Source organism: Ruegeria sp. CDSB086, assembly GCF_059611065.1.
Genome location: NZ_JBXWOV010000001.1, coordinates 340,442 through 453,251 on the forward strand (window position 1 = coordinate 340,442; position 112,810 = coordinate 453,251).

Below are 112,810 nucleotides of genomic sequence, written 5' to 3' on the forward strand. Positions count from 1 at the left end.
CGCGGGTCTGGCGCACTTCACGGTCCACTGATTCACGCCAATGAGTCTCACCCGGAAGGGGGAACCATTGCGCGCGCAGCCAGTTGCCGACCTCGACAAACACAGCGCCCTTCTCCTTGGCCCAATAATGCGAGGGCGTCAGGCGCGTGGGGTGGAATTCTTGTCCCTTCATCCGACCGGCGAAGGTGCTGATCGGAACAGGCGTGTAAGGCGGGCGGAAAATGGTTGTCCCTGTTTCGGGGATCGTCTTTCCGGCCACCTCGGCCATGATCGCCAAAGCGCTGATGTTCGATGTCTTGCCCTGATCGGTCGCCATGCCAAGCGTGGTATAGCGTTTCAGGTGTTCAACTGACCGGAACCCTTCCTGATAGCTGAGTTTGACGTCCTTGACGGTCACGTCGTTTTGCTGGTCCAGCCATGCGCGTTTGCAGCTTTCAACATACCAGAACGGTTTCTGCGCGATTGGTGTATCCTCGGCCTCTGGCAGGTCGGGCTGAGCACCGCTTAGCTCCAGCGCTGCTGCAGCAGCTTCGGCACCGGATTGCAACGCGCCATGGGTGGACATCACCCCGTTCGCAGCGCCCGCCACCGATAGCCCGACAGGCAGATTTGAGCCGGGTACAAAGGCGGCCAGATCGTTGTTCCAGACTGGACGCCCGCGCTGATGGCAGGTCAGGTGCACATTCGGGTTCCAACCCCCCGAAACGCCCAGCGCGCCGCATTCCAGCGTGCGGGTCGAGCCGTCGAGCAGGGCAACTTCGACAAAGGTCAGACCAAGGCGTCCCTTGGTATTCACAACCTGTGCGCCGCTCAGGACTTCGTAATCGTAGTTGACCGGAGCATCCTCACGCACATCGACAACGGCGCAAATGTGAACGCCCTTGGCATGCAGGTCGGCGGCGGTGCGATGACCGTCGTCGTTGTTGGTAAAGATCGCCACGCGCTGAGAGGCCGTGGCCGCGAACCGATTGGCATAGGTTCGCAACGCGCTGGACATCATGATGCCGGGGCGGTCGTTGTTTTCGAACGCAATCGGACGCTCGGTCGCGCCAACACACAGCAAGGCCTTCTTGGTGTAGATACGCCACAGGATCTGGCGCGGCTTACCGGCGGGCAGGGTGGCCACATGATCTCCGGTCCGTTCTACAGCGCCGTAGATGCCGTGGTCGAAGGCGCCGATGACAGTGGTTCTGGCCATCAGCCGGACGTTGGGCATGGATGACAGTTCCGCGACGGCCTGCGCCGCCCAATCGCTGCCGCTTTGATCTCCGACTGAGAATGTCTCGCTGTTCAGACGTCCGCCGAACCGAAAATCCTCATCAGCCAGAATAACGTCGGCACCCGCGCGCCCTGCGGTCAGGGCTGCCATCAAGCCCGATGGACCGGCACCGATGATCAGCAGATCACAGTGGCGGAACCCTTTGTCATATTCGTCGGGGTCAGCCTCCATCGACAAAGAGCCAAGGCCAGCGGCGCGGCGAATGATCGGCTCATAGATTTTTTCCCAAAAAGCGGCCGGCCACATGAAGGTCTTGTAGTAGAACCCGGCGGACAGGAAATTCGAGAACAGGTCGTTTACGCCAAGCGCATCGAATTTCAGGCTGGGCCAACGGTTCTGCGATTGCGCCTCAAGCCCGTCAAACATCTCGGTCGTTGTGGCCCGTGTGTTGGGTTCCTGCCGGTTGCCGGAGCGCAGCTCGACAATGCCATTGGGTTCCTCGGATCCGGCAGTCAGCAGGCCGCGCGGGCGGTGATACTTGAACGAGCGTCCGATCAATCGCACGTCATTGGCCAGCAAAGCCGAAGCCAGCGTATCGCCGGGATGGGCGGTATAGTTGCGGTTGTCGAACCGGAAGTTCACTGTTGTGTTGCGGTCGATCTGGCCACCGCTCAGTCTGTTGGATTGCGTCATTTGGATCGTCCCCGCGCGCGGGCCACATCGCGGGCCAGTTCCACCTTGGAAATCTCATGTGTGGTGGTGTCGCGGGTAACGACCAGCCACGACCGGTCGCCAGCCTCATGATACCACAGTTCTTGATGCTCGCCTGCGGGATTGTCGCGCAGATAGCCGTATTCATAGAACTCGTCCGCCGCGTCTTCGGCCTGCCAGTCCGGGCGGTTGATCAGTGACGCGTCACCCAGATAGGTGAATTCAGATGCGTCGCGCGGGCCCAGAAGGGGATGGTTGATAATCATTCTCGTGCTCCCCTCAGTGCAGGTTGGGCTGGTTGCCCACGCCTTTTTCGTCGATCATCCGGCCCGTGCGGAACCGGTCGAAGCGATAGGCCGTGGCGGTAGAGTGCGGTTCGTCCTTCGCCAACAGATGCGCAAAACAATAACCGGATGCCGGGGTCGCCTTGAACCCGCCGTAGCACCAGCCACCATTGAAATAGAGACCCTCAATCGGAGTGCGGTCGATGATGGGAGAGCCATCCATAGACATGTCCATAACACCACCCCACATACGCAGCAGACGGGCGCGGCCGATCATTGGCATCAACGAGACGCCGCCTTCGCAGACATCCTCGACCACAGGCAGATTCCCGCGTTGCGCATAGGTGTTGTAACCGTCGATGTCGCCGCCAAAGACGAGCCCGCCTTTGTCGGATTGGCTGACATAGAAATGTCCGGCCCCATAGGTGATGACGCTGGGCAGAACCGGCTTCAGACCCTCGGACACAAACGCCTGTAACACGTGGCTTTCGATCGGTAGGCGCATGCCCGCCATGCCCATCACCCGGCCCGAGTTACCGGCAACAGCGCAGCCGACTTTGTTAGCCCCGATAAAGCCCTTTGAGGTCTCGACGCCCAGGCATTTGCCGTTCTCGATACGCAGCCCGGTGACTTCGCAATTCTGGATGATGTCGACACCGTGGCTGTCCGCGGACCGGGCAAAGCCCCAGGCCACGGCATCGTGGCGCGCGGTGCCGCCCCGCCGCTGGGCCAGACCGCCTTTGATCGGGAAACGCGCGTCGTCGAAATTCAGATAGGGGTGTTCTTTGCGTACCTGATCGGCATCCAGCAATTCGGCATCTGCACCGTGCAGGATCATCGCATTGCCGCGCCGCGTATAAGCGTCGCGCTGACCATCCGTGTGGAACAGGTTGAGTATTCCGCGCTGGCTCATCATGGCGTTGTAGTTCAGGTCTTGTTCAAGCCCTTCCCACAGTTTCATCGAGAATTCATAGAACGGCTCATTCCCGTCCAGCATGTAGTTCGAGCGAACGATTGTCGTGTTCCGCCCGACATTGCCGCCGCCGATCCAGCCCTTTTCGACAACCGCGACATTGCGATGACCGTAGACCTTGGACAGATAATGGGCCGTCGCCAGCCCATGACCACCACCGCCTATGACGATAATGTCGTAATGAACTTTGGGTTCGGGGTCACGCCAGACCGGTTTCCACCCTTTGTGGCCGGTAAGCGCCTCTTTGATGACTCGAAAGCCTGAATATCGCATGAATCGGACCTTTTTTGCCAGAATTCACTATTTTCCTGCTCAGCGATATCCTCAGATGCGACATTGGTGTGTCTGAATCAGACCCTTTGGTGTGACGAGCCGGGAACCAATTGTGAAAACCATGATACAAAGGCGTCAACCTCGGGGGATGCGCGCTGCACGGCCAGAAAGTACCCTTCGGCCGCTGGAGCAGTCTCGTCGAAGGCACGCGCGACCTGTCCGGTCTGCAGAGCGTGATCGGCGATAAGTGCATTCACCAAGGCCACGCCGTTCCCGGAAGCCGCCAATTGCAAGGCGAGCCCGTAAGAATCGACATAATAGGCCGGGGTATGGATTTTATGACCGGTGACTTCCGCCCATGTGGACCAGTTGTCTGACGTTCCCACGGCCTCGATCAGGGGCAAGTCCTGAAAAGCGCCAACCAAGCCAGGTGCTTTTACCGCGATCAGGTCATTCGGCAGTAACGGTTTTGCATCCCGCCCGACTTGTTTTTCTGACCCGAACCGGATTTCAACATCGGCGCGCAGGGCCGAGTATTCATCCGGCCAGATCGTGCTGACAAAGCGAATGGACGTATCTGGGTTTTGGTCGCGAAACTGGGGCAGGGCAGGGGAAATTAACCATTCGATGATACTGATCGATGCTGCAACAGTGACGTGCTTAGCCCGTTCCTCTGCCAAATACGGAGAGGCGGCGGATTGCAGCAATTGCAGTGCGGCTTCGACCTGCGGCAGCAGCTTTCGCCCTTCATCCGTCAAGGAAAGACCGCGCGGATGCCGATGAAACAGGACGACGCCAAGCCGGGATTCCAGCGACCTGATTTGCTGGCTTACGGCGGATTGGGTCAGTCCGATTTCATCCGCCGCAGCTGTTGAGCTCAACCTTCGGGCCGCGGCCTCGAAAGACCTGAACCATGTAAGGGGGGGCAGTGTTTTGGGCATGTGCAACCGACCTAGTAGCTTTGTTAATACCTAAGACCCAACTTCTTTCGTTTGTCAAAGTGCCGGCCAATCAAAGATATTTCTCGTACTCAAGATTGGGGGATAACGTGCAGCCGGAAATTCGTAAAATAGTGACCTTCGACGAAGAAGTTCTGATCGAAGGATATCGCAAAGCCGAACGGCCGTGGCGCATGTTTGCTGTAGCAGCGGTTGTTACCAACCCTTGGGCTGGACGTTTCGTCGAAGATCTACGGCCGGAAATTTTGGCCTATGGCCCAATCCTGGGTCAAGAACTGACCGACAGGATGATCGCGCTGGCCGGAAGCGGTGAGGCGATTGAGGCTTATGGCAAGGCTGCGGTTGTGGGGCTGGACGGAGAGGTCGAGCATGCCTCGGGCCTGATCCACACGCTGCATTTCGGGAACATCTTCCGGCAGGCGGTTGACGCCAAGTCCTATCTTTCATTCACCAACACTCGGGGCCCCGCAAACTCGCCGATCATGGTGCCACTGATGGACAAGAATGATGCGGGCCGCCGGTCACACTATCTGACGCTGCAATTCGCCATCCCCGACGCGCCCCGTGCGGATGAGATCGTCGTGGTTTTGGGCGGAGCAACCTCGGGCCGTCCGCATCATCGCATCGGCGACCGTTATCAGGACTTGAAGGATCTGGGCCATGACGTGGACAACCCGGCCTCGGTCTGACATCGGCGGGCTCGCCGCGATAGACGAAGGCGAAGGCCCGCTTGTGGTTCTGCTCCATGGCGTTGGCTTGCGGGCCGAAGCCTGGGGCGCGCAAATCGATGCGCTGTCTGCCGCCGGGTATCGTGTTCTGTGTCCGGATATGCCCGGGCATGGAAAAACCCAGTTTCAAGGTGCTATGGGGCTGGATGGGTACGCCAACCCAATAGCGGCCCGATTGACCGAGCCTGCCGTTCTGATTGGGCATTCCATGGGAGCTTTGATCGCTTTGGACATTGCGGCATCGGGGCATGATCAGGTGAGAGGCGTTGCCGCGTTGAACGCAATTTACCGCCGAACCCCCGAAGCGCGTGCGGCTGTCACGACCCGCGCGGTGGCACTGGATGCTGCGGCCATGAACGATCCTACCGTGACCTTGCAGCGTTGGTTCGGCGATCAGGTTTCCGAAGAAGGCGAAGCCTGTTCGCGTTGGCTGAAAGATGTCCACCCGGGCGCATACAAAGCGGCCTATACCGTCTTCGCCGAAAGCGATGGGCCGACTGACGCACAACTGGGGCAAATCAAATGCCCCACACTGTTTATGACGGGCGGGGATGAGCCGAATTCTACACCAGGTATGTCACAGGGCATGGCGCAGAAGGTGACAAATGGGCGTGTCGAAATTGTTCCGAACGCCGCCCACATGATGCCCATGACGCACCCGGCTGCTGTTAACGCCAAATTGCTTGAGTTCATTCGGAGGTGCCTGCCATGACCGAGATTGACACCCGCGCTCTGCGTGATGCATTTGGCAACTTCATGACCGGTGTAACGGTTGTGACGACCCGCGACGCCTCTGGAAACCCGGTCGGGTTCACGGCGAATTCCTTCACGTCCGTGTCGCTTGATCCGCCTTTGCTGTTGGTCTGCCCCGGCAAGTTTCTGTCCAGCCACGATACCTTTGCCGGATGCTCGCATTTTGCGGTGAATGTTCTGGCAGATGGGCAGCAGGGCGTCTCGAATACCTTCGCAAGTTTCAAGGGCGACCGATTTGGTCGGGTGGCGCATCGCGACGGAGCCAATGGCTTGCCGCTGATCGACGGAGCGCTGGCGCAGTTCAGTTGTGAAACGCATCAGGCGCTGCCCGCAGGCGACCACACGGTTCTGATTGGTCGTGTCACAGAGTTCAACCATATCGGTGGAAACGGTCTGGGTTATGTGAACGGGTCGTATTTCAGTCTTGGACTTGAGCGTGAGATGGACGCGCAGGTTCCGACAATCTGCGGTGCGATTGTTGCGGCAAATGGCAAAGTTATTCTGGAACGCTACGAAGGCGCATTTCGCCCGGTTCAAATCGCCGGTGCGGAACCCGGGGGGCAACGCAACAGGCTGGCACAGGGCCTTTCCGATCGGGGCATTCAGGCGCAGATCGAACAGGTCTATTCTTCGTTCAACGATGCCGAAACGAACCTGCACTACACGTTCTTTCTGGCGTCTTGCGTTCAGAACATCCCGGTGGAAAATGCCGAATGGGTAGATATCGGCGATCTGGCTGATCTGACTTACGCCAGCAATAGCTTGCACCACATGATGACCCGCTACGCCCTTGAAGCCCGCGAAGGCGTTTTCGGGCTGTATCTCGGTGACGCCGAACGCGGCGAAATTCACAGTTTCGGTAAAGGAGCCATTTGATGGAGTTTTCACTGTTTGCCCACGTGGAACGTCTGACCCCGGATCAGCCTCACGATGTTCTGTATGATGAATTCGTGAGCCTGGTGAAGATGGCTGATGACGGGGGCATGCGGGCAGTTTGGACAGGTGAACATCATGGGATGGAGTTCACCATTGCCCCCAACCCGTTTCTGTCGCTGGTCGATCTGGCGCATCACACGCGCAATGTGCGGTTGGGCACCGGAACGGTAATTGCGCCGTTCTGGCATCCGATCAAACTGGCAGGTGAGGCCGCCGCAGCGGATCAGATGACGAAAGGGCGTATCGAGTTGGGGATCGCGCGCGGTGCGTATTCCTATGAATACGAACGTCTGATGCCGGGAATGGACGCTTGGGAGGCGGGGCAGCGCATGCGCGAGTCCACCCCGCTGTTGCCTCAGATCTGGAAGGGCGATTGTGCCCATGAAGGCGAGTTCTATGAGTTTCCGGCGGCAACTTCGGCACCGAAGCCATATCAGGAGGACGGCCCGCCAATCTGGATCGCAGCGCGGGATCCTAACAGCCACGAATTCGGCGTTCACAACGGATTCAATATTCAGGTCACCCCGCTGTGGCAGGGCATGGAAGAGATCGAGACCCTGATGGGGCGGTTCAACGATGCCTGTGACAGCTACGCGGGGCCGCGCCCCAAGATCATGCTGTTGCACCACACCTATGTCGGTAAAGATGACGACGATGTTGCGCAGGGCGTGCAAAATCTGCGCCGGTACTACAATTACTTTGGTGCATGGTTCATGAACAAACGGCCAGTTGAACAGGGCTTGATCAAGCCGATTACCGAAGCCGAGATGGACGCGAACCCGATGTATACCAAAGAAAATTTGGGCCGTGATCTGACAGTTGGGACTGCCCAACAGGTGATCGACCGGATCAAGCGCTATGAAGATCTGGGTTATGACGAGTTTTCGTTCTGGGTCGACAGCGGCATGACCAACGAACGTAAGCGTGCCTCTTTGGCGCGATTCATCGACGACGTGATGCCGGCATTTCAGTGAGGACCACCATGGGAAACCTACCGCATTTTCAGCTGTTCATTGACGGCGTCTGGACCGAAGGATCAGCCACGCAGGTGATGACGTCACAGAACCCGGCCACGGGCCAGGGGTGGGCCACATTCGCGTGCGCCGCGCCCAGTGATGTTGAACTCGCCATCGCCGCCGCCAAACGGGTTCTGGATGACCCGGAATGGCGGGATATGACACAGACGCAGCGGGGCAAGCTGCTGTATCGTCTTGCCGATCTGGTGGCAGAAAACGCCAAGCGCCTGGGTGAGTTGGAGACGACCGACAGCGGAAAGCTGTTGGCGGAAACCTCGGCGCAAACCGGATATGTTGCCGATTACTACCGCTACTATGCGGGTCTGGCAGACAAGATCGAAGGCACGGTCCTGCCCATCGACAAGCCTGACATGCATGTCTTTACCTCACGAGAACCGATTGGAGTCGTGGCCGCGATCGTGCCGTGGAATGCGCAGATGTTCCTGACCGCGACCAAACTGGGCCCGGCGTTGGCTGCCGGGTGTTCCGTCGTGCTGAAAGCATCGGAAATCGCGCCCGCACCCATGCTGGAGTTTGCCAATCTGATTCAACAGGCCGGATTCCCGCCCGGCGTTGTGTCGGTCATCACCGGTGACGCCGAAAACTGCGCGATCCCACTGACCCGGCACCCGGATGTTGACCGAATTGCCTTTACGGGTGGGCCTGAAACCGCCCGCCATGTGGTGCGAAACTCGGCTGAGAACTTTGCGGTCACGTCATTGGAGCTGGGTGGAAAGTCGCCGATCCTCGTGTTTGAGGACGCCGATTTGGACGGTGCAGCAAACGGCCTGATCGCGGGTAACTTCGGCGCATCCGGTCAGAGTTGTGTGGCGGGCACGCGCGGACTGGTGCAACGGTCGATCTTGGGACCACTGGTTGAACGGATCGCCGAAAAGGCCAGCGCTATCCGGTTGGGTGATCCCCTGCAGCCGGAAACGCATGTCGGCCCGCTGTGCACGGCAGCGCAGGTGCGCAAGATCGAAGAGACTTTAGGCAAAGCGCGGGGGCAGGGCGCGACGATCCATTTCGGCGGAGAAACTGCAGACCGATCCGGAAATTACATGAATCCCACTTTGGTCGAATGCGTGTCACCCGAGACCGAAACCTTGAAGATCGAAATGTTCGGACCTGTCATGTCCTTGCTGCCGTTCGATACCGAAGAAGAGGCTATCGCGCTGGCAAACGGCACCCCTTACGGGTTGGGCTCGGGCGTGTTCACGCAGAACCTTGCGCGTGCACACCGTGTTTCGAAACGGATCAGGGCCGGTATCTGCTGGGTGAACACCTATCGCGCGATCTCTCCTATCGCGCCGTTTGGCGGGTTCAATCAGTCGGGATATGGCCGCGAGGCCGGCGTTGAGGCGATCCTGGATTACACCAGAACCAAGACCACTTGGATCAGCACCGCGCAAGAGCCGATGGCGAACCCTTTCATAATGCGCTAAGGATTCGGAAAGGCAGGGATTTCCGGAGGGAAGTGAGGGGCGCATGAAACTGACAAAACCGAACTTCCCACCACCGGCCGATGCCGCCGACCGCAAGGCCATTGCCCCAGTAATTTGCTACCCGCCGGACTCGTTGCAGCAGCCTGATCTGATTGGTTTGGGCCAACTGCGCGAAGGTGCCGTAAAGGTGGCCGAGGCCACTGCTGCCCCGCGTGACGCGGTATGCATTGATGTTCCGGCTGGCGCTTTCTTCAGGGTGGTTTCGGTCGACGGTCCTCAGGTTGGCGACCTGAACATGTGGAACAAGCATGACCTGACCGAGCGGTTCTATTCCGGCAAAACCCGCGCGCTGCACGGCACGCACCTGTCGACCGGAGACCGGATGTGGTCGAGCTTTCCAAACATGCGACCTATGGCGACGATCGTTGCCGATACTCTGGACTGGTACGGGTTCGATACCTATGGCGGATCGGTCCATGACGTGATTGGCACACGGTGTGATCCCTATACCGGGCGTTTGCTGTCGGGGGACGACTATCACTATTGCTGTCACTCGAACCTGACCCGCGCGCTGGCCAGCCATTGCGACCTGCCGCTGCATGAGGCCGAGATGCTGGTGCATGACGTGTTGAACGTGTTCATGTGCACTGGATTTACCCGCGATACCGGCCAATATTTTATGAAAGCCAGCCCGGTGCGTCCGGGCGACTATCTTGAGTTTTATGCCGAGATTGACCTGATCGTCGGCCTGTCTGCGTGCCCCGGCGGGGATTGTTCGTCGGAACATTCTTCGGATACCGCTGCCTGCCATCCGTTGGTGATGGAGGTCTATGACCCCGGCGAGAAAGCGCGTGCGGCGCATGTGCAACCGGATCGATCAAAATATGACCGCACGCACGGAACCGGTTAACGAGTCAGGCGCTGACCCAAACGGGTTAACATTCTGCAGCACATGTCCAACTGTTCGATTTCAAGAAACTCGTCCGCCTTGTGGGCCTGAGCTATCGAACCCGGCCCGCAGACGATTGCGTGAACGCCCAGTTTCTGGAACAACCCGGCCTCGGTCGCAAAGGCGACAACACCAGTGCCGTTCGCGCCCGTTAGTTCAGCCACCAAATCACGGGCCGCGTTTTCTTCCATGGGTTCAAGGCCTTCGACTTCGGCGATAGCCTCTTGCGTGATGCTCGAGTCGCTGTGGACCGCTTGCATCTCCGGCAGCAAAGAATGCCCCACGTAGTCCGCAAGGGTCTTTTTGACGAGGTCGGCGTCACTTGCTTGAACGGGTCGCATCTCCCACAAGACCTCGGCCTTGCTGGCTATGACGTTATGGGCAATGCCGCCTGAAATTTGGCCGATATTGACCGTCGTCCAAGGCGGCTCGAACCGGCTGTCGGCGGGTGCGCGGGACTTGAGGATATGGCGCAGCTCCAGCAGTTTGCTGATGTATCGCGCGGCATACTCCGCAGCATTTACCCCGTCATCGGGGGCAGAGCTGTGTCCCTCTAACCCGGTAAAACGGGTCGTATATTCAAAGCAGCCCTTGTGCCCCTCAATCACGCGCATCTCAGTCGGTTCGCCGATAATCGCGATGTCCGGAACGATGCCACGTTCAGACAGGTCGTCGACTAGCGTTTGCGCACCAAGGCAGCCGACTTCCTCGTCGTAGGTAAAGGCAAAGTGCAGCGGCTGGGTCAGCTTGTCCACATCCAGCGTTTCGCCGAAAGCCAACGCCGCTGCGATGAAGCCCTTCATGTCGCATGTGCCGCGACCGTAGAGCTTGCCGTCATTTTCAGCCATCTGGAACGGATCGGTTGTCCAATCCTGATCGGCCACTGGCACCACGTCCGTATGGCCTGACAAAAGGATGCCGCCGGGTTGATCGGGGCCGAGGGTGGCAAACACGTTCGCCTTTGCACCGGTCTTGTCCCGCGTGACAATACACCGTGCACCCAATGCCTCGAGCCGTTCGGTCAGATAGCTGATCATTTCCAGATTCGAGTCCGCTGACACCGTCTCAAAAGCGATCAGGTCGGCTAGTATTTCCATGGTTCTGGGTAAAGTCATGGCTTCACAAACAGCTTTCTGGGGCGGTCGCAGAAACATTCGGCAGGTCCGGAATCTGTGATGAGGATCGGCTCAGTGATCTCCAACCCCCAATCATCCATCCAGAGGCCTGGCATGAAGTGAAAGGTCATGCCAGGTTCCAATACGGTCTCATCCTCGGGGCGCAGGGAAATCGTGCGTTCACCCCAGTCCGGCGGATAACTCAGGCCAATCGGATACCCGCATCGCGCGCCGCGCTCGATACCCGCCCGTTCCAGCGGGGCAGCCAGAGCCAACGCGATATCACGCGCCTGATTGCCAGCCCGCGCGGCCTTTAGTCCCGCTTCAAGTCCTTCTACCAGCGCGGCTTCAGCACGAAGCAAATAGTCGGGTGGCTTACCCAAAAAGACCGAGCGGCAGAAGGGCGCGTGGTAACGGCGATAGCAGCCTGACAGTTCGAAAAATGTACATTCTCCGGATTTGAATGGTTCACCATCCCAAGTCAGGTGCGGTGCAGCGGCATCCGGGCCGGACGGGAGCAGCGGCACAATGGCTGCGTAATCGCCCCAATCCTCGCCAACTCCGGTGACTGCGTCATGGTAGATTTGCGCGACGAGGTCGTTCTTGCGCATACCCGGTTCGATGCGCTCCAATACGCCGTCGGTCACATGCTCGGATATCCGGGCAGCTTTTTGCATTAGCGCAATTTCCTCATCGGATTTCACGGCACGCTGCCAGTTCACCAATGTGTTTGCGTCGACCAGCTCTGCGTCGGGCAACTCCGCCAGCAAAGTCAGGTGCGCTTTGGCTGAATAATAATAATTGTCCAACTCGACACCGATCCGCCCCTTCGCGATACCAGTATCCGCAATCAGCGCTGCCAGATCCTGCATGGGGTGACGCACGGTGGATTGTACGTATTCGTCCGCATAGCCGTGGATCCGGTCATTGGACATCCAAACAGTTTTACGCGCGCCGTTGGCATCCTGATTTCGGCCCCACCAGATCGGGTCGGCATCCTGAAGCACAAGTACCCCTTGATGCACATAGAACGACCAGCCCTCATAGCCCGTCAGCCATGCCATGTTTGAAGGATCTTCGACAAACAAAGCATCCAACCCGGCGGCTGCCATGGCGGCGCGGGTCTTTGCCAATCTGCGGTCGTACTCGGCGCGGCTGAAGGCCGGATCTGAATGGGGCATTTTTAGGCTCCTGCCTTGGGCGAGTTTTGTTGACAGAACTTGACGAATGCGATCACGTCAATGGGCATCACGGGAAAGACACCAAATTGAGAATCTCACCTACCCCCCATCGCGGCGGCCAAAAGCTGATCAATGGCATTTGCTTGAGAATTGACGCAGGCGCGCAGGTTATCCGCTTTTTCTCTGAGGTCACGGAATGAGGGGGTTTGACACATCTGAGTTCGCAGCACGAACGGAACGCGCGCAAAACAAGATGCAAGCCTCTGGTCTGTCGGCCCTGTTGCTGACGACGGAACCTGAGGTCCGATATTTTACCGGCTACCTGACGCGGTTTTGGGAAAGCCCAACACGGCCCTGGTTTCTGATTGTACCTGCCAGTGGCAAGCCGATTGCGGTGATCCCTTCGATCGGGGCCGCGCTTATGGCCAAGACATGGCTCGACGATATCCGAACCTGGGCTGCGCCGGATCTGGCCGACGATGGCATTAGCCTTTTGGCTGATACACTTCGCGAGGTGACGCCCGACGACGCAAAGATCGGACTACCAGATGGGCATGAAACGCATGTCAGGATGCCGTTGGCAGACCTTCGACGTCTGCAACAGACAGTCGGTCAGCGAGACCTTTGCGGCGATGAAGGGATCGTACGCGCGCTGCGGATGGTGAAATCATCAGCGGAGATTGCAAAGATTGAAACGGCATGCGCCATCGCTGGGCGTGCCTTTCAGCGGGTGCCCGAAATCGCCAAAGAAGGCGTGGCGCTGGATGCTGTGTTCCGCGGGTTTCAAATGCTGTGCCTGGACGAGGGGGCCGATTGGGTTCCATACCTCGCGGGCGGTGCGGAACAGGGCGGTTACACTGACGTGATTTCCCCGGCATCTGATACGCTGCTGCAGCAAGGCGATGTCCTGATGCTGGACACCGGCCTGGTTTGGGATGGGTATTTCAGTGATTACGACCGCAACTGGTCGATAGGGTCCGCGAACGCGCAGGTTAAGTCAGCCTATAGTGCATTGATTGAAGCGTCGGATGCGGCATTTGAGATTGCGCGCCCGGGCGCCACGGCGGCTAACTTATTTCAGGCGATGAACTCTGTGCTGTCGCGCCACGATGCCGATACGGGGGCAGGGCGTTTGGGGCATGGTTTGGGTATGTCTCTGACGGAATGGCCATCTCTCATTCCAACCGACCACACAGTTTTGAAACCAGGCATGGTCCTGACGCTTGAGCCGGGCATTGCCGTGGGCGGAAAGATCCTTGTTCACGAAGAGAACATCGTCATAACCGAAGACGAGCCCCGCTTTCTTAGCCCGCGCGCTGGTATGGAGTTGCCCGAGATATGACCCGTTTACCTTATACCGTTGATGCAGATGATCCCGCCACGCCCCCAATGGGTCTGATCGTCTTGCAGACAGACGAGACCCTTGAGCCAGAGTTCAACGCGTATTTTTCCGACCGTAGCTGCCCCATTTACGTCTCTAGAATTCCCAGCGGCAAAGAGGTGACGACAGATACTCTGGCGGAAATGGAAACCGCGTTACCTGCCGCTGCTGATCTGTTGCCCAAGACCCGACCATATCGTGTGGTTGGTTATGGCTGCACCTCTGCCAGCTCGGTTATCGGCTCGGATCAGGTCGAACAAATGGTTCAAAAAACTTGCGAGGCAGAGGTTGTTACAAACCCATTGCGCGCGGCCTCGGCCTGCGCCCAAGAACTTGGTGTAGCAAAGTTCGCACTTTTGTCGCCATATATCGAAGAAGTGAACGATCCCTTACGCCATGCATTTGCGCAAAATGGCATTTCGATGGATGTTTTTGGCACATTCGGCGAAGCCGAAGAGGCCAAAGTCGCGCGGATTTCACGGAAGTCTCTGATTGAGGCTGCAGTGAGTCTTGGGCAGGATGATTCAGTTGAAGCTGTTTTTCTAAGCTGCACGAATCTAAGAACTTTTGATGTTATTCCGATTGTACAGGAACACCTGATGAAACCGGTGCTTTCCAGCAATCAAAGCCTTGCGTGGCACATGCGCAAGTTGAATTCTGCCTGAAAACTCTGCTGCTTCTTTTTTAATCGTTACCCACGTGTCATATTTTGGTTGCGTGCCGCACCCTGCATGTCCTTAAATGGCCTCGACAGGTCTTTGAGATCCGGATGAACCGGGCAGGCAAGGACTGCACAGGGGAGACTAATCGGTAAATGTCTAATGACGCAGCGTTCGTCGAGTTTCAGCATGTCCAAAAATCTTATGATGGCGAGATCCTTGTTGTAAAAGACCTTAACCTTTCCATGCCGAAAGGTGAGTTTCTTACAATGCTTGGGCCCTCGGGTTCTGGCAAGACAACTTGCCTGATGATGCTGGCGGGGTTTGAAACAGCCACTCATGGCGAGATTATGTTGGACGGGCGACCGATCAACAACATCCCACCGCATAAGCGCGGTATTGGCATGGTTTTCCAAAATTACGCTCTTTTTCCGCATATGACGGTGGCAGAAAATCTGTCGTTCCCTCTGGAAGTGCGGAAAATTGGCAAGGACGCAAGGGAAGAAAAGGTCCGGCGGGCGCTTGATATGGTCCAGATGGGGGCCTTTGGCAGCCGTCGACCGGCGCAATTGTCCGGGGGCCAGCAGCAGCGGATCGCCCTTGCACGCGCGCTGGTGTTCGAGCCCGAGCTGGTTCTGATGGATGAACCGCTGGGCGCGCTCGACAAACAGCTGCGCGAGCATATGCAGTTTGAAATCACGCGTCTGGCCCATGAACTTGGGATTACGACCGTCTACGTGACCCACGACCAGACCGAAGCCCTGACAATGTCAGATCGCGTTGCGGTATTCGACGATGGGCGCATTCAACAGCTTGCGCCGCCGGATCTTCTGTACGAAGAGCCTGAAAACAGTTTTGTTGCCCAGTTCATTGGTGAAAACAACACATTGGAAGGCGTTATTAAATCAATCAACGGCGACGAATGTGTTGTGGCGCTGGATGACGGATCTGAAATTGACGCCAAGCCGGTCAATGTCCACGCGGCAGGTGATCGGACCAAAGTGTCAATCCGGCCTGAGCGGGTGGAGTTCAACAAGGATCGCCTGCACGCCGATGCGCATACTCTGAAAGCAACGGTGAAAGAGTTCATCTACATGGGCGATGTTTTCCGCTTCCGTCTGTCGGTTGCCGGGAATGACGACTTCATCATCAAGACGCGAAACGCCCCGGACGCTATCAGACTGTCACCGGGCCAGGAAGTCGAAATCGGCTGGCTTGCGCGCGACTGCCGGGCATTGGACGCCTGATCAGGGAACAGCCCGTTCACGACACGAAAGTGCGCGGGGAAAGGCATGGGTGGGTTACCCCGTGGCCCAACCAAAAAGATCAAAATTAACGGGAATAACAGGGAGTTAACGATGAAAGTAACAAAAACCACTATTATGGCAGGTGCTATCGCGGCAGTTGCCGGCGCTGCATCCGCAGAGGAAATGACTATTGTCTCTTGGGGCGGAGCTTACTCCAAGTCGCAGCTGAAAGCATATCATGAGCCCTATTCCGAGAAGTCCGGCGTCACGATCCTGAACGACGACAGCTCGGCTGAGGCGGTTGCTAAACTGCGTGCGATGAACGAAGCAGGCAACATCACCTGGGACGTGGTCGACGTTGTGGCGGCAGACGCAATTCGTCTGTGTGACGAAGGCCTGGCGCTGGAAATCGATCCGGACACCATGTTGGCACCGGCACCCGACGGAACCTCGGCTGCTGATGATTTCGGTGACTTGCTTGTCAGCGAGTGTTTCATTCCGCAAATCGTTTACTCGACTACATTCGGGTATCGTACGGATCTGGTGGGTGACACACCGCCGTCGGATGTTTGCGCAGTCTTCGATCTGGAAGCCTATCCAGGCAAGCGTTCACTTGAAAAGCGTGCCATCAACAACATGGAATGGGCTCTGATTTGTGACGGCGTGGCAAAAGACGACGTCTATGACGTGCTGGCGACTCCGGAAGGGCAGGATCAGGCCCTGGCCAAGCTAGGCACCATCAAAGACAACGTTGTCTGGTGGTCTGCAGGCGCGGACACGCCGCAGTTGCTGGCGGACGGCGAGATCATCATGGGTTCGACCTATAACGGTCGCCTGTTCAGCGTGATCGAAGAGCAGAAGCAACCCGTTGCAATGCTGTGGGATGCTCAGATATTTGATCTGGACGGCTGGATTATTCCTGCTGGTCTGAGCGAAGAGCGTCAGAAGCGCGCGCTGGACTACATCATGTTCGCAACCGATACGCAGCGCCTGGCAGATCAGGCCAAGTACATCTCGTACGGCCCGGCCCGCGCATCTTCGGCGCCGCTGGTGGGTCAGCACGCGGACCTGGGCATCGACATGGCACCTCACATGCCGACCGATCCCGAGAACGCCAAGAACACGTTCCTGTACAACTACGAGTTCTGGGCTGACTATCGCGATGACATCGAAGCAAAGTTCCAGGCTTGGCTGGCGAAGTAATCGCTGATTGAACCAAAAAACCAGCCGGGGCCAAGTTGGGCCCCGGCGTCAAAAAGTCAGGGAACGCAGATGAGCGACGCAACTCAATCAGGTCCGATGTTGGCGGCAGATGGTACGCCGCTGAAGAAATCACTGGCGCGTTCATTGCGTCGGCGTAAATTGCGGGCGTTGGCTCTGGTTGCGCCACTTTTGCTATTTGTACTGCTTTCGTTCGTCATCCCTATCATTTCCATGCTATTCCGATCGGTCGAAAACGGGATTGTCTCAGAGACACTTCCTTTGACAGTCGTTGAGTTACAGCAATGGGACGCCGAGAGCGGGGAATTGCCGGACGAAGCTTTGTATGAAGCATTTATTCGCGACATGGTTGTTGCCGTTGACGCCAAGCAACACACGAGACTGGGTACCCGCCTGAACTATGAGCAGACGGGCATGTCGTCGATGTTCCGAAAATCTGGACGTCAGATCAAACGGATAGATCCGGAGGCTGATGGTCCGTTCAAGGACAAACTAATCGAAATTCACGAAGGCTGGGGTGACGTGGACACCTGGCGTGTGATCAAAACGCATGCGGTGCCGATCACCAATGGATACTTCCTGAACGCCGTTGATATGCAACGCACGCCAGAAGGTGCGCAGGCCCAGCCTGAGGACAAACGTATCCTGATCAAGCTGTTCGGCCGGACATTGTTCATGTCGCTGATCATCACCGGGTCCTGTATTCTGCTGGCCTATCCGGTCTCATACCTCTTGGCCAATCTGCCGATGCGCGTTTCGAACATGCTGATGATTTTGGTACTGCTTCCGTTCTGGACATCGCTGCTGGTGCGCACGTCAGCATGGAAAGTGATGTTGCAACAACAAGGGGTGATCAACGAAACTCTGGTCTGGCTGGGGCTTGTTGCCGATGATGCCAGGTTGGTGATCATCAACAACCAGTTCGGCACGATCATTGCGATGACGCATATCCTGCTGCCGTTCATGATCCTGCCAATGTATTCGGTCATGCAGACGATCCCGATAACCTATACACGCGCGGCCAAATCGATGGGGGCAACGAACTGGATCACCTTCTGGAGGATTTACTTCCCGCAATCCATTCCAGGTATCGGCGCGGGCTCGATCCTCGTGTTCATTCTGTCCATCGGCTACTACATCACGCCCGAGATCGTGGGCGGCACCAAGGGTGTCTTCATCTCGAACCGGATTGCGTACCACATCTCATCCTCTCTGAACTGGGGACTGGCTGCGGCGCTGGGGACGATCCTGCTGGCGGTCGTTCTTCTACTCTACTGGTGCTACGACAAGATCGTTGGCATTGATAACGTCAAGCTGGGATAAAGAATATGGCTGCACTTACACCAATATCCCGCAAACCGTTGTCAGTGGTTCTGCCGGCTGTCGCAATCGCCGGAGGGTTTCTGGGCATGTTCGTTGGAGCCGGGCAGGGCAGCGTCCTGCTGGGTATCCTGATCGGCGCTGTTTTGATGGCAGGGTTGGCATGGCTGTATATCAATGTGCTGGACAACGAACGCGTTGCGCGCTGGATAACGATACTGGGCCTTGCCGCAATCGGATTTTTCTTTGCAGGCATTACAGGCTTGATTGTCGGGCTGCTGGCAGGTTGGTTCTTTGCCTTCTTCATCTTCTGGCTTTACGAAGGGCGCTATCGGCAAAAATTGCTGCCTTACATGACGGCAGGTCAGGTGTTGTGGCACTTTACTTTCCGGGTGATCTGCGGGGCGATCTTCGTGTTCCTGATCACACCAATCCTTGTGGTTCTGCCGCTGTCTTTCAATGCGCAGGACTTTTTCACCTTCACGCCCGAAATGCTGCGTCTGGACCCTGAAGGGTATTCACTGAAGCATTACCGCGACTTCTTCACCAACAATGAATGGCAGCGCAGCTTCAAGAACTCGTTGATCATCGCACCAATTGCGACCGTCATTTCGGTATCGCTTGGCACTCTGGCGGCGATAGGTCTCAGCCAGTCGCATGTTCCGGGGCGTCGGGCCATCATGGGCATTTTGATCTCGCCAATGATCGTTCCGCTGATCATCTCGGCCACGGGTATGTTCTTTTTCTACAGCGACATCGGCCGCTTTATGGAAGGCACGCTGGGCATGAACAAGAACTTTGTTGGCTATGTGAAAGTTGTTCTGGCCCATGCGGTCTTGGGGATTCCCTTTGTTATCATCACGGTGACCGCCACGCTGGTTGGCTTCGATCAGTCGTTGACGCGTGCTGCTGCGAATATGGGTGCGGGTCCGGTGCGGACGTTCTTCAAAATCCAGATGCCGCTGATCCTGCCGGGTGTGATTTCGGGCGGATTGTTTGCCTTCATCACTTCGTTTGACGAAGTTGTGGTGGTTCTCTTTGTCGGATCAGCCAGCCAGAAAACACTGCCATGGCAGATGTTCACAGGCCTGCGTGAGCAGATCAGCCCGACCATTCTGGCCGTTGCGACCATCCTTGTCGTGATCTCGATCGCGCTGCTGACCACGGTCGAACTGCTGCGGCGGCGGTCTGAACGCCTGCGGGGTCTCACCCCGGCTTGACGCGACTCAAAAGCTGATTTAGCGATTTCACCATGTACCCCGGTCACGATGGCGTCGTGACGCAACGCGGGGTGCATGGCTCTCGGATCCCGAGGCCGCTCGTCCTGAACGCCGGGACTTGTGGCCGGGCGATGCCAGTCCGGCGTTGAGGAGAGTCAAAGATGAAAGATCTGAACAATCGCCCCGAGTTTTTCACCTGCCACAACGGTGACAAAGCGCCGTTGCCATTCAGCCGGGCTGAATACGACCGTCGCCTTGCCAGTCTGCGCGCGACCATGGCGACACGGGACATTCCCGCAGTTCTGCTGACGTCGATGCAGAACATCGCTTACTACTCGGGCTTCCTGTACTGCTCGTTTGGTCGCCCCTATGGCTGTGTTGTAACGCAGGATGCCTGTACCACGGTTTCGGCCAATATCGACGCAGGGCAGCCCTGGCGCCGGTCGGTCGAAGAGAACGTGATCTACACCGATTGGAAGCGGAACAATTACTGGCGCGCCGTGGCCAGCCTGATCGGCTCCGCGCGCCGGGTCGGTATCGAGGGTGACCACATGACACTGGCAATGCGCGACACTGCGCTGGACATGTTGGGTGGGCCGGAACTGGTCGATATCGCGCCTGATACGATGGCTGCACGGATGGTGAAATCAGCCGAAGAGATCGAATTGATCAAAGGTGGCGCGCGTACTGCGGATGTTGGTGGCGCAGCTATCCACGCCGCGATCCGTGAAGGCGCGACCGAAATCGAGATCGCCATGGCCGGGCGTGACGCGATGGAGGCCGAGATTGCCCGCGCCTATCCGGATGCCGAATACCGCGACACATGGGTTTGGTTTCAGTCAGGCCTGAACACGGATGGCGCACATAACCCGGTCACCAAGCGCGCGTTGGAAAAGGGCGATATCCTATCCCTGAACACTTTCCCGATGATTTCAGGCTATTACACAGCGCTGGAGCGCACTCTGTTCTTAGGCGAACCCGACGCCGATAGCCTGCGCATCTGGAAAGCCAACGTTGCCGCGCATGAGCTGGGTCTGAGCCTGATTAAACCCGGCGCGACCTGCTCGGGGATCTGCGAGGAAATCAACCGCTTCTTCGCCGACGAGGGTCTGCTGCAGTACCGGTCCTTCGGGTACGGCCACTCTTTCGGTATCCTTAGCCATTACTATGGGCGCGAGGCAGGCCTGGAATTGCGTGAAGACATCGACACGGTTCTGGAACCCGGCATGGTCGTCTCGATCGAACCGATGTTGTGGATTCCCGAAGGTCAGAAAGGCGCTGGCGGATACCGTGAGCATGACATTCTGGTGGTCGAGGAAACCGGTGCCGAAAACATTACCGGCTTCCCCTATGGCCCTGAACACAACACGATCAGTGCATAATTGATTTGGCAGGAAGGGCGATCAGCCCTTCTTGCCACGTTCGTGAAAGATGAACCCGATGAAGTTCAGCAGAACCTGAGCCGCCAATATCTGCGTGCTTTCGGTCGGGTCGTAATTCGGAGCCACTTCGACAAGGTCGATCCCGACTACGTCTCCGCGTTTCGCAAGCCCCTGAATTATCTCCAAGACATCATAGTACTGGAACCCGCCGTGGCTGGGCGTGCCGGTGCCAGAGGCGATGGACGGGCAGAATGCGTCGATATCAATCGTGACATAATACCGGGCGCCTTCCGGGATGCGCGCCAACACGCCATCCGTACCGAGCTTGCGCACCTGCCGAACAGACAAAATGTCCGACCCGCGGGCGCGGGCGTCCTCATATCCTTCTTTGGCGGTTGACGACACGTTCCGGATGCCCAATTGCGTCATGCCCGAAACATACGATTTTTCAATTGCACGCCGCATGGGGTTGCCGTGCCCGGCGGTCACGCCATGCCGTTCGTCCACAAAATCCAGATGCGCATCAATCTGTACAACGTGGATAGGCCCGTTTTTCTCGCAATCGTTTTCGAAAGCGTTGATGCAAGGAATATTGACCGAGTGATCGCCGCCGATGGTGACGGGCAGGGCGCCTGCGTTCAGCATCTTTTCAACACCTAACTGGATGTTGGCGTGGCTTTCTTCGGTTTTGGTGTGGATGATATCCGCGTCGCCGATATCGACCATCCGGACCGAGCCATCCAAGTAAGTGGCATCATCCTCATGGTCATATGCGCCGGCATGGCCGAAGCTGAACAGAGTTGAAGCTTCGCGCACCGCACGCGGTCCAAACCGAGCGCCGGATCGCCACTGAGTTCCGAAATCAAAAGGCGCGCCCATGACGGCGACGTCAGCATCGATTTGATCCCAATCCTCGACGTACGGAGCTTTGCCAAAGGTCGATATGCCCACAAACGGCAGGTTCAGGCGACCGCCGGAATATCCATGAGACGTCATTGCAAGAATCCTGTTTATTGTTTTCCCAGAGCAGCTTAATCGGGACTTCTAAATCAGGATAGGCGAAACCGGATACATATTGCTCAAGCGCGGACTTGATTGTCCGCCTTGCCAGTGTGTATCTGGCGTAACTGCTTGAAAGGAAACACCGTGGGACGTCACGAACTGCCACCAGAGACGGGTGCCTTTTTTATCAATCTGGATCGGGTCCCAGTGCGCCGTGACTTCATGGAAGCGCAGTTCAATCATGCAGGCTTGGTGGGTGCCACCCGGTTTGGCGCGACGGATGCCCAGAAACCCGGAGTTGTGGACGCCAGCGGCTATGTTGCCGGATCGGGCAGTCGCTGGGGTTTGACGCAAAGCGAAATCGCCTGTTTTGAAAGCCATCGCGCGGTTTGGCAGGCGGTCGTGGATCAAAACCTGCAAGCGGTGGCCATTTTTGAAGATGACGTCGAAATGTCCATTCAGGCAGGATGTGTGATTTCAGCACTGATGGCGGACCCAGATGCCTTTGACATGGTGAAGCTGGACTATTCCCCCAAATCTCTTCGTTTTGGGCCAGAGACGCGTATCGCAGGCGTCACCGTCCGGCCCATGCTGGAAATGGCCCCGAGTGCGGCCGCCTATGTGCTTTCTCAGCGGGCCTGCCAGAAACTGCTGAATTGGTCCGAAAAGTATTCGGATCACCTGGATGATTTCGTCTCCATCCCACGGTCGGATTGGCGGATGTATCAGTGCTTTCCGGCTGTTGGGGTGCAGATGATCTGGTCGAAACAGCAAAATCACACGGTCGAAGAGGTGAAGGTCAGCGAACGATCCCTAAACCAGAAAACCAACAGCGGGCTGGATAAGGGGCCGCTTTGGTTCCGCCTTCGGCGGGAATTGGTCGCGGCGCGACGTAAGTTGTATTGGCGCGTGGGAGGCCAGACGCGATTGCTGGAACAGGGGGGATACGTCGGGTTCATCCCCTGCGCCGACGATCTGAGCGTGTGAATTCATGTCTCAACACGCCACCTAAATGGTCGCCCCGCAGTGCATCCGCTTCATAAGCGTTAACAAAACTGTCAATATGATATAACCTCGTGACGTTAGTGGTGAATAACGTTTGGGTTATGTGTTGTGGGGCAGACAATTTACGAAAGATACGGTGGCTTCAAAACGATCTCGCGGATCGTGATGACCTTTTACGAAATGGCGTTGGAGTCCGATCAGATCGGCGGTCATTTCGAAGACATTGATATGCCCCGGTTGATTGATCATCAGACCAAGTTTGTTTCGTCCTTGGTTGGTGGACCTGCATCCTTTAGCGATGACAGGATCGAGGCGGTTCATCGTCACCTGAACATCTCTCACGCCGATTTTGACGAGATGGCCGCGCTTTTCAGCGAGGCCCTGTCGATGCATGGAATGGAAGACGCGCATATTAAAATTGCCCTTGATGCCATCGAGTCAAAACGAGCCATCATCGTGGCACGCGACGCCGCATGAGTATTCTGGCAATAAACGAACAGCTGCTCCGCGCGATCGGTGTCGGCGTCGCTGTTGTACGGGCTTCGGATTTGGGTTTCGTGTTTCACAACGGTCCATTTACCGAGTGGTTTGGGGCGCCGGCCGAAGGTCAGACCCTGTTGGATTATTTTCCCGACCTTGATCCAAAAGAGCTTGAAGACGTCAAGCAATCCGGCTTGCGCTATTCGGCCGAGCTGCAGGTCAAGCCCAAGCGCCGGACGCTGATATTCGCTGTCGCAGTGTCCTTGGCCAACGGCCTTTCCGAACAGGTGCTGGTGGTCGAATTTCAGAACATCACCCGCATTCGCGAGCTTGAGAGCATGATCGACAGTTATTCGACCATGGTCGAACGTAATACGCGCGAATTGGAACGCGAGAAAGAGCGGGTCGAACGGTTGCTGTTGAACCTCATGCCACGCGCTGTGTACGAAGAGTTCAAGACCTTTGGTGTCGTTACGCCGCAGCTCTACGATCAGGTCTCGGTCGTGATGCTGGATTTTGTGGGCTTTACGGATTTTGCGGCAAAGACCGACCCGACTGTGACACTCAGCGAGTTGAACGATGTATTCACGGCCTTCGACAGGATCGTCGAACAATATGGCTGCGAACGGATCAAAACTATCGGGGACGCTTATCTGGCTGTCTCGGGTATGCCGGACGCTACACCGGATCATGCGACGGCCGTGGCCCATTGTGCGGTCCGGTTCTTGCGATATCTCGAACGGCGCAACGAAAGTCATCCGCATAAATGGCAGGCTCGGATCGGTCTGGGAATGGGGCCGGCTGTCGGCTCGGTCGTGGGTATTCAGAAATACGTCTACGACGTATTTGGTCCGGCCGTGAACATTGCTTCACGCCTGCAAGTCTTTGCAAACCCAATGAATATTGTCGCCCCGGAAGAAATGAAATACGCGTTGATTGACGAGTTCCAGGTCTCGGATATTGGGCCGGTGGATATCAAGGGCATGGGTCAGATGGATCTGATTAACGTCACTTCGGGCCTTAGTGTTCCGGCGCCAAGGACCAGGTTCTAGCGCGGATATCAGTCGTCCTGCGGCACCAGGCCCAAACCCCGCAAATAGATACCAATGCCGCTTTCCAGCAGGTCCTCTGGCGGGAATGGAGAGCTGGCACCTGTGTTTCGGGCATAGAGCTCAACAACGCCATGGCTCATGGCCCAGATGTGAGCACTGAACATCGAAGCGGGTGGCCGTTTTTCTGGCGGGATGTGTTGCGAAAGATCTGCGGCTGCTTTTTCCAGCACGCTCTTGGCCCGGTTCGCGGCCAGCGCCAATTCAGGCGTTCGGTTTACGGATATCCCGCTTTCGAACATGGCGATGTAGTGACCAGGGTGCTTGCGGGCAAAAGCCAGGTAAGCCCGACCGGTTGCCTCAAACGCGGCAAGGGCTGAGGGTTGGCCCGTGTCATAGGCGTACTGCATCAAGTCGGCGAACATTTCAAAGCCCTGACGGGCGGCCTCGGCGATCAAGTCCTCGCGCCCCTGAAAGTGCCTGTATACCGCCGCAGGTGTTACGCCTGCGGTCTTCGCGGCCTCGGACAGGGTAAAACCGGTCGGTCCCTTTTCTTCGATCAGCGACAGGGCGGCCTCGATCAGGGCTTGCTTGAGATTGCCGTGGTGATACCCGCGTTTCGCCATGCCTGTGTCACGAGCCTTTTTGTTTAAGTTCCGGGGAACCAAGACATAATCCACGCCTGCCGGTTCGTCCAACCCTTGGCAGCAATGGAGCGCGAAAATGTCATCACGCGTCCAACACCTCGGGTCCGCCGCAAATCAGTGGATCGATCTTGCCAATAGCCTTCTTGTCTTTTTCATCATATTCCAGCGCGTGCAAAACAGTTCGTATTGCCGCGATGCGGGCGCGTTTTTTGTCGTCTGAGCGAATGATGGTCCAAGGGCAAAGGTCTGAGTGACTGCGGGTCAGAGTTTCCGAGATCGATTGCGTATACTCGTCCCACTTACCAAGCCCCGCAATGTCGATTGTGCTGAGTTTCCATTGCTTCAGCGGATCTGTCTCACGTGCCAGAAAGCGGTTCAGCTGCTCCGCGCGCCCGACGTTAAGCCAGAATTTGAACAGTTTGATCCCGTCATTCACCAGTCCGGTTTCAAGCGGCAGAACTTGCCTGAAAAAACGTTCGCGTTCTTCGGGTTCGCAAAAACCAAAGACGTTTTCGACCACACCGCGATTGTACCAGCTGCGGTCAAAGAACACGATTTCGCCTGCCGCAGGCAGATGTTGAACGTAACGTTGGAAGTACCATTGGCTGCGTTCGGTGTCGGAGGGTTTGCTCAGCGCCACGTTGCGGGCGCCGCGCGGATTTAGGTTCTCACGAAAGCGTTTGATCGTACCACCTTTTCCGGCGGCATCGCGGCCTTCGAAAATGATAGCAACGCGATTGTCTGTTTCCCTGACCCAGGATTGCATTTTGACCAGCTCGATCTGCAGCAGATCCATTTCTTTCTCGTAATCCTTACGCTTCATTCTTTCTTCGTAAGGATATGTCGGGTTCAGGATGTCGTCTTTCTTTGCGTTTTCAATGGCTGATCGCACCTCTTTCGGGGCGTCCTTGCGGAAATACTTTTCAATGGAACCTTTTTCCGAACGGGCCATTAGCTACCTCGCCATAAAATCCATATCCTACTATGGATTAGCTGGCGGTTTAACGCAAACCCGCTCGCTCGGCCGCGCGGTCGATTGCTGAGGCAACCTCGGGGGCGGCCACAACCTGCGGCATGTGACCAATACCCGGAAGCTCGATCAGTTCCGCGTCGGGGATTTGGTCGACCAGTTGTTCTGCATGCCAGGCAAACTTGACAGTGGTGTCAGCCGTTCCGTGAACAACTTCGGTCGGTACGGAAATTTCCCCATAGCGGGGTTGCAGGGCGCGAACTTCGTCCAGCAGGTTGGCCCGTTGCTTGGCATTCGCATGCATCGAGGCGCGTCGCATCGTTAGGCCGGGGCCGAAATGCTGAGCATACCCTTCGGGTGCCGTCTGCGGGGCAAAGACCTTGTCCAGCGCTTTTTCCACGTACCATTCAGGGACAAATGCGGTGATCAGGGGCAGGGCCAGCGTATTGCCCGCCTCAGTCGACGCCAGCTTGTTGAAACCGTCCAGTGGCGTCTCCCACGGGATCGCAGCCGGTGCGATCAAAACAAGGGCAGAAATGTTGTCGGGCCGGGTGACCGCCCAAGCCAGCGATACGGACCCGCCATAGCTTTGCCCTGCAACAATGGGTTTTTCCGCGCCCAACTTGGCAGCGGCCTTTTGCAAGATTAACGCTTGCTCCTCAATGGTTTCTCCGTTCGAATTGAAGCTGTCGCTATAGCCCAGACCGGGTCGGTCGAACACGATCACACGGAAGTTCTCGGCCAGGATCGGTGCAAGAGCAAAACTCATGTCACGGGTGTTACCGCTGGACCCGTGGATCAAAACCACATCGGGGCCGTCGCCCATGACCACCGCATGGACGGCGATACCGTCGACCATCACCATTTCACCCTCAGGAGGGAAACGAGCCTCAGCCGCAGCTTCGTTCTGTGCTGCGCGCCAGACGGTCAGCAGGATCAGACCCGATAGAACGAGGCCAAGGAATATCAGAACTTTAATGACCAACGTCTTCCATGTTGAACGGGGTGGACTGGTAAATCTCATTGATCCAGTTGCCGTACAGCAGATGCGCATGGCTGCGCCATCTGTTTTGCGGCGGTTGTGATGGATCGTCGTCTGGATAGTAGTTCATCGGCACATTGATCGGTGTCCCGTTCGAGACATCGCGATCATATTCCTGCTTCAACGTATCGCTGTCGTATTCGAAATGGTTGAAGATATAGATCGCACGATGCGAGGGGTCCTCGACCAGACAGGGGCCGACCTCATCGCTTCCCAACAATGTCGTCAGGCCAGGCGCGCTGTTGATCTCAGATTGGTTCATTGTGGTCCAGCGGCTGACAGGGATCACGCAATCATCAGAAAACCCACGCAAAAACGGGGAAGAAGGAGCCAGATTCTGGTGCCGATAGCAACCAAACGCCTTGGCATCGAGCGCCTGTTTGTCGATGCCGTGGAAATGGTTGATCATCGCCATACCACCCCAGCAAACGCCAAAGGTGGAATGGACGTTTTTCTGAGTCCACTCAAAAACCTCGGTCATCTCGTCCCAATAGGTGACGTCATCGAACTCCAGATGCTCGATCGGCGCGCCCGTGATGATCAGGCCGTCGAATTTCTGATCCTTTACCTCTTGGAACGGTTGATAGAACTCGGCCATGTGATCGGCGGCGGTGTTCCTGGTGCGATGTTCGGTCATGCGGATCAGCGACAGGTCGATCTGCAGCGGAGTCGCTCCGATCAGACGCGCGAACTGGTTTTCTGTCTGAATTTTCTTGGGCATCAGATTCAGCAATCCGATCCGCAAGGGACGGATGTCCTGACGCATTGCCTGATCCGCGGCCATGACCATGACGCCCTCTTTGGTGAGAACGTCGTAAGCGGGCAGGTCGGAAGGGATCTTGATCGGCATCAGGTGCAAGCCTTTGGAGTTATTGTGTAGAGGCGGTAATTAAGCCCGGTTTGTCCGGGTCTCAAGGGTGCGTTCGATCAACTCATCGAAATCACCCGCATCGCGGACCTTGTGCATGTCATCAGCGGTGACTGTGACACCCCAATTGTCCGCCATGGCCTGATAGCGCGGTTGGCGGTGCGCCAGTGCGCGGGCATAGGTCCAGCGAATAAAGGCGTCCGGGTCGACGTCCTCGGGTGCGTAACCATGTTCGGTGAGGTATTCGTCCCAGACACGGGTCAGAAACTCTGCCTGATAGGACATCGGCTTAGGGGCCTTATCGAAACGGCGGATCAGTTCTGCGGTGTGATCTTCATCGCCCTTGATCCAGATCATCAGGGTTCGGCGGGACAGCTCGGACAGGACGTGATCTGCCGGGTCTTCGGGATCGACCCATTCGCAGATTGACCCGCCGGTATCGCAGATGAAGTTCGGGTATTGATACAAACGCTTGGCGCGATCGATGAAATACTCGGTGTCCAACAGGGCGTGGATCTCAGCAAGGCGGAACTGTTCCTGCCTACGACGATATTCAGTAAGCTCAAGCCCGCCGTGCGCCGGGTTGCCCGGTTTGCCCAGATAGGTCGCAACCGGTGTCAGGTTTTCGAACGAGATATTCGAGCCGATATAGATCGAATCCGACAGCAACAGGTCGCGCAGGAATGGAACTTTCATCGCCTCGGCTTTGGCGTTGTCGATGATGTATTCGCCCATGTACCGGGTACCGATGCGGTAGTCGATCGAGTAGTGGAACCAGTCCCCGGAATCGCGCAGCACGTTCGACACATAGGTCTTGCCCAGCCCCGACATGCCGAAGAACAGCACTTTTTTCCGGGCCGCTTCGCGCCAGTCCTTTGCTGAGCTGTAGATCATTGTCCGCTGTCCCTTTTTCTGACCTAGCTAAAACGGGCAGGGGGCGGCGTCAATCACGTGAGCGGGACCAGTTCAGAATCAACAACCCGATCGCCAACACGGCAAAGCCCAAAAAGGCCTGCGGCGGTAAGGTTTCGTCGCGCACCAGTGTGCCTAAAACGATGGCGACTGGCGGTATGACAAGCGTTACTAACATCAGGTTTCCGGCCCCGGCCATGGCAAGAACGCGGTAGTACAGCAAGTACGCTCCGGCTGTTGCGATCAGGGCGTAATAGGCAATGGCCGCCCACGCGATCGCCGGCAAGTTCAAAACGGGAAGCCCGTCGACCACGAGGGAAACAGGCAAAATCAGAATGGTTGAGCCGGTCAGCATGCCAGCTGCGGCAACTATGGGAGACAAGCCAGACAACTTGATTCTGGCCCAGGCGCTGGCCAACGCGTAAGAAACTGTTCCTGCGATGATTGCCAGTTGGGCAACGCTTTGAAGGTTGAAAGTCGCGAAATTCTTGAGGCCAATTGCAATTGCTACACCCAGAAACCCCAGACCGACGCCCACACCACGAGCAAGGGTCAACCTCTCGTCCTTGAAAAACATAGCGGCGATCAGGACGCCGAAGACGGCGGTTGCTGCATTCAGGATCGAGGTCAGGCCAGTTTCGATGTAAAGCTGCCCCCAAGCCATAAGCGAGAATGGGATGGCATTGTTCAACAACCCCATCATCAGGAATGCGCCCCAGATGCGCGGACTGGTGGGAACACTCAGCTTTTTAACCCAGACAACGATCCACAACGCCAGCATCGCCCAGAATACGCGGTGCAGAACCGAGGTCATGACGGGGATCGTGTCCAATGCGACGCGGATCGAGATAAAGGATGCGCCCCAGATCACGCCCAGAAGCAACAGTTCGGCCCAAGCCCTTGGAGACAGGTGTTTTTGAGGTTCCATAGCCCGTTCTCGCATTCCCCAAGGCGATGTTCGACCCGAAACTTGCGCAAAGAAAAACCCCGCCGAAAGTGGCGGGGTTTTTGTAGTTGGTTCGGTAGGCGGGATCAGTTCAGCGTGTAAGTGAGCTGAAGGCCGACGCTCCATGCCGAGTTGCCCGAGAATTCGCCACCTGTTGTGGTGGTCGCGTCTCCGATGTCGGTATAGCGGATGCCGCCAGAAATCTGAGCCTGCTCGAAGGAGTATGTACCACCTACGCCAAGGCTCCAGAAACCGTCGGTGGGGCCGAGGTTCGAAACAGCAGAACCCGAGGACGTTTCATAGCCCGCAGAGATCGCGCCAGAAAACTCTTCGGTGAACTTGTAGCCAAGACCCAGTGTGTAGGTGAAGGTGTCGTCCGCGTAATCAACCAGGTTCTGTTGCGCAGCGGCAGTATAAACCGGCGGTGCCAGAACTGTCTGCGGCCAGTCAACCCAGCGGATCGAGCCGAACAGCAGCGTTTTAGGTGCCACACCGGTCTGGAAGTCCAGATTTACCGATTGAGGCGTCACAACTTCGGTTTCGGTCTGTGCGGTCACAAGCGGTGCGGGGACGGGCGGTGGTCTTCGGTTGATGGACTCCGTCGAGTCGAAATCGTGCGTGATTTTAGAGTTGTAGGTCAGTGCGACACGTGCCGCGATTTCGGGACGTTCCCATGCGACGCCTACGACGTAACCGAAGTCAACCTCAGAGCCGGATTCAAATTCGTAACCGGCAACAACCGGGACAGCAACCGTTGCCTTGGCTCGCTGTGCGCGAATACCGCCGATTGCGCTGAAGCCGCCATCGAACTTGTAACGCACCAGGGCAGTAATCGCATCAACATCCGCTTTAGCGCGCAAAACGTCGGTGCGACCACCAAAAGCGGCCAAGGGGTTCTGCGACAAAGGATAGTTCGACGGGTACTCGACATCGGCACCGTACGGTTCATCATAAATGAGAGCAAAGTCCAACTGATCGGTAAACGAATGCTTGTATGCCAGGTGTGGTGTCCAGAAGCTTTTGGCGATGTTTCCGGAATCAACACCGTTCTGCTCACCGCTCACGTCGGGGTTTGCGTAACCCAAACGGAACTGAACAACAGAACCTTCCTCAAACAGAATGTTGACGCCCTGGCCGCTGCGATCAAGACCGCCTGCGTAAGCACCGGTTGCGCCAACGCATACCGCACACGCCTGTAGAAGCGCTTTTTTCATTAGTTCCTCCCTCTAGGTCTCCTGGAGGTCAGCGCCTGTTGATATGTGGTGCGGACTGACCTGCATTGTGGTGCTCGTTATTTTCTTGAGCTTTACCTTATCGTCAACTGGTGACCGTGCGTTACTTGTGTTGAGTGTCGCGAAGAGGTGTTGCCAAACTGTTACGATTCTCGGCGTGAACGTTCAGGAAAATACCTACGAAAATTACCGCAGCGCCTAATAGGGTCCAGTGATCCAGCGGTTCGTGATACAGAACCATACCTATGACCGCGATTGTGGGCAGGCGTGCAAAGTCAAACGGCACCACAACGGTTGCCGGGGCAATCGCCAGCGCATTTGTGATGCAGTAATGCGCCAGCAGCCCGGCCAGTCCCACCAGCAACAAAAACGGTGCTGTGCTTGCCGAGGGCAGGGTGATTTGTCCGTCGATACCCGATGCGATCAGCCCCAGCACGGCTTGCATTACTGTCAGCCAGAACATGATGCATCCGATGCTGGCAAAACGAGTGAGGGACTTTGTTGATATCGTTGTTAAGGCAAAGAAAATAGCGGACATAGCAGCGGTCATCACACCTGCACTGAGAGGCACGGAGCCCGGCCGGGCGACCAGAAGAATTCCCGCAAATCCGATCAACGCCGACATCATGCGCACCGCCGTCAGACGTTCTTTCAACAAAAGCGGAGACAGCAGGATGACCCAAATGGGTTGCGTGAATTCCAGCGCAAAAACCTGTGCCAGAGGAATGACACCGACTGCGTAGAACCACAGGTTCTGCCCGGTGAAATGCAGCACGTTGCGAACCCCATGCAATCCGATCCGTTCGGTCGAGACTTGATGCCATTTGCGTGTCAGGGTCAGAATCAGGGCGACCACGCAAATTCCGACGAGGCTGCGGTAGAACATGATCTCGAACGTGTCATGGGTCACGCTCAGTTCACGGCCAGCGATTGCCATAGCTGAAAATGAGGCAATTGCCCCTGTCATCCAAAGTGCGGCTTTGACTAGATGACTCGGTGAGCGCGTCAAAACGGTAATACCTGAACACAACCGGGCGTGATGGCCAGACGCCGGCTCCGGTCGGGCAAATTCCGCGTTAGACGTAAGAGCATGGATTGAGCCTATCGGTTGTTGCGGAAAAGATAGTCCTGCTGGTTCAGGGCGGTTTCCAATTTGTAGCCAACGGTGCCCAGAAATCCCTGCAGTCGATCCAGGTCCCGGCACTCGATCAACATAAAATCAAAGCGAAACCGGTCATGATCAATCCCCTTCAGAACATTCAGTTCCGCCCCTTCGACATCCAGAGACAGCAGGTTTATTCTGCTGGGGGCTTCAGCCTCGATGAGAATTTCGTTGAGCGGGCGCGCGACCGCGCCGAAAGAGAAACTGACCTCGGTTTCTTTCATATGTAGCTGGGCATTCTTTAAATGCTCGCTTCGATCCGCAAGGTCTAATTCCTGTCCGACACTGACGCTCATCAGGTTTGCGTAAACCATCTCGATCAGACGATCGGGAAATCCGAATTCGACGCAGGCATTGCAAAAAACCTTGCTCCGACTTCCACGTAGAGAGAAACATTTAAGGAAGTTATGCGGTGCCGGTTCGATCAGGACACCCTGCCATCCCCGCTCTTTCTCGAAATAGTAGGTGTTGGATTGCGTGACGCCGTCATTGGCCCCGAGTTCCACAAAGGAACCGTTGTCGAAATCCAGATAGGGCTCAAGCTTCTGATCCAGAGCGTTCAGCCCATAATATCTGGTATTTTGTGGGTTGAGACGCTTTGAAACCGAATTTCTGATCTTGTTGAGTATTTTCACAACGCCCATCCTATCGTGTGTCGGCGGCATCGCATCCGCAGCGTCCTAGCTGTCGTCGGCGCTCAGAATGCCCAGCCCACCTATAGGGGCCAAAGGTTTCTTTCTCGGCAGTTGCCGCGATGGATTGAGATAGGCCGATGTGGTCCATGTATAGGAATTTATCGGGCCGAAGCCGTTGAAATCGCATCTGTTCCAGCCTGTGGCCTCGTCCAGCAAGGCGATGCAGTCCGGGTGCCTGTCCGAATTGTCGAACACAATCATTGTCGGATCTATCCGTTTCTGCTGGAACTGTTCCCGAACAAATCTGGCGCAGGCGTTGCGATAGCGCCCATCGATGACGACGATATCGGCATTTCGTATTTCATCGCGTTCAACATATTGCGCTTCTTCCCGCTCGAAGAAATAGGTGAAATGCGGTTTGTCGGCGAGAGAAGCAGAAATCTTGTCAAACCAGCCTTTGTCGTTTTCGACCGACGTTACCTCTGCACCTGCATTCAGATAGTAGATCGAAGAGTTCCCGCTGCCATATTCCAGAACGCGAACGCCGTTCAGATCGAAGCTGTCCAGGTATTCGATGGCCGGATATGTGTACCACGGGATTTCACGGCCCTCACCATCGCGGCAGTCCCAGTTTTCTATGGAATTGTATTGGCCATAAGTTTCACCCAGAATCCGGTAGGTTTTGACCTGTTCCAGTGACGCTTTCGACGCACGTTTCAGGACCTTTCGCAATATCCAGAAATGGGTGTTCGTCATGAAGGCCCCTCGCTGATGAAAGTGGATTAAATGTTCTCAACGCGCACAATTGACACAAACTGGCGTCTATTCCCACTCAATCGTGCCCGGAGGTTTCGAGGTGATGTCATAGGTACAGCGATTGATGCCCTTGACTTCGTTGATGATCCGCGTAGCCGTTTCGCCTAGGAATTCGTGGCTGAATGGATAATAGTCAGCCGTCATACCATCCACCGATGTCACCGCACGCAGGGCGCAAGCGTAGTCATAAGTGCGCCCGTCGCCCATGACGCCAACGGTGCGAACCGGTAGAATCGCGACAAAGGCTTGCCAGATTTCGTCATAAAGGCCGTGCTTGCGAATCTGGTCGATATAGACCGCATCCGCTTCGCGCAGGATGTCCAGCTTTTCGCGGGTGATCTCACCGGGGCAGCGAATCGCCAGACCGGGACCGGGGAAAGGGTGACGACCAATAAAGCTCTGCGGCAGGCCCAGTTCGCGGCCTAGGGCGCGAACCTCGTCCTTGAACAGCTCGCGCAATGGTTCGACCAGTTTCAGGCCCATTTTCTCTGGCAGTCCGCCAACGTTGTGGTGCGATTTGATCGTGACCGAGGGGCCGCCCGAGAAGGACACCGATTCAATGACGTCCGGATACAGCGTGCCTTGCGCCAGAAACTCTGCACCATCGATGGTGTCAGCGTGTTTCTGGAACACGTCGATGAACAGCTTGCCGATAATCTTGCGCTTGGTCTCGGGGTCGCTTTGACCTTCGAGTTCACCAAGGAACAGATCGCTTTCGTTCGCGTGGATCAGCTGGATGTTGTAATTATCGCGGAACATGCCGACGACTTCTTCGGCCTCGTTCTTGCGAAGCAAGCCATGGTCCACGAATACACAGGTCAGCTGATCGCCGATTGCCTCGTGGATCAGGATCGCCGCGACCGAGCTGTCGACACCACCGGACAGACCGCAAATGACCTTTTTGTCGCCGACCTGCTCGCGGATCTTTTCGATCATTTGTTCGCGATAGGCACCCATGGTCCAATCGCCCTTGAACCCGGCAAGTTTGACGAAGTTCTCATACAGTTTTGCACCCTTGGGTGTGTGGTGCACTTCGGGGTGGAACTGAACCGCATAGAAGTGACGGTTGCTGTCCGCTGTAATCGCGAAAGGTGCGTTGGGGGAGGTGCCGTAAACGGTGAAACCGGGCGCGATTTCGCTGACATGGTCGCCGTGGCTCATCCAGACTTGTTCATCGCCATCGGTGAACCAGCCGTCCAGAATATCCAGCTTTTGGTTGGGGGTCACAAACGCACGCCCAAACTCGGCCGTGCCGTGTCCGCTTTCAACCTTACCGCCCAGCTGGTGCATCATCACCTGCTGGCCGTAGCAGATGCCAAGGATTGGAACGCCGTAATCAAAGATCTCCTGCGGTACACGGGGCGAACCCTCACGTGTCACACTGTCAGGACCGCCCGAGAATATCACGGCCTTGGGGGCCATTTCCCGCACAAAGTCCATCGTGACTTTTTGATAGGGGTGGATTTCGCAATAGACATTCAGCTCGCGCAGGCGGCGCGCAATAAGCTGCGTAACCTGGCTGCCGAAGTCGATGATCAGAAGGCGGTCATGGGTGTCTTGGGTCATGGTTGGCTATTAGGTCGCAAGGCTTGCATGTGCAAGCGCTATGACGTCATTTGTGCAATTGAGCCTCAGGATAATACAGAAAGAGCGCGAGATGCCCGAGATCAAACTACGCCGCGCAAGTGCCGCTGATACCGAAGCCGTCACAACCTGTATTGCAGCGGCCTATGCGGATGCACTTCGCGATATTCCTGATCTGCCCGATGTCACGGACGGCGTTGGCGACGACATCGTCGCGCATCAGGCCTGGGTTGCCACGCAGGATGAAGACATCGTCGGGTTTATTGTTTTTGACCAGGTCGATTCTGCGGTGATGATCTTTAACCTTGCCGTATCGCCAAAGGCACAAGGGGTAGGGTTGGCGAGGCGGTTGATCGGAATAGCTGAACAAGAAGCCAAGGGAACGGGCACCGCTAAGCTCAGGTTGCGAACGCATAAATTGATGCAAGCGACAGTCTCCATGTACCTCTACTTGGGCTGGCACGAGAAAGAGGTGAGCGGCAAGACCATCCTTATGGAGAAGGAACTTGAGTGATTAGAGCAAGTGCCTGACGGTTTTGGTTCCTGCGGATGTCGCTTTTCCCCCTATAGCGCCGTAAATTAGATGCATTGCCCCAAATGCTTGCTGTAACAAACTGATCAAACCAACCAATAGACGGGATCTTCTCATGGCAGAGGCAAACACCCGGCGTCGGGCAAGAGGTGGCGGTGGCGCCGCCCGCCGGGCCGAACGTACCGCGGTTCGCATCGAAACGGCGAAATACATCGAACGGAATATTCCGAACTTCGAGGTTCTCAACGAAGAAGCGTTGGAGATCATCGAAACCAATGCGGAAACCATTCTGGCCGAAGTCGGCGTGAACTTTGTCGACAACCCAGCCGCGTTGCAGCGCTGGAAAGATGTTGGCGCCGATGTCGATGGTGAACGCGTCCGCATTCCGCGCGGTTTGGCGCGTCAGCTGATCAAAACAGCGCCCAGCGAATTCACGCAGCATGCCCGTAACCCCGAGAAATCGGTTGTCATCGGTGGCCGCAATCTGGTTCTGGCCCCGGTGTACGGCCCACCCTTTGTGCGGGACGCCCAAGGTGGCCGTCGCTATGCGAACATGGAAGATTTCAACAAGTTCGTTAAACTGGCGTATATGTCCAAGTGGTTGCACCATTCGGGCGGGACCGTGTGCGAACCGACAGATATTCCGGTGAACAAGCGTCACCTTGACATGCTGATGGCGCACATGACCTTGTCGGACAAGCCGTTCATGGGCTCGGTCACCGATCCCAGCCGTGCGCAGGATTCGGTTGAGATGTGTGAGATTCTGTTCGGCAAAGAGTTCGTTCAGGAAAACACAGTGATGACCTCGCTGACCAACATCAACTCGCCGATGACCTTCGACGACGTGATGATGGGCGCGCTGGAAGTTTATGCGAAGAACAATCAGGCCTGCATCATCTCGCCCTTTATCGTGGGTGGTGCGATGGCGCCTGTTTCGATTGCCGGGACACTGACGCAGGTTTTGGCCGAAGTTCTGGCTGGCGTGGCGTATAGTCAGATCATCCGTCCGGGCGCGCCTGCGATTTTCGGTGCCTTTGTGTCATCGATCGATATGAACTCTGGCGCGCCGACATTTGGTACGCCCGAGGCATCGATGGTTACCTACGGTGCGGGCCAGCTGGCGCGACGTCTGAACCTGCCGTTCCGCTCGGCCGGGTCGTTCTGCGGCTCGAAACTGCCTGATGCACAGGCGGCCTATGAGACCGCAAACTCACTGAATATGGGGCTGATGGCTGGCGTGAACTTCATGCTGCACTCGTGCGGCTGGCTTGAAGGCGGTCTTGTTGCAGACTTCGAAAAGTTCGTCATGGATGCCGACCAGTTGGGCGTTCTGCACGGTCTGGCCAAGGGCGTGGCCTATGATGAAAACGCGCAGGCGATGGATGCGATCCGCGAAGTTGGCCCGGGCGGTCACTATCTGGGCTGTGCCCATACGCAGGCGAATTTTAAAGAAGCGTTCTGGAAGTCCGAGGTTCTGGATTACAAACCCTTTGAGACTTGGGAAGACGAAGGCGGGCGCGACACACGTCAACTGGCCACGTCGCGGGTCGAGCATCTGCTGGCCAACTACCAACAACCGCAACTCGACCCCGCCGTCAACGAAGCATTGAACGCATACGTGGCGGAAAAGAAAGCATCCATGCCGGATGCCTTCACCTGATCATTGATACTGCGTGGCGCGACTGGCTTTGAACAGTTGCGCCTCGCCCAATAGCGCAATCAGCAGGTCCAGATGGCGGACCAGCGAATAGGCGGCGTCTTCGGCCAGTCTTTGGGCGTTTACCTCTCGTTCCAATTCCAACAGACGAACCAATGCAGACCCTGTGCCGGGCAGTGATCCGTATCCCAGAACACGTTGAAGATGCCGGTCCCGATCATACTCCTGCGCCCCAATTTTTGCGGCCCGAGCCAACAGGCGTGGGCGGCGGAGCGTTGTAATCATGGTCATCAGGTCCTGCATTTCGTTGATCCCTTGGTTGAACAGAAGATAGCCATTTGTCACACAGCTTAAGCGAGTGTTGCCTTGTGTGGGTTCCCTCCGAACTCTGACTTCATGAGTGTTTATGATTTTGAATCAAATCTGGTTGTTGTCTGTCCCGGTTAACGAACGAGTAACGAAAGCGGCTCTAGTTAGAATTGGTTAACACATTCACCGGGGGCGATTGAGAACCGATTGTTTTGTCGACGAGGGCAAGTAACTATGCAAGAAAACATGGCTTTCACCATTCCGGCGTGGGTGCCTGAAGGGGCGCAGAGATACCTGGCGCATACCGAAACCGGTCAATCGATCCGCGACATCGCGCGATCCGTGGGGTGCCATGCGTCAACCATACTCAGACAGATCCGACGTATTGAAATGCGCCGGGACGATCCATTGGTGGATGCTGCTCTGCAAGCGCTGGCAGAGGACCATTTCACGGATCAACAGGGGCGTACTGGGTCCCTGAACGAGGCTTTGGGTATTCAGGCCAACGATGCAGCAAGCAAGGACGATGAGTTTAACCGCGAAGCTCTTCGAATACTGCGCCGCCTTTGCGAAACCGGCGCGGTTCTGGCTGTGGCGGAAGAGATGGACAAGGCTGTGGTCGTTCGGAACACCGGCGACAGCGGGACCGCAAGAACTGCGGTCGTCGATTGCACGATTGCGCAAGCGCTGGCTCTGAATGATTGGATATCCTGCGATAATCCCGGACGTATTTCACGGTATCGCATCTCTTCCGCTGGGCGGTCGGCCTTAAGCCAACTGATCGCCGAGGCCGAGAACAAAGCTCGCGCCAGAAACGAGTTCGGCATGGCCGAGGCGCAATCGCCGTTTCAGCCGCATGGAGAACAAAGACAGGAAATGTTGCCGCACGGTGCCAGACGTATTCGCTACAGTGCCGCCGAAAGCCCGCTGATCGCGTTGGCGCGCAGGCGGGACAAGGACGGAAAGCCCTTTCTCGACGAAACTCTGGTCGGCGCTGGCGAACGGCTGCGCGAAGACTTTGAACTGTCGCAGATCGGTCCGCAGGTTGCCCAAAACTGGGATCACTTTCTAACGGCCGGGGGGCGGGGAAGTTTCGCAAATGGAACGTATGCTGGGCAGGGGTCCTCAGACGCGCGCGCTCGGGTTGAACGTGCCCTGTCGGATCTGGGACCGGGGTTAAGCGACGTGGCACTGCGGTGCTGCTGTTACCTTGAGGGGCTCGAATTAGCCGAAAAACGCATGGGGTGGTCGGCGCGTTCCGGGAAGATCGTGTTGCGCATCGCCTTGCAACGTCTAAAGCGCCATTACGAAGATCAAGCAGAGAAAACTCGCCTGATTGGGTAGAAATTCCATAATTCGCAGTTGAGGTTTCAGGGGGTAGTGATAGGAATTGCCTATGAATTTTACCCTCAGGCAGCTTCAGTATTTCAATGCGGTGGCAGATCAGCGCAATTTTGGTCGTGCGGCGCAGGTCTGCCATGTCTCACAACCCGCGCTGTCGGTTCAAATCAAAGCGTTGGAAGAGACCTTGGGCGGGCCGCTTTTCGAACGTCAGGCCCGCGACATACTGCTGACGCCGTTGGGGCGCGACGTGCTGGACTACGCCCGTCAGGTGCTAGGCGCGGCAGACAGGCTGGACCAGTTCGCAAAGGATCATTCCGTTGGGCATCGGTCTTTGGCGATTGGAATCATCCCGACAATTGCGCCTTATCTTTTGCCTGGAGTGCTTGCCGGGCTGCGCACAGCCGATGTCTCCTTGCGAGTGCAGATCCGCGAGGCACGGACCGAGCGCTTGCTGGCCATGCTGCGGGCCGGGGAAATCGATGCCGGTGTGATGGCCTTGCCGGCCGGTGGCAGCGAATTGTTCGAATTGCCGCTTTTCGAGGATCGCTTTCTGCTTGCCGGAAGCGCGGGGCGGCTTGGGACAGTACACTCAGACCCGGATGCCTTGCGCCCGGTGGATCTGCAGACCGCGCAGTTGATGTTGCTGGATGACGGACATTGCCTGACGGATCAGGCTCTTGAGGTCTGTGGTCAAGACAGAAGCAGCGGTTTGATCAATATGGGGGCGTCCTCATTGGCTACCCTGTCGCGACTGGTTGCGGAAGGGTTTGGTCTGACACTCATGCCTGAACTCGCGGCCCGCTCGGAGACCGAAGCTGTTCCGGGGCTCAAGCTCATGCGGTTCGGGGCACCGCAGCCTGCGCGGACGGTGGGGTTGGTCCGGCGCCTTTCGACGGGACATGAAGACTGGTTCGACAGTCTTGCGGAAGTCATCCGGCGTGTTGGCGATGATATCGTAACCGCGACCCGCCATTAAAAAAGGCCCGCCTGAGGCGAGCCTTTGATACGTCAGCCTGACAATTGTTATGCCAGTGCCGGTTCTTTGGCTTCTTCCAGGTGCTTCATCAGGGTTTCTGGGGACGAAACTCCATAGGGGTCTTCTGGGCAGTTGTCCATCAGTCCGGGCTCTTCGAACCAAGCTTCGACCACACCATCCTTTACGATGGCAGCGTAGCGCCACGAACGCATGCCAAAGCCCAAGTTTTCCTTGTCGACCAGCATGCCCATTTTGCGGGTAAATTCGCCCGAACCGTCAGGGATGACTTTGACGTTTTTAAGGCCCTGATCCTGTGCCCATTTGTTCATGACAAAGCTGTCATTCACGGACATGCAGTAGATTTCATCGATGCCCTTGGCAGCGAAATCGGCATACCCGTTTTCGAAACCGGGCAGTTGAAAGGTAGAGCATGTGGGTGTGAAAGCACCGGGCAGGGAAAACAGGATGACGCGCTTGCCTGCGAAGTAATCCGCGGTTGTTTTGTCTTCCCAACGGAACGGGTTGGATCCTTCGATTGCTTCGTCGCGGACACGGGTGTGGAAGGTAACGGAAGGCAGTTTTGCGCCGGTTTTCATCTACGGGCTCCTGTGATTCACATTAGAATTAATGGTGACTTAAAACAGTTCTAAACCGCCTTCAACGCCAGAAATGCTGCATTTGCGATATAACTTTAAGTAACAGTAAACATAAGATAAATCCTGCTACTATGTTTGAAGCGCGGCGCGGCTTCTTCGGTTGCAAACCTGCTATGCATGGCGGGTATGCCCGGGTGGCATAGTCTGCGCGGGCGTATTATGTTAGGGCAAAGCAAATTGACCCAAAGTCAGGAAAGCCAGCCGTGCGTGATCTGAAGATCCCAGAACAACGTCATCCCGAAAAAGCGCATCGTCCAGACAATGCGCAGCCTAAGAAGCCCAAGTGGATACGCGTCAAGGCCCCCGGCGGAAAGGGTTATGCCGAGACGCACAAGATCATGCGTGAAAATAATCTGGTCACTGTCTGTGAAGAGGCCGGATGCCCAAATGTTGGCGAATGCTGGAGCCAGGGCCACGCCACCATGATGATCATGGGCGAGATCTGCACGCGCGGCTGTACCTTCTGTAACATTGCGACAGGACGTCCGGACTCGTTGGATGCGTTTGAACCGGGGCGCGTGGCGTATGCGGTTGAAAAGCTGGGTTTGAACCACGTCGTGATCACATCTGTTGACCGCGATGATCTGAAGGACGGCGGTGCCGATCATTTCGCACAGACGATACGCGCGGTGCGGCACCGGTCGCCGAAGACGACCATTGAAATCCTGACACCTGATTTCCTGAAATGTGACTCTTCCGTTCTTGAAACTGTCGTCGAGGCCAAGCCGGACGTGTTCAACCACAATCTGGAAACCGTACCCGGTCTGTACCTCGAAGTGCGTCCCGGTGCGCGTTATTTCCACTCGCTGCGGCTGTTGCAGCGCGTCAAAGAGCTGGACCCGTCTATTTTCACCAAATCGGGAATCATGGTCGGCTTGGGTGAGAATGAGCAAGAAGTTCGGCAGGTCATGGATGACATGCGAGCCGCCGATATCGACTTTCTAACCATCGGTCAGTATCTGCAGCCCACGCCCAAACACCATGGTGTGGATCGGTTCGTGACGCCGGAAGAATTCGCATCCTACGAAAAGGCTGCTTATGGCAAAGGGTTCCTGATGGTGTCCGCGACACCTCTGACCCGGTCGTCCTATCACGCGGGGGATGACTTTGCCCGGTTGCGTGAGGCTCGCCAGAAAAAGCTGGAACAGGGGTGACACCCGAAGCGCACGCGCGGCTGACACGCCTGCGCCACGACCTGCATCAATATCCCGAACTTTCCGGGCAGGAGCGCGAAACCGCTGCCCGCATGACAGAGCTGTTGCAGGGAATCGGCGCGGACCGTGTGCTTACCGGACTGGGGGGGCATGGCGTTGCCGCGGTTTTTGACAGTGGGCAGGCTGGGCCAACAGTTGGTATCCGGTGCGAGTTGGACGGGCTGCCGATTCAAGAACTTGGCACGCACCCCTATGTGTCAAAGGTTCCGGGCAAAGGGCAACTGTGTGGCCATGATGGGCACATGGCGATGGTGCTTGGCGTTGCCGAAGACTTGGCGCGCCACCGCCCCCAAAAGGGTCGGGTGGTATTGATCTTTCAACCGGCTGAGGAAACCGGGCAGGGCGCTATCGCCTTTCGCGCGGACCCCCAATTCGCGCAAATCGCGCTGGACTATGTGTTCTCTTTGCACAACCTGCCGGGGTTGGAACTTGGTGCAGTTGAGTTGTGTCAGGGTTCGGCCAATTGCGCCTCGCGCGGGATGAAAATTATCCTGACCGGCAAGACATCCCATGCGGCTGCGCCTCAGGATGGGATTTCCCCGGCTGAGGCGATGTCCGAACTGGTTTCGAAGCTGGCGGGTTTAGGCGCAGGCGGCGCGTTGGATGCCGATTTTGCGCTGACAACTGTGACGCATGCTCGTTTGGGAGAGCCGACTTTCGGCGTCGCTCCGGGGCAGGCCGAGATCTGGGTGACCTTGCGCACCGTTTCAGACGCCCGGATGCAAACGCTGATCACCGAGGCCGAGGCGCTGGCGCGCCGCGCTGCATCCGCCGACAGTCTGGGTTTTGAGATCACCTATGACGATGTCTTCGAGGCCTGCGTCAATCACAGCGACGCGGTGAGCATCATCGCAACAGCCTGCGCCGAGCGTGGAGTGCCGTGCCATTTAACAAAGACGCCGCAAAAATTCTCGGAAGATTTTGGGCAATTTGGGAAAGGCGCGAAAACGGCCATGTTTTGGCTTGGGTCGGGGCAGGATCATCCGCAATTGCATAACCCTGACTATGATTTCCCAGACGCACTTATCCCGGTAGGAGTAGACGTATTTGTTGCCGCAATTCGATCACTTAATGGCTGAAACTTCAGTTTACGAGATCGCTCACTATTCCAACGGCATCAATGACTGTCTTAGTGTCATCTGATATTGACAGGATTTCGTCATCCACGCGGATATATCGCTGACCGGCGGGTAGGGGTTTCAACTTCCAGCCGTCCAGGTCATCAAGATAGTCAAAATTCAGATCGTTAGGGATTTTCTGACCTCGCGTATAACGCTTGATCTGTCCAGGCGGTACACCAACGCCATTATTGGTCTTTATCGACTTTTCGATTTTCGACTTGTCTGGGCCTTTCCCTTTGCCCTTGTTGTCTTTTGCGTCCGCAAGACCAACCGTTGCGGCGACTGCGCAAGTCGCCAGAAGCCCAATAGACATTACTTTCATAAGCAGAATCCTCCCAAGATGATCGGAGGGTAATCTGTTGTTGAGGGCGTTGTCCAATGGTATTCATTTAAGTGAATACAAGGGTGCGCAGCTACTTTGACGATTGGAAACTGGGTTTGTTTTTGCCCCTCTCAGTCTTCGACAAAACGAACCTTACCAATAAACGGCAAGTTGCGATTGCGCTGCGCGTAGTCGATCCCGTAACCCACAACAAATTCGTCCGGAATTTCAAAGCCGATCCAATCGGAACGGAAATCGACCTCGCGCCGGCTGGGTTTGTCCAGCAAGGCAATGGACTTAAGTCGGCTTGGCTTGCGGCTGCGCAAGAGTTTTGTAACGTGGTTCAGCGTGTGGCCCGTGTCGACGATATCCTCGACCGCTAAAACATCGCGCCCTTCAATCGCACCGCGCAAGTCCTTGAGAATGCGTACTTCCCGGCTGCTTTCCATCGCGTCTCCATACGAGGATACTTCGAGGAAATCGACTTCGATCGGCAGGTCCAGCTCGCGCACCAGATCCGCGATGAAGACGAAACTGCCGCGCAGCAGGCCGACCACGATCAGCTTGTCGGTATCTCCGAATTCTGCCGTGATTTCGCGGCATAATTCCTCGATTCGGGCTGCAATCGCCTTGGCCGAGATCATCGTATCTATCACATATGCGCGGTCGCTCATCGCTGCCCCCTTGATCTTTGGCGCGCAACATACGACATGACGCGCCATTGTCACCTGAAAAACCGGACGCCATGCCTACTCATTCGGAAACACGTCACCTTCCTTACACTGCTCAGCAGATGTACGAGCTGGTCGCGGACGTGGCAAAGTATCCCGAGTTTCTGCCGTGGTGCGCAGCCGCCCGCATTCGTCGGACCTATGCGGCGGGCGAGGCGCAGGTCATGGAGGCAGACTTGGTGATCTCGTTCAAAGTGTTTCGCGAACGGTTCGGCAGCCGAGTGACATTGTTTGCCGATCAGAAAAGAATCGACACCGAATATCTGGACGGCCCATTCAAATACATGAAATCCGACTGGCAGTTCGCTGACGCCGACGATGGCGGATGCAACATCACGTTCCACGTGGATTTCGAATTCAAGAACGCGATCCTTCAAGGGATCATCGGCGTGGTCTTCAACGAGGCCATGCATCGGATCGTTCAAGCCTTTGAGACCCGCGCGAAGGACTTGTACAGCTAGGTCTTTACCCCAGGTTGGCGGTCGCTAGACTGCGCCCATGACCGATTTCACCACATCACTGGCAGCCTTCGCGGCGGGGCCAATTACGACGACTTTGCAGACGCGGGTCGTTACGTCTCTTTCTGTTTTGGACTGGATTGCTGTCGGGCGTGCCGGAGTTGATGAGCCTGTTTCCCGGACAGTGCGCGACCTTGTGCTTGGCGAGGGGGGGGCGGAACAAGCGCGCCTTTTTGGTGGAGGAGGGGCGCCCCTGCGCGGTGCTGCATGGGTAAATGGTACCGTGTCGCATGCCCTGGACTATGACGACACGCATTTCGCCCATATCGGGCATCCATCGGTTGCCGTCCTTCCAGCGGCGCTGGCCATAAGCGAGTGGGACGACCGTATTCTGGTCGATTTCCTTGAGGCCGCGCTGGTTGGGATGGAGACGTCCATTCGGATCGGCCTCTGGCTGGGGCGCGATCACTATCAGGCGGGCTTTCACCAGACAGCAACGTCTGGCGCGTTTGGTGCAGCTGTCGCTGCAGGGCGCATACTGGGATTCGACGTCGAACAGATGCGAAAAGTTCTGGGCCTGACGGCGACTCGGGCGGCCGGTCTAAAGGCGCAATTCGGAACGATGGGTAAGCCTTATAACGCGGGTCTGGCGGCCTCTGCCGGGATTGAGGCAGCTTTGTTGGTGGCATCGGGATTCGATCCCAATTCAGACGCGCTGGAAGGGTCTTATGGATTTGGCGCGACACATAAAGGACAATCAGACATTGCAGCCTCATTGGATGGGCTGGGTGCGGAATGGCTTTTTGAAAGCGTCAGTCACAAGTTTCATGCCTGTTGCCACGGATTGCACGCCGCGCTTGAGGCTGCACGCGACCTGGATATCGCCGAACCGGAAGTCGCCGAGATCAAGATCAAGACGCATCCAAGGTGGATGAGTGTCTGCAACCAGACTTCCCCGACAACTGGCCTTGGTGCCAAGTTCTCATATCGGACGGTGCTTGCGATGCAGGCTCTTGGCTATGATACGGCCCTGCCGGGCAGCTATTCGGACAAGACATGCGCCGACCCGCGACTGGTATCCTTGCGGGACCGAGTCTCTGTCGAAGAGGATGACAGTTTGTCAGAAACGCAGGCGCAGCTGACCTTGTTGCGCCGGGATGGGGCAAGGCGCGAGGCCACGCATGACCTGTTGGCCCCGATGACCCTGTCGGACCGTGAGGACCGCGTGCGCGGCAAAGCCAACAAGCTGATTGGAGCAGAGGACGCGGACGCGATCTGGTCGATGCTTCGCACCGGAGGCCGCGTCCGCGATTTGTCTGCTTTGCTGGCGGGTTAAGTCACGCGCCAGTGTAGCGGGAAACCCGGTTCAAACACTGTGACCGGACCATCTTCGCAGTCGATCTTGTCCGGGTATTCCACCGGTTCGCCTTTGGTCAGGGTGATGGTTTCCTCATTCACCGGAAGGCGATAGAAGGCCGGGCCGTTCAGAGACACAAAGCCTTCCAGCTTATCCAAAGCGCCCTCGCGGTCAAACATCTCGGCCACAAGTGACATTGTATTGGTCGCCGTGAAACATCCCGCACACCCGCAGGCCATTTCCTTGTTGGCGTCGGTGTGGGGTGCGCTGTCAGTACCCAGGAAATACCGCGCATCGCCCGAGGTTGCAGCCGCCAGCAGAGCCAGTCGATGTTCTTCACGCTTGGCGACAGGCAGGCAATAGTAATGCGGCTTGATTCCACCAACGAGGATATGGTTGCGGTTGATAATCAGGTGGTGTGCCGTGATCGTTGCACCCAGATCCTTGTTATTGGATTTGACGTAATCGACACCGTTCGCGGTCGTGATGTGCTCCATCACCACACGCAGTCCGGGAGTGGCCTTGCGGATCGGATCCAGAACACGGTCGATGAATACAGCTTCGCGGTCAAAAATGTCGATCTCGGCGTCGGTGACCTCACCATGTACGCACAAGGGCAGGCCAATCTCGGCCATCTTCTCCAGCACCGGACGCACTTTGTCGAAATCCTGCACGCCTGAGGCAGAGTTGGTCGTTGCGCCCGCCGGGTACAGTTTGACCGCTTTGACCAGACCGCTGGCATTGGCTGCTGCCATATCATCGGGGTCCGTATCCTCGGTCAGGTACAGGGTCATCAACGGCTCGAACGTCATGCCTTCAGGCAGCGCGGCCAATATGCGGTCGCGATAGGCGGCGGCCTGATCGCCGCGCACGACGGGCGGCACAAGGTTCGGCATGATGATCGCGCGGGCGAAATGACGCGTGGTTTCGGGCAGGACGGCCTGCAACATCGCGCCATCGCGCAGGTGCAGATGCCAGTCGTCGGGGCGGCGGATCGTGAGGGTATCGGTCATGGCCTTCCGCTAGCACAGCGGACCCGGCGGTGAAAGACCTTCAATTCGGTCCCAGACCTTGTCAATCAGTCCGATCGTCGTAAGTCCCGGAAAGAACACGGCCTTGACGCGCGCGAGCGCCCATGACCTGTTGTGCCAAGGGAGAGATCGAAACATGACACAGCCAGATTCCATCGACGCCGTTCAATCCATGTTGGGTTCACAGGGCTATGTCTGCGGGCGTGCGCTGGCGACGGTGGTGTTCCTGTCCCTGAAACTGGGCCGACCACTGTTTCTGGAAGGTGAGGCCGGGGTAGGCAAGACCGAGATCGCCAAGGCCCTTGCCGCCGGTCTGAACCGGTGCCTGATCAGGTTGCAATGTTACGAAGGTCTGGATGCCTCTTCCGCTGTTTATGAATGGAACTTTCCGGCGCAGATGGTGGCGATCCGCACGGCCGAAGCCTCGGGCGGGGCGGATCGGGGGACATTGCAGACCGAGCTGTTCTCGGACGAGTACCTGATCGAACGCCCGCTGCTGCAGGCGATGCGCCCGGATGAAAACGGCGCGCCGGTCCTGCTGATCGATGAGTTGGACCGCACGGATGAACCTTTCGAGGCTTTCCTGCTTGAGGCGCTCAGCGATTTTCAGGTCACGATTCCTGAACTGGGCACGGTCAAAGCACCGGAGCCGCCCATCGTTATCGTCACCTCGAACCGCACACGTGAGGTGCACGATGCACTAAAAAGACGCTGCCTCTATCATTGGGTCGACTACCCCGATTTCGACCGAGAAATCGAAATCCTGCACGCGCGCGCGCCGGAAGCTGCCGAAGCGCTTAGTCGTGAGGTCGTGGCCTTTGTTCAGCATCTACGCACCGAAGACCTGTTCAAGAAACCGGGTGTGGCTGAGACGATAGATTGGGCCAAATGCCTGCTTGCGCTGGACGTCATCAACCTCAGCCCCGAAGTGATCGGAGACACCCTGGGTGCGATCTTGAAATACCAGGACGACATCCAGAAATTGCAGGGGTCCGAGGCGAAACGAATACTGGATCAAGCCAAAGCGTCGCTGGAACCAGCCTGATGGCTGAACAGCTTCCGATCGACATTCCGGACAACCCCAAGCTGGCGCAAAATATCACCCATTTCGCACGCGCGTTGCGTAAGGCCGGGCTGCCGATTGGGACGGGTCGAGTGGTGGATGCTATTCGCGCGGTTCAGGCGGCGGGGTTCACGGAAAAACAGGATTTCTACTGGACATTGCACGCCTGTTTTGTGAACCGCCCGGAACACCGCACTGTATTTGCGCAGGTCTTTCGCCTCTATTGGCGTGACCCCCGATATCTTGAGCACATGATGTCCATGATGCTGCCTGCCATTCGCGGCGTACAGGAAGAACGCAAGGCTGACGCGGCCGAAAAGCGCGCGGCCGAGGCGTTGTTGGACGGGGTTGAACGTGATCTGCCCGAGGTGGCTGAGCAGGAAGAAGAATCCGAGTTAGAGATCGACGCCTCGCAAACGGCGTCCTCCGAGGAACGTCTGCGCAGTCTGGACTTTGAGCAGATGAGCACCGCCGAGATCGCGCAAGCTAAGCGCATGCTGTCGCGGCTTGCTCTGCCGGTGAAGCCAATAGAATCCAGACGCGGTCAGGCCAGCCATCTGGGGCATCGCATTGATCGGGCGCGGACATTGCGCGCCGCGATGCGACAGGGTGGTGAGTTGCGCGATATTGCCAAGCTCAAGCCCAAACCTCGATGGCCCAATCTTGTCGTGCTTTGCGATATTTCGGGGTCAATGAGCCAATACAGTCGGGTCGTCCTGCATTTCCTTCATGCCGTTTCGAATGCCAAAGGGGCAGGCTGGGCCAAGGTTCATGCGTTTACGTTCGGGACGCGCCTGACAAACATCACTCGCCATCTGCAGCAACGAGATGTGGATGCCGCACTGGCCTCTGCCGGGGCCGAGGCGCAGGATTGGGAAGGGGGGACGCGGATTGGCGAATGCCTTCATGCGTTCAACCGCGACTGGTCGCGGCGGGTCATGGGGCAGGGTGCTGTGGTCCTATTGATCTCGGACGGGCTGGATCGGGGTGACCCCGAGGCGTTGGGTAAAGAGACGGAGCGATTGCACCTGTCCGCACGACGCCTGATTTGGTTGAACCCATTACTGCGTTGGGACGGGTTTGCACCCAAAGCGCAGGGCGTCGCGGCCATGCTGCCCCATGTTGACAGCTTCCGCGCCGGCCATTCGATTGCGTCGCTCGAAGATCTGGCCAATGTCATCTCGAAACCCGATGACGTGGGTGAGAAAGCGCGGTTGTTGTCCGCGCTTTCCTACTGAGTATCAGCTTAGCTGTTCTTCGTTGCACTTGCGGGCCATTTCCATGGCTTTGTATGTGCCGGTCAGATCAACGGTGAAGGCAAATTCCTTTTCCGGGAACACAACCATGACCTTTTGCTTGGCGAGGTCATCGGCGAATTGGGGATCGTCGGACAGGACGTAACCACCTGAGTAACCCTTGGTGATGTTGCCCTTCATACCGGTTGCTTCACCAACATAGATGTTGTCGCCCAGCAGTACCGCGACAGCTTCTTTTTCACCGCGCTTGATGTCGGTCTTGGCCTTGGTGAAGACGCCAACATAGCCCACGCCACGATCTTCGGTCAGTCCCATCTGAACGACGTTTTCAGCGTCATCAACCGCTTCGATCAGGCAGGATTTCTTGTCCTCGTCAATAAATACTTTCCAACCTTCAACCTCGCCATAACGCAGGAACGTGTCTGCGGATGCAACGCTTGCGGTGAACAGGCCAAGTGCCATTCCGAGTGTAAAAATGCGTTTCAACTCTCTGTCTCCATTGTCAAAAATTAATATGCGCATACTGGAATGCAGCAGCTACGCATGTAGGCTAGATTCTGGGCCGGGTGCAATCAATGATTTGTGGGCTGCTTGGCAATCTGGGCTTGTATACGCCGATACAATTCTGAGTTTAACAGACAGGTCGAACATCCGGTATTCGCCTTAAGGCTTACTTTTCATTGCGCCAAACCTGCCTATGTTGGTTCAGAACACGCCGGGAGGGTGCAATGGACAGATTCGACAACAGCCCAGAGACGGCCCTTAAATGGCATTCCGAGGGTAACCCAACCGCTCTGGCCACGGTGGTTGAAACCTGGGGCAGCGCGCCGCGCCGCGTCGGTGCACAGTTGGTGATCGCCGCAGACGGGCGGATCGAAGGGTCGGTATCCGGCGGCTGTGTCGAAGGCGCGGTCATCGTCGAAGCGCTTGAGGCGATGGACGAAGGTGAGGCACGTCTGTTGGAATTTGGTGTCAGTGACGAGGATGCATTTGCCGTGGGTTTGGCCTGCGGAGGAACGATCCGTGTTTTAGTGGAACCTGTCGGTTCGGTCCTGCCAGAATCCATGTTGCGAGATCTGGTCAAAGCCCGCGCACAGCGGGAACCGGTGGCCTATGAAGTTAATACCGAGACCGGTCATCGGGCTTTACGCCGCAAAGCCTATTCAAACCGAATGCGCATGGACCGATCAGGTTTTGAGGAGGACGGGCAGACATTTGTTGCAGTCCACAACCCTCCGCTGCGATTGATAATAGTGGGGGCAGTGCACATTGCGCAGGCTCTGGTTCCGATGGCCCGGATCGCCGGATATGATCCGGCCATCATCGACCCGCGCGATGCCTTTGCCTCTGGTGCCCGATTCCCGGGCGAAACCATCCTGACTGATTGGCCGGACGAGGCGGTCGCCAAGCTGGGCATGGATACGCGAACCGCTGTTGTCTTGCTGACGCATGACCCCAAATTGGACGACCCGGCTTTGGAGTCTGCCTTGAAGGCGGGCGTGTTTTATATCGGCGCTCTGGGGTCCACGCGTACGCATGCCAAGCGGGTTGCTCGCATGAAAGAAGCGGGTTTTACGGACGAACAGATTGCCCAGATCCACGGACCGATTGGATTGGACATCGGCGCGGCGGATCCGTCCGAGATCGCGGTGGCCATCCTCGCCCAGATGACGGCCGTGCTGCGGGGCAAGGCGTGAAATTCGGTCCCGTTCCTGTCGCCGAGGCCACCGGCGCGATCCTTGCACACTCCGTCCAGGTTCAGGATGCCAAGTTGCGCAAAGGATTGCTGCTGACTGCCGAACATGCGGCTCATCTGGGTGCAGCTGGATATGATGAGGTCACGGTTGCGCAGCTTGAGCCCGGCGATTGCCACGAGGACGAGGCTGCTGAAATGTTGGCCGCTGCACTTGCGCCTGATCCAGATGCCGCCGGATTACGGGTAACGCAGCCGTTTACCGGGCGCGTGAACCTGCTGGCCGACGGGCCGGGTGTTGTCGAATTGGACGTTGCGGCCCTGCAGGAGTTCAACTGCGTCAACCCGATGATCACAGTAGCGACCGTGCCGCAATATCAACAGATGGGCCCGGGTGGGATGGTCGCCACGATCAAGGTGATATCCTACGCCGTTCCAAAGAATGACGTCGTGCAGGCCGCTGGTCTGGCTAGGGCCTCGATTCGTCTGGTGGCACCGGTACATAAAACGGCAGGGCTGATCGTAACGGATATTCCCGGAGGTCCCCCCAACGAAAAGGGGATCGCCGCCATTCGCGGCCGGGTAGAAACCCTTGGCATGGACCTCAGCGATGTACGGATCGTTCCACACAAAGCCGAACCGCTGTCGCAGGCTATTTCAGAGGCTGCCGGTGACATTGTGATGATCCTGACCGGCTCTGCGACATCTGATGTTTTTGATGTTGCACCTCAGGCCGTGCGGGCGGCTGGCGGTCAGGTGGATAGGTTCGGCATGCCAGTCGATCCCGGTAATCTGCTGTTTCTTGGATCACTCGGCCCAAGGCCAGTAATCGGATTGCCCGGATGCGCCCGTTCGCCTGCATTGAACGGCGCGGATTGGGTCCTGTCGCGGGTTGCTTGCGGCATCGAAACAACCGGCGCGGACATTGCTGGGATGGGGGTTGGCGGGCTGTTGAAAGAAATCCCGACGCGGCCGCAACCACGCGCGTCGCGCAAAAGGTGATGTGGCAGATTTTAGCTTTTCTTCTTAGGCGGCTGAGATAGAAAAGACGACCCCTACGAACGTCGGATATTGGCGCTAAATATTTTTGTTCTCAAACAAATTTTCCCGTGTTTAACTCGGCGACAGCGATAAAAGCCAATAGGGGAGGATCTTATGACCAAGGTCTCAATGACCGTGAACGGTAAGACCGTGAGCGGTGAGGTGGAAGGGCGGACGTTGTTGTCCGGTTTTCTACGCGAGAATCTCAATCTCACTGGCACTCATGTGGGTTGCGATACAGCGCAATGCGGCGCGTGTGTTGTTCATGTGAACGGCGAGGCCGTGAAGTCCTGCAATATGCTGGCGCTTGAGGCAGACGGGGCTGATGTGGGCACGATCGAAGGCCAGGCTAACCAAGATGGCTCGCTGAACGTGATTCAGCAGGCATTTCAGGACCATCACGGCCTGCAATGCGGTTTCTGCACACCGGGAATGGTCATGAGTGCTGCAGCACTGCTGAAAGAAAACCCGCGCCCGACCGAGGCCGAGGTGCGCAAGTATCTGGAAGGCAACCTGTGCCGTTGCACCGGCTACCACAACATTGTCAAGGCGATCATGGCCGCATCTGGTCAGGACGTCAGCAGCATCGCTGCCGAATGATGCCGCTGCGGGCGTCCGATGAAGCGCCCGTGGGAAGACATAGGATGCACAGCATCCGTTTATGGGAGGAGAACAAGCAATGCCCAAAGACAGTGGCATCGGAGCCAGTTCCAAGCGGCGCGAAGACGTACGCTTTCTGACGGGAGCGGGCAATTATACCGACGACATCAACGTACATGGCCAGGCCTATGTACATTTCCTACGGTCCGACATCGCGCATGGACGGATCAAATCCCTGGACACTTCGGCGGCCGAAGCTATGCCGGGCGTAGTCAAGGTCTTCACCGGCAAGGATTTCGAAGGCGTGGGCGGGATGCCCTGCGGTTGGGAAGTGACCGACAAGCATGGCGCGCCGATGCAGGAGCCGCCGCACCCCATTTTGGCACAAGGCAAGGTGCGCCATGTGGGCGACCCGATTGCGGCCGTTGTGGCAGACAGCCTCGAACAGGCCCGTGATGCGGCCGAGGCGATCGATCTGGACATCGAAGAACTGCCGGCTGTCATGAACATGAAAGCTGCTGCTCAGGATGGGTCGACGCTGGTTCACGACGATCTGAAGAACAACATCTGCTATGATTGGCAATTGGGTGAGACGGACGACGCCAAGGTCGATGAGGTCTTTGCCAATGCAGCCCACGTAACGACGCTGGATCTGGTCAACAACCGTCTCGTCGCCAACCCGATGGAGCCGCGCGTGGCGGTGGGTGAGTACAAGCGTGGTACGGACGAATACACGCTCTTCACCACGTCGCAAAACCCGCATGTGATCCGTCTGCTGATGTGTGCTTTTGTTCTGGGCCTGCCCGAACATAAAGTGCGCGTGGTGGCCCCGGATGTGGGTGGTGGTTTTGGAACCAAGATTTTCCACTATGCGGAAGAAGCGTTCTGCACCTTTGCCGCCAAGGCCTGCAATCGCCCGGTCAAGTGGACCTCAAGCAGGTCCGAGGCGTTCATGTCCGATGCCCATGGCCGCGACCATGTCAGCAAGATCGAACTGGCGCTGGATGCAGACAACAACTTCATCGGTCTGCGCACGAACACATACGCCAATCTGGGTGCGTATCTGTCGACCTTCTCCAGCTCGGTTCCGACCTGGCTGCACGGTACCTTGATGGCAGGTAACTACAAGACACCGGTCATTCAGGTGAATGTGAAGGCGATGTTCACCAACACGGTTCCGGTGGACGCCTATCGTGGCGCTGGCCGTCCCGAGGCGACTTATCAGCTGGAACGTGTCGTGGATAAAGCTGCACGCGAGTTGGGTGTTGATCCGATTGCCCTGCGCCGTCAGAACTTTATCACTCAGTTCCCCTATGACACTCCGGTCGCACTGACCTATGACACCGGGGATTACAACGGGACGATGGACAAGCTTGAGGTCGCTGCCGATCTGGCGGGTTTCGCCGCGCGTCGGGCCGAAAGCGAAGCTAACGGCAAGCTGCGTGGTCTGGGCATCAATTGCTATATCGAGGCCTGCGGTATCGCGCCTTCGAACATCGTCGGCATGTTGGGGGCCCGCGCGGGTCTTTATGATGCCGCAACTGTTCGGGTGAACGCCACCGGTTCGATAAGCGTCATGGTGGGCGCACACAGCCACGGGCAGGGGCATGAGACAGCCTTCCCGCAGGTTGTGGCCGATATGATCGGTATCGACGAGTCGATGGTCGAGATCGTGCATGGCGACACCTCAAAGATCCCGTTTGGCATGGGCACCTATGGCTCGCGCTCGTTGGCCGTTTGTGGTTCGGCCATGGTCAAAGCGACCGAGAAGGTAATCGAGAAGGCCAAGAAGATCGCCGCCCACCTGCTGGAAGCTTCCGAGGCGGATATTGAACTGAAAGACGGTCAGTTTAGCGTCGCGGGCACCGACAAGTCGGTAGCCTGGGGCGATGTAACCCTGACGGCTTACGTACCGCACAATTATCCGCTGGAAGTTGAACCCGGGTTGGAGGAGACCGCGTTTTACGACCCGGCCAATTTCACTTACCCGGCCGGTGCATACGCGTGCGAGGTCGAGGTTGACCCAGAGACCGGTCAGGTGACCGTCGAGGCTTTCAACGCCGCAGATGACTTTGGCAACATCGTCAATCCTATGATTGTCGACGGTCAGGTCCATGGCGGCATTGGTCAGGGCATAGGGCAGGCTTTGCTGGAGAATTGTGCCTATGATGAAAACGGTCAGTTGCTGAGCGCGTCTTTCATGGATTATGCGATGCCGCGCGCGGATGACGTGCCTTTCTATGGTGTCGATCATTCCAGCCAGACGCCCTGTACGCATAACCCGTTGGGTGTGAAGGGCTGCGGTGAAGCCGGTGCAATTGGCTCGCCGCCGGCGGTGGTCAATGCGGTGCTGGATGCGCTGAACTCGGGCGGCAAGGCGGTCGATCACATCGATATGCCGGTGAGCCCGTCACGTGTCTGGGCGGCGATGAACAGCTGATTGGTCGGGTGGCCTGGGGGCTCTGCCCCCAGACCCTCGGGATATTTTTAGCCAGATGAAGGGCGGATCCGCGCCTTTCGGAAAGGAAAGCGAAATGTACAATTTCGAGTTTGAAAAGCCCTCGACCGTTGCTGACGCCGTTTCGGCGCTGGGTGGCGAGGATGCACAGGCGTTGGGGGGCGGCCAGACGCTGATCCCAACGCTGAAACAGCGATTGGCAGCGCCGTCTACGCTGGTGTCGCTGGGTGGGATTCCCGACATGCAGGGGGTCTGCATCGAGGATGACGGGTCGGTCGCCATTGGTGGCGCAACAACCCACGCAACGGTGGCGTCAGAGGCCGCCGGCAGCTATCCGGCGCTGGCCGCACTGGCTGGGCAGATCGGCGATCCAGCGGTGCGCAATCGAGGAACAATCGGTGGCTCACTGGCCAACAATGATCCGGCAGCGTGCTATCCGGCGGGCGCTTTGGGATCAGGTGCGACGATCATCACCAATACGCGCCAAATCGCAGCGGATGATTTCTTCGAGGGTTTGTTCAGTACAGCCTTGGAGGAAGGTGAGATCATCACCACGGTCAATTTCCCGGTGCCACAAGCGGCCAGCTATCAGAAGTTCCTGCAACCCGCATCGCGCTTTGCGCTGGTCGGAGTGTATCTGGCACGTTTCGCCGACGGTGTTCGCGTTTCGGTAACAGGGGCCAGTGAGGATGGTGTGTTCCGCTGGTCCGAGGCAGAGGAAGCCCTGAACAAGGAGTTTCGGCAGGATGCATTGACCGGGCTGAGCATCAATCCCGCGAACATGATTGCCGATTTGCACGGCAGCAAGGCGTACCGCGCGCATCTGGTCAGTGTCATGACCAAGCGGGCCATTGAAGCCTGCATGTAAGCTCAAAACTATCAAAAAAGCCCCGGACCTTATGGCCGGGGCTTTTTCTATGTCCGCCTTATTCTGGGCGGCTGGGATGGTTGCCAGTATGCGCCTGTGTCTTCTCGGGACTTTTGGTAATTGTCCACGCGATCGCGCGCGACGTCTCCGCCCGATTGAAACAGGTGACCCAGTAGGCATTCCAGAACCACCATGGCCCCGGCATAGTTTGAGAAGTGGTGCAGAGATCGCGTGCTGATGGGGAAAACCACGTCAGGCTCGATCCCGGGTGCGATCACTTCGCTGTCGGCAATCAGGATGAGCGGCACATTCATGCGTCGCGCCAATCGCATTGATTGGATGGTGTCGGCGGAATAGGGATGGACGGTGATTGCAATCAGGCAATCGTTGGGGCTTGCGTCCAACAGATCATCTGCCGCGGACCCCATGTGGCGCGGAACAAGTTGCAGACCGGGGTGTGCCATGCGTCCGGCATAAGAAAAATAGTATGACAGGGCATAGCTGGCGCGGGTGGCGGTGACAAAGCACCTGTCAGAAGACGTCATAATTTCAACGGCGCGCTTGACGCGTTCAGGGTTCATTAACCGCAGGGATCGCATGACGACGTTCTGTGCATTCTGGGCAAATTTTGCCTGGGCAGCGCTGAATGAATCACCGTCTTGCATGTCGGCAAGCCAACTTTGGCTCAGATGATCCTCACCATCTGTGACCAACGCATCGCGGAACGGAGCGCGCAGGCCGTCGAAGCGGTCATATTCCATCCGATCCGCCAGCCGGACTAGAACGTTCGAGCTCACGCCGATTTTTGCTGCGGTTTCTCGAATTGAGTCCAGCCCGAAATCTCCGGGATGGTCGAGGATGTATTTTGCCGCCATCTGCAATCCGGGAGGCAACTGGTCAATCTGCTGTCGCAGAGCTTCGGTAAGCTGGCTCAAAGACTTGGTCATCCGCGAAAGAAAACAAATGTTATGAAAGATGTAAATTGAAAACGCGCCTAAGGTCCTTAACTGGGTTAAAAGTTGAAAAGGGTGCTCTTATGTCCAAAACACTGCCGCAATCGCATTCGCCCTATGTTCTGGTGGCGCCGAACGGTGCCCGGAGGGGGCATGCGGATCACGTTCAGCTTCCGGTGTCGGTGCAGGAGATCGTATCGACTGCACAAAGCTGTTTTCGGGCCGGTGCAGATGGGATCCACCTGCATGTGCGCGATGAACAGGGGCAGCATTCTCTGGATGCCGGGCGTTATCTTGAGACGATGTCCGAGTTGCGTCGTGCCGTGCCTGAAATGGACATTCAGATTACTACCGAGGCGGCGGGTATCTTTGATGTCCCGGCCCAATTGCACTGTTTGCAGCACGTAAAGCCAAAATGGGCTTCGATCTCGGTCCGGGAAATCGCGCGCGCGCCGGACCTCGCGGATAATGTTTACGGTCTGTGTGCCGAGCAGGGAACGCGCGTTCAGCATATTCTCTATGACGATGCAGATGCTGCGTTTCTGGCAGACTGGCAGGCCCGCGGGATCGTCCGCGACGGGCAAACTGATCGGCTGTTGGTTCTGGGGCGTTACACCACGGGGCAGGAATCTGCACCGGAAGACCTTGATCACTTTCGGCAAACCCACTCCGGTTGGATGGTCTGTGCATTCGGAAAGCAGGAACATGCTTGCCTAAAAACGGCTGCGGACCGTGGCGGGGATGTGCGGGTTGGATTTGAAAACAGTTTGACCGACCAGGACGGAAGTGCCTGGGCGAACAACGCAGCGTCGGTTTCGGCGCTGGTCGCGGTTTTGAAAGGACCTCAGCAATGAGCCACGTTTTTCCTCGTCATACCAAATCGAACCTGCCGGTCGCCGTTGGTGGCGACGGGTGTTACCTGATCGACGATCAGGGGCAGCGCTATCTGGATTGTGGTGACGCTGCGGTGTCGTGCCTCGGGCATTCGAACCCGGCGGTTGTCGAAGCCGTGCAGCGGCAGGTCGAACAGATCGCTTTTGCACATACCGGTTTCATGACATCCGAACCTGCCGAAGCACTGGCCGATCTGTTGGTGGAACATGCTCCTGATGGTCTGGACCGTGTGTATTTCGTCTCAGGCGGATCCGAGGCGACCGAGGCGGCGATGAAACTCGCGCGGCAGTACTTTCTTGAAATTGGCCAGCCCGAGCGTCGCCGGGTGATCGCGCGGCGGCAGAGCTATCACGGGAACACTTTGGGCGCGTTGTCGGCTGGAGGTAACGAATGGCGGCGCGCGCAGTTTGCTCCGATGCTGATCGAGATGACACATATCGCGCCCTGTTTCGAATACGCTGAAAAGCCGGATGCCGAGAGCAGTTTTGACTACGGCCAGCGCGTCGCGAATGAGTTGGAGGCCGAGATCCTTCGCTTGGGTCCTGAAACGGTTATGGCTTTCATGGCGGAACCCGTTGTGGGCGCAACGCTGGGCGCGGTTCCTGCCGTTGAGGGGTATTTCCAGCGTATTCGCCAGATCTGTGACCAATATGGCGTTTTGTTGATTCTTGATGAAGTCATGTGTGGCATGGGGCGGACCGGGCATTTGTTTGCCTGCGATCATGATGGGATTTCGCCGGACATTCTGTGCATCGCCAAAGGGTTGGGTGCTGGATACCAACCGATTGGTGCGATGATGTGCACCGGGAAGATCTATGATGCAATCCGCGACGGGTCCGGGTTCTTTCAGCATGGTCACACCTATATTGGTCACCCGGTTGCGACAGCAGCGGCCCTGGCTGTTGTCACCGAACTGACCGCGCGCGCGTTGCCCGCGCGCGCCAGCGTGATGGGCGATAAGCTGCAAGAGGCATTTCAGGCCGAATTCGGTCAGCATCCAAATGTCGGCGATATCCGCGGCAGGGGCCTTTTCCGCGGGCTGGAGTTGGTGGCTGACCGCGAAACAAAAACGCCGTTTGATCCGGCTCACGGCGTTGCGGGTAAAATCAAGAAAGCCGCCTTGGCCGAGGGGCTGATCTGCTATCCCATGTCCGGTACGCGGGATGGTCGGGTTGGGGATCATATCCTGCTGGCCCCGCCGTTCATCATTGAAGACGCGCAGATAGACGAGCTTGTGGGCAAACTTAGTCGGGCGATCTCGACCGCGATCCCCGGCTGAAGCGCCGCTTGGCCTGTACGATAGAACCAACAAAAAACCCTGTCAGAGCTGATCTGACAGGGTTTCAAATTCGATATGCACAGGGATTTATTTCTGTGGCAGCGGACCGATCAGCATGATCATCTGACGGCCTTCCATCTTTGGCATGTTTTCAACCTTGCCGACCTCTTTGGTGTCGGCCGCAACACGTTCCAACAGTTCACGACCCAGATTTTGGTGCGCCATTTCACGGCCGCGGAAACGCAGGGTCACTTTGACCTTGTCCCCATTTTCAAGAAACTTGAACACATTCCGCATTTTCACGTCGTAATCATGAGTGTCAGTGTTGGGTCGGAATTTGACCTCTTTGATCTCAATGATCTTCTGTTTTTTGCGGGCTTCGGCTTCGCGTTTCTGCGTCTCGTATTTGAACTTACCGAAGTCCATGATTTTGCAGACCGGCGGGTTTGCGTTGGGCGAAATTTCGACCAGATCAAGACCGGCATCAACTGCCATCTGCATGGCTTTGGCGGGATGAACCACCCCGACATTTTCACCTTCAGCGCCAATCAGACGGATTTCGGGGGCACGGATCTTATCATTGACGCGGGGGCCGGTGTCTCTTTGCGGCGGCGCGTTGTGAGGTCTGCGGGCTATGGGTTCATTCCTTTGATGATTGCAGAAATTCAAGGCCGGAATTTAGACTGGCCTGCACGCCGATTCAAGCGGCATAAGTGCAGGCCAGCCCGAAAAATCGGGGTTTGTCAGAGGTTTTTCGCCAGTCCGGGGCCAAATGCCCCGGATCCGGTGCATCGGGTTAACCAACAAAGGCTTTTTCGATGACAAATTCTTTGGGTTCGGAATTGGCACCTTCGCGCAGGTCGAACTCTTCCAGAATCTTTTTGATGTCCAGGTTGAAGGCCAAAGACCCGCAGACCATCGCACGGTCGGTTTCCGGTTTGATACCGCCTTCGATGCCCAGATCAGCAAAAACCGTGCCGTCTTTCAGCAATTCGGTGATGCGGCCCATCTTGGGGCTCTCTTCCCGTGTGGTGGTTGGATAATAGCGGATTTTGTCGGCAAAGCCTTCGCCCATCAGCTCGGCCAGCATCTCATCCTGGCGGATGCTTTCGATCAGCTGACGGCCATATTCCAATTCACCCACTTCGCGGCAAGTATGGGTGATGATGACCTCGTCGTAATCCTCATAGGTCTGCGGTTCGCGCAGCAAGGACGCGAAGGGCGCAAAACCGGTTCCGGTGGCAAAGAACCACAGGCGTTTTCCAGGCAGCAGCGCGTCATGCACCAGCGTGCCAACAGGCTTGGGGCGCAGGATGATCTGATCACCCGGTTTGATGTGCTGCAGTTTCGATGTCAGCGGGCCGTCCTGTACCTTGATCGAGTAGAACTCCAACTCTTCGTCCCACGAAGGCGAGGCGATGGAATACGCGCGCAGCAACGGCTTGCCGTTGTCGCCCAGCAGGCCGATCATCACGAACTCGCCCGAACGGAACCGCAGCGAGGCGGGACGCGACACCTTGAAGGAAAACAGGCTGTCGGTCCAATGTTTGACGTCTGTTACGGTCTGTGCGTCCGGAAGGACGGGGGCCTTGACGGCGGTTACTTCGGTCACGGGTTTCATCTCTGTCATCGTTTCACTATCGGCTGGGTAAACCGACATCTCCGTTTAATCTTTGATCCAAGTCAGGAAAAGGGGCTAAATGCCCCTTTGAAGTCACAAGCTGGCGATTGGCTATCTTAGCCGCGCAGGCGGGCCTGATAGTTGTGGTCTTTCCAATCGGCGCGGGCCAGCCACTGATCTTCGGGCTGGCGGTTGGCAAGCGCGTCGTCGATTTCGACCTCATCGAATCCGCTGCGGCGCGCCATGGCATATTGGTCAGCCAGAACATGGCCTCTGGCCCGCAAACGACCGGTGTAGCCTTTTAGGCGCAACACGCGGGCGATGGTAAAGCCGCGACCATCCGCCGAAGACGGGAAGTCCACACGGACCATCCGGGCGCTGCCCAGGCGGTCGACAAGCTCATCGGGGTCAGTATCCGACGCCACGTCGAGCGCAACCACATCATTGGCTGCGTCCTCAAGCGTGACAAAGCCATCTGTCCAGTCGTCGGGGGCGAACCCCTCATCCGTTACGATTACGTTCATGTTTTCTCTCCAGCGCGCACCATCTTGCCGTCGACAAAATGGATGCCGCATTCTTCTTTGTTCTGATCGCGCCAGCGTCCGGCACGGGGGTCTTCGCCTTCTTTGACCGGCGAGGTGCAGGGCGCACAACCGATCGAGGGGTAACCTTTGGCCACCAGCGGATGCCGGGGCAGGTTGTTTTCATCCATATAGGCGCGCACGTCTTCGGGCGCCCAATGGGCCAGCGGGTTTACCTTGATCCGACCGGTGCCGTCTTCGACCTCAAAGAAGTCAAGCGCGGCGCGTGTGCCAGACTGAAACCGCTTCCGACCCGAGATCCAGCCGTCATAGCCCGCCAAAGCACGCTGCAGCGGGAAGGTTTTGCGCAGGTTGCAGCAGGCATCCGTGTCGCTCAGGCGCAAGGCACCGTATGGGTCTTCGCGCTGAACATCCTCATCATCTGCGCGGATGATGTGAACGTTCTTCAGGCCAAGCCGATCTGAAACGTCCTGCTGATATTCCAGCGTTTCGGTGAACAGCATCTGCGTGTCCACAAACAGGACCGGCGTGGCTTTGTCGACCACGGCTGCCATGTGCAACAACACCACCGATTCCGCCCCAAAGCTGGAGACCAAAGCAAGCTCTTCGATTGCCTCCAACGCGCCATGCATGACGTCATGGGCACTGTGGTGGCGGAACTGGGTGTTCAGCTCTTCGACCTTTTCGGTCAGCTCAGCGCGGTCGGCCCCCAGTTCCGTCTGGATCAGGTCAAGCGGCATTGGCCTGCGCCTCGGGGTAAAGCGCCGCTTTAAACGGTGCCATGCCGACGCGGCGATAGGTTTCCAGGAACGTTTCTTCGGCGCTGTCACGCTGTTCCAGATAAGTGTCTACGATGCGCTCAACGGCTGGCACGATCTCATCATAGGCAAAGCCCGGTCCGGTGCGGTCGCCAACGGCGGCTGTTTCGGTCGCGTCACCACCCAGAGTGATCTGGTAGTTCTCGACGCCTGCGCGATCCAGACCCAGGATGCCGATGTGTCCCACGTGGTGGTGACCACATGCGTTGATGCAGCCCGAGATCTTGATCTTCAGGTGACCGATATCATGCTCAAGCTTCAGATCATCGAAACGGGTCGCGATTTCCTGTGCTACCGGGATCGAACGGGCTGTCGCCAGCGCGCAGTAATCCATGCCGGGGCAGGCGATGATGTCGCTGATCAGGCCGATATTGGCGGTGGCCAACTCATGCTCTTTCAGACGAGCGTGGATCGCGGGCAGGTCCGACTTGTGGACATGCGGCAGGATCACGTTCTGCTCGTGGCTGATACGCAGCTCGTCATAAGCGAACTCTTCGGCCAGATCGGCCATCACGCGCATCTGCTCAGCAGTCGCATCACCCGGTGTCTGGCCGTGCTTTTTGATCGAGATCGTGACGATTGCATGGTCCGCGTTCTTGTGCGGCGCGATGTTGGTGTCGACCCACGACCGGAAGACCGGATCGTTGGTGTAGGCGCTTTCGAACGACGCGACCGAGGCTTCTCGGAAGGTTGGCGGGGCAAAGTGGCCCTTGATCTCTTCCAGCAGGTTCATGTCCGCGCCTTTGAACTGCGGGCGGACCTGCAGGAAACGCTCGTTGACCTTGGCGCGGATTGCGTCGATGCCATGCTCATGCACGGTGATCTTGATGCGGGCTTTGTACTTGTTGTCACGGCGCCCGATTTGGTTCCAGACCGAAACGGTGGCTTCAAGATAGGCCAGCAGGTCGTCAAAAGCGACGAATTCGGACAGTTCTTTACCGATCATCGGCGTACGGCCCAGGCCACCACCCACGATAACGCGGGCACCCAGAACGCCGTCACGCTCAACCAGTTGCAGGCCGATGTCATGCGCCTTGATCACGGCGCGGTCGTTTTCCGATCCGGTGATGGCGATCTTAAACTTACGCGGCATGAACTGGAATTCTGGGTGGTCGGTCGACCACTGGCGCAACAGTTCGGCATAGGGGCGCGGGTCTGCGACCTCATCCGCGGCGGCACCAGCGAAATGGTCGGCGGTCACGTTGCGGATGGTGTTGCCCGAGGTCTGGATAGCGTGCATGCCAACCTCAGCCAGCGCGTCCAGCATATCGGGCACGTCGTTCAGTTTCGGCCAGTTATACTGAATGTTCTGACGGGTCGTGAAGTGGCCATAACCTTTGTCCCACTTCTCGGCCAGCAGGGCTAGCTGACGCATCTGAGCGCTAGAGAGCGTTCCATATGGAATGGCAACCCGCAGCATATAGGCGTGCAGCTGCAGATACAGGCCGTTCATCAGGCGCAGCGGTTTGAATTCATCTTCGGTCAACGAGCCGTCAATGCGGCGCTCGACCTGCGCGCGGAACTGCGCGTTACGTTCTGCCAAAAATGCTGTGTCGAACTCGGAGTAGCGATACATGATTAGCTGTCCTTAGTTGCAGCCCCGAACCTTGGGGCCTTGAGAAGGGGAGAGAGAAGGGCCAGAGGTCAGGCCCGGGGCTGCGGGGAGGATTCCTGTTTGCCGTGGGCATAGTTGGACGGACCAGTGCGGCGGAAGTCTTCCCGGAAATGGGTGGGCTCGGGGCCGTTGTCGCCGGCGACGGCATCGGCAAGATAAGCACCAACGATTTTGCTGGCCTGACTAGAGGCATCCAGCAAGCGCACCTGCGCGTGCGCTTCATCGGTGATCAGCTCGGCCTCGGACAACTCCTGAGACCACTGGTCGTCTTCAGTCAGATAAATAACATCACCTTCCAACAGGTCGTTGGCGGTCACCACTTTGGGGGTAAAAGCGCGGGCCATCAGGCGTGCTCCTTCTTAAATTCGGTCAGGGCCGCGGTCGCTTGGCGCGGGGCGAGGCCAAAAAAGGTCAGGGTAGGGCCATCCATTTCGGCGGCGTTCAAATCGGTGGGCAACTGGTCCAGCGTTGTTTCCAGAATGCGCTGATCGGGGCGCGTAGCGTTTTCGATCAACGTCACCGGCGTCTGGCGATCTGCACCGTGCATAATCAGGCGACCCTGAATGAAACGAGCGGACTTTTTGCCCATGTAAATCGCGGCAACCGAACCGGCGCGTGCCAAGGCAGTCCAGTCGTGATCCGCAAACCCTTTCATGTCGTGGCCTGTGAGAAAGCGTACCGACGAGTTGCGCCCACGCCGTGTCAGGCTTTGACCGATTCCGGCAACTGCCGCCGAAGCGGCGGTGATGCCCGGAACAATCCGCCACGAGATACCAGCAGCCTCAACCGCCTCGATCTCTTCATCCAGACGGCCAAATACGGTCGGGTCGCCGGACTTCAGGCGCACGACGCGCTGACCTTTCAAGGCGTGCTCAACCAGCAGGGCGTCAATGTCTTCCTGTTTCCACGATGGGCCGAAACCGGCCTTGCCGACATCGACCAGTTGGGCGGTCTTGCCGGCCAAGGCCAGGACCTCATCACTGATCAGACGGTCATGCAGAACAACATCCGCGCGCTCGAAGGCGTTCAGTGCCTTGAGCGTCAGCAATTCCGGATCGCCCGGACCCGCGCCGACAAAGTCGACATGTCCTGTGCCATCATATGATTGCGTAAGCTGCATTTCGTGTCCCGAGTGTGGTTTGACTTGTGTTACAATATAGGAAATATTCCCGCCAATACGCCATATAGGCGAACAAATAAGGACAAATGTTCCACGCCAACGGCAAAACGGGACATTGGTTTCGAAACGAAGGGAAATTTGGAATGTCGGTGCGGATTGATGATACGGATCGGAAAATTCTGGTCGAGCTGCAGCGGGACGCCAGTCAATCGCTGGACGAAATAGCCGCTCGTGTCGGCAGTTCCAAGACGCCGGTCTGGAATCGGATACGCAAGCTGAAAGGGGCCGGTGTGATCGGGCAGCAGACCGTTTTGCTGGACGCCGAAGCGCTGGGATTTGAAGCTACGTTTTTTGTTCTGATCCGCACCTCAGAGCACGAGGCTGACTGGCAGCACAAGTTCCTCAAGGCCCTGCGTGACAGGCCCGAAGTGCAAGAAGCGCATCGGCTGGCCGGGGACATCGACTATATCTTGAAGGTGCGGGTCAAGAACGCGCGTGCCTATGACGAATTCTATCAGGCGCTGATTTCAGAAGTGCGCGTGCACAACGTGACAGCCTTGCTGTCGATGGAAGAGATCAAGTCCACCACCATGTTGCCTCTGAAAGCGCTGATCGAAAGCTAGGTCTGCACCATCAGTTTGGTCAGCCCGTGGAAATGGTACGTGTTCGAAAACTCGGGCTCGGTGCTCAGGCGCAGGTTCGGATATCTGTCGAACAGCGTGGACAGTGCGATGCGCATTTCCATCCGTGCCAGAGGGGCGCCAACGCAAAAGTGCAGGCCGCCACCGAAACTGGTGTTCGTGACGATGGCGCGGGTGGGATCAAACCTGTCCGGGTTGCTCCAGACGGCAGGATCCCGGTTCGCAGCGCCCAATAGTAGCGCGACCTCATCACCACGTTTGAAACTGTGCCCAAATGCGTCGATGTCTTCATAAGCATAACGGGTGAACATGTGCAGCGGCGGGTCAAAGCGCAGAATCTCTTCTACCGTGCGATCGATGCTGTCCGGCGCAAAGTGTTGCGGTCCGATGCCATTTTGCAAAACGGTCTTCACGCCGTTTCCAAGTGAATGCACGGTCGCTTCGTGCCCGGCATTCAAAAGCAGGATGCAGGTGGCGACCAGCTCTTCGCGTGAGAGCTTTTCGCCATCTTCTTCGGCCACGATCAACCGTGTGATCAGATCGTCCTGCGGATCGCTGCGGCGCTGCTCGATGTAGTTGATCAGAAAGTCGGTGAATGCTTGAGATGAGGCTGCGGCAGCGGTCTCAGTCTCGGGCGTACGGCTGGCTTGATACATCGCCACCATATCATGTGACCAGCGTAGCAGACTGGGTGACATATCCTCGGGCACGCCCAGAAGGCGGCAGATCGTGATGACCGGAACTTGGGTGCAAAAGGTAGAGAGCAAATCGAACGGTTGGTCGGGAAATGCGTCAATCAAAGAATGGGTTAGGTCGTGAATCGAAGGTTCCAGTGCTGCAATGGCACGCGACGTGAATGCCCGCATCACCAATGCGCGCAAACGTGTGTGTCTTGGCGGTTCGGCTTCCAGCAACGAATGCGCCTCGACCACCAGCCAAGGGGCAAGATACGCCGGACCTGGGGTTCGCATTTCTTCGGGTACTTCCCGACCAAAGCGGCGGTCTTTCAAAAGCGCCGAGACCGCCCGGTGTGATACAGCCGCAACTTTCCCATAGTCCTCCCAATAGACCAGATCACCGCACGCGCGGGCCTGATCATAGAACGGGTAGGGGTTCTGCACGAATTCCGGATCGACCGGAGATTGAAATACCGTCTTCATGCGGCGCAGACTTGCCATGCGGCGCGCCGAATGCAAGACCCTATATCATGCAACGCGTTTGGGTCATTCTGGGATTTTTGTTTGCTGTCGGCCTGTTGACCGCAGGGGTCTGGTCCTATGGCTACCGTCAAGCGCTGTCGCAGCTCAGCGAAAAGGCCGAGGCTGACCTTGAACTGGCTGCCGACCGGCTCAGCACTCAGATGCAGGTATATCAGGAACTGGCAGTGCTGATGGCCACGCATCCGGTCCTGCGCGCCCTAGAGACACCGGTGCAACAACGGGCAGCGCGCGCGATATTGCTGGACGTCGCCGACAAAACCTCGGCCGTCAACATGATGTATCTTGACCGAAGCGGGCAGGTGCTGGCCTCGGCGCAGCCGGTTGTGTGGCCAAACATGGCGAACCACCCCGCGTTTCGGCGCGCTTTGCAGGGCGCAATGGGCAGCGCGCACGGTGTTGTGGAAAGCAGCGGGGATCGCACCTATTCCTACGCCGCCCCGGCCTTTGGCGATGCTGGTCAGGTCGAGGGTGTATTAATCGTTGTGGCCGATGTGCAGGATGTGGAACAGACCTGGCGCGGCAGTACCGAGGCGGTGTTCTTCACTGACGGGGACGGCGTCGTGTTTATCTCAAACCGATCGGATTTGTTGTTTTGGCACCGGGACGAAGGACAGTTGGGCCTGACACCCCCAGACGGCGAGGTGGTCGATTTTGCCTCGGTTCTGGTCGGTCCGCACGAGGTCTGGGAACTGAATTGGGGGCGGTATCTGCCTAGCCGCGCTTTACACCTGATGCTGGACTTGCCGGTGATCGACATGACGGCTGAGGTTCTGGTCGATGTGGCCCCCGCGCAGCGTTTGGCGGGGTTGCAGGCGGCGACCGTTGCTGCAATCTGTCTGGCCTTCGGCGCGCTGTTGTATCTGGCGACCGAACGCAGGCGCACATTGGCCGAGGCCAACACGATTCTGGAAAGCCGGGTCGCGCAACGGACGCATGCGTTGACAGCTGCAAACACGGCACTGCGCCACGAAGTGCGTGAACGTGAAGACGCAGAAGCGGCGCTGAAACACGCTCAGGAAGAGCTGATCCAGGCCGGTAAACTCAGCGCGTTGGGTCAGATGTCGGCGGGTATCAGTCACGAACTGAACCAACCGCTGATGGCAATTCAGCAATTCGCAGATAATGGCGCGGCTTTTCTATCCCGCGGCCGGGATGAGAAAGCGTCGGAGAACCTGACGCGTATCTCTGCCATGGCGGCGCGCATGGCGCGCATCATCAAGAACCTGCGCGCCTTTTCGCGCAACGAAAGTGAACCGATGGGCAAGGTTAACCTGGTTCAAGTGATCGATACGGCGGTCGAGTTGACCGAGGCGCGGTTGCGGACCGAGGATGTCCGTATGGATTGGGCCCCGCCCAATAACCCGGTTTACGCATGGGGCGGCGAGGTGCGGTTGGTTCAGGTGTTCGTCAACCTGATTAACAATGCCGCCGACGCGATGAGTGGGCAAAACGACCGCCTCATCCGCATTGCGATCGACCGCGGCGACAAGCTGGCCGTGACTGTCCGCGATATCGGCCCGGGCATCGAAAACTCGGAAAAACTGTTCGAACCGTTCTATACGACCAAGGCTGTCGGATCCTCTGAGGGGATGGGGCTTGGGCTTTCGATTTCGTATGGTCTGGTGCAAAGCTTTGGAGGTAATATCCGGGGCGCAAATCTGGACACCGGGGCATTGTTTACGGTCGAGCTTGAGCCTTTCACGGAGCACGAGGTCGCATGACGCGGAAAATTCTACTGGTTGATGACGACGCTGCCGTCCGCGAAGCTTTGGCTCAAACGCTTGAGCTGGCAGATTATGATCCGGTTACGGCGGGATCCTTTGTGGCAGCTAAAGACCATATTCGCGCCGACTTTCTGGGTGTGATCGTTTCGGACATCCGTATGCCGGGCCGGGATGGTTTTCATCTGCTGAACTACGCGCGTGAGGTAGATCCAGATTTGCCCGTTGTTCTGTTGACCGGTGAGGGCGACATCCCGATGGCGGTGCAGGCCATGGGACAGGGAGCTTTTGATTTTCTGGAAAAGCCATGTGCGGCGGCGGACCTGCTGCCCGTGTTGGAACGAGCCTTTGACGCGCGCGCGCAGGTGATCGAACAGCGTGCCCTCAAATCAGAGCTTGAGCGCGGCGACCCCGCAGCGCGGCTTTTGTTCGGCCTGTCCGCACAGGCCGAGGCCCTGCGTGAACGGGTCCGATCCGTCGCCCCCACCGGGGCAGAAGTTCTGGTAACCGGGCCACCGGGCAGCGGGATATCGAAAGTGGCCGAAGTCGTTCATCTGATGTCGCCGGTCGGGCAGGGGCCGTTCGTCAAACGCCCGGCCTCAGGGCTGACGCCCGAGGGGTTGGTGCGCGTGTGCGAAGATGCGGCCGGTGGGTCGTTGTTCCTGGATGAGGTTTCGGCCATGCCAGACGCCACGCAATACGCCGCGCTTGAAATGATAGAGCAGGGCACCGGTTCACGGATCGTCGCGGGAACGACCGCAGATCTGGCGGCGCTGTCAGAGCAGGGCCAATTCAATGCCGACCTGTTTTATCGCCTGGATGTCATGCGTGTACGCATCCCGTCGCTGGCGGAACGGCCGGAAGATATACCAGTGATCTTTCGCCATTACGTCGCGCAAGCGTCAGAACAGGCGGGCATTGCCGAGCCCGAGATCACCTCGGAGCAACTTGCGTCATTGATGGCCAGCGACTGGCCGGGTAACGCCAGATCACTGATGTCGGCGGCGATGCGGTTCGTGTTGGGGATGCCGGAAGAGGTTGCACGTGCCGCTGATCTGGGCCTGAACGAGCAAATGGCACGCGTAGAGCGGTCGTTGTTGATTGCGGCACTGGGTCGGCACAATGGCAAAGCCTCGGATGCGGCAAGTGCGTTGAAACTGCCGCGCAAGACTTTTTACGACAAACTGGCGCGCTATCAGATTCGCCCAGAAGACTATCGGCGCTAACGGGGGCACCCGCCGCCTTTGGCCGCATTATCATGCATTTAAAGCCGTTGGGCCGGGCAGCCTGTATTCGCAGGCTGCGGGTAGTCACCAGAGAATCAGGGGGTGAGTCGTTCGATCTGATTCGAAGTGCGTGCGGAAATCCGCACAGCCGGGGGAATAAATGTGCGGATTTTCGCACAGCGGGTAGTGTCACTGCCTTTTAATGGCGGGGAAGTGCCTTCTAAAACTATGAAGTGAAACAAAAATATTTGAACCTTCCGAATTTCGAACAAAAAGTTGAGCGGCGCCCCTTGATTCGCTTCACTGCGCCACATGAGACGCCGATCTGGCGTTGACTAAAGGTTTCATGGAAGTCTGGGAGGAAAAGACAGATGAAATTCCTGACAACTGCCGCGACCGCGCTGGCGTTGAGTGTTACAGCAACCGCCGGTATGGCCGCGTGTGATGACGGCGAGATTGTCGTCAAGTTCGCGCATGTGACGAACACGGACAAACACCCCAAGGGCATCGCGGCATCGCTGCTGGAGCAGCGCGTCAATGACGAGATGAATGGCGTGATGTGCGTTGAGGTCTATCCGAACTCGACGCTCTATAATGATGACAAGGTGCTTGAAGCAATGCTTCAAGGCGACGTCCAGCTGGCCGCGCCGTCGTTGTCGAAGTTCGAGAAGTTTACCAAACAGTTCCGTCTGTTCGACCTGCCGTTCATGTTCAAGAACATCGACGCAGTTGATGCATTCCAAGCTTCGGCTGATGGTCAGGCGATGAAAGACAGCATGCAGCGCCGCGGCCTGCAAGGGCTGGCGTTCTGGCACAATGGCATGAAGCAGATGTCGGCTAATAAACCGCTTGAGGCTCCGTCGGATGCCGAGGGCCTGAAATTCCGTGTTCAATCCTCGGACGTTCTGGTTGCCCAAATGGAAGCCATTGGCGGCAGCCCGCAGAAGATGGCGTTCTCGGAAGTTTACGGCGCGCTGCAACAAGGCGTTGTGGATGGCCAAGAAAACACCTGGTCGAACATCTATGGCAAGAAGTTCTTCGAAGTGCAGGACGGCATCACCGAGACCAACCATGGCATCATCGACTATCTGGTCGTGACATCGGTTGATTGGTTGGACAGCCTTGATCCCGAGGTGCGCGATCAGTTCCTGACCATTCTAAGCGAAGTGACTGAGACACGGAACAAGGAAGCCTTCTCGGTGAACGAAGCAGCCAAGGCCTCGATCACTGATGCCGGCGGCATCATCCGCGAACTGAACCCCGAACAGCGCCAGGCCTGGGTCGATGCGATGAAGCCCGTTTGGGACCAGTTTTCCGACGACGTAGGTCAGGATAAGATCGACGCCGCTCAGGCCATCAACGCCGGGTTCTGATCCCGGTTGAGGCCGCGTGTCCAAAGACTGGGGAGTGGCGGACACGCAGGCTGGGCGGGCCGTAATTTGGCCCGCCACACCTAACTCTCATCACCAATAATGTGGGGACAGAAAAATGTCTGGTTCGAAACCCGGCCAAGGCGGGCTGGTCGACCATATCGAAGAGACCATGATTGCCGCTCTGTTGGGCGTGATGACGGTCGTAACCTTCGCCAACGTGATCGCGCGTTTTGTGTTTAACTCCAATATCCTATGGGCGCTTGAGCTGACGGTTTTCACCTTTGGCTGGCTGGTGTTGCTGGGGGCCTCTTATGCGGTCAAGAAACACGCGCATCTGGGTGTTGATGCAATCCTGAACATGCTGGCCCCGGCGCCACGCCGCATTCTGGCGCTGATATCAGTGGCGTGCTGTCTAGTGTTCTCGCTTCTGCTTCTGAAAGGGTCGTATGACTACTGGGCTGTGTTTGCGGACCTGCCGCCAACATCGGGCCGCTGGTTCCCGACCGGGTTCAATTTCGACGCACGCAGCCAGAGTTTCTATGAAGTGGACGATATACCGATGGTCGCGCCGCTGCGCTTCCTCGAGGATCTGATCAACTACGGCGAGGGGTATGAAAAATTGCCCAAGGTGGTGCCGTATCTGGTGTTGCCGGTGTCGATGCTGCTTCTAGTGATCCGCTTTGCTCAGGTCGCAGTACAAATCTGGCGTGGTGAGACCGACCGTCTTGTTGCCAGCCACGAAGTCGAGGACGAGATCGAAGAAGTCCGGGCTCAGCAAGGAGAGCATGACTAATGGACGTCGTACTTCTATTCTCTATGGTCATCGGCCTGTTGCTGATCGGTGTGCCGATTGCGGTGGCCCTGGGTCTCAGCTCGACCCTGTTTCTGCTGATTTATTCCGACAGTTCGTTGGCTTCGGTCGCGGGAACCCTGTTCGAAGCCTTTGAAGGCCACTTTACACTGTTGGCGATCCCGTTCTTCATTCTTGCGTCGTCCTTCATGACGACCGGTGGAGTGGCGCGGCGGATCATCCGCTTTTCCATCGCCTGTGTCGGGCACTTGCCGGGCGGCCTGGCGATTGCGGGTGTCTTTGCCTGTATGTTGTTTGCCGCGCTGTCGGGATCGTCACCGGCGACTGTTGTGGCCATCGGTTCTATCGTCATCGCCGGTATGCGGCAGGTTGGCTATTCCAAGGAATTCGCTGCGGGTGTGATCTGTAACGCGGGTACGCTGGGCATTCTGATCCCGCCGTCCATTGTAATGGTGGTCTATGCCGCCGCCGTTGAGGTCTCGGTCGGGCGGATGTTCCTTGCGGGCGTCATTCCGGGCCTGATGGCGGGTCTGATGCTGATGGTCACGATCTACGTTATGGCCAAAGTCAAGAATCTGCCCAAGGGTGAATGGAAAGGTTGGGGCGAGATCTTTATCTCGGCCCGCGAAGCCGGTTGGGGTCTGTTCCTGATCGTCATCATTCTGGGTGGTATTTATGGCGGTATCTTCACACCGACCGAAGCTGCTGCTGTCGCTGCCGTCTACGCCTTCTTTATTGCCAGCTTTGTCTACAAGGACATGGGTCCGCTTAGCACCAATGGGGATGGGCAGAACATTCCGCTGTTGAAAAAGCCTTATGCTTTGGTCACGGCGTTCTTTCACCCCGACACCAAGCACACGCTGTTTGAGGCCGGTAAGTTGACGGTGACTTTGCTGTTCGTCATCGCCAACGCGCTGATCCTCAAGCACGTGCTGACAGATGAACAGGTGCCTCAGCACATCGCTAGTGCAATGCTATCGGCGGGTCTGGGGCCGGTTACCTTCCTGATTGTGGTCAACGTGATCCTGCTGATTGGCGGTCAGTTCATGGAACCTTCGGGACTGTTGGTCATCGTGGCACCTCTGGTGTTCCCGATCGCCATCGAGTTGGGCATCGACCCGATCCATTTGGGCATTATCATGGTGGTGAATATGGAGATTGGGATGATTACGCCTCCGGTCGGACTGAACCTGTTCGTGACTTCGGGCGTGGCCGGTATGCCGATGATGAGCGTTGTGAAGGCGGCGCTGCCGTTCCTGGCCGTGCTTTTCGTCTTCCTGATCATGGTGACTTACATACCGTGGATTTCGACCTTCTTGCCCAATACCTTCATGGGGCCAGAGATCATTACGAACTAGCGGTTTCTGTGAAAGAATAGAGGGCCGGGTCTTTCGTCAGACCCGGCCTTTTTTTTGCGTGCGGAATCGATCCAGACAACCGGAAACCCATTCGATACCACCCTAAACGCGAACCCATCAGTTTCGTATCACCGGTTGAATTGCCGCATTAAAAGTTTCATCTCGTCAATCGGGCGTCGATCGTTTGCCCGCCCGGGTGTCCTTAGGTGCTCAATTAAGTGTCCGACCTCTTGAACCCGGGTACAGTGGGTATATCTTTCAGCCGAGGACGACCTCGCCTTGTTGGCTGATCATTCGGGACGACCCGAAGAGATATGAGGTGTCCAAATGCCCTGGATATTATTGCTATTCGCTGGCCTTCTGGAAATTGTCTGGGCCGTCGCCATGAAGCAATCTGCCGGTTTCACACGCCTATGGCCTACGGCCCTGATGGGCGTGTCGATGATCGGATCGTTCGGATTGCTTGCCCTTGCGATGCGCGATCTGCCTTTGGGCACGGCCTATACGATCTGGACCGGAATCGGTGCAGTCGGGGCCTTTATGGTCGGCGTAATGTTTCTGGGTGAGGCGCTGACTGCGCCCCGCCTAGTCGCGGCGGCCCTGATTGTGGCCGGGCTGGTGACGATGAAATTGGCTTGACTTCAGGCCTTTTGCAGGGCGTCGATAATGCCGGAAAAGTCCTGGGCTTTCAGGCTTGCGCCGCCCACCAAAGCCCCGTCCACATTAGAGACTGCAAAGATTTCGGCTGCATTTCCCGGTTTGACCGAACCACCATAGAGCAAACGGACCGAGCGGCCGACACCTTCGCCAAATCGACGCTCCAGCCGGGCGCGGATGAAGTCGTGCACTTCTCCGATCTCGTCCAGGGTGGGAACCTTGCCGGTGCCAATAGCCCAGATTGGCTCATAAGCGACGATCAGGTTTTCGCCGGTTGACTGGTCTGGGATCGAACCGGACAACTGTCCGCCGATTATGTCCAGCGTGTTCGCGGCCTCACGCTGCTCCAGGCTTTCGCCGACGCAAATGATGGCTTTCAGGCCCGCGTCCATCGCGGAACGTGCTTTGGCGCGCACATCCTCATTCTGCTCGTCGTGATCTTCGCGCCGCTCTGAATGCCCAAGAATGACGGCTCTTGCCCCTGTATCAACCAGCATCTGAGCACTGACATCGCCGGTATGTGCGCCGGATTCGGCTGCATGGCAATCCTGACCGCCGACATCAATTCCGGTGTCTTTCACCGCCTCTGCCGCGCGATGCAGTAGGGTTGCCGGTGGGCAAATCAGGACGTCCACGGATGCATCAGGAAACGATGTAGCCAGCGACTGAAGCTCAGGCAATGCAGCCGCGGTTCCGTTCATTTTCCAGTTTCCAGCTGCCAGCTTGCGCCGCATAACGCGTACCCCCAAATAAGTCGTTGTTTGCTCATCGGATAGCACCACCAGCCGAGCCTGACAATTCCGGTTGCAAAGGTCCGACCACAACGGCAGGTTCCGCGTTATTGTGGAGGGCGGCATGATCGACGATCTGGATCTGAGAAAACTGGATGAACGCGAGGCTTCAGAGATGGCAATGCTGCAGCATGCCATTGGTGAAGTTGGGTTTTTAACGGTATCGAACACCGGGTTGAACCCCGATCAAGTCCGAAACGTGATCGAGGCGTATCGCGACTTCTTCCATTTGCCGGACGTCCAGAAAAAAACCGTTGATATGGCGATGACGGGTTCAAACCGAGGGTGGGGCGCGCCGCGATCAGAACAGGTCGACCCCAAGGCCAATCCGGATTTCAAGGAAGTGTTCGACTGTGGTTTCGAATTGCCTGCGGGAAATTCTTATGCCGGAAAAGGGCTCAGTGTGTATGCTCCGAACCTGTGGCCGAATAATCCTGTAGAATTTCAAGGTATTATCAGAGCTTACTACATTGACGCTTGCAATGTGGCGATGCGCGTTCTTCGGGCCATTGCGGTCGCTTTGGGCCGGGATACACTCAGTTTTGATCGCGCCTTTGACACGCCTATGGCTCTATTGCGCGGGAACTACTATCCAGAACGCCCGGTGTGGGCAGGTGATCTGGATTTTGGCATCGGGGCGCACACTGACTATGGGTGTCTGACATTGCTGGCCACGGACGGGGTCTCAGGGCTTGAGGTCCGCATGCCGGATGATCGCTGGCAACCTGTCTCTGCGGCGCCTGGTACATTCATCATCAACTTTGGAGAGATGCTGGAATTCTGGACCGCCGGAAAAGTCAAAGCCACCGAGCATCGCGTCATAGGCGGGACGCAGGAACGCATTTCGGTCCCACTGTTCTTTAACCCGTCCTACGACACCAACGTTGCTCCGCCAAGCTCAGGCAAAACGATCAGCGCAGGTGACCATCTTACACGGCGCTACAACGAAACCTATCTGCACCTGCAGGCGACTTAGTTTTGTGTGGAAAGCGTCTCGTCAAATTTGATGGATTCGCCGCAACCGCAAGCGTCCACAACATTCGGGTTGCGGAACTTGAACCCGGCTTCCAGAAGCGAGACCTCATAGTCGATTTCAGTTCCGAACAAGAACATCTGCGCCATTGGCGCGATCATGATGCGGGCACCGTCCTGTTCGACCACTTCGTCGTTGGTATCGGCTTCATCCACGTAGTCCATGGTGTATTCCATGCCAGCGCAGCCGCCTTTCTTGACGCCAATGCGCAACCCTGCATGACCGCCGGACGCCATCAGGCGTGCGATCTGCTCGGCCGCTTTGGTCGTCATTGTCACGGCCTGTTTGCCGGGAATGCCAAACATGGTGGTCTCCGTTGCGCTACGTTATCCCTAATCTAGGGCCGAGAGGCGTCAGGCTCAAGACATAGCAGACCTGCTGACCTAAGTTTTACCGGCAGTGACGCTGCCAAACGACCAATTGCCACAGCAAACTTGCGTCCCTCACGGTCTTCGCCTTAGCCTGACGGTTGTAACAAGATATTTGAGCGAAGGGCGAATGAAGATGGTGAAGATCAGGCATTTCCGCAGAAAAATCATAACGATGCAAGCTGTAGCCACAGTCTTTCTGACCGCAGGTTTGGGGCATGCAGCAACGGATGGCGCACGGCATCCGGTAAATTGCGCTACCGCCGAGGGGGATCTTCGGGCCATCGCAGCAGAAAAGAAGCACGCAGAAGACCAGCAGGCAGAAAGTATCATTGCGATCACTCCTGCCGGTGCATTGCTGGGACTGGTCACGGGAACCGAGCAAAAAAGGCTCAGCATGTTGAATGGCGATTACGTCAAAGAGCTGGATCAACGCGCGGCCGAGATAAAATCGACCTGCGGCGTGGAATAGGCCGCTCGGGTCCTATAATGTAAAAAGGGCTGCCTCGGTTCATGGGCAGCCCTTTTTGTTATCCTTCAATGCTTTACTCGGTAAAGCTGAGCGAAAGTCTACATGAATCCCAGTTCAAGACGTGCTTCGTCTGACATCATCTCCATGCCCCAGGGGGGCTCCCATGTCAGCTCGACGTCAACCTCTTTGACGCCAGCGACTGGTTCGATGGCCTCGACAATCCAGCCCGGCATTTCACCGGCGACCGGGCATCCGGGTGCGGTCAGTGTCATGATGACTTTCACCGCGTTTTCCTTGGTGATGTCGATCGTGTAGATCAGACCCAGATCGTAGATATTCACCGGAATCTCGGGATCGAAGACGGATCTGCAAGCCTCGACCACGGAATCGTAGAGTGGATGATCGATGGTCGAAGGCGCGATCAGCGGCGTACCTTCGAACTGTTCACTTGGATGGGTCATTCGTGCCTCGGGGCTGTTACCTGAGAAATTATATAGGGAAAGGCTGGGGCAGCGTCCAGTGGTGCCGTGTGGCCCCCGGGACGCTGCGTCGATTTGGATCAATCGTTGATATCGTGGCGGAAGGTTTTCACCTGGCCATGGGGCAGGGCGAACATGCGCCGCAGGATCAGCCAGGCCACAAGCGAAAGACCCGCAAAGATCAAAAGCAAGACCGCCAGGCTCGGGGCAAAACCGGGGATCACAAGCAAAAGCCCTGTGACCGCCGCTCCAATCGCAAAGCCAAGAAAGATGAACCCCGGCAAGACGATCTCAAGTATGCCCAGAGCTAGCGCTCCGGCCAGCCAGAGCCACCATGTTAGCCAGAAGGGATCAGCCATTACTTTCCTCCTTTCAACATCTTGAAGGCATCGCCAAAGGCCTCAAGCGCATTGGCGGGAACCACGATGGTTTGCGACCCGGTGCCGTTACCCAGCGCGTTCAGGGATTCGACCTGCTTCAACGCAACCTGATACTGGGCAGCCTCGATACCATTGTCCTGAATGGCCTTGGCGACCACGCCGGTTGCATAAGCTTCGGCCTCTGCCTGGATACGGCGGGCTTTTGCGGTCTGCTCGGCCGCATAAAGTTCCGCGTCCGCATTCAATTCGACCGAACGTTTTTGACCTTCAGCCTCGGTCACCTGCGCTCGGCGGGCACGTTCCGCGTTCAACTGTTGTAGCATCGCATCCCGTGTGGCCTGATCCAGGTTTACGTCCAGTATCTCGGCGCGGGTGACTTCGATCCCCCAGTCGTCAACGGCAGTTTCGACGCTTTCCTGAATGCGTTCAATCAGTTGCGCGCGATTGGACTGCACCTCATCCAGATCCATTTTACCGATTTCGGCACGGACGATACCTGCAACGGTTGTTGCAATCGCTCCGTCGACGTCACGGATACGGTACACGGTCTTTTCCGGTTCAAGAATGCGGTAGAACACCGAGGTATCGATCTGAACCAGAACGTTGTCCTTGGTGATCGCGTCCTGCGTCGCATTCGGTAGCTGGCGTTCAAGAATGGATATCTTGTGACGCGCAACATCAAGAAAAGGAACGATAAAGTTGATTCCGGGGCCAAGCACCGAGTGCAGGCGGCCAAAGCGTTCAACCACGTATTTTTCGGACTGAGGCACAATTTTGATGCCTTTGAAAATAACGACGACAATCAGAACTGCCGCAAGCAGGTAAATGATGTTCGATGTTAGCAACCCAATGATCTGTTCTTCGGTCATATCTGTCCTCTGTATTATTGTGTACTATGGTATACACTTGGGGATTGACTCGCCCATTTTCAACTCTGGTATGGCGGGAATGGGGATAGATGCAAATCTCTGAAAACCACAATGTAGCGTGGAATATTTTGAATGTGGCTGCTTTGCATCCGGTTGTGATTGCGCTATCGGGCGGGGATGAAACTGATAATTGACACAGATCCGGGCATCGACGATGCGATGGCCATTGCCTATGCCGCCGCTGCACCAGAAATAGACCTGATCGGCCTGACCACGGTTTTCGGCAACACGCATGTGCACCAATCCAGCCGCAACGCGCGGTTCTTGCTCCATAAACTGGGACTGGACGCGCCAGTGGCTGAGGGGGCGCCGCTTCCAGTTGGTGCGACCACATACGACCCGTCCGAGCACGTGCACGGCCCCGAAGGATTCGGTGATTTGACTGACATCCCGCAGATTGGGGAAAATCACCCCCTGACGGCGGCCGAATTCCTTGTCGAGCAGGCGCGGGAACACAAGGGTGAGCTGGTCGTCTGCGCCATTGGTCCGTTGACCAATGTCGCCGATGCCATGCGGTTGGACCCAGAGTTTGCAGGCAACATCAAGCGACTGGTGATCATGGGCGGTGCCGTGTTTTGCCCCGGGAACATCACAGAGCATGCCGAGGCCAACATCTATCACGATGCGCAGGCCGCGGATGCAGTGTTCGCGTCTCCGCCAGATACAGTTCTGGTCGGCTTGGATGTCACGCTGAAAACTCTGTACGAGACTGCGGATTTTGATGCATTGGCGGCGCGTTCCGCTGACATGGGCGGTTTCCTGCGCGACATCTCGAAATTTTATCTGAAGTTCTACAAGGATATCGGCGGATTGGAAGGGTGCGGCCTGCACGACTCGACGGCTGTGATTGCCTGTACCCACGAACCCATGTTCGAGATAGTCGAAACCGGGCTTCAGGTTGAGGTAGATGGTCCGCAAATCGGGGCAACCCGACCGGATGCCAACAGACCAATGGTGCGCGTATGCCGGGATGTAGATGGGGCAGGGGTTGTCAGCCTGTTCACTGACCGCGTTGCGTCATTGCCCTGACGGCTTGCAATACCAGCGGAGATCGGGCAATTGCTGCCCGGTTCAGCGACCCTGAGGCATTCACATGACAGACCGTTTCTCATTTGACCTGAAAGCCACGGATGGCAAAGCACGCACCGGGGTAATCCATACTCTACGCGGTGAGGTGCGCACGCCGGCCTTTATGCCGGTTGGCACCGCGGCAACGGTCAAAGCGATGATGCCGGAAAGCGTACGCGCCACAGGGGCGGACATCCTGCTGGGCAACACCTATCACCTGATGCTGCGCCCGACCGCTGAACGGATCGACCGTCTGGGCGGGTTGCACAAGTTCATGAATTGGGAACGGCCGATCCTGACGGATTCCGGTGGGTTCCAAGTCATGTCATTGGCCGGGTTGCGCAAGCTGACCGAAAAAGGCGTGACCTTCAAATCGCATATCGATGGCTCGCGCCACGAATTGACGCCTGAACGGTCGATGGAGATTCAGCGCCTGTTGGGGTCCGACATCGTTATGTGTTTCGACGAATGCCCAGCGTTGCCCGCTGACCGGGATCGCATTGCCGAATCGATGCGCCTGTCGATGCGGTGGGCTGAGCGGTCGCGTGACGCTTTCGGGGATCGCCCGGGTCATGCCTTGTTCGGCATTCAGCAGGGCGGACTAGAGCAGGATTTCCGCGAGGAATCGGCCGAGGCGCTGAAAGAAATCGGTTTTGAGGGCTACGCCGTCGGTGGACTTGCCGTGGGTGAAGGCCAAGAGGCGATGTTCGACGTGCTGGACTTTGCGCCGGATATGCTGCCGGTCGATAAACCACGTTATCTGATGGGCGTTGGAAAACCGGATGATATCGTCGGCGCCGTTGCGCGTGGCATTGACATGATGGATTGTGTGCTGCCGTCCCGCTCGGGGCGCACAGGGCAGGTATTCACGCGCTACGGCGTGGTGAACATCAAGAATGCCCGCCATTCAGACGATCCGCGTCCATTGGATGAACACTGCACATGTCCCGCCTGTTCAAACTACTCCCGCGCTTATCTGCACCACGTGTTCCGTTCGAATGAAATGATTTCGGGCATGCTGCTGACCTGGCATAATCTGCACTATTTCCAAGAGATCATGCAGGGCATGCGTGACGCCATCGCTGCCGGAACATTCGATGCCTGGCAGGTCGAGTTCCATGCACTGCGAGCGCAAGGCGATATAGAGCCTGTTTGATAGGCGCTTGGTGTTTTGATGATCAAAATCACCGAATAGTCCATCAGGTGCCTTGCAGTCCCGTACACCTCAGGTCATTCTCATCACGAGAGATGGCGGTAAGGTTGAAATAGGGCGGTAACTGCCCCACCTTTATCGTCCAAGACAGGAGACGGCCGAGCGTTGCCTCGATGAGGGACCAGAGCCGTCTTGCCAATGATAAGGATAGAGCATGCAAGAGCCCCTGAACTCCTCATACCCAGTGCTGCCGCTGCGCGATATCGTGGTTTTCCCGCATATGATCGTGCCGCTGTTCGTCGGTCGGGAAAAATCCGTCCGGGCGCTGGAAGAAGTGATGCAGGACGACAAGCAGATTCTGTTGTCCAGCCAGATCGACCCGAGCGACGATGACCCAACCGAGGACGGCATCTACCGGTCCGGTGTGCTGGCCAATGTACTGCAATTGCTGAAATTGCCGGACGGCACCGTGAAGGTGCTGGTCGAGGGCCAAGCCCGTGTGATGATCACGGAATTCCTTGAAAACGAAGAATTTTTTGAGGCCCGCGCCGAGTACCTGACCGAGATTCCTGGCGACGTTACGACAACCGAAGCACTGCAGCGCACTGTTGCGGATGAATTCGAGCGTTACGCGAAAGTGCGTAAAAACATCCCAGAAGAAGCGTTGACCGCAGTTGGAGAATCCACCGAACCGGCAAAGCTGGCTGACCTTGTGTCGGGTCACTTGGGGATTGAAGTCGAACAAAAGCAAGATCTGCTGGAAACCCTAAGCGTCAGCGAGCGACTTGAGAAGGTCTATGGCCTGATGCAGGGCGAAATGTCGGTTCTGCAGGTCGAGAAAAAGATCAAGACCCGCGTCAAAACCCAGATGGAGAAGACGCAGCGCGAGTACTATCTGAATGAGCAGATGAAGGCCATTCAGAAGGAACTTGGCGATGGCGAAGACGGCAGCAATGAAGTTGCCGAACTGGAAGCTAAAATCGAAGAGACCAAGCTGTCCAAAGAGGCCCGTGAAAAGGCCGAAGGCGAGCTGAAAAAGCTGCGGAACATGAGCCCGATGTCGGCTGAGGCCACCGTCGTACGCAACTATCTGGACTGGATTTTGGCCTTGCCGTGGGGCACCAAATCCCGCGTGAAAAAAGATCTGGGCCGCGCGCAGGACATTCTGGATGCCGATCACTATGGCCTTGAGAAGGTCAAGGAACGGATCGTCGAATATCTGGCTGTTCAGCAGCGGTCGAAGAAGCTGAAGGGGCCGATCATGTGCCTTGTTGGCCCTCCGGGTGTGGGTAAAACCTCACTTGGTAAGTCGGTTGCACGTGCGACGGGGCGCGAGTTCATTCGCATCTCGCTGGGTGGTGTACGCGACGAATCCGAGATTCGAGGCCACCGTCGAACCTATATCGGTTCGATGCCTGGTAAGATCATCCAGGCGCTGAAAAAGGCGAAGACCACAAACCCGCTCATCCTGCTCGACGAGATCGACAAGATGGGGCAGGACTTCCGTGGTGACCCGGCTTCGGCGATGCTCGAGGTGTTGGACCCGGAGCAGAACAGCACATTCATGGACCACTACCTTGAGGTCGAATACGACCTGTCCAACGTGATGTTCCTGACCACATCCAACAGCTACAACATGCCTGGGCCTTTGCTGGACCGGATGGAGATCATTCCGCTGGCCGGTTACACCGAGGACGAAAAAAGCGAGATCGCCAAGCAGCATCTGATCAGCAAGCAGGTGAAGAACCATGGCCTGAAGGCCAAAGAGTTCGAACTGACCGATGACGCGCTGCATTCGATCATCCGCACTTACACGCGGGAAGCTGGCGTTCGGAACCTAGAACGTGAAATCGCCAAGGTGGCCCGGAAGTCGCTGACCAAGATCATCAAAAAAGAGGCGGAATCAGTAACGGTGACGCCAGAAAATCTTGATGAGTTCCTAGGCGTTCCCAAGTTCCGCTATGGCCTGGCCGAACAGGACGATCAGGTTGGTGTTGTCACCGGTCTGGCGTGGACATCGGTCGGTGGTGATCTGTTGCATATCGAGGCGCTGAAACTGCCGGGCAAGGGTCGGATGAAGACCACCGGCAAGCTGGGCGATGTGATGAAGGAATCCATCGATGCGGCGTCGTCTTATGTGCGGTCAATTTCGCCTCAGATTGGGGTGAAGCCACCCAAGTTTGACAAGATAGACATCCACGTGCACGTGCCGGATGGTGCGACTCCGAAAGACGGGCCTTCGGCTGGTCTGGCCATGGTGACCTCGATCGTATCCGTGCTGACCGGTATTCCGGTTCGTAAGGACATCGCGATGACGGGTGAGGTTTCGTTGCGTGGCAACGCGATGCCGATTGGTGGTTTGAAAGAGAAACTGCTGGCGGCCCTGCGCGGTGGCATCAAGACTGTTCTGATCCCGGAAGAGAACGAAAAGGACCTGGCCGAGATCCCGGACAACGTGAAAGAAGGTCTGAAGATCATTCCGGTAGAGCACGTGTCCGAAGTTCTCAAACTGGCACTGGTACGTGAGCCGGAAGCGATTGAGTGGGATGAGGCCGCCGAAGAGGCTGCCGCAGCCGCTGCGAAGGCCACTGAAAGCGCAAGCCCGTCTGCCACGACGCACTAAGCGATAGGCGATAGACAAAGAAAAGGCGGGGTTTTCCCCGCCTTTTCTTTTTCAGAAGCCGATAACAGGTTTCTTCGGGTCCAGAACCTCTTCCTCGGCAATGTAAGTCTGAAACTTTTTGGCGGACAGGGAGGATCGGACCGCTAGACCAAAAATGATGACTGAAAACAGGACGCACAGCAAAATATCCCAACCGAAGGGGATTTGCTTAAGCGCACCTTCCCCGAACTGTCCCAGGAACGAGATCAGGCCGATCCCTCCGAAATAGGGAACCAGCCACAGGGCCTCGGTCACGTCCATTTCGTCCAGCCGATTATGAAACCGTGCCAGAAGAAGAACAAACCCGACGATCAACGCGATGCCAAGCCGCCAAACGGTGTCCCATCCGCTCCAATAGACGATGAGCGTGGCGACAGCGAAGGCTGTGATGGCCACCACTTTGACAAAGGGAATGCGAATGGACCGCAGGTGGTCCGGCATCAGGCGTCGCAAGCACACAACGGCGATTGGCCCAACCGCAAAAGATACGACTATGGCCGCGCCATTCAGGGCAATAACGGTGGTGAACGGGACCGTAAGAAGGAACAGAATTCCAATCAGAAAGTTCAGCGCCAAGGCCCACAAGGGCACCCCAAATGAGGACAGTATTTGCAAACGCTTTGGCAGGAACCCGTTCTGTGACAAGGCCATCGCGATACGCGCGTTCGAGCCGGTGGACACCAAACCGTTGCCAAAGGGTCCAATGACCGAGCCGATATTCAAAACGCTCAGGAACCAGACGATCCCAACCGATAGGATGACCCCGTCCAATGGCCCCTGACCGCTAAAATTCAGGCTTGCCCAGCCGTTCTTCAACATCTCCGGGTCAAGTGCGCCGATAAACGCAATCTGTAATCCGACGTAAATGGCTGCACACAGAATGATGGACAGCACCAGTGCCGCAGGAATGGCGACTTTGGGGTTTCGAACCTCACCAGCCATATCGACCACATGGCGGAAACCGATGAAGGAAAAGATGACGCCTCCGGTTGAAACAGCCGCCATGATACCCTGCAAACCGTACGGCGCAAAACCACCCGGTTGGGTGAAGTTCCCGGTGTCAAATCGACTTGCGATCAGTAGAACCGACAGAACGATAGGAATGGCAATTTTCGCCCATGTCAGCGTCGCGTTGACTTGCGTGAAGAATTTTACCCCCAACGCATTAATGACTACGAACAACAACATGAAAAACAACGCCACGGCGATACCCGCGCCGGTCAAATCGCCCGTATCGGCTGTGTGCAGCCACGGTGCATAAGGCCCAAGGTATTTAAGCATCGCCTCGACCTCAATCGGGGCGGTGGTGTTGTACCCAATCCAGGCGGTCCACCCCATTGCCATCGAAACGATGTTCCCGTGCGAAAACTGGGGGACGCGGGCGATCCCTCCGGGAATGGGCAGCATGGCCGAAATCTCTGCGAAGGTTATCGCAAGAACGAACATGGCCACCGCGCCAATGATCCACGAAAGGATAGCGGCAGGACCTGCGTGTTGAACTGCGAGGAGGGGGCCGAACAACCAGCCGGAACCGATAATTCCACCGACCGAAATGAAGGTCAGGCCAACAAGGCCAATATCCCGTTTCAATTTGGCCATGCGAAACCCCGTGCTTCAGCGCCGGTTGATCACACGGCAGATGCAAGAACGATACGCAGTTGAAATGCAAGCTGGCAAGCATTGTAATTTCAAGGCCTTAGAAGGCGTTGATTCTGAGGAAGTGGAATGGTGGGTGATAAGAGATTTGAACTCCTGACATCTTCGATGTGAACGAAGCGCTCTACCACTGAGCTAATCACCCGTAGGCGCTGCTGTTACAGCGACTCGGATTGGTTGGCAAGATGGCCGGTGGTGAATTCGATCCAGCTCATGAAATGCTGGTTTTCCGGCCTCGGGGGTGGGTGGCTCAATCGGAAAAAATCAGGTTCTTCGAAAAAACTTCAAAACGCCGCTTGACGATGTCGGGGCGTAGCCATAATACACCCAAACGTTCAGCGATGAACAGACAGCGGGCGGTTGTAGCTCAGATGGTTAGAGTACCGGCCTGTCACGCCGGGGGTCGCGGGTTCGAGCCCCGTCAACCGCGCCACTGCTGTCAGCCTGGATCCGGGTTAAGGGATCACGAAAATAGATGCGCGGTTGTAGCTCAGTTGGTTAGAGTACCGGCCTGTCACGCCGGGGGTCGCGGGTTCGAGCCCCGTCAACCGCGCCATTTTCCACAAAGTCAGCGGTAAATTCGTAATTTGTGCCACGCTTCTGCGTGTCAAATGCGATGCTGCTTTGTCGGATCGGCGAATAGATGACGGTTCTTGCTTTGTTCTAACTTTTCTGTTGGAGTTCCAGCGTCGTTCACCTATTTCTAAGACACTTGTGTGTTGGGGGCCAAAAATGGCTGAGCTGAAGAATATCGAAGTGCGCGGAGCGCGCGAACATAACCTCAAAGGTATCGACGTGGACATCCCACGTGATCAGCTTGTGGTGATCACCGGGCTGTCGGGGTCTGGTAAGTCGTCTTTGGCTTTCGACACGATCTATGCCGAGGGCCAGCGGCGTTACGTTGAAAGCCTGTCAGCCTATGCGCGCCAGTTTCTGGACATGATGGAAAAGCCGGATGTGGACCACATCAGCGGCCTTTCACCGGCCATCTCGATTGAACAGAAGACTACATCCAAAAACCCGCGTTCGACCGTCGGAACGGTCACCGAGATCTATGACTATATGCGCTTGTTATTCGCCCGGTCCGGAACGCCGTACAGCCCGGCCACTGGGCAGCCGATTGAGGCGCAGCAGGTTCAGGACATGGTCGACCGCATCATGACGATGGAGGAGGGGACGCGAGGATACCTGCTCGCCCCCATCGTGCGCGACCGCAAAGGCGAATACAAAAAAGAATTCCTTGAACTGCGCAAGCAGGGTTTTCAGCGCGTTAAGGTCGACGGAGAATTCTACGAACTGGATGAACCGCCCACGCTGGACAAGAAATATCGCCATGACATTGATGTCGTCGTCGACCGGTTGGTCGTGCGCGAAGGGCTGGAGACCCGGCTGGCCGACAGTTTGCGTACTGCTTTGGACTTGGCCGACGGTATCGCCGTTCTCGAAACCGCGCCGCGTGAGGGCGATCCGGAACGGATCACGTTTAGCGAGAACTTTGCTTGCCCGGTCAGCGGCTTCACCATTTCTGAAATCGAACCCCGTTTGTTTTCGTTCAACGCTCCGTTCGGGGCGTGCCCGGATTGTGATGGTCTGGGTGTCGAGCTGTTCTTTGACGAACGCCTTGTGGTGCCGGACCAGACCCTGAAACTGTACGACGGGGCGTTGGCGCCCTGGCGCAAGGGAAAGTCGCCGTACTTCCTGCAGACCATTGAAGCGATTGCCCGACACTATGAGTTCGACAAGAACACGCCGTGGAAGGACCTGCCGCCAAAGGTGCAGCAAGTGTTTCTGCGCGGTTCCGGCGACGAAGAAATCCAATTCCGCTATGATGAAGGCGGGCGGGTCTATCAGGTCACCCGCAGCTTTGAGGGCGTGATCCCGAATATGCAGCGCCGCTATCGCGAGACCGACAGCGCATGGATCCGTGAAGAGTTTGAGCGGTATCAGAACAACCGACCCTGTGGTGCCTGTGAAGGCTATCGCCTACGTCCCGAGGCGCTGGCGGTAAAGATCGCAGGCATGCATGTTGGGCAGGTCGTGCAGATGTCGATCCGCGAGGCTTTGGCCTGGATCGAAGATGCACCGAACCATCTAAGTGTCCAGAAGAACGAAATCGCACGCGCCATTCTCAAGGAAATCCGCGAGCGGCTGGGGTTTCTGAATAACGTTGGTTTGGAATACCTTACGCTGTCCCGCTCAAGTGGTACCTTGTCTGGTGGTGAAAGCCAGCGCATTCGTCTGGCCAGCCAGATCGGATCTGGTTTGACAGGAGTTTTGTACGTTCTGGATGAACCGTCCATTGGTCTGCACCAGCGGGACAATGATCGCTTGCTTGGGACGCTAAAGAACCTGCGTGACCAGGGTAACACAGTGATTGTCGTCGAGCATGACGAGGAAGCAATCCGCGAGGCGGATTATGTATTTGACATCGGGCCGGGGGCTGGAGTGCATGGTGGTCAGGTTGTCAGCAAAGGCACACCTGATCAAATCGCGGCTGATGCGGCCTCGATGACCGGGCAATACTTGTCGGGAACCCGCGAGATCTCGGTCCCGGCTGAGCGACGCAAAGGGAACAAAAAGAAGGTGACGGTTGTCAAAGCGACCGGGAACAATCTGAAGAACGTGACGGCGGAGTTTCCGCTCGGCAAGTTTGTCTGCGTCACCGGCGTTTCCGGAGGCGGAAAATCGACGCTTACGATTGAGACGCTATTTAAAACTGCCTCCATGCGTTTGAACGGCGCACGGCAAACGCCGGCGCCCTGCGAAACCATCAAAGGGTTGGAGCATCTGGACAAGGTCATCGACATTGACCAGCGCCCCATCGGGCGAACTCCGCGTTCGAATCCAGCGACTTACACCGGGGCCTTCACGCCGATCCGCGATTGGTTTGCCGGTCTGCCCGAGGCAAAGGCGCGCGGCTATAAGCCCGGACGGTTCAGCTTTAACGTCAAGGGTGGTCGTTGCGAGGCCTGTCAGGGTGACGGTGTCATCAAGATTGAGATGCATTTCCTGCCCGATGTTTACGTCACCTGCGAAACCTGTAAAGGCGCGCGGTACAATCGCGAAACGCTGGAGATCAAGTTCAAAGGCAAGTCTATCGCCGATGTCCTTGATATGACCGTCGAAGACGCGCAGGAGTTCTTTAAGGCCGTGCCGTCGATCCGCGATAAAATGGACGCACTGGCGCGGGTCGGGCTTGGTTATATTAAGGTTGGGCAGCAGGCGACCACACTTTCGGGTGGCGAGGCGCAGCGCGTGAAGCTTTCAAAAGAATTGTCCAAACGCTCGACCGGGCGGACTCTGTATATTCTGGATGAACCAACCACTGGCCTACATTTCGAAGACGTGCGCAAGTTGTTGGAAGTGCTGCATGAACTGGTCGATCAGGGCAATACTGTCGTTGTGATTGAACACAATCTGGATGTCGTCAAAACCGCCGACCACATCATTGATATCGGCCCGGAAGGCGGCGATGGCGGTGGCGAAATCGTGGCAACCGGGACGCCCGAGAATGTGGCCGAGGTCGACCGCAGCCATACCGGCAGGTATCTCAAACCGATGTTGGACGGTGCGCGCGTTGCTGCGGAATAGTGCAGTTCTTTAGTAAAGAATATCAGCCACTGCGCCGATCAGGTTCAGCACCTTTTGCGTTTCGGGGTCGACACGATAAACGTAATCGCCCGCGCGAATGTAGGATCCGCCGCGATTCAGACCATAACGGTAGGGATCATTGATCCAGCGGTAGTCGCGCGTGATATAGTCGCCCTTTTTGTACTGGTTTTTTACCTGACCCGGCGGAACACAGGGCACTGCTTTTTTTGCCAAGCCTGGCGGGCAATGACCCGCCTTACTCTTTCCGTTCCCTGCAATTGCTGTAGCCGGACTCAATGAAAGCGCGACAATGGTCAAAGTAACAGACAGAATTCGCGACATCATGTTTCCTTTCGCGTTAAAGCGCGGTTAGGAAACAGATGGCCGCTGTTTGTCTGCCGGTCAACCCGATGGGCAGGAAGTCGCCACCCTGTGGCGACTAGCCCCTGGTACGGTTTTCAAAACGTGGCAGCATGGCGGAAAAATCCTTGCCCAGCCCGTCTTCGGATTCGACGAATTTCTCATAAAGCGCCGTTGCAACCTGTCCCATGGGCGTGTCTGCGTCCGAACTTTCAGCAGCTTGCTGGCTGAGGCGAAGATCTTTCAGCATCAGTTCAGCCGCGAAACCGGGCTGATAGTCGTTGTCCGCGGGACTTGCAGGGCCGACACCTGGGGCAGGGCAATAGGCGTTCATCGTCCAGCTATAGCCCGAAGACGTGCTGACCACATCGAACATCTTTTGCCGGTCCAACCCAAGCTTGTCGGCCAGCGCAAAGGCTTCGCAGGTGGCGATCATGGTTACGCCCAGGATCATGTTGTTGCAAATCTTGGCCGCTTGACCAGCACCGGATTCGCCGCAATGCACGGCTTTCTGACCCATAATGTCGAACAGCGGCGATGCCTTTTCAAACGCCGCGTCGCTACCGCCAGCCATGAAGGTCAGCGTACCCGCTGCCGCACCGCCGATGCCACCCGACACCGGGGCGTCTACTGCGAGTACGTCCGCTTCCTTGGCCTGCTCAGCGACGGCGCGGGCGCTGTCGACATCGACCGTTGAACAGTCGATCCAGACCGCTCCGGGCGCCATGGCGGGAATGATCTCATTTGCCACCGCCCGCAGGATCTGTCCATTAGGCAGCATCGTCACGACGATGTCGGCATCGGTCGCGGCCTCAGGGCCGGAGCTGGCCATAGTGACACCCGGCACGGTGACATCCGCCATATCAAAGCCGCTGACATCATGCCCTGCTTTGGCAAGGTTGGCCGCCATCGGATTGCCCATGTTGCCCAGACCGATAAACCCGATTTTCATTCCTTAATCCTCCTCAAAAGTCAGCGTGTCCGCGCCCAAAGGTTGTAGCATCTTTGAAACAGCGACAGCCGGTATGTCCTGGTTCTGATGGCGCCAGCTCGGGTTGCGATCCTTGTCGATGATCTGCGCCCGGATACCCTCCAGAAAGTCTCCGTGTTCCATCGCGCGATAGGTGAAGCGATACTCCAGTTCCAATGCCTTGCGCATGGTCAGGTTTGGAGTGCGGAGACGGTGCAGCATCTCGACCGTGCAGGCCATGGAGAGAGGCGAATTGCGCCCGATCAACTTCAGCGCACCAGCGGCGGCGTCATTGTTCGAGTTGCGCAGGTTGTTCTGGATATCTCCAAGCGTTTCGCCGCCGAAATCCGTCTCAATCGCATCTTGCATTTTGACCAACGAGCCTTCGGGCGGCGTGTCGGAATGGCTTTCAAGAATGCTGGCGTCGCCGGATGCTTCAAGCATGTCGATCAGATCCGGCCATTGCTGGATCGGAATGTGATGATCTGCGAAACCGGCCAGAATGGCATCTGCTGGACCCATACGATGACCGGTTGTGCCGAGATATTCACCTAACCGTCCGGGTGCGAGTGCCAGCATCAGCGTGCTGCCGACATCCGGAACTAAACCGATCGAGCATTCGGGCAGGGCGATTTGCGACGTTTCACCCACGATGCGATGGCTGCCATGGCACCCGATGCCGACGCCTCCACCCATGGTGAAACCCTGTAGGAAGCTGACTACCGGTTTTGGGTATTCGAAGATCAGAGCATTCAAGCGGTACTCATCGCGCCAGAACTTTCGGCCGTACTCAAAGTCGCCCTTGGTTCCGGTCTCATAAAGCTCGGCAATGTCACCACCAGCACAAAAGGCCTTGTCGCCTTCGGCATCAAGAACAACCAGATCGATCGCATCATCCTCACGCCAGTTGCGCAGGGCGGTGTCGATGGCCAGGCACATATCATAGCTGAGCGCATTCAGCGCCTTGGTCCGGGTCAGGGTGATACGACCGGCACGGCCTGCTGTGCGAATATAGATGTCTGACATAAAGTCCTCAGCGCTGAGAGAGCATCTGGCGGGCAACGATGACCCTCATGATCTCGTTCGTGCCTTCCAAAATCTGATGCACGCGGAGGTCGCGCACAAGCTTTTCGATGCCATAGTCGGCCAGATAACCATAGCCGCCGTGCAATTGCAGGCATTGATCTACCACTTTCGATCCCGTTTCGGTCACGAATTTCTTGGCCATAGCGCAGAACTTTGTTGCATCGGGCGCGCCCTGATCCAACTTCCACGCCGCCTGACGCAGGAATGTCCGGGCGGCCTGCAATTCGATCTCCATATCTGCCAGACGGAACTGAAGGGCCTGAAACTGGTCGATGGACTGCCCGAAAGCCTTCCGCTCGGACATGTATTGCAGTGTCATGTTCAACCCCGTTTGTGCGGCACCTAGAGAACAGGACGCGATGTTCAGACGCCCGCCATCCAACCCCTTCATCGCGTATTTGAAACCGTCGCCCTCGACACCGACAAGGTTGTCGGAGGGGATCTTGCAATCGTCGAACTGTACCTGAGCTGTAGGCTGGCTTTTCCACCCCATCTTTTGTTCAAGCGCGCCAAAGCTAAGGCCGGAGGTGCCATCTTCGACATAAACTGTCGAAATGCCCTTGGGCCCATCCTGACCGGTGCGCACCATGCAGACATAGGCATCCGAATACCCGCCACCCGAGATGAAAGCCTTGGTGCCGTTCAGGGTATAGCCTTCGTTCGTGCGTTCAGCACGGGTTTTCAAAGCGGCTGCGTCAGAACCTGAGCCGGGCTCGGTCAGGCAATAGCTGAGCACGGTGTTCAAGCTTAGAACATTGGGCATGATGCGGGATTTCAGCTCGTCACTCCCAAAGCTGTCCAGCATCTTGGCGCACATGTTGTGGATCGACAGAAAGGCCGCGACAGAGGGGCAGGCCATCGACAAAGCTTCGAACACAAGCGTAGCGTCCAGACGAGACAGGCCAGAACCGCCGCTGTCCTCAGAAACATAAAGGCCGCCGAAACCCAGCTCACCAATGCGCGGCCAAAGGTCTTTGGGGATGGTGCCTTCAGCCTCCCACTGGCGGGCATATGGAGCGATGTTTTCCTGCCCGAAATCATGGGCCATGTCGAAGATCGCATTCTGCTCTTCGGTCGTTGCGAAATCCATGGCTTGCCTCCCATGCTGCCCGATGAATTGAACGAGTGTTTATTTCCCAATCCTTACAGAAATTTTGCACGGCCATCAATCACGGGCACATTCTTGTGCGGGAAAACATGCCAAGGTTCAGAGGTCTTGATGGAATTCGTCAATCAAGTGCTGAACAACAGCCTTGCCAGGGTCATCGCCTTTTGCCGCTGCCTCGGCATATACGCGGCGCTGGCGGGTGGCCGAGGTGCCATTCTGAGCAATCTGCTGTAGCTTGGCCAGCTCGTTCATGGTGCCCAGAGCTTCGGCATCTTCCGCGAGTAAGCCCATCAGTTCGCCCATGAGTTCCGGCATAGGTTTGATCGAGCGATCTCCGAAGTCGATCATGCCTTCGCCCACGCCATAGCGTTGCGCGCGCCAGCGATTTTCGCCAATCAGGAACCGATCATATTGCCGCCACCTGAGGTTTCTGTCTTTCAGGCGGCACAACATGCGCGTTAAGGCCTGCACCATGGCGGCCAGTGAAAGTGCATGCTCCATGCGGGGCTGCACGTCCATGATCCGGGTTTCCAGCGTTGGATATTGGTGCGACGGTCGCAAATCCCACCAAATTTTCGTGGTGTCTTCGATCACGCCCAGTTCGACCAGAACGCCCGTAGTACGTTCATATTCGGACCAGCCGGAAAAGATCGGCGGGAGTCCGGTGCGTGGCAAGTTGTCGAATACCGTTAACCTGTACGAAGACAGGCCGGTGTCCTCACCGTTCCAATAGGGCGATGACGTCGACAAGGCTAAGAGATGCGGCAGAAAGTAGGACAGCTGCGGGATCAGGTCGGCGCGCAAGGCTGAATCGGCCACCCCGATATGGACATGCATGCCACAGATCAGCATACGCCGCGCCACTCCGCCCAACGCGTGTTGCAGCGCGTCATATCGGTCTTTGCGCGTATGTTGCTGTTTTTTCCAGTCGGCAAAGGGGTGGCAGGAAACAGCGATTGGGGCAAGGTTGTGCTCGGCGGCGCGTTTCGAAACACAGGACCGCAAGCGTTTCAGATCCTCGCGCGCAGAGCTGATGGTCACATGCGGGCGCGTACCAACCTCGATCTGACATTGCAGGAATTCGGGGCTGACCTGTCCTTCAAAATCGGCCTGGCAGGCTTCCATTAACGCGGCGGGCGCTTCGGCGAGTTCCAGACTGTCTCGATCAACCAGCAGATACTCTTCTTCGATGCCCAGCGTAAATTCCTGCTGCATTCCGGCCCTCGCAACTTTGTTCCAACCAGTGAATACGGAAATTGTCTTTTTGCCAAGTGTTTGCCAGCTGGGTTCTTGCGAAGCCCCCATGCGCACAGGTAAGGAGGCGTCTAGACTGTCACCAAACCCGGAGCCCCCCGTGAAACCAAGGAAATTCCCCCGGCTGAACGCCGCGCTTGACCGGTTTGGTGTGAAACTGATCGACAAAGTGACCGAACGGGACGAGCGCGCGCGCCTTGAGGCGTTTGAACGGGCAGGGGGTCTGACCCGCCCGGCCTATACCTTGTCACCGGGGATGGACGGGTTCGATATCACTCAATTGGTGTCGGAATACCAAGAACACTCTGTTTCTCTGGAAGCTCTGAAAGACCCGGCGCGCAACAAGACCGGTTATCGTATCAACAATGGGTACTACGACAGCCCGGATGCGGATGCGCTGTATCTGATGATACGCAGGTTCAAACCAAAACGCGTGATCGAGGTGGGTTGTGGCAACTCGACCCGTGTGACCCGGCAGGCGATTATCGACGGCGGATTGCAGACCAAGGTCACCGCAATCGATCCGTATCCACGGGCAGATATCGCGCATGTGGTGGATGAGTTCGAACAAAAACGTCTGGAAGAAGTCGATCCGGCAGTGTTCCAGCAACTCGAATCCGGTGACGTGCTGTTCATCGATTCCAGTCACGTTGTTCGCATGAGCAATGACGTCGCGCACCTGTTCTGCCGCATCATTCCGGCGCTCAAACCCGGTGTGGTCATTCATGTGCACGATGTTTTTCTGCCCTACGAATATCCCAAACGGTTCTTCTATGATTGCCCGGGCTGGGGTGAGCAGTACATGCTGCATGCACTGCTGCAATCTGGAGCATATTCAATGCTTTGGCCTGGGTACTACCTTCAACAGGATCGCCCCGATGCGGTCGAATCCTTGCCATTTTTGAAAGACGGTCGCGCCCAAAGCATATGGGTTCAGGTCAAAGAAAATTGATCTGTTAGTGATCCGGCGCGACTAAGCGCCCGTACCCCTTTCCATAACTAGCTGGAGAGGAGATGACAGCCATGTTTCGTCGTACGTTTATGGGCGCCGCCGCCGCAATTGCACTGACACTGCCTGTAAAAGCACAGGCTGCAGATATCGTGGATACCGCAGTATCAGCCGGTTCCTTCAACACATTGGTCGCCGCTGTTCAGGCTGCGGGGCTTGTCGACACGTTGAAAAGTGACGGACCGTTCACAGTGTTCGCACCGACTGATGACGCTTTTGCGGCACTGCCCGAAGGTACGGTGGAAACACTGCTGTTGCCGGAGAACAAAGACCAACTGGTCGAAATTCTGACCTATCACGTGGTTCCCGCCAAGGTGATGTCCGGTGACATCGCTGGCAAGCGCGCCAAGGTTCTGACCGTGCAAGGCGATCGCCTGAGCGTAAATGCAAAGAACGGCGTGAAAGTTAACGGTGCCGAAGTCATTCAGGCCGATATTGAGACCAGCAATGGCGTGATCCACGTTGTCGACGCTGTGATCCTGCCGGAATAAGATATTTTGATTTCATGAAAAAGCCCCGGTCCTTGTGGCCGGGGCTTTGTCGTCAGACCAGTCTGACCTGGGTTCCGACCTGAACAAGAGGAAACAATTCCTCGACGTGTTGATTGTACAGGCCGATGCACCCGGACGAGCTTTGGCGCCCGATTTTCCGCGTATCGTGGGTGCCGTGTACAAGATAGGCTGGCCAGCCCAGATACATTGCACGGGTGCCCAACGGGTTGCCTGGTTCACCACCTTCCATACGCACTGGCAACAGCGGATCACGCTCGCGCATTGACGCGGTCGGTGTCCAGCTTGGGTTCTCCGCTTTGCGCACAACCTTGGTATAACCGCGCTTCGTCAGCTCTTCGCTCATCGGTACCGAACTAGGGTACAGCTTGTAGGTGCCATCGGGCCCCCAATAGTGCACCGCGCGGCTTGTGATATCGGCCAGCAAAGCCCCAGCGCCCAGCTGGTCAAAATGGTCCTGCCAGTTCTGTTGCGAGAAGGACGAGACATTGCGGCGCACCGGCAGTTGCGTGCTGATCGCCTCTTCTGTTGTTGGGAAAGCATCTGAGCTTTGGGCGCGCAGAAGCGTCGGCGTCGCTAGGACGGACGCAGCACCCAGCAAGGCGGTACGACGATTAATACGGGAACTGGACACGGATGCCTCCTGAAGGAATGCTCTATGGTTTCGGGCAATTTAGTAACTGCTTTCCCTCAGGGCCAGATGCTTGGCTTAAATTTTCCGTGAGATTTACACATTTGACGCAGTTTATTGCCTGTCCGGACGGGGGAATACTCGGTGTCCGGACAGGTTTTTGCTGTTTGCGGGACACGGCTTGGGGTATTTTTTCGGGCATGTCTGCTCCAATTCCAGGGGACAGGCCCACAGATGTTCGGAGACCGCACGATATGACCAAGAAATCGGAAACCTTGGAAATTCGCGTATCTTATGAGTTGAAAAGCAAGTTGGCAGATCTAAGCGAACAGCGCGGATCGTCGATGAGCGAACTCGTGCGTGGTGTGATCGACCGCGAGCTGGCAGGGCCTTCACCAGACACAGTTGGAGAAGATGAAATGCCCATTCGAACGCTCAGCCGTTTTGCCCCTAAGACGCTCTATCTGCTGCCGGTCTTGTTACTGGCTGGTCTTTATTGGGGGTCTGCCCAAACACCTGCACAAGCAACGCCGATGGCGCGGATCTTCTTTGCCGAGTTGGATCGCGACGGGGACGGGGTGATTACTGAACCGGAATTGTACCAATTCCTGACGGAAGAAGAGGGCCTCATCGTCGGGGATGATTGTGATGTGACAGAAGAATCCTGCACACCAGAGGCAATTGCAGCAGAGGAGATCAATCGGGCGGATTCCAACGCAGACGGTCACGTCGAATATTCTGAATTCGAAATCTTCTATCTGGCAGAGCGGGCGGTGGAGTTTCTCGAATATGATGCCGACGAAAATGGCGTGGTGTCCCCGGATGAATTTGTGGCCATGGAAGTGCGGGATCTCATCGAGTTCCCCGATCCGGAAATGGATGAGCCGCTGTCGGCCGAATGCCTGACCATGGTTGAAAGCGACAAGATCGAAGGCATCGCCAAAGCTTGTATCCCCGCGCATGAGCTTCGGATGGTCATGGCCGAGTTTGACGCGGATTTTGATGGCAGAGTCACATTGCGCGAATTTCTACAGAACTGACCCCTCGCCGCGCAACGAAAAAGGCCGCCCAACGGGGCGGCCTTTTGAATTTGTTTGGGCGGGAAATCAGTCCATCGCTTTGAAGTTGAATTCGCCACCTTCTTTGATGCCCGACGGCCAGCGCGCTGTGACGGTTTTCGTGCGGGTGTAGAACTTGAAGCTGTCCGGACCGTGCTGGTTCAGGTCACCAAACATAGATTTTTTCCAGCCGCCAAAGGTGTGGTAGGCCAGCGGAACAGGGATCGGAACGTTGATCCCGACCATGCCGATATTCACACGGCTGGCAAAGTCGCGGGCGGTGTCACCATCGCGAGTGAAGATTGCAGTGCCGTTGCCGTACTCGTGATCCATCGCCAGTTTCAGCGCTTCTTCATAAGAGCCTGCGCGCACGGTCGACAGAACCGGGCCAAAGATCTCTTGCTTGTAGATGTCCATCTCAGGCGTAACGTTATCGAACAGGTGTGGGCCGACAAAGAAGCCGTCCTCATAGCCCTGCAAGCTGAAGTCGCGGTTATCAACAACCAGCTTCGCGCCTTGTTCTACGCCCGAGTTGATCAGACCAAGAATACGCTCTTTGGCAGCACCGGTTACAACTGGGCCCATGTCGACGTCATCGCCGGCGGTGTAGGGGCCGACCTTCAGTTTTTCAACACGCGGGATCAGCTTTTCGATCAGAGCGTCGGCGGTTTCCTCGCCAACGGGGACTGCAACGGAGATCGCCATGCAGCGCTCGCCCGCCGCGCCGAAACCGGCACCGACCAGAGCGTCGGCCGCCTGGTCCAGATCCGCGTCAGGCATGACGATCATGTGGTTTTTGGCGCCGCCAAAACACTGCGCGCGCTTACCGTTCGCGGTTGCGCGGGAATAGATGTATTGCGCGATCGGGGTCGACCCAACGAAGGACACGCCCTGGATGGTATCGCTGTCCAGCAGAGTGTCCACGGCCTCTTTGTCGCCGTTGACGACCTGGAAGACGCCCTTGGGCAGGCCGGCTTCGACAAACAGCTCTGCTAGCATCAGCGGCACAGATGGATCACGCTCGGACGGTTTCAGAACCACTGCGTTGCCGCAGGCCAGGGCAGGGCCTACGTGCCAAAGCGGCATCATGGCTGGGAAGTTGAACGGCATGATGGATGCAACAACACCCAGCGGCTGCCGCATGGAATACATGTCGATGCCAGGGCCTGCGCTGTCGGTGAACTCACCCTTCAGCATCTGCGGTGCGGCGATGCAGTATTCGATCACTTCCAGACCGCGCTGCAAGTCGCCCTTGGCGTCTGGGATGGTTTTGCCATGCTCGCGGCTGAGCGCCTCGGCCAGTTTGTCCATGTCGCGGTTCATCAGGTGAACCATGGCCATCATGACACGTGCGCGTTTCTGTGGATTGGTTGCACCCCAGGCAAGCTGCGCGGCGGCCGCGCTTTCGATTGCCGCCGTGGTTTCGGCAGCACTTGCCATCGGGCACTTGTACTGAACCTCGCCAGTGGCGGGGTTAAAGACGTCGTCAAATCGTCCTGAGGTTCCGGCGACATTCTCGCCGTTGATGAAATGGGACAGCTCGGTCATTGCAGATCTCCTCCGATGCGTTTGTGCGCACAATAGGCTTGCATAAATTGCTTGAACAGAGGCAATGTCCCAAAGATGTTTTGCAAAAATGCAAAGGGCGGGGCGTGACACCAAACTGGGATGATATGCGGGTCTTTCTGGCCGTCGCGCGCGAAGAAAGCCTTTCGGCTGCCGGGCGTCAGCTGAAGATCGACCCAGCCACCGTCGGGCGGCGGATTGCTCGGTTGGAAGCCTCATTGGAAGCCCCCCTGTTTACCAAGTCGCAACAAGGCTACCTTTTGACCGCTGCGGGCGAACGCCTGATGGAACACGGGCTGAAAGCCGAAGAGGCGATGCGCGCGGCGGCGGGTGCGATGGCGGGCACTTCGAAAACGCTCAGCGGACAAATACGGATTGGCGCGCCGGATGGGTCGGCCAACTATCTTTTGCCGCAGGTCTGCGCGAAAATCAGCGATGCAAACCCCGATCTGGATATTCAGATCCTAGCCCTGCCGCGCGTGATCAACCTGTCCCGGCGCGAGGCTGATATGGCGGTGACCGTCAGTGCACCAACAGCTGGGAGCCTTCTGGTCCAGAAAATCACCGATTACAAACTGCACCTTGTTGCGACGCGCGACTATCTGGCCTCTTACCCGGCAATCCGTTCGATCCAGGACCTGAGTGGCCATCGCATGATTGGCTACATTCCGGATATGATCTTTGACCGCGAGCTGGATTATCTAGGGGATATCGGTGTTGACCGTGTCGCGCTTGCATCGAATTCGGTGTCGGTTCAGCTGCGGCAGGCCACGCTTGGAACGGGGGTTTGTGTTGCGCATGATTTCACCTTGCCGTTTCATCCCAACCTGCAGAAAATCCTGACGGATCAGGTGAGTTTGACCCGGAGTTTTCACCTGGTGCGACATCAGGGCGATCAGCGGAATGAAAGATTGAACCGGTTTGCGCAGGCCTTGACGCAGGGTATTCGGGAAGAGGTTGAGCGGCTTGAGGCTCAAGTGTCACCTTGACAGGTTTAAGCATTCCGGCAACGCTTTGGAAAACAGGACATTATTTCGGAGGTTACGCTTATGCTCGTTCAGGCCATTCTGAAATCCAAGGCCACCGGAGGGGTCGAGACAGTCAGCCCGACAATCACTGTGGCTGACGCCTCGAAAATCCTGGCCGAAAAACGGATCGGGACGGTTGTTGTATCAGAAGATGGCGGCGAAACGGCATCAGGCATCCTTTCCGAGCGGGACATCGTAAGGGAGCTGGCCGCAAGCGGCAGTGGTTGCCTGGCGCAGCCAGTCAGCGCCTATATGACCCGTAACCTTGTGACAGCCACTCAGCAGGACACGGTTCAGGATATCATGACCCGCATGACCGAAGGGCGCTTTCGCCACATGCCCGTTGTCGAAGATGGCAAGCTGGTGGGGATCGTCACACTGGGCGACGTGGTAAAGGCGCAGCTGGCAGAACTGGCTATGGAAAAAGACGCGCTGCAAGGCATGATCATGGGGCATTGAGGCCCTTGAACCCCAAAGCTGGCCCTTGCACCTGCGGCGAAGTTATGTTTGCTTGCGCAGAAATTTTGTTGCGCAGGAGGCCGCGATGAGGGTTGGATTATATCCCGGAACATTCGATCCAATCACCTTGGGTCATATCGATATCATTCGCCGTGCGGCTGCTTTGGTGGACAAACTCGTCATTGGCGTTGCGATCAACCGCGATAAGGGGCCTTTGTTCTCGCTCGAGGAACGCGTTGCGATGATCGAGGCGGAATGTGCTCATCTGACCGAGCAAACGGGAACCGAAATCGTTGCGCATCCCTTTGAAAACCTGCTGATCGACTGCGCCCGTGATGTTGGGGCGCAGATCATTGTCCGCGGGCTGCGGGCTGTTGCGGATTTTGAATATGAATTCCAGATGGTCGGGATGAACCGGGCGTTGGACGACACGGTCGAGACGGTCTTCCTGATGGCCGAGGCGCGGCATCAGGCCATTGCCTCCAAATTGGTTAAGGAAATAGCCCGGTTGGACGGGGACGTGTCGAAATTCGTCACGCCCCGCGTTAATGCCGCGCTACGTGATCGTTTAGGCTAGGGCACCCATCGCTGCGGCGGTGTCCAGCATCCGGTTCGAGAAACCCCACTCGTTGTCATACCATGCCAGCACACGCACCAGTGTGCCGTCGGTCACCTTGGTTTCCGGCAGCGACACGGTCGAGCTGTGTGGGTCGTGGTTGAAATCCACCGAGATCAGCGGGCGGTTCTCTGCCGCCAGAACCCCGGGGATTCTGGCTGCGGCTTCGGTAAACAGCGCGTTGACTTCGTCCTCGGTTGTCGGGCGTGAGACTTCGGCGACCAGATCAACCACGGACACGTTCGGTGTTGGGACACGAATGGCCTGACCTGTCAGCTTGCCGGCCAGTTGCGGCAGGACGAGGCCAACGGCAGAGGCCGCGCCCGTAGTGGTTGGGATCATCGACAATGCCGCCGCGCGTGACAGGTAAGGGTCTTTGCCGGCAGTGTCGTGAACCGGTTGGCTGGCTGTGTAGGCGTGAACCGTGGTCATGTTGCCGTGGACAATGCCTAGCCCTGCGTCCAGCGCTGCGGCCACCGGTGACAGGCAGTTGGTGGTACAAGACGCATTGGACACCACGTTATCTTCGGCCGTAAGCTCGTGATCGTTAACGCCAAACACGATCGTTTTCACAGCGCCATCGCCGCGGGCGGGGGCCGAGATCAATACCTTCTTCGATCCGTTCGTGAAATGGCGGGATGCAGCTTCGCGTGTGCGGAATACGCCAGTGCATTCCAGAACGACGTCCACATCGGACCAATCCAGTTTTTCCGGCTCACGCTCGCTGCTCAGGCGGATTGGGCCGTTTCCAACGTCCAGGCCTGCCTCGGTTAAAGTGACAGGTTTGCCGTACCGGCCATGGACGCTGTCGAATTCGAACAGATGCGCGTTCATTTCCGGCTTCGCCAAGTCGTTTATCGCAACGATTTCAACGTCAGTGCGCCCGGATTCCATGACCGCCCGCAGCACGCCGCGTCCGATCCGTCCAAATCCGTTGATTGCCAGCTTGAGTGTCATGTCCTGCTCCGTCCGAAATGCGGCTAATGTGAAGTTAGCGCTAACAAAGCCAGTTCAGAGGAAAAGTCAAGCAAAACCTCTGTCACCGCCAGAAGGCGAGCCAGTCCAGAAAGGTGTAGAGTTTCTTGCCAAGGAACACGAATTGTTCGGTTCCAAAGAGGGCATAGCTGATAACGAACAAGCTCAGAATGAGCAGGGCAAGCCAGATGGCGATTTGATTTGTCATGCTTGCCCCGGACGAAAACGCCCGCCCAGTTAACCTGAGCGGGCGAAAAGGTTCAAGATTTCAAAGCAACCTTAGTTAAGGCGACCCATGGCAACTGCGACGTCTGCCATGCGGACCGAGAACGCCCATTCGTTGTCGTACCAAGCCAGAACGCGAACCATGCGGTCGCCGACAACGCGGGTTTGGTCGGGTGCGAAGATCGAGCTTTCCTCGGTGTTGTTGAAATCGGTCGAAACAAGCGGTGCGGGTTCATAGCCTAGAACACGCTGCATCGAACCCAATGAGGCTTCGCGTACGATAGCGTTCACTTCTTCTACCGTTACATCACGAGCAGCGCGGAATGTCAGGTCAACCGCAGAAACATTCGGGGTCGGGACACGGATGGCCGAACCATCCAGGCGACCTTTCAGATTGGGCAGAACCTCACCCAAGGCTTTCGCGGCACCTGTCGATGTCGGAATCATCGACATCGCTGCAGCACGGGCGCGGTACAAATCGCTGTGACGGCGGTCCAGGGTCGGCTGGTCGCCGGTATAAGCATGGATCGTGGTCATGATGCCGTTCTCGATGCCGATGCCCTCGTCCAGTACCTTGGCAAGCGGAGCAAGGCAGTTCGTGGTGCACGAGCCGTTCGAGACCATTTTGTCATCGGCCACAAGGCTGTTGTGGTTTACACCATAGACGATGGTCTTATCGACGTTTTTGCCCGGGGCAGACAGCAGGACCCTTTGTGCACCGCGATCCAGGTGTGTTTTGGCTTTCAGGCCGTCATTGAATTTACCGGTGCATTCCAGAACGACATCGCAGCCATCCCAGTCCAGTTCGTTCATGTCATAGGTCGAGAACATCTCCATCGGGCCGCGGCCCAGATCCATGGTTTTGCCATCGATTGCGACATCGCGGGGGAAACGTCCGTGGACACTGTCATACTTTAGCAGGTGCGCTGTGGTTTCCAGCGGGCCGGTTGCGTTGACCTTGATCACTTCGATGTCGTTGCGGGCGGATGCCGCGATATGCGACAACGTGCAGCGGCCAATGCGGCCAAAACCATTGATACCGACCTTGATGGTCATGTGCTGTCTCCAAATGCGCTTGCGTTGGACGCCATATAGCTGTCAAAGCGCTTTCTCAAAAGACCAAAAGTGACATATTTTTAACGTGTTAGCGCAAACCTGCGCCGGTTGCGCTAACGCTTGCGCTAGCCGTCGGATCGGGTAGGCTCCGGTTGCGGCAGGTGAAGTGAAAGGAAACACCATGAGCGGTCTGTTGGCCCTGTTGGATGACGTAGCAGGTATTGCAAAGGTTGCGGCCTCGTCCGTGGACGATGTGGTCGCGGCGGCCGGAAAGGCGGGCGCAAAGACCGCTGGTGTGATCATCGACGATGCCGCCGTAACCCCGAAATACGTTCAGGGATTCGCCCCGGCGCGCGAGTTGCCCATCATTTGGCGCATCGCGCGTGGTTCCATATTCAACAAGATTATCCTGCTGCTGCCGGTTGCTTTGCTACTGGCGAATTTTGCTCCGTGGTTGATCACGCCTTTGCTGATGATCGGCGGCTCTTACTTGTGTTTCGAGGGGGCCGAGAAGATATTTCATGTCCTATTCCCTCATGGCAGTCACGTTATCGAGGAAGACATGGCCATTCGCGACCCCGGCCATCTGGAAGAGCAAAAGGTCAAAGGCGCGATCAAGACGGATTTTATCCTTTCGGCTGAAATCATGACGATTGCGCTGGCCGCGATTGAGGCCCCAAACCTGTGGATGCAGGCCGCGACCTTGGCGGTTGTGGGGATCGGTGTCACCGTGGCGGTCTACGGGTCAGTTGCCCTGATCGTGAAGATGGACGATGTCGGGCTGTACCTCGCGCAAAACGCACCGACACCGATTGGGCGAGGGCTTGGGCGCGGGTTGGTCAAAGCCATGCCGGTTGTCATGAAAATCCTGTCCATAGTCGGCACAGCCGCGATGTTGTGGGTCGGCGGTTCCATCATCATTCACGGGATGGAGGTTCTGGGCTTTGGGTGGCTGGGACACCACATCCACGACTGGGCCTATGCCATTGGTCATTCGGTGTCTGAGCAGTGGACCGGTGTTGTTGAATGGGTATCCAAGGCGACAATGGACGGTGTGTTCGGTCTGGCCTGGGGGTTTGTTCTGATCCCGGTGGCGACAAAGGTGGTCGGGCCGATGATCGGGATGTTTTCAAAGAAGACTGATGCGCATTGAATTGAGAATCCTGAAAGGAGTGACCTGAGCCATTTGCCGGCTTATCGACCGGTTCAGAGTTGGGTCCGCATACAATTGAAGGGGCGCGCAGCCAAACGCAAAACGGCGGCCTTGTCGGCCATGAACCTTGGCGCGGAACAAATGCCGTTTGAACCGCTCAGGCTTTACCAGGTACTGCATTTCCGGATCGACACGGCGGAGACTGCGGCCCGACGCGCCAAGTGGGCAGGGGGGCGATTGTTTAACCTGCTCAGCGGCCAGTCGGCGCAATTCATTCAGCTATATGGAACGCATGTTAGGCAGGTTTTGTCTGCTGCAGGGCAGAACGTGCCCGATGGGATTGTGCCAGCAGAACGGTATGAGTTGCGATTGGATTATGCGAAACGGGCCTATACGGCGTTGAAGGCCGAGCTAAAGCAGCCAAAATAGGAAAGGGCGGCCAAAGCCGCCCTTTTTTGTATCTGGCTGATGAGCAGAGTGTTTACTGACCCAGAAGTTCCTTGACCTTGGCCACTGTCGCCTCGGCGGTGATGCCGAAATGCTTGTACAGTTCACCGGCTGGGGCCGACGCACCGAAGCTGGACATGCCGATGAAACCGGCTTTGGCTTCGCGACCACGTTCACCCAGCAACCAGCGATCCCAGCCACCGGCGCGAACGGCGGCCTCGATACCGACGCGGACAGGGCCGCCCGGCAGGACGCGCTTGCGATAGGCTTCATCCTGCTGCGCAAACAGCTCCATCGACGGCATGGAGACGACGCGGGTGCCGATGCCTTCAGCCTCGAGCATCGCTTTGGCTTCCATCGCCAGCGACACTTCGGACCCGGTGGCGATCAGAATGGCCTGACGCTTGCCCTCGGCATCGGCCAGAACATATGCGCCTTGCGCGGTCAGGTTCTTGGCCTTGTGTTCTTTACGCACCGTCGGCACGCCCTGACGGGTCAGCGACAGAACCGAAGGGCTGTCCTTGAACGTCAGCGCCAGTTCCCATGCCTCAGCCGTCTCAACCACATCGGCGGGACGGAACACATAAGTGTTCGGCGTCGCGCGCGAGATGGCCAGATGCTCAACCGGCTGGTGGGTTGGGCCGTCTTCGCCCAGACCGATTGAGTCGTGGGTCATCACGAAGACCGTAGGCACCTTCATCAAGGCGGCCAAACGCATCGAGGGGCGGGCATAGTCGGTGAACGCCATGAACGTGCCGCCATAGGGGCGGATACCGCCGTGCAACGCCATACCGTTCATCGCTGCGGCCATGCCGTGTTCGCGGATTCCATAGTGGATATAGCGACCCTTGCGGTTTTCCGGCAGGAACACGCCCATATCCGCAGATTTGGTGTTGTTCGACCCGGTCAGGTCGGCGGAACCGCCAACGGTCTCGGGCATGATCGGGTTCACTACGTTCAGAACCTTTTCCGAAGACGCGCGGGTGGCGAGTTTCGGCTGATCTTCCGACATCTGCTTTTTGAACGCACGGATGGAACCGGCCAGTTTCTTAGGTGCATCAAACGCATAGGCGCGGTTGAATTCGGCCTGTTTGCGTTCGGAAATCTGCGCGAAACGCTCTTCCCATTCGGCGCGTTCAGCCGCGCCACGGGCACCGATGGCCTCCCAAGCCGATTTGACGTCAGTAGGGACCACAAAGGCATCATGGGGCCAACCATAGCCGTTTTTGGCGGCTTTCAGCTGATCCTGATCGGTCAATGCGCCGTGACCTTTGGAAGTATCCTGTGCGGCGTGACCCAGCGCGATGTGGCTTTCGCAGGCGATCATGGATGGTTTGTTGGACGATTTGGCTTGCACAATGGCCGCATCAATCGCGATCGGATCATGGCCATCGATTTCAATCACGTTCCAGCCCGAGGCCTTGAAGCGGCGCACCTGATCGGTGCGATCAGCAATATCCACGGTGCCGTCGATGGTGATGTTGTTGTTGTCCCAGAAAACAATCAGCTTGCTCAGCTCATGACGGCCAGCCAGTGTGATGGCCTCTTGGCTGACGCCTTCCATCAGGCAACCGTCGCCCGCAATCACATAAGTATAGTGATCGACGACCTTTTTGCCGTAATGCGCACGCTGGATTTCTTCGGCCATGGCGAAACCAACTGCGTTGGAAATGCCCTGACCCAGTGGCCCGGTGGTGGTTTCGATACCGTTCACCAGGAAGTTTTCCGGGTGACCCGCAGTTTTTGCACCCAGCTGGCGGAAGTTCTTGATCTCATCCAGTGTCACATCCGCATGACCAGTGAGATACAACAGAGAATAGACCAACATCGAACCGTGACCAGCAGACAGGATGAACCGGTCACGATCAGGCCAGTTCGGGGCCGAGGCGTCAAATTTCAGGTGCTTTTCAAACAGCACGGTCGCAACGTCGGCCATGCCCATTGGCATACCGGAATGGCCGGAATTGGCGGCAGCGACGGCGTCAAGGGTCAGGGTGCGGATAGCCGCAGCCTTGTTCCAGTGTTCAGGATTGGCATTGCGCAGCGCAGTCAGGTCCACGGGCGTTGTTCCTTTGGATTACAGGCAGATGAGGCGCTCAATACCATCCACCCCCCAAAGTGCAAGTGGAACCGGGGGTTGCGTCGCGTTCGTGGTTCAAGAATGCTGTCCAAGTGATTGAAAGCAAACAGTGGGTATTTTCCGTTTCATTCGGTTAGACTAGGCCAATACCCGGCCTGTATTGATTCGGACGGGCCGCGAAAAAGTGAACCTTGGTAAAGAGGTGGCAGGGGCATGAGCCAGATCGAAGAATTACAGCGCCGTATCGTTGCCGCGATGGAGAGGATTGGAACCGGTGTCGACGCCCTGCGTGACACGGTGCCCGCAAGTGGCGGTGATGACACCGCTTTGCACACGGCATTGGAAGACGAGCGCGTCGCCAATGCGCAGTTGGAAGAGCGGCTGAAATCCCTCAAGGAACGGCACGAGAAGGAAGTCGACGCGATGCGCGCCGACATGGATGCGCTGAAAGCAACGACAGCCGAAGATCCTGAAAACGGCGCGTTGCGTCAGCAGCTTACAGAGGCCACCGCCAAATTGGCGGCGGTCGAAGCGGCCAGGGCCGAGTTGGCAGAGGCTAAAGCTGCATTGGAAAACCAGGACGAACTGGTTGTTCTCAAGACAGAAAACGATGAACTTAAAGCGGTTGTGAGCAAAACGCAGTCGCTTGAAGATGAGAATAAAAAGTTGCGGTCCGAATTGGCCGACAGCGAGCGTGTTGCGGAGTTAAGCGCAGAGCTTGAGATGTTGCGTGCGGAACGTGCCAGCCACGGCGCGGCCATGTCGCGTTTGGATGATGATCTTCAACGTATGCGCAAGGCGAACGAACAACTGCGCAACTCGGTGGATGAATTGCGGGCGGCCAGCAAGGACGGTCTGGCCGATGCCGAGCTGTTGAACCGCGCGACTGTGGCCGAACTTGAGGCGACAAAGGCTGCACAGGCAACCGACGCTGCCGAAGCTCAGGCTGTACTGGCCCGGCTGGAGCCGTTGCTGTCGCAGGCAAAGCTGGCTGAGGGAGAGGTAGAGTAATGCCCGAATTGACCATTCATATCGGTGGCCGTGGTTTTGACGTTTCCTGCCAGGACGGTGAAGAGCCATTTCTGCAATCTGCGGCGAAAATGCTGGATGACGAAGCGCAGGTTTTGTCTGATCAGATCGGTCGGATGCCCGAAGCACGCATGCTGTTGATGGCTGGGCTGATGCTGGCCGACAAGACCGCCGCGACAGATGACAAGCTCAAACGGGCAGAGGCCAAGCTGGCCGAAGTTGAAGCCGAATTGCAAAGCCTGCGCAACCGGCCCGAGCCCGAGCCTGAAAGGATTGAAGTGGCGGTCGTCCCGCCTTCGGTCACGGACACACTGGCCGAACTGGCCGCACGCGCTGAGGCCTTGGCCTCGGTGGTTGAGGAGAATACGGCGAAATGAATGCGTTGAAAACGGTAGCGTTGGCCGGATTGTTCGGTCTACCAGGGGGCTTGGCCTGGGCGGACATGGATATCCTGCCGGTTAGCTTCACCTGCCAGAATGGCATTGAGTTGCAGGTTGCGTATTTCAATGCGTCCGACGGCTCCGGTGCGGCGGCGATGATGGTAGACAACCAATTGGTTGCCTTGCAGCAAGTGCCCAGCGGATCAGGTATTCGCTATGAATCCAAAGGAGAGACCGGGTCGTATATCCTTCGGTCAAAAGGGTGGGATGCGACCGTCAGCTTTCTGGCGGCCAGTGGGGCCACCAGTGAGCAGGTTGTTCTGGAGAATTGCAGCAGTCGCTGATCAGGCGTTTGCTTCGCGAATTTTGTCAGCTGCTTCTTTGTTGAATTCGACACCATTTTCGTCAAACAGCGTGTCCAATTCGCCCGACAGGGTCATCTCGGTGATGATGTCGCAACCGCCGACGAATTCACCTTTGACGTACAGCTGTGGCACGGTCGGCCAGTCAGAATAATCCTTGATGCCCTGACGAACCTCTTCGTCGGCCAGAACATTAACATCGGCATATTCAACGCCCATGTAGTTCAGCACGCCGGCCACGCGGGACGAGAACCCACATTGGGGCATCTCTTTGGTGCCTTTCATGTAGAGCACCACATCGTTGGCTTTGACGGTTTCGTTGATCTGAGTCTTAACGTCGGTCATCTTGCTTGTCCTTTTCACCCGCGTCGGGGGCGGTCGTTTCATCCTTTGGCGGGTCCGGGACCCATCCTTCTTCTTCTAGTCGCCGATGCTCGGCCTGTGCCAGGGCCAGCGGATCCAGCCCGTATCTTTCAATGCCGCCGACCTTGCTGATCTTGTCCGGGTCCGGGCGCATGTCGGCCAGCTTACGCTTTCTGTTGCGCTTCACATAGGCTTCGATAAGTGCCGCGGCAACTATCAATGCTGCAATGATGCCTATCCAGAAGAGCCAGCCGTTCATTTTTGGGGAGCCATTGTCTTTGCGTATTGCTGCGGATCACGCGGAACAACTATCGCACTCACCGCGCCCCCCCTGCCTCCGTCCATCGTTGAGGCGACCACGCTGGCATTCTGACTGGGGGTCGCCCCTTTGCGTCCACGCGTGATGGGTCTTCGTGCAGAGCGGCTACGCCTGACAATGGCGACGACATAAATACCGACGATGCCGACAAACACGGCGCCCCAAAGCGAATATGCCCAAAAAGCCGTGCTCACTCAGGCACTTTCGTGGTCAGCGCCAGAGCGTGTAACTCTCCGTCCGCGCCGTCCATCTTGCCCTTCAGGGCCGAATAGACTGCGCGCTGCTGTTGCACCCGGTTTTTCCCGCGAAAGCTTTCGTCCACGACCATTGCGGACATATGCACGCCATCGCTTCCGCCAACCTGAATTTCCGCATCCGGAAAGGTTTCGCGCAGTAGGGCTTCGATTTCGTGGGCGCTCATCGGCATGTAGGTTTCTCCTGAAGGTCTTTCTCAAGATGTAGAGCGCCCAGACGGGGCGTGCAAGGGGAGGATAGGGGCCCTGAAACGACAAAACCTGCGCCAGGACAGGCGCAGGTTTCATGTTGCAAAGTTTGCTTCGGTGTTAGGCGACGGCTTCAGCAAAGCTGGTGCGGAACGTGGTAGCCAGATCCTCTAACGCGGCCTCAGAGTTGCCAACCCGAATGCTATCGCCAGTGAACCGACCTACGGACACCAGAGGGACGCCTGCCTGACCAGCAGCGATCATCAATGCCTCGGCCTGATCAAAGTTGCACGCGACCAGATAACGGGCCTGATCCTCGCCGAACAGGAACTCGGTCGAGGCTTCATCGAGGTGAACGCCGACGCCTGCGGATTCCGCCAGCTCAAAGGCTGCCAGCGCCAGACCACCGTCACCCAGATCGGTGCAGGCCTTGATCATCTCACGGTTGGCACGGATAAACTCGCCATTGCGTTTTTCGGCATCCAGATCGACATGCGGCGCGTCGCCGTCTTCGCGGTTGAACACTTCGGCCAGCAGGGCGGATTGGCCAAGATGGCCATTGGTTTCTCCAATCACCAATGCCACGTGACCCTCGCGGACCTCGTTGCCGATGATCTCGTCCGTGTGATTCAGCAAGCCTACGGCGCCAATGGTCGGGGTCGGCAGGATCGCCTGACCATCGGTTTCGTTATACAGCGAGACGTTGCCCGACACGATTGGCATATCCAGCGCGGCTACGGCTTCGCCGATACCTTGGATCGCGCCGACGAACTGGCCCATGATCTCGGGCTTTTCGGGGTTGCCGAAGTTCAGGTTGTCGGTGGTTGCCAAGGGGTTTGCCCCCACGGCGGTCAGGTTGCGGTAGGCCTCGGCCACAGCCTGCTTGCCGCCCTCAACAGGGTTGGCGCGGACATAGCGCGGGGTTACGTCGCTGGTGAAGGCAAGCGCCTTGTCAGTGCCGTGCACGCGGACCATGCCTGCGCCCAGGCCCGGTGTGCGGGCGGTGTCGGCCATGACCATGGTGTCGTACTGCTCATAAACCCACTGCTTGCCTGCATAGTTCGGGGAAGCAAGCAAGGCGCGCAGACCGTCGATCGGGTCGATTTGCGGGACTTCGGCCAGCTCTTCGGCTTCTGGCGTGGCTTCCCATGGGCGGTCGTATTCCGGTGCCGTCGAGGACAGCTTGGACAGGACCAGATCGGCTTTGACTTGGCCGTTGTGAAGGATCAGGAAGCGGTCTTCGGCGATGGTTTCGCCGACGATTGCAAAGTCCAGATCCCATTTTTCAAACACGGCGCGGGCTTCGGCTTCAAGCTCGGGCTTGAGGACCATCAGCATGCGTTCTTGCGATTCAGACAGCATCATCTCATAGGCTGTCATATCTTCTTCGCGCTGAGGAACGTTTTCCAGATCCAGACGCACACCCAGACCACCCTTGTCGCCCATTTCAACGGCGGAACAGGTCAGACCCGCTGCACCCATATCCTGGATCGAAATCACGGCACCGGTCTGCATCAGCTCCAGCGTCGCCTCCATCAGGCGCTTCTCGGTGAACGGGTCACCGACCTGAACGGTCGGGCGCTTTTCTTCGATTGTGTCGTCAAACTCGGCCGAGGCCATGGTTGCGCCGCCAACACCGTCACGTCCGGTTTTTGCACCCAGATACACGACGGGCATGCCGACGCCAGAGGCCGCCGAATAGAAAATCTTGTCGCTGTCGGCCAGACCTGCAGCAAAGGCGTTCACAAGGCAGTTGCCGTTGTAGGCGGGATGGAACCGAACTTCGCCACCCACGCAAGGGACACCAAAGCAGTTGCCGTAACCGCCAATGCCTTCGACCACACCGTTGACCAGCTGGCGGGTCTTGTGGTGGCCGGGCTCGCCAAATGACAGCGCGTTCATCGATGCGATGGGGCGCGCACCCATGGTGAAGACGTCGCGCAGAATGCCGCCAACACCTGTGGCCGCACCTTGATAGGGTTCGATATAAGAGGGATGGTTGTGGCTTTCCATCTTGAACACCACCGCCTGACCGTCGCCGATATCCACAACGCCGGCGTTTTCACCTGGCCCGCAGATCACCTGAGGTCCAGAGGTGGGCAGGGTGCGCAGCCATTTCTTGGACGATTTGTAGGAACAATGTTCGTTCCACATGGCCGAAAAGATGCCGAGTTCGGTAAAAGTCGGCTCGCGCCCGATGATCTCAAGGATCATATCGTATTCTTCGGGCTTAAGCCCGTGTGCGGCAATCAGATCCGGGGTGATGGCGGGCTCTTGCATCGTATGTCCTTGTCCAGGTTGGCCGGGATTGCGGGCCTTTTAGGGCAAGGTGCCGCTTGTGGAAAGGGTCAAGTCAGCGCAGGCCAATTGTGAAAGTAAAAAACGGAACCGCCAATTGGGCCGGTTCCGTCTGTTGTTTGGAACGTGCGGGTGTCACCCGCTGACGCGTCAGCGGATGATCCATTATCGTTAAGCTGGGTTCTGCGCCTTTCTGGACGCATCTGCAGCCGCAGCGCCAACTGCTGCTTTTTGTTCTTCGGTCAGGTTTTCAGCTTCGTCCAGTCCCGGGATGGCGACACGAACTTCGCGACGGGCAAAGTCGATGCCGTTTTCCTTGAAGGCAGCCTTGACCCGGTTGAAGATCTCTTTGCGCAGAGTGAACTGCTTACCCGGTTTGGCCATGAACTTGCCGCGGATGATCATGCCGACATCGTCAAAGTCGAATACGCCCTGAGATTTGAAGGGCTGCAGGAAGCCGTCCTTGTGAACTTCGTCCTCCATCATCTCGGCACCGATCTTCTTGAAGATTTTCTTCACCTTGTTGGGATCTGTATCAAAGGGCACGGTGAATTTCAGCTTCATGATGACCCAGTCACGGCTGAAGTTGGTGATCTTCTGAATCTCACCATAGGGGATGGTGTGAACCAGACCGCGGTGGTGGCGCAATTGCATGGAGCGGATCGAGATCTTTTCGACCGTTCCCATGGTGCCGCCGATATCAACATATTCACCAACCCGGAACGCATCGTCGATCAGGAAGAAGATTCCGCCGACAATGTCCGAAACAAGCTTTTGCGCACCAAAGCCGATGGCCAGGCCAAGAATACCGGCACCAGCAAGCAGCGGCGTGATATCCAGACCCAGCGCGCCAAGCGCGAGCAGGACAAAGATCACCGCAATCGCGACCTGAGCGGTCACACGTAGCAGGGGCAGAACCGTCGCCAGACGTGATCCACCGGAACCGCCGCCTTCGCCCGCTTCTTGATCGGCACTTTGTTCAACCGCAGTTTGCTCTTTCGCAAGGCGACGGTTGATCCAAAGCGAAACGACCTCGTTCAGGATGTAGCCAACAGCAATGATGATGAAGAACTGGATGACCTTGCTACCGGATTCATCCCCACCGCCCGCGATTTCACTGAGGTCGAGATCCCATGCCCGGGCAATCATCAGGATGACAAGAATGCCGGCCAAAACCCGACCAATCCGGATATAGCTGCGTTTAGTGGACTTGTATGCGCGCTCGGCCACCGGTCCTTCGCCGAGCATCGGCGGTTGCAGATGGCGAACCAGCCCACGTATCAGCGTATCCAACGCAGGTGCGAGTAGCAGCCATGCCATGGTGGTGAAATGCGCCCCCTTGACCAGCAGCGCCAAGGACGAAGGATTGCGTTGCGCTACGATAAACTCGACCAGCAGCCAGATTACCGCCGACACGCCGATTGCGAAGTAGGGGTAGTAGTGGGCGACTTCCTCATCAAATTTGGAGTGATCAGGGTCTGTACCCAACATCATCTGAGACAGGCCTTCGCGCGCGGTCCAGGCGATGACGCCGATATAGATATGGATCGCTGCGTTCAGCCAGAAACCAATGCGTGTTTCGCCGC

At 57.1% G+C, this 112,810-nt stretch carries 112 protein-coding genes and 3 tRNA genes (2 of these 115 cut by a window edge); 59 read left to right on the forward strand and 56 right to left on the reverse strand.

Features of this window, described 5'->3' with window-relative positions; all coding sequences use genetic code 11:
• The 4 genes from AC2FIO_RS01635 to AC2FIO_RS01650 all read right to left on the reverse strand — a co-directional run.
• Positions 1–1,912: the 5' portion of a sarcosine oxidase subunit alpha family protein gene (locus AC2FIO_RS01635; protein ID WP_496695249.1), read on the reverse strand. The gene continues 1,034 nt to the left of window position 1, outside the view; 1,912 of the gene's 2,946 nt are visible here — the first part of the coding sequence; its start codon is at positions 1,910–1,912; its stop codon lies off the left edge, out of view.
• Complete coding sequence (locus AC2FIO_RS01640; RefSeq protein WP_496695251.1) at positions 1,909–2,196, reverse strand: sarcosine oxidase subunit delta; 288 nt, start codon at positions 2,194–2,196, stop codon at positions 1,909–1,911. Before AC2FIO_RS01640 ends, AC2FIO_RS01635 begins: the two co-directional genes overlap by 4 nt.
• A 13-nt stretch (positions 2,197–2,209) precedes the next feature.
• Positions 2,210–3,460 (reverse strand): sarcosine oxidase subunit beta family protein, encoded by a 1,251-nt coding sequence (locus AC2FIO_RS01645; RefSeq protein WP_496695253.1) that lies wholly within the window; start codon positions 3,458–3,460, stop codon positions 2,210–2,212.
• A gap of 77 nt (positions 3,461–3,537) precedes the next feature.
• Positions 3,538–4,401, reverse strand: a complete 864-nt coding sequence (locus AC2FIO_RS01650) for a LysR family transcriptional regulator (RefSeq protein ID WP_496695255.1) — start codon at positions 4,399–4,401, stop codon at positions 3,538–3,540.
• A 107-nt stretch (positions 4,402–4,508) separates the two neighbouring features.
• On the opposite strand from AC2FIO_RS01650, the gene AC2FIO_RS01655 reads away from it, so the two are divergent.
• From AC2FIO_RS01655 to AC2FIO_RS01680, 6 genes are read left to right on the forward strand one after another with little or no spacing between them, the layout of a single operon-like run.
• Positions 4,509–5,108 carry an amino acid synthesis family protein gene (locus AC2FIO_RS01655; protein ID WP_472723643.1) on the forward strand — a complete coding sequence of 200 codons (600 nt, stop codon included), beginning with the start codon at positions 4,509–4,511 and terminating at the stop codon, positions 5,106–5,108.
• The gene (locus tag AC2FIO_RS01660; RefSeq protein ID WP_496695257.1) at positions 5,080–5,859 is read left to right on the forward strand and encodes an alpha/beta fold hydrolase; all 780 of its coding nucleotides are present in this window, start codon (positions 5,080–5,082) and stop codon (positions 5,857–5,859) included. The genes AC2FIO_RS01655 and AC2FIO_RS01660 overlap by 29 nt, the downstream gene beginning before the upstream one ends.
• Complete coding sequence (locus AC2FIO_RS01665; protein ID WP_496695259.1) at positions 5,856–6,776, forward strand: flavin reductase family protein; 921 nt, start codon at positions 5,856–5,858, stop codon at positions 6,774–6,776. Before AC2FIO_RS01660 ends, AC2FIO_RS01665 begins: the two co-directional genes overlap by 4 nt.
• Entirely contained in the window at positions 6,776–7,810 is a 1,035-nt protein-coding gene (locus AC2FIO_RS01670) for an LLM class flavin-dependent oxidoreductase (protein WP_282118595.1), read from the forward strand. The genes AC2FIO_RS01665 and AC2FIO_RS01670 overlap by 1 nt, the downstream gene beginning before the upstream one ends.
• A gap of 8 nt (positions 7,811–7,818) precedes the next feature.
• The gene (locus tag AC2FIO_RS01675; protein WP_496695261.1) at positions 7,819–9,297 is read left to right on the forward strand and encodes an aldehyde dehydrogenase; all 1,479 of its coding nucleotides are present in this window, start codon (positions 7,819–7,821) and stop codon (positions 9,295–9,297) included.
• A gap of 43 nt (positions 9,298–9,340) precedes the next feature.
• On the forward strand, positions 9,341–10,207 hold the full coding sequence (locus AC2FIO_RS01680; protein ID WP_496695263.1) for an urea carboxylase-associated family protein: 867 nt from the start codon (positions 9,341–9,343) through the stop codon (positions 10,205–10,207).
• Here AC2FIO_RS01680 and argE read toward each other — a convergent pair.
• Both argE and AC2FIO_RS01690 read right to left on the reverse strand, forming a co-directional pair.
• On the reverse strand, positions 10,204–11,361 hold the full coding sequence (gene argE, locus AC2FIO_RS01685; protein WP_496695265.1) for an acetylornithine deacetylase: 1,158 nt from the start codon (positions 11,359–11,361) through the stop codon (positions 10,204–10,206). The genes AC2FIO_RS01680 and argE overlap by 4 nt on opposite strands.
• A complete protein-coding gene (locus AC2FIO_RS01690; RefSeq protein WP_496695266.1) occupies positions 11,358–12,542 on the reverse strand; it encodes a M24 family metallopeptidase in 1,185 nt (394 codons plus the stop codon). Before AC2FIO_RS01690 ends, argE begins: the two co-directional genes overlap by 4 nt.
• Before the next feature lie 196 nt (positions 12,543–12,738).
• Between AC2FIO_RS01690 and AC2FIO_RS01695 the strand changes: the two genes are divergently transcribed.
• From AC2FIO_RS01695 to AC2FIO_RS01725, 7 genes are all read left to right on the forward strand, one after another.
• Complete coding sequence (locus tag AC2FIO_RS01695; RefSeq protein ID WP_496695268.1) at positions 12,739–13,884, forward strand: M24 family metallopeptidase; 1,146 nt, start codon at positions 12,739–12,741, stop codon at positions 13,882–13,884.
• A complete protein-coding gene (locus tag AC2FIO_RS01700) occupies positions 13,881–14,588 on the forward strand; it encodes a maleate cis-trans isomerase family protein (RefSeq protein WP_496695270.1) in 708 nt (235 codons plus the stop codon). Before AC2FIO_RS01695 ends, AC2FIO_RS01700 begins: the two co-directional genes overlap by 4 nt.
• A gap of 149 nt (positions 14,589–14,737) precedes the next feature.
• Positions 14,738–15,829, forward strand: coding sequence for an ABC transporter ATP-binding protein (locus AC2FIO_RS01705; RefSeq protein ID WP_109311640.1), 1,092 nt, complete (start codon positions 14,738–14,740; stop codon positions 15,827–15,829).
• 111 nt (positions 15,830–15,940) lie between these two features.
• Positions 15,941–17,032 carry an extracellular solute-binding protein gene (locus tag AC2FIO_RS01710; protein ID WP_282118588.1) on the forward strand — a complete coding sequence of 364 codons (1,092 nt, stop codon included), beginning with the start codon at positions 15,941–15,943 and terminating at the stop codon, positions 17,030–17,032.
• Positions 17,033–17,101: 69 nt separating this feature from the next.
• Entirely contained in the window at positions 17,102–18,373 is a 1,272-nt protein-coding gene (locus tag AC2FIO_RS01715) for an ABC transporter permease (protein WP_496695273.1), read from the forward strand.
• Between the two features lie 5 nt (positions 18,374–18,378).
• Positions 18,379–19,590 (forward strand): ABC transporter permease, encoded by a 1,212-nt coding sequence (locus tag AC2FIO_RS01720; protein ID WP_496695275.1) that lies wholly within the window; start codon positions 18,379–18,381, stop codon positions 19,588–19,590.
• A gap of 161 nt (positions 19,591–19,751) precedes the next feature.
• A complete protein-coding gene (locus tag AC2FIO_RS01725) occupies positions 19,752–20,972 on the forward strand; it encodes an aminopeptidase P family protein (RefSeq protein ID WP_496695276.1) in 1,221 nt (406 codons plus the stop codon).
• 21 nt (positions 20,973–20,993) lie between these two features.
• On the opposite strand, the gene speB is transcribed toward AC2FIO_RS01725, so the two are convergent.
• On the reverse strand, positions 20,994–21,968 hold the full coding sequence (speB, locus tag AC2FIO_RS01730) for an agmatinase (RefSeq protein ID WP_496695278.1): 975 nt from the start codon (positions 21,966–21,968) through the stop codon (positions 20,994–20,996).
• A 150-nt stretch (positions 21,969–22,118) separates the two neighbouring features.
• On the opposite strand from speB, the gene AC2FIO_RS01735 reads away from it, so the two are divergent.
• From AC2FIO_RS01735 to AC2FIO_RS01745, 3 genes are all read left to right on the forward strand, one after another.
• Positions 22,119–22,961, forward strand: a complete 843-nt coding sequence (locus AC2FIO_RS01735) for a glycosyltransferase family 25 protein (protein ID WP_496695280.1) — start codon at positions 22,119–22,121, stop codon at positions 22,959–22,961.
• Between the two features lie 126 nt (positions 22,962–23,087).
• On the forward strand, positions 23,088–23,456 hold the full coding sequence (locus AC2FIO_RS01740) for a group I truncated hemoglobin (protein WP_199913459.1): 369 nt from the start codon (positions 23,088–23,090) through the stop codon (positions 23,454–23,456).
• Positions 23,453–24,511 carry an adenylate/guanylate cyclase domain-containing protein gene (locus AC2FIO_RS01745; RefSeq protein WP_496695282.1) on the forward strand — a complete coding sequence of 353 codons (1,059 nt, stop codon included), beginning with the start codon at positions 23,453–23,455 and terminating at the stop codon, positions 24,509–24,511. The genes AC2FIO_RS01740 and AC2FIO_RS01745 overlap by 4 nt, the downstream gene beginning before the upstream one ends.
• 8 nt (positions 24,512–24,519) lie before the next feature.
• Here AC2FIO_RS01745 and AC2FIO_RS01750 read toward each other — a convergent pair whose 3' ends face one another.
• The 11 genes from AC2FIO_RS01750 to guaA form a co-directional block, all read right to left on the reverse strand.
• On the reverse strand, positions 24,520–25,134 hold the full coding sequence (locus AC2FIO_RS01750; protein ID WP_058271885.1) for a TetR/AcrR family transcriptional regulator: 615 nt from the start codon (positions 25,132–25,134) through the stop codon (positions 24,520–24,522).
• 103 nt (positions 25,135–25,237) lie between these two features.
• Positions 25,238–26,107 carry a polyphosphate kinase 2 gene (gene ppk2 / locus AC2FIO_RS01755; RefSeq protein ID WP_496695285.1) on the reverse strand — a complete coding sequence of 290 codons (870 nt, stop codon included), beginning with the start codon at positions 26,105–26,107 and terminating at the stop codon, positions 25,238–25,240.
• A gap of 49 nt (positions 26,108–26,156) precedes the next feature.
• A complete protein-coding gene (locus tag AC2FIO_RS01760; RefSeq protein WP_496695287.1) occupies positions 26,157–27,149 on the reverse strand; it encodes an alpha/beta fold hydrolase in 993 nt (330 codons plus the stop codon).
• Complete coding sequence (metA, locus tag AC2FIO_RS01765; RefSeq protein ID WP_496695289.1) at positions 27,100–28,017, reverse strand: homoserine O-acetyltransferase MetA; 918 nt, start codon at positions 28,015–28,017, stop codon at positions 27,100–27,102. Before metA ends, AC2FIO_RS01760 begins: the two co-directional genes overlap by 50 nt.
• 39 nt (positions 28,018–28,056) lie before the next feature.
• Complete coding sequence (locus AC2FIO_RS01770) at positions 28,057–28,929, reverse strand: ATPase (protein WP_496695291.1); 873 nt, start codon at positions 28,927–28,929, stop codon at positions 28,057–28,059.
• 49 nt (positions 28,930–28,978) lie between these two features.
• Entirely contained in the window at positions 28,979–29,875 is an 897-nt protein-coding gene (locus AC2FIO_RS01775; protein WP_496695293.1) for a DMT family transporter, read from the reverse strand.
• 104 nt (positions 29,876–29,979) lie between these two features.
• Positions 29,980–31,107 (reverse strand): OmpP1/FadL family transporter, encoded by a 1,128-nt coding sequence (locus AC2FIO_RS01780; protein WP_058277787.1) that lies wholly within the window; start codon positions 31,105–31,107, stop codon positions 29,980–29,982.
• A 121-nt stretch (positions 31,108–31,228) separates the two neighbouring features.
• On the reverse strand, positions 31,229–32,134 hold the full coding sequence (locus AC2FIO_RS01785) for a DMT family transporter (protein ID WP_496695295.1): 906 nt from the start codon (positions 32,132–32,134) through the stop codon (positions 31,229–31,231).
• A gap of 92 nt (positions 32,135–32,226) precedes the next feature.
• Positions 32,227–32,922 carry an FkbM family methyltransferase gene (locus AC2FIO_RS01790; RefSeq protein WP_496695297.1) on the reverse strand — a complete coding sequence of 232 codons (696 nt, stop codon included), beginning with the start codon at positions 32,920–32,922 and terminating at the stop codon, positions 32,227–32,229.
• A gap of 45 nt (positions 32,923–32,967) precedes the next feature.
• Positions 32,968–33,678 (reverse strand): hypothetical protein, encoded by a 711-nt coding sequence (locus AC2FIO_RS01795; protein WP_496695299.1) that lies wholly within the window; start codon positions 33,676–33,678, stop codon positions 32,968–32,970.
• Positions 33,679–33,744: 66 nt separating this feature from the next.
• Positions 33,745–35,304 (reverse strand): glutamine-hydrolyzing GMP synthase, encoded by a 1,560-nt coding sequence (gene guaA, locus AC2FIO_RS01800; RefSeq protein WP_496695301.1) that lies wholly within the window; start codon positions 35,302–35,304, stop codon positions 33,745–33,747.
• Between the two features lie 58 nt (positions 35,305–35,362).
• Between guaA and AC2FIO_RS01805 the strand changes: the two genes are divergently transcribed.
• Entirely contained in the window at positions 35,363–35,836 is a 474-nt protein-coding gene (locus AC2FIO_RS01805) for a GNAT family N-acetyltransferase (RefSeq protein ID WP_496695303.1), read from the forward strand.
• 133 nt (positions 35,837–35,969) lie between these two features.
• Positions 35,970–37,514 carry a trimethylamine methyltransferase family protein gene (locus tag AC2FIO_RS01810; protein ID WP_058271464.1) on the forward strand — a complete coding sequence of 515 codons (1,545 nt, stop codon included), beginning with the start codon at positions 35,970–35,972 and terminating at the stop codon, positions 37,512–37,514.
• On the opposite strand, the gene AC2FIO_RS01815 is transcribed toward AC2FIO_RS01810, so the two are convergent.
• Positions 37,515–37,814: a DUF6477 family protein gene (locus AC2FIO_RS01815; protein WP_282168416.1), complete on the reverse strand. Its 300-nt coding sequence runs from the start codon at positions 37,812–37,814 to the stop codon at positions 37,515–37,517.
• A 240-nt stretch (positions 37,815–38,054) separates the two neighbouring features.
• Here AC2FIO_RS01815 and AC2FIO_RS01820 point away from each other — a divergent pair, with 240 nt between their 5' ends.
• The gene (locus AC2FIO_RS01820; RefSeq protein ID WP_496695305.1) at positions 38,055–39,164 is read left to right on the forward strand and encodes a DUF6456 domain-containing protein; all 1,110 of its coding nucleotides are present in this window, start codon (positions 38,055–38,057) and stop codon (positions 39,162–39,164) included.
• A gap of 52 nt (positions 39,165–39,216) precedes the next feature.
• Positions 39,217–40,140, forward strand: a complete 924-nt coding sequence (locus tag AC2FIO_RS01825) for a hydrogen peroxide-inducible genes activator (protein ID WP_282168414.1) — start codon at positions 39,217–39,219, stop codon at positions 40,138–40,140.
• Between the two features lie 47 nt (positions 40,141–40,187).
• On the opposite strand, the gene AC2FIO_RS01830 is transcribed toward AC2FIO_RS01825, so the two are convergent.
• Positions 40,188–40,736 (reverse strand): peroxiredoxin, encoded by a 549-nt coding sequence (locus AC2FIO_RS01830; protein ID WP_496695307.1) that lies wholly within the window; start codon positions 40,734–40,736, stop codon positions 40,188–40,190.
• A 263-nt stretch (positions 40,737–40,999) separates the two neighbouring features.
• Between AC2FIO_RS01830 and lipA the strand changes: the two genes are divergently transcribed.
• Together lipA and AC2FIO_RS01840 are read left to right on the forward strand one after the other, a co-directional pair.
• Positions 41,000–41,950: a lipoyl synthase gene (gene lipA, locus AC2FIO_RS01835; protein ID WP_496695309.1), complete on the forward strand. Its 951-nt coding sequence runs from the start codon at positions 41,000–41,002 to the stop codon at positions 41,948–41,950.
• Positions 41,947–43,089, forward strand: a complete 1,143-nt coding sequence (locus tag AC2FIO_RS01840; protein WP_496695311.1) for an amidohydrolase — start codon at positions 41,947–41,949, stop codon at positions 43,087–43,089. Before lipA ends, AC2FIO_RS01840 begins: the two co-directional genes overlap by 4 nt.
• Positions 43,090–43,093: 4 nt before the next feature.
• Here AC2FIO_RS01840 and AC2FIO_RS01845 read toward each other — a convergent pair whose 3' ends face one another.
• On the reverse strand, positions 43,094–43,453 hold the full coding sequence (locus tag AC2FIO_RS01845) for a hypothetical protein (protein WP_496695312.1): 360 nt from the start codon (positions 43,451–43,453) through the stop codon (positions 43,094–43,096).
• Positions 43,454–43,584: 131 nt separating this feature from the next.
• On the reverse strand, positions 43,585–44,127 hold the full coding sequence (hpt, locus tag AC2FIO_RS01850) for a hypoxanthine phosphoribosyltransferase (RefSeq protein ID WP_058271886.1): 543 nt from the start codon (positions 44,125–44,127) through the stop codon (positions 43,585–43,587).
• 71 nt (positions 44,128–44,198) lie between these two features.
• On the opposite strand from hpt, the gene AC2FIO_RS01855 reads away from it, so the two are divergent.
• Positions 44,199–44,645, forward strand: a complete 447-nt coding sequence (locus tag AC2FIO_RS01855) for a type II toxin-antitoxin system RatA family toxin (protein WP_058271887.1) — start codon at positions 44,199–44,201, stop codon at positions 44,643–44,645.
• A gap of 37 nt (positions 44,646–44,682) precedes the next feature.
• On the forward strand, positions 44,683–45,978 hold the full coding sequence (locus tag AC2FIO_RS01860) for an MmgE/PrpD family protein (RefSeq protein ID WP_496695314.1): 1,296 nt from the start codon (positions 44,683–44,685) through the stop codon (positions 45,976–45,978).
• On the opposite strand, the gene pyrC is transcribed toward AC2FIO_RS01860, so the two are convergent.
• On the reverse strand, positions 45,975–47,012 hold the full coding sequence (pyrC, locus tag AC2FIO_RS01865) for a dihydroorotase (RefSeq protein ID WP_496695316.1): 1,038 nt from the start codon (positions 47,010–47,012) through the stop codon (positions 45,975–45,977). The genes AC2FIO_RS01860 and pyrC overlap by 4 nt on opposite strands.
• Before the next feature lie 154 nt (positions 47,013–47,166).
• Between pyrC and AC2FIO_RS01870 the strand changes: the two genes are divergently transcribed.
• Entirely contained in the window at positions 47,167–48,075 is a 909-nt protein-coding gene (locus AC2FIO_RS01870; protein WP_496695317.1) for an AAA family ATPase, read from the forward strand.
• Positions 48,075–49,331, forward strand: a complete 1,257-nt coding sequence (locus AC2FIO_RS01875) for a vWA domain-containing protein (RefSeq protein WP_496695318.1) — start codon at positions 48,075–48,077, stop codon at positions 49,329–49,331. Before AC2FIO_RS01870 ends, AC2FIO_RS01875 begins: the two co-directional genes overlap by 1 nt.
• A gap of 3 nt (positions 49,332–49,334) precedes the next feature.
• Here AC2FIO_RS01875 and AC2FIO_RS01880 read toward each other — a convergent pair whose 3' ends face one another.
• Positions 49,335–49,835 (reverse strand): hypothetical protein, encoded by a 501-nt coding sequence (locus tag AC2FIO_RS01880; RefSeq protein WP_082637106.1) that lies wholly within the window; start codon positions 49,833–49,835, stop codon positions 49,335–49,337.
• 242 nt (positions 49,836–50,077) lie between these two features.
• Between AC2FIO_RS01880 and AC2FIO_RS01885 the strand changes: the two genes are divergently transcribed.
• From AC2FIO_RS01885 to AC2FIO_RS01905, 5 genes are all read left to right on the forward strand, one after another.
• Positions 50,078–51,046, forward strand: a complete 969-nt coding sequence (locus AC2FIO_RS01885; protein WP_282168408.1) for an XdhC family protein — start codon at positions 50,078–50,080, stop codon at positions 51,044–51,046.
• On the forward strand, positions 51,043–52,044 hold the full coding sequence (locus AC2FIO_RS01890; RefSeq protein ID WP_496695320.1) for a molybdopterin-binding protein: 1,002 nt from the start codon (positions 51,043–51,045) through the stop codon (positions 52,042–52,044). Before AC2FIO_RS01885 ends, AC2FIO_RS01890 begins: the two co-directional genes overlap by 4 nt.
• 153 nt (positions 52,045–52,197) lie before the next feature.
• Positions 52,198–52,683 (forward strand): (2Fe-2S)-binding protein, encoded by a 486-nt coding sequence (locus AC2FIO_RS01895; RefSeq protein WP_109311614.1) that lies wholly within the window; start codon positions 52,198–52,200, stop codon positions 52,681–52,683.
• Between the two features lie 79 nt (positions 52,684–52,762).
• Positions 52,763–55,123, forward strand: a complete 2,361-nt coding sequence (locus tag AC2FIO_RS01900; RefSeq protein WP_496695322.1) for a xanthine dehydrogenase family protein molybdopterin-binding subunit — start codon at positions 52,763–52,765, stop codon at positions 55,121–55,123.
• Between the two features lie 94 nt (positions 55,124–55,217).
• Positions 55,218–56,009: an FAD binding domain-containing protein gene (locus AC2FIO_RS01905; RefSeq protein ID WP_496695323.1), complete on the forward strand. Its 792-nt coding sequence runs from the start codon at positions 55,218–55,220 to the stop codon at positions 56,007–56,009.
• A 47-nt stretch (positions 56,010–56,056) separates the two neighbouring features.
• On the opposite strand, the gene AC2FIO_RS01910 is transcribed toward AC2FIO_RS01905, so the two are convergent.
• Positions 56,057–56,956: a MurR/RpiR family transcriptional regulator gene (locus AC2FIO_RS01910; RefSeq protein WP_496695325.1), complete on the reverse strand. Its 900-nt coding sequence runs from the start codon at positions 56,954–56,956 to the stop codon at positions 56,057–56,059.
• 89 nt (positions 56,957–57,045) lie between these two features.
• Here AC2FIO_RS01910 and AC2FIO_RS01915 point away from each other — a divergent pair, with 89 nt between their 5' ends.
• Together AC2FIO_RS01915 and AC2FIO_RS01920 are read left to right on the forward strand one after the other, a co-directional pair.
• Positions 57,046–57,816 carry a beta-keto acid cleavage family enzyme gene (locus AC2FIO_RS01915; RefSeq protein ID WP_496695327.1) on the forward strand — a complete coding sequence of 257 codons (771 nt, stop codon included), beginning with the start codon at positions 57,046–57,048 and terminating at the stop codon, positions 57,814–57,816.
• Entirely contained in the window at positions 57,813–59,135 is a 1,323-nt protein-coding gene (locus tag AC2FIO_RS01920; RefSeq protein ID WP_496695329.1) for an aspartate aminotransferase family protein, read from the forward strand. The genes AC2FIO_RS01915 and AC2FIO_RS01920 overlap by 4 nt, the downstream gene beginning before the upstream one ends.
• 87 nt (positions 59,136–59,222) lie before the next feature.
• Here the strand turns inward: AC2FIO_RS01920 and infC are convergent, their stop codons facing one another.
• The 7 genes from infC to cobA all read right to left on the reverse strand — a co-directional run bounded on the left by infC (position 59,223) and on the right by cobA (position 64,851).
• Positions 59,223–59,804, reverse strand: coding sequence for a translation initiation factor IF-3 (infC, locus tag AC2FIO_RS01925; protein WP_496695331.1), 582 nt, complete (start codon positions 59,802–59,804; stop codon positions 59,223–59,225).
• Positions 59,805–59,931: 127 nt separating this feature from the next.
• Positions 59,932–60,765 (reverse strand): ferredoxin--NADP reductase, encoded by an 834-nt coding sequence (locus AC2FIO_RS01930; protein ID WP_058271890.1) that lies wholly within the window; start codon positions 60,763–60,765, stop codon positions 59,932–59,934.
• 107 nt (positions 60,766–60,872) lie between these two features.
• Positions 60,873–61,280, reverse strand: a complete 408-nt coding sequence (locus AC2FIO_RS01935; RefSeq protein ID WP_170557552.1) for a DUF934 domain-containing protein — start codon at positions 61,278–61,280, stop codon at positions 60,873–60,875.
• Positions 61,277–62,038: a phosphoadenylyl-sulfate reductase gene (locus AC2FIO_RS01940; RefSeq protein ID WP_282118555.1), complete on the reverse strand. Its 762-nt coding sequence runs from the start codon at positions 62,036–62,038 to the stop codon at positions 61,277–61,279. The genes AC2FIO_RS01935 and AC2FIO_RS01940 overlap by 4 nt, the downstream gene beginning before the upstream one ends.
• Positions 62,028–63,692 (reverse strand): nitrite/sulfite reductase, encoded by a 1,665-nt coding sequence (locus tag AC2FIO_RS01945; protein ID WP_282118554.1) that lies wholly within the window; start codon positions 63,690–63,692, stop codon positions 62,028–62,030. Before AC2FIO_RS01945 ends, AC2FIO_RS01940 begins: the two co-directional genes overlap by 11 nt.
• Positions 63,693–63,760: 68 nt before the next feature.
• Positions 63,761–64,075 (reverse strand): DUF2849 domain-containing protein, encoded by a 315-nt coding sequence (locus AC2FIO_RS01950; RefSeq protein ID WP_496695334.1) that lies wholly within the window; start codon positions 64,073–64,075, stop codon positions 63,761–63,763.
• The gene (cobA, locus tag AC2FIO_RS01955; protein WP_282168399.1) at positions 64,075–64,851 is read right to left on the reverse strand and encodes a uroporphyrinogen-III C-methyltransferase; all 777 of its coding nucleotides are present in this window, start codon (positions 64,849–64,851) and stop codon (positions 64,075–64,077) included. The genes AC2FIO_RS01950 and cobA overlap by 1 nt, the downstream gene beginning before the upstream one ends.
• A 143-nt stretch (positions 64,852–64,994) precedes the next feature.
• Between cobA and AC2FIO_RS01960 the strand changes: the two genes are divergently transcribed.
• Positions 64,995–65,474 carry an Lrp/AsnC family transcriptional regulator gene (locus AC2FIO_RS01960; RefSeq protein ID WP_058271489.1) on the forward strand — a complete coding sequence of 160 codons (480 nt, stop codon included), beginning with the start codon at positions 64,995–64,997 and terminating at the stop codon, positions 65,472–65,474.
• On the opposite strand, the gene AC2FIO_RS01965 is transcribed toward AC2FIO_RS01960, so the two are convergent.
• Complete coding sequence (locus AC2FIO_RS01965) at positions 65,471–66,652, reverse strand: cytochrome P450 (RefSeq protein ID WP_496695336.1); 1,182 nt, start codon at positions 66,650–66,652, stop codon at positions 65,471–65,473. The genes AC2FIO_RS01960 and AC2FIO_RS01965 overlap by 4 nt on opposite strands.
• A 47-nt stretch (positions 66,653–66,699) precedes the next feature.
• Here AC2FIO_RS01965 and AC2FIO_RS01970 point away from each other — a divergent pair, with 47 nt between their 5' ends.
• From AC2FIO_RS01970 to AC2FIO_RS01995, 6 genes are all read left to right on the forward strand, one after another.
• On the forward strand, positions 66,700–68,433 hold the full coding sequence (locus AC2FIO_RS01970) for a sensor histidine kinase (protein ID WP_496695338.1): 1,734 nt from the start codon (positions 66,700–66,702) through the stop codon (positions 68,431–68,433).
• Positions 68,430–69,659, forward strand: a complete 1,230-nt coding sequence (locus tag AC2FIO_RS01975) for a sigma-54-dependent transcriptional regulator (protein ID WP_496695339.1) — start codon at positions 68,430–68,432, stop codon at positions 69,657–69,659. The genes AC2FIO_RS01970 and AC2FIO_RS01975 overlap by 4 nt, the downstream gene beginning before the upstream one ends.
• Positions 69,660–70,030: 371 nt before the next feature.
• Positions 70,031–71,032 carry a DctP family TRAP transporter solute-binding subunit gene (locus tag AC2FIO_RS01980; RefSeq protein ID WP_058271492.1) on the forward strand — a complete coding sequence of 334 codons (1,002 nt, stop codon included), beginning with the start codon at positions 70,031–70,033 and terminating at the stop codon, positions 71,030–71,032.
• A 115-nt stretch (positions 71,033–71,147) separates the two neighbouring features.
• Positions 71,148–71,825: a TRAP transporter small permease gene (locus AC2FIO_RS01985; protein ID WP_058271493.1), complete on the forward strand. Its 678-nt coding sequence runs from the start codon at positions 71,148–71,150 to the stop codon at positions 71,823–71,825.
• Positions 71,825–73,201: a TRAP transporter large permease gene (locus AC2FIO_RS01990; RefSeq protein ID WP_058271494.1), complete on the forward strand. Its 1,377-nt coding sequence runs from the start codon at positions 71,825–71,827 to the stop codon at positions 73,199–73,201. The genes AC2FIO_RS01985 and AC2FIO_RS01990 overlap by 1 nt, the downstream gene beginning before the upstream one ends.
• Before the next feature lie 327 nt (positions 73,202–73,528).
• Positions 73,529–73,840: a DMT family transporter gene (locus AC2FIO_RS01995; protein WP_058277821.1), complete on the forward strand. Its 312-nt coding sequence runs from the start codon at positions 73,529–73,531 to the stop codon at positions 73,838–73,840.
• Positions 73,841–73,842: 2 nt separating this feature from the next.
• On the opposite strand, the gene tpiA is transcribed toward AC2FIO_RS01995, so the two are convergent.
• On the reverse strand, positions 73,843–74,592 hold the full coding sequence (gene tpiA / locus AC2FIO_RS02000) for a triose-phosphate isomerase (RefSeq protein WP_472723682.1): 750 nt from the start codon (positions 74,590–74,592) through the stop codon (positions 73,843–73,845).
• A 121-nt stretch (positions 74,593–74,713) separates the two neighbouring features.
• On the opposite strand from tpiA, the gene AC2FIO_RS02005 reads away from it, so the two are divergent.
• The gene (locus AC2FIO_RS02005; protein WP_108858731.1) at positions 74,714–75,625 is read left to right on the forward strand and encodes an isopenicillin N synthase family dioxygenase; all 912 of its coding nucleotides are present in this window, start codon (positions 74,714–74,716) and stop codon (positions 75,623–75,625) included.
• On the opposite strand, the gene AC2FIO_RS02010 is transcribed toward AC2FIO_RS02005, so the two are convergent.
• Positions 75,622–75,987, reverse strand: coding sequence for a HesB/IscA family protein (locus AC2FIO_RS02010; protein ID WP_058277823.1), 366 nt, complete (start codon positions 75,985–75,987; stop codon positions 75,622–75,624). The genes AC2FIO_RS02005 and AC2FIO_RS02010 overlap by 4 nt on opposite strands.
• Before the next feature lie 238 nt (positions 75,988–76,225).
• On the opposite strand from AC2FIO_RS02010, the gene AC2FIO_RS02015 reads away from it, so the two are divergent.
• Positions 76,226–76,522 carry a hypothetical protein gene (locus AC2FIO_RS02015; RefSeq protein WP_234416530.1) on the forward strand — a complete coding sequence of 99 codons (297 nt, stop codon included), beginning with the start codon at positions 76,226–76,228 and terminating at the stop codon, positions 76,520–76,522.
• A 98-nt stretch (positions 76,523–76,620) separates the two neighbouring features.
• On the opposite strand, the gene AC2FIO_RS02020 is transcribed toward AC2FIO_RS02015, so the two are convergent.
• From AC2FIO_RS02020 to AC2FIO_RS02030, 3 genes are all read right to left on the reverse strand, one after another.
• Positions 76,621–76,983, reverse strand: a complete 363-nt coding sequence (locus AC2FIO_RS02020; protein WP_058271500.1) for an SUF system Fe-S cluster assembly protein — start codon at positions 76,981–76,983, stop codon at positions 76,621–76,623.
• A gap of 98 nt (positions 76,984–77,081) precedes the next feature.
• Positions 77,082–77,360, reverse strand: coding sequence for an NfeD family protein (locus AC2FIO_RS02025; protein ID WP_108858729.1), 279 nt, complete (start codon positions 77,358–77,360; stop codon positions 77,082–77,084).
• Positions 77,360–78,250, reverse strand: a complete 891-nt coding sequence (locus AC2FIO_RS02030; protein WP_058277825.1) for an SPFH domain-containing protein — start codon at positions 78,248–78,250, stop codon at positions 77,360–77,362. Before AC2FIO_RS02030 ends, AC2FIO_RS02025 begins: the two co-directional genes overlap by 1 nt.
• 177 nt (positions 78,251–78,427) lie before the next feature.
• Here AC2FIO_RS02030 and AC2FIO_RS02035 point away from each other — a divergent pair, with 177 nt between their 5' ends.
• The 3 genes from AC2FIO_RS02035 to lon all read left to right on the forward strand — a co-directional run bounded on the left by AC2FIO_RS02035 (position 78,428) and on the right by lon (position 83,154).
• Positions 78,428–79,339 (forward strand): nucleoside hydrolase, encoded by a 912-nt coding sequence (locus AC2FIO_RS02035; protein WP_282118546.1) that lies wholly within the window; start codon positions 78,428–78,430, stop codon positions 79,337–79,339.
• Positions 79,340–79,403: 64 nt separating this feature from the next.
• Complete coding sequence (gene tgt, locus AC2FIO_RS02040) at positions 79,404–80,534, forward strand: tRNA guanosine(34) transglycosylase Tgt (RefSeq protein WP_496695343.1); 1,131 nt, start codon at positions 79,404–79,406, stop codon at positions 80,532–80,534.
• 211 nt (positions 80,535–80,745) lie between these two features.
• Positions 80,746–83,154 (forward strand): endopeptidase La, encoded by a 2,409-nt coding sequence (gene lon / locus AC2FIO_RS02045; protein ID WP_058271505.1) that lies wholly within the window; start codon positions 80,746–80,748, stop codon positions 83,152–83,154.
• 51 nt (positions 83,155–83,205) lie between these two features.
• Here the strand turns inward: lon and AC2FIO_RS02050 are convergent, their stop codons facing one another.
• Positions 83,206–84,792, reverse strand: a complete 1,587-nt coding sequence (locus AC2FIO_RS02050; protein ID WP_496695346.1) for an APC family permease — start codon at positions 84,790–84,792, stop codon at positions 83,206–83,208.
• 127 nt (positions 84,793–84,919) lie between these two features.
• A tRNA-Val gene (locus AC2FIO_RS02055) sits at positions 84,920–84,994 on the reverse strand.
• Between the two features lie 211 nt (positions 84,995–85,205).
• Here AC2FIO_RS02055 and AC2FIO_RS02060 point away from each other — a divergent pair.
• From AC2FIO_RS02060 to uvrA, 3 genes are all read left to right on the forward strand, one after another.
• A tRNA-Asp gene (locus tag AC2FIO_RS02060) sits at positions 85,206–85,282 on the forward strand.
• Between the two features lie 46 nt (positions 85,283–85,328).
• Positions 85,329–85,405: transfer RNA gene (locus tag AC2FIO_RS02065), tRNA-Asp, on the forward strand.
• A gap of 176 nt (positions 85,406–85,581) precedes the next feature.
• Positions 85,582–88,440, forward strand: a complete 2,859-nt coding sequence (gene uvrA / locus AC2FIO_RS02070) for an excinuclease ABC subunit UvrA (protein ID WP_496695348.1) — start codon at positions 85,582–85,584, stop codon at positions 88,438–88,440.
• A gap of 9 nt (positions 88,441–88,449) precedes the next feature.
• On the opposite strand, the gene AC2FIO_RS02075 is transcribed toward uvrA, so the two are convergent.
• The 5 genes from AC2FIO_RS02075 to AC2FIO_RS02095 all read right to left on the reverse strand — a co-directional run bounded on the left by AC2FIO_RS02075 (position 88,450) and on the right by AC2FIO_RS02095 (position 93,179).
• Entirely contained in the window at positions 88,450–88,782 is a 333-nt protein-coding gene (locus tag AC2FIO_RS02075; RefSeq protein ID WP_282118530.1) for a hypothetical protein, read from the reverse strand.
• 97 nt (positions 88,783–88,879) lie between these two features.
• Positions 88,880–89,752 carry a 3-hydroxyisobutyrate dehydrogenase gene (mmsB, locus tag AC2FIO_RS02080; RefSeq protein WP_282118529.1) on the reverse strand — a complete coding sequence of 291 codons (873 nt, stop codon included), beginning with the start codon at positions 89,750–89,752 and terminating at the stop codon, positions 88,880–88,882.
• A 3-nt stretch (positions 89,753–89,755) separates the two neighbouring features.
• Entirely contained in the window at positions 89,756–90,796 is a 1,041-nt protein-coding gene (locus AC2FIO_RS02085) for an enoyl-CoA hydratase/isomerase family protein (protein ID WP_496695349.1), read from the reverse strand.
• Between the two features lie 7 nt (positions 90,797–90,803).
• On the reverse strand, positions 90,804–91,946 hold the full coding sequence (locus AC2FIO_RS02090; RefSeq protein WP_496695351.1) for an acyl-CoA dehydrogenase family protein: 1,143 nt from the start codon (positions 91,944–91,946) through the stop codon (positions 90,804–90,806).
• A 117-nt stretch (positions 91,947–92,063) separates the two neighbouring features.
• On the reverse strand, positions 92,064–93,179 hold the full coding sequence (locus tag AC2FIO_RS02095; protein ID WP_496695353.1) for a carboxylate-amine ligase: 1,116 nt from the start codon (positions 93,177–93,179) through the stop codon (positions 92,064–92,066).
• Positions 93,180–93,318: 139 nt separating this feature from the next.
• On the opposite strand from AC2FIO_RS02095, the gene AC2FIO_RS02100 reads away from it, so the two are divergent.
• Together AC2FIO_RS02100 and AC2FIO_RS02105 are read left to right on the forward strand one after the other, a co-directional pair.
• Positions 93,319–94,170, forward strand: a complete 852-nt coding sequence (locus AC2FIO_RS02100; protein ID WP_496695355.1) for a class I SAM-dependent methyltransferase — start codon at positions 93,319–93,321, stop codon at positions 94,168–94,170.
• A gap of 71 nt (positions 94,171–94,241) precedes the next feature.
• Positions 94,242–94,718 (forward strand): fasciclin domain-containing protein, encoded by a 477-nt coding sequence (locus AC2FIO_RS02105; protein WP_108859083.1) that lies wholly within the window; start codon positions 94,242–94,244, stop codon positions 94,716–94,718.
• Between the two features lie 52 nt (positions 94,719–94,770).
• Here AC2FIO_RS02105 and AC2FIO_RS02110 read toward each other — a convergent pair whose 3' ends face one another.
• Complete coding sequence (locus tag AC2FIO_RS02110) at positions 94,771–95,370, reverse strand: L,D-transpeptidase (protein ID WP_108858717.1); 600 nt, start codon at positions 95,368–95,370, stop codon at positions 94,771–94,773.
• A gap of 251 nt (positions 95,371–95,621) precedes the next feature.
• Here AC2FIO_RS02110 and AC2FIO_RS02115 point away from each other — a divergent pair, with 251 nt between their 5' ends.
• Positions 95,622–96,407, forward strand: a complete 786-nt coding sequence (locus AC2FIO_RS02115; protein WP_058271512.1) for an EF-hand domain-containing protein — start codon at positions 95,622–95,624, stop codon at positions 96,405–96,407.
• 66 nt (positions 96,408–96,473) lie between these two features.
• On the opposite strand, the gene AC2FIO_RS02120 is transcribed toward AC2FIO_RS02115, so the two are convergent.
• The gene (locus tag AC2FIO_RS02120) at positions 96,474–97,973 is read right to left on the reverse strand and encodes a CoA-acylating methylmalonate-semialdehyde dehydrogenase (protein WP_058271513.1); all 1,500 of its coding nucleotides are present in this window, start codon (positions 97,971–97,973) and stop codon (positions 96,474–96,476) included.
• 104 nt (positions 97,974–98,077) lie between these two features.
• On the opposite strand from AC2FIO_RS02120, the gene AC2FIO_RS02125 reads away from it, so the two are divergent.
• From AC2FIO_RS02125 to coaD, 3 genes are all read left to right on the forward strand, one after another.
• Positions 98,078–98,980: a LysR family transcriptional regulator gene (locus tag AC2FIO_RS02125; protein ID WP_496695357.1), complete on the forward strand. Its 903-nt coding sequence runs from the start codon at positions 98,078–98,080 to the stop codon at positions 98,978–98,980.
• A gap of 60 nt (positions 98,981–99,040) precedes the next feature.
• A complete protein-coding gene (locus tag AC2FIO_RS02130) occupies positions 99,041–99,478 on the forward strand; it encodes a CBS domain-containing protein (protein WP_058271514.1) in 438 nt (145 codons plus the stop codon).
• Between the two features lie 85 nt (positions 99,479–99,563).
• Positions 99,564–100,055: a pantetheine-phosphate adenylyltransferase gene (gene coaD, locus AC2FIO_RS02135; RefSeq protein ID WP_058271515.1), complete on the forward strand. Its 492-nt coding sequence runs from the start codon at positions 99,564–99,566 to the stop codon at positions 100,053–100,055.
• On the opposite strand, the gene gap (AC2FIO_RS02140) is transcribed toward coaD, so the two are convergent.
• The 3 genes from gap (AC2FIO_RS02140) to gap (AC2FIO_RS02150) form a co-directional block, all read right to left on the reverse strand.
• Entirely contained in the window at positions 100,047–101,051 is a 1,005-nt protein-coding gene (gene gap / locus AC2FIO_RS02140; RefSeq protein WP_496695359.1) for a type I glyceraldehyde-3-phosphate dehydrogenase, read from the reverse strand. The two genes, coaD and gap (AC2FIO_RS02140), sit on opposite strands and share 9 nt — an antisense overlap.
• 82 nt (positions 101,052–101,133) lie before the next feature.
• On the reverse strand, positions 101,134–101,277 hold the full coding sequence (locus tag AC2FIO_RS02145; RefSeq protein WP_282118521.1) for a hypothetical protein: 144 nt from the start codon (positions 101,275–101,277) through the stop codon (positions 101,134–101,136).
• Positions 101,278–101,348: 71 nt separating this feature from the next.
• The gene (gene gap, locus AC2FIO_RS02150) at positions 101,349–102,350 is read right to left on the reverse strand and encodes a type I glyceraldehyde-3-phosphate dehydrogenase (protein ID WP_058277839.1); all 1,002 of its coding nucleotides are present in this window, start codon (positions 102,348–102,350) and stop codon (positions 101,349–101,351) included.
• A gap of 181 nt (positions 102,351–102,531) precedes the next feature.
• Between gap (AC2FIO_RS02150) and AC2FIO_RS02155 the strand changes: the two genes are divergently transcribed.
• The gene (locus AC2FIO_RS02155; RefSeq protein ID WP_496695362.1) at positions 102,532–103,503 is read left to right on the forward strand and encodes a DUF808 domain-containing protein; all 972 of its coding nucleotides are present in this window, start codon (positions 102,532–102,534) and stop codon (positions 103,501–103,503) included.
• Between the two features lie 111 nt (positions 103,504–103,614).
• Complete coding sequence (locus AC2FIO_RS02160; protein ID WP_496695364.1) at positions 103,615–103,932, forward strand: hypothetical protein; 318 nt, start codon at positions 103,615–103,617, stop codon at positions 103,930–103,932.
• Positions 103,933–103,984: 52 nt separating this feature from the next.
• Here the strand turns inward: AC2FIO_RS02160 and tkt are convergent, their stop codons facing one another.
• Positions 103,985–106,009: a transketolase gene (tkt, locus tag AC2FIO_RS02165; protein ID WP_496695366.1), complete on the reverse strand. Its 2,025-nt coding sequence runs from the start codon at positions 106,007–106,009 to the stop codon at positions 103,985–103,987.
• Positions 106,010–106,243: 234 nt separating this feature from the next.
• Between tkt and AC2FIO_RS02170 the strand changes: the two genes are divergently transcribed.
• Genes AC2FIO_RS02170 through AC2FIO_RS02180 form a run of 3 tightly spaced genes read left to right on the forward strand, consistent with a single transcriptional unit; the run spans position 106,244 to position 107,783 of the window.
• On the forward strand, positions 106,244–107,041 hold the full coding sequence (locus AC2FIO_RS02170; RefSeq protein ID WP_496695367.1) for a hypothetical protein: 798 nt from the start codon (positions 106,244–106,246) through the stop codon (positions 107,039–107,041).
• A complete protein-coding gene (locus AC2FIO_RS02175) occupies positions 107,041–107,436 on the forward strand; it encodes a cell division protein ZapA (RefSeq protein ID WP_058277846.1) in 396 nt (131 codons plus the stop codon). The genes AC2FIO_RS02170 and AC2FIO_RS02175 overlap by 1 nt, the downstream gene beginning before the upstream one ends.
• Positions 107,433–107,783: an MliC family protein gene (locus tag AC2FIO_RS02180; RefSeq protein ID WP_109311584.1), complete on the forward strand. Its 351-nt coding sequence runs from the start codon at positions 107,433–107,435 to the stop codon at positions 107,781–107,783. Before AC2FIO_RS02175 ends, AC2FIO_RS02180 begins: the two co-directional genes overlap by 4 nt.
• Here AC2FIO_RS02180 and grxD read toward each other — a convergent pair whose 3' ends face one another.
• The 5 genes from grxD to AC2FIO_RS02205 all read right to left on the reverse strand — a co-directional run.
• Entirely contained in the window at positions 107,784–108,146 is a 363-nt protein-coding gene (grxD, locus tag AC2FIO_RS02185; protein WP_108858708.1) for a Grx4 family monothiol glutaredoxin, read from the reverse strand.
• Positions 108,133–108,423 (reverse strand): hypothetical protein, encoded by a 291-nt coding sequence (locus AC2FIO_RS02190; RefSeq protein ID WP_496695369.1) that lies wholly within the window; start codon positions 108,421–108,423, stop codon positions 108,133–108,135. Before AC2FIO_RS02190 ends, grxD begins: the two co-directional genes overlap by 14 nt.
• 250 nt (positions 108,424–108,673) lie before the next feature.
• Positions 108,674–108,910 carry a BolA/IbaG family iron-sulfur metabolism protein gene (locus tag AC2FIO_RS02195; protein WP_108858706.1) on the reverse strand — a complete coding sequence of 79 codons (237 nt, stop codon included), beginning with the start codon at positions 108,908–108,910 and terminating at the stop codon, positions 108,674–108,676.
• 136 nt (positions 108,911–109,046) lie between these two features.
• Entirely contained in the window at positions 109,047–111,206 is a 2,160-nt protein-coding gene (gene purL / locus AC2FIO_RS02200) for a phosphoribosylformylglycinamidine synthase subunit PurL (RefSeq protein WP_496695371.1), read from the reverse strand.
• 189 nt (positions 111,207–111,395) lie between these two features.
• Positions 111,396–112,810 carry the 3' portion of a mechanosensitive ion channel family protein gene (locus AC2FIO_RS02205; RefSeq protein ID WP_282118513.1) on the reverse strand. It continues 835 nt past the right edge of the window, so the window shows 1,415 of its 2,250 coding nt (coding positions 836–2,250); the start codon falls outside the window, past its right edge; its stop codon occupies positions 111,396–111,398.

What these genes read in the sequence shown, in the direction of transcription:
- AC2FIO_RS01640 (WP_496695251.1), bottom strand. Translation starts at nt 2,196, where the DNA reads ATGATTATCAACCATCCCCTTCTGGGCCCGCGCGACGCATCTGAATTC.
- AC2FIO_RS01645 (WP_496695253.1), bottom strand. Translation starts at nt 3,460, where the DNA reads ATGCGATATTCAGGCTTTCGAGTCATCAAAGAGGCGCTTACCGGCCAC.
- AC2FIO_RS01650 (WP_496695255.1), bottom strand. Translation starts at nt 4,401, where the DNA reads ATGCCCAAAACACTGCCCCCCCTTACATGGTTCAGGTCTTTCGAGGCC.
- AC2FIO_RS01660 (WP_496695257.1), top strand. Translation starts at nt 5,080, where the DNA reads ATGACGTGGACAACCCGGCCTCGGTCTGACATCGGCGGGCTCGCCGCG.
- AC2FIO_RS01665 (WP_496695259.1), top strand. Translation starts at nt 5,856, where the DNA reads ATGACCGAGATTGACACCCGCGCTCTGCGTGATGCATTTGGCAACTTC.
- AC2FIO_RS01670 (WP_282118595.1), top strand. Translation starts at nt 6,776, where the DNA reads ATGGAGTTTTCACTGTTTGCCCACGTGGAACGTCTGACCCCGGATCAG.
- AC2FIO_RS01675 (WP_496695261.1), top strand. Translation starts at nt 7,819, where the DNA reads ATGGGAAACCTACCGCATTTTCAGCTGTTCATTGACGGCGTCTGGACC.
- AC2FIO_RS01680 (WP_496695263.1), top strand. Translation starts at nt 9,341, where the DNA reads ATGAAACTGACAAAACCGAACTTCCCACCACCGGCCGATGCCGCCGAC.
- argE (WP_496695265.1), bottom strand. Translation starts at nt 11,361, where the DNA reads ATGACTTTACCCAGAACCATGGAAATACTAGCCGACCTGATCGCTTTT.
- AC2FIO_RS01690 (WP_496695266.1), bottom strand. Translation starts at nt 12,542, where the DNA reads ATGCCCCATTCAGATCCGGCCTTCAGCCGCGCCGAGTACGACCGCAGA.
- AC2FIO_RS01695 (WP_496695268.1), top strand. Translation starts at nt 12,739, where the DNA reads ATGAGGGGGTTTGACACATCTGAGTTCGCAGCACGAACGGAACGCGCG.
- AC2FIO_RS01700 (WP_496695270.1), top strand. Translation starts at nt 13,881, where the DNA reads ATGACCCGTTTACCTTATACCGTTGATGCAGATGATCCCGCCACGCCC.
- AC2FIO_RS01705 (WP_109311640.1), top strand. Translation starts at nt 14,738, where the DNA reads ATGTCTAATGACGCAGCGTTCGTCGAGTTTCAGCATGTCCAAAAATCT.
- AC2FIO_RS01710 (WP_282118588.1), top strand. Translation starts at nt 15,941, where the DNA reads ATGAAAGTAACAAAAACCACTATTATGGCAGGTGCTATCGCGGCAGTT.
- AC2FIO_RS01715 (WP_496695273.1), top strand. Translation starts at nt 17,102, where the DNA reads ATGAGCGACGCAACTCAATCAGGTCCGATGTTGGCGGCAGATGGTACG.
- AC2FIO_RS01720 (WP_496695275.1), top strand. Translation starts at nt 18,379, where the DNA reads ATGGCTGCACTTACACCAATATCCCGCAAACCGTTGTCAGTGGTTCTG.
- AC2FIO_RS01725 (WP_496695276.1), top strand. Translation starts at nt 19,752, where the DNA reads ATGAAAGATCTGAACAATCGCCCCGAGTTTTTCACCTGCCACAACGGT.
- speB (WP_496695278.1), bottom strand. Translation starts at nt 21,968, where the DNA reads ATGACGTCTCATGGATATTCCGGCGGTCGCCTGAACCTGCCGTTTGTG.
- AC2FIO_RS01745 (WP_496695282.1), top strand. Translation starts at nt 23,453, where the DNA reads ATGAGTATTCTGGCAATAAACGAACAGCTGCTCCGCGCGATCGGTGTC.
- AC2FIO_RS01750 (WP_058271885.1), bottom strand. Translation starts at nt 25,134, where the DNA reads ATGGCGAAACGCGGGTATCACCACGGCAATCTCAAGCAAGCCCTGATC.
- ppk2 (WP_496695285.1), bottom strand. Translation starts at nt 26,107, where the DNA reads ATGGCCCGTTCGGAAAAAGGTTCCATTGAAAAGTATTTCCGCAAGGAC.
- AC2FIO_RS01760 (WP_496695287.1), bottom strand. Translation starts at nt 27,149, where the DNA reads ATGAGATTTACCAGTCCACCCCGTTCAACATGGAAGACGTTGGTCATT.
- metA (WP_496695289.1), bottom strand. Translation starts at nt 28,017, where the DNA reads ATGCCGATCAAGATCCCTTCCGACCTGCCCGCTTACGACGTTCTCACC.
- AC2FIO_RS01770 (WP_496695291.1), bottom strand. Translation starts at nt 28,929, where the DNA reads ATGATCTACAGCTCAGCAAAGGACTGGCGCGAAGCGGCCCGGAAAAAA.
- AC2FIO_RS01775 (WP_496695293.1), bottom strand. Translation starts at nt 29,875, where the DNA reads ATGGAACCTCAAAAACACCTGTCTCCAAGGGCTTGGGCCGAACTGTTG.
- AC2FIO_RS01780 (WP_058277787.1), bottom strand. Translation starts at nt 31,107, where the DNA reads ATGAAAAAAGCGCTTCTACAGGCGTGTGCGGTATGCGTTGGCGCAACC.
- AC2FIO_RS01795 (WP_496695299.1), bottom strand. Translation starts at nt 33,678, where the DNA reads ATGACGAACACCCATTTCTGGATATTGCGAAAGGTCCTGAAACGTGCG.
- guaA (WP_496695301.1), bottom strand. Translation starts at nt 35,304, where the DNA reads ATGACCCAAGACACCCATGACCGCCTTCTGATCATCGACTTCGGCAGC.
- AC2FIO_RS01810 (WP_058271464.1), top strand. Translation starts at nt 35,970, where the DNA reads ATGGCAGAGGCAAACACCCGGCGTCGGGCAAGAGGTGGCGGTGGCGCC.
- AC2FIO_RS01815 (WP_282168416.1), bottom strand. Translation starts at nt 37,814, where the DNA reads ATGCAGGACCTGATGACCATGATTACAACGCTCCGCCGCCCACGCCTG.
- AC2FIO_RS01820 (WP_496695305.1), top strand. Translation starts at nt 38,055, where the DNA reads ATGCAAGAAAACATGGCTTTCACCATTCCGGCGTGGGTGCCTGAAGGG.
- AC2FIO_RS01825 (WP_282168414.1), top strand. Translation starts at nt 39,217, where the DNA reads ATGAATTTTACCCTCAGGCAGCTTCAGTATTTCAATGCGGTGGCAGAT.
- AC2FIO_RS01830 (WP_496695307.1), bottom strand. Translation starts at nt 40,736, where the DNA reads ATGAAAACCGGCGCAAAACTGCCTTCCGTTACCTTCCACACCCGTGTC.
- AC2FIO_RS01845 (WP_496695312.1), bottom strand. Translation starts at nt 43,453, where the DNA reads ATGAAAGTAATGTCTATTGGGCTTCTGGCGACTTGCGCAGTCGCCGCA.
- hpt (WP_058271886.1), bottom strand. Translation starts at nt 44,127, where the DNA reads ATGAGCGACCGCGCATATGTGATAGATACGATGATCTCGGCCAAGGCG.
- AC2FIO_RS01855 (WP_058271887.1), top strand. Translation starts at nt 44,199, where the DNA reads ATGCCTACTCATTCGGAAACACGTCACCTTCCTTACACTGCTCAGCAG.
- AC2FIO_RS01860 (WP_496695314.1), top strand. Translation starts at nt 44,683, where the DNA reads ATGACCGATTTCACCACATCACTGGCAGCCTTCGCGGCGGGGCCAATT.
- pyrC (WP_496695316.1), bottom strand. Translation starts at nt 47,012, where the DNA reads ATGACCGATACCCTCACGATCCGCCGCCCCGACGACTGGCATCTGCAC.
- AC2FIO_RS01870 (WP_496695317.1), top strand. Translation starts at nt 47,167, where the DNA reads ATGACACAGCCAGATTCCATCGACGCCGTTCAATCCATGTTGGGTTCA.
- AC2FIO_RS01875 (WP_496695318.1), top strand. Translation starts at nt 48,075, where the DNA reads ATGGCTGAACAGCTTCCGATCGACATTCCGGACAACCCCAAGCTGGCG.
- AC2FIO_RS01885 (WP_282168408.1), top strand. Translation starts at nt 50,078, where the DNA reads ATGGACAGATTCGACAACAGCCCAGAGACGGCCCTTAAATGGCATTCC.
- AC2FIO_RS01895 (WP_109311614.1), top strand. Translation starts at nt 52,198, where the DNA reads ATGACCAAGGTCTCAATGACCGTGAACGGTAAGACCGTGAGCGGTGAG.
- AC2FIO_RS01900 (WP_496695322.1), top strand. Translation starts at nt 52,763, where the DNA reads ATGCCCAAAGACAGTGGCATCGGAGCCAGTTCCAAGCGGCGCGAAGAC.
- AC2FIO_RS01905 (WP_496695323.1), top strand. Translation starts at nt 55,218, where the DNA reads ATGTACAATTTCGAGTTTGAAAAGCCCTCGACCGTTGCTGACGCCGTT.
- AC2FIO_RS01910 (WP_496695325.1), bottom strand. Translation starts at nt 56,956, where the DNA reads ATGACCAAGTCTTTGAGCCAGCTTACCGAAGCTCTGCGACAGCAGATT.
- AC2FIO_RS01915 (WP_496695327.1), top strand. Translation starts at nt 57,046, where the DNA reads ATGTCCAAAACACTGCCGCAATCGCATTCGCCCTATGTTCTGGTGGCG.
- AC2FIO_RS01920 (WP_496695329.1), top strand. Translation starts at nt 57,813, where the DNA reads ATGAGCCACGTTTTTCCTCGTCATACCAAATCGAACCTGCCGGTCGCC.
- AC2FIO_RS01930 (WP_058271890.1), bottom strand. Translation starts at nt 60,765, where the DNA reads ATGACAGAGATGAAACCCGTGACCGAAGTAACCGCCGTCAAGGCCCCC.
- AC2FIO_RS01935 (WP_170557552.1), bottom strand. Translation starts at nt 61,280, where the DNA reads ATGAACGTAATCGTAACGGATGAGGGGTTCGCCCCCGACGACTGGACA.
- AC2FIO_RS01940 (WP_282118555.1), bottom strand. Translation starts at nt 62,038, where the DNA reads ATGCCGCTTGACCTGATCCAGACGGAACTGGGGGCCGACCGCGCTGAG.
- AC2FIO_RS01945 (WP_282118554.1), bottom strand. Translation starts at nt 63,692, where the DNA reads ATGTATCGCTACTCCGAGTTCGACACAGCATTTTTGGCAGAACGTAAC.
- AC2FIO_RS01950 (WP_496695334.1), bottom strand. Translation starts at nt 64,075, where the DNA reads ATGGCCCGCGCTTTTACCCCCAAAGTGGTGACCGCCAACGACCTGTTG.
- cobA (WP_282168399.1), bottom strand. Translation starts at nt 64,851, where the DNA reads ATGCAGCTTACGCAATCATATGATGGCACAGGACATGTCGACTTTGTC.
- AC2FIO_RS01960 (WP_058271489.1), top strand. Translation starts at nt 64,995, where the DNA reads ATGTCGGTGCGGATTGATGATACGGATCGGAAAATTCTGGTCGAGCTG.
- AC2FIO_RS01965 (WP_496695336.1), bottom strand. Translation starts at nt 66,652, where the DNA reads ATGAAGACGGTATTTCAATCTCCGGTCGATCCGGAATTCGTGCAGAAC.
- AC2FIO_RS01970 (WP_496695338.1), top strand. Translation starts at nt 66,700, where the DNA reads ATGCAACGCGTTTGGGTCATTCTGGGATTTTTGTTTGCTGTCGGCCTG.
- AC2FIO_RS01975 (WP_496695339.1), top strand. Translation starts at nt 68,430, where the DNA reads ATGACGCGGAAAATTCTACTGGTTGATGACGACGCTGCCGTCCGCGAA.
- AC2FIO_RS01980 (WP_058271492.1), top strand. Translation starts at nt 70,031, where the DNA reads ATGAAATTCCTGACAACTGCCGCGACCGCGCTGGCGTTGAGTGTTACA.
- AC2FIO_RS01985 (WP_058271493.1), top strand. Translation starts at nt 71,148, where the DNA reads ATGTCTGGTTCGAAACCCGGCCAAGGCGGGCTGGTCGACCATATCGAA.
- AC2FIO_RS01990 (WP_058271494.1), top strand. Translation starts at nt 71,825, where the DNA reads ATGGACGTCGTACTTCTATTCTCTATGGTCATCGGCCTGTTGCTGATC.
- AC2FIO_RS01995 (WP_058277821.1), top strand. Translation starts at nt 73,529, where the DNA reads ATGCCCTGGATATTATTGCTATTCGCTGGCCTTCTGGAAATTGTCTGG.
- tpiA (WP_472723682.1), bottom strand. Translation starts at nt 74,592, where the DNA reads ATGCGGCGCAAGCTGGCAGCTGGAAACTGGAAAATGAACGGAACCGCG.
- AC2FIO_RS02005 (WP_108858731.1), top strand. Translation starts at nt 74,714, where the DNA reads ATGATCGACGATCTGGATCTGAGAAAACTGGATGAACGCGAGGCTTCA.
- AC2FIO_RS02010 (WP_058277823.1), bottom strand. Translation starts at nt 75,987, where the DNA reads ATGTTTGGCATTCCCGGCAAACAGGCCGTGACAATGACGACCAAAGCG.
- AC2FIO_RS02015 (WP_234416530.1), top strand. Translation starts at nt 76,226, where the DNA reads ATGCAAGCTGTAGCCACAGTCTTTCTGACCGCAGGTTTGGGGCATGCA.
- AC2FIO_RS02020 (WP_058271500.1), bottom strand. Translation starts at nt 76,983, where the DNA reads ATGACCCATCCAAGTGAACAGTTCGAAGGTACGCCGCTGATCGCGCCT.
- AC2FIO_RS02025 (WP_108858729.1), bottom strand. Translation starts at nt 77,360, where the DNA reads ATGGCTGATCCCTTCTGGCTAACATGGTGGCTCTGGCTGGCCGGAGCG.
- AC2FIO_RS02030 (WP_058277825.1), bottom strand. Translation starts at nt 78,250, where the DNA reads ATGACCGAAGAACAGATCATTGGGTTGCTAACATCGAACATCATTTAC.
- AC2FIO_RS02035 (WP_282118546.1), top strand. Translation starts at nt 78,428, where the DNA reads ATGAAACTGATAATTGACACAGATCCGGGCATCGACGATGCGATGGCC.
- tgt (WP_496695343.1), top strand. Translation starts at nt 79,404, where the DNA reads ATGACAGACCGTTTCTCATTTGACCTGAAAGCCACGGATGGCAAAGCA.
- lon (WP_058271505.1), top strand. Translation starts at nt 80,746, where the DNA reads ATGCAAGAGCCCCTGAACTCCTCATACCCAGTGCTGCCGCTGCGCGAT.
- AC2FIO_RS02050 (WP_496695346.1), bottom strand. Translation starts at nt 84,792, where the DNA reads ATGGCCAAATTGAAACGGGATATTGGCCTTGTTGGCCTGACCTTCATT.
- uvrA (WP_496695348.1), top strand. Translation starts at nt 85,582, where the DNA reads ATGGCTGAGCTGAAGAATATCGAAGTGCGCGGAGCGCGCGAACATAAC.
- AC2FIO_RS02075 (WP_282118530.1), bottom strand. Translation starts at nt 88,782, where the DNA reads ATGTCGCGAATTCTGTCTGTTACTTTGACCATTGTCGCGCTTTCATTG.
- mmsB (WP_282118529.1), bottom strand. Translation starts at nt 89,752, where the DNA reads ATGAAAATCGGGTTTATCGGTCTGGGCAACATGGGCAATCCGATGGCG.
- AC2FIO_RS02085 (WP_496695349.1), bottom strand. Translation starts at nt 90,796, where the DNA reads ATGTCAGACATCTATATTCGCACAGCAGGCCGTGCCGGTCGTATCACC.
- AC2FIO_RS02090 (WP_496695351.1), bottom strand. Translation starts at nt 91,946, where the DNA reads ATGGATTTCGCAACGACCGAAGAGCAGAATGCGATCTTCGACATGGCC.
- AC2FIO_RS02095 (WP_496695353.1), bottom strand. Translation starts at nt 93,179, where the DNA reads ATGCAGCAGGAATTTACGCTGGGCATCGAAGAAGAGTATCTGCTGGTT.
- AC2FIO_RS02105 (WP_108859083.1), top strand. Translation starts at nt 94,242, where the DNA reads ATGTTTCGTCGTACGTTTATGGGCGCCGCCGCCGCAATTGCACTGACA.
- AC2FIO_RS02115 (WP_058271512.1), top strand. Translation starts at nt 95,622, where the DNA reads ATGACCAAGAAATCGGAAACCTTGGAAATTCGCGTATCTTATGAGTTG.
- AC2FIO_RS02120 (WP_058271513.1), bottom strand. Translation starts at nt 97,973, where the DNA reads ATGACCGAGCTGTCCCATTTCATCAACGGCGAGAATGTCGCCGGAACC.
- AC2FIO_RS02130 (WP_058271514.1), top strand. Translation starts at nt 99,041, where the DNA reads ATGCTCGTTCAGGCCATTCTGAAATCCAAGGCCACCGGAGGGGTCGAG.
- coaD (WP_058271515.1), top strand. Translation starts at nt 99,564, where the DNA reads ATGAGGGTTGGATTATATCCCGGAACATTCGATCCAATCACCTTGGGT.
- gap (WP_496695359.1), bottom strand. Translation starts at nt 101,051, where the DNA reads ATGACACTCAAGCTGGCAATCAACGGATTTGGACGGATCGGACGCGGC.
- AC2FIO_RS02145 (WP_282118521.1), bottom strand. Translation starts at nt 101,277, where the DNA reads ATGACAAATCAAATCGCCATCTGGCTTGCCCTGCTCATTCTGAGCTTG.
- gap (WP_058277839.1), bottom strand. Translation starts at nt 102,350, where the DNA reads ATGACCATCAAGGTCGGTATCAATGGTTTTGGCCGCATTGGCCGCTGC.
- AC2FIO_RS02155 (WP_496695362.1), top strand. Translation starts at nt 102,532, where the DNA reads ATGAGCGGTCTGTTGGCCCTGTTGGATGACGTAGCAGGTATTGCAAAG.
- AC2FIO_RS02170 (WP_496695367.1), top strand. Translation starts at nt 106,244, where the DNA reads ATGAGCCAGATCGAAGAATTACAGCGCCGTATCGTTGCCGCGATGGAG.
- AC2FIO_RS02175 (WP_058277846.1), top strand. Translation starts at nt 107,041, where the DNA reads ATGCCCGAATTGACCATTCATATCGGTGGCCGTGGTTTTGACGTTTCC.
- AC2FIO_RS02180 (WP_109311584.1), top strand. Translation starts at nt 107,433, where the DNA reads ATGAATGCGTTGAAAACGGTAGCGTTGGCCGGATTGTTCGGTCTACCA.
- grxD (WP_108858708.1), bottom strand. Translation starts at nt 108,146, where the DNA reads ATGACCGACGTTAAGACTCAGATCAACGAAACCGTCAAAGCCAACGAT.
- AC2FIO_RS02190 (WP_496695369.1), bottom strand. Translation starts at nt 108,423, where the DNA reads ATGAACGGCTGGCTCTTCTGGATAGGCATCATTGCAGCATTGATAGTT.
- AC2FIO_RS02195 (WP_108858706.1), bottom strand. Translation starts at nt 108,910, where the DNA reads ATGCCGATGAGCGCCCACGAAATCGAAGCCCTACTGCGCGAAACCTTT.
- purL (WP_496695371.1), bottom strand. Translation starts at nt 111,206, where the DNA reads ATGCAAGAGCCCGCCATCACCCCGGATCTGATTGCCGCACACGGGCTT.